Here is a 115,343-nt window from a genome sequence, read left to right as displayed (position 1 = left end):
CGGGGGGCTGGCAGCGGTTCAACTGACGGGTAGCGGCGCGTCCCTCACGGTGAACGGCGCGGGGAATCAGATCACCGCCGCTAACGGTGCGGACGGCGTTCGCATCGACAGCACCGGGGCATCCTCCTTTAATGCCGCCAACACCACCATTAACGTCACCGGAACCGGCTCGGGGATCAACAACAACGCCGACTCCAGTAACATCAACCTGAACGCGGTGACGATCAATGCGGGCGATGGCCCGGCGATCCGTACGGCGGTGACCTTCAACGCTGAAGGGACCGGGAATATTCTCAACGTCAATGGTAACGTCAGCGGCAGCGGTTTTGCCTTTATGAAGGCAGACGGCACGCTAACGACCGGTAATCTGACTATTGGTAACGGCTACACCATCAATGGGAATGGCGCGAACAGCGTCGGTATTCTGGCCCGCACCAGCGGCAATGTAACCTCCGGAACCCATATTACGATGGCGGCGACGGCGGGTGCGGCGATTGAAGCCACCAATGCGCAGAGCCTGACGAACAACGGTACCATTGGCACCAGCAGCGACACCGGTAGCACTATTCTGGCGGAGAATACGTCGGCCTTTACCAACAACGGCATCATTAGCTCCTCCAGTACCAGCAATATCAATGCGCTGATCGCCCTCAACGGCACGGCGGCGAACCGTACTATTAATAACACCGGTTCCGTCATCAGCCAGAGCCAGAGTGCGACGGTGATCGATGCGTCCGGCGCGGGCAATAACACCTTGAACAACACCGGCACGCTCAAAGCCGCCAGTTCAAGCGCGCAGGTTATTTTGACCGGCAGCGGCAACGACGTGGTGTCGCTCAATGGCGGTGTGACGCAGGGGGAAATTACCCTCGGTAGCGGCAGTGACAAGTTCAACTGGGCGCAGGGCGAATATGCGGGCGGTGTCACCTTTGCAGGCAACGACGGTAACGACCAGGCGACGATCGGCAACGTAAGCATCGCCGATACCTCGCATATCCTCAGCCAGGGCGGCACCAACAGCACGCTGACGTTTAACGGTACGCATGCGGCCGTCGCACCGGGGACTGCCAACATCGGCTCACTGGCCACGGACGATCTGAGTAAAGGCACCAACATCGGTACCGGCTGGAGCACTCTGACGCTGAACGGTGCAGGTACCGATGTGCGGGTTGTTGATGATCTTACGCTTTCCGGCACACCGATGATTAACATCCTGAACGGGGCCATTTTACGCAGCGGCGTCAGCTCGACCCTCAGCGATGAAATGACCATCCACAATTACAACGTCGCCACTTCGGGCAGCACCAGCCTGTTGTCCTTCGACGGCGTAACGGATCCGACTTACAGCGGCGTGATTTCAGGGACCGGGGGCATGGAATACATCGGCGGCAGCGAACTGATCCTGCTCGGCGCTAACACCTACACCGGCAATACGCTGATCGGCACCGGGTCACAGCTGACGCTGGGCAACGGCGGCACCCAGGGGAGTTTATCGACACAAACCAACATCACTGATAACGGCCTGCTGAGCATCAATCACTCCGACGATGTTGCGCTCAACGGCGTGATTTCCGGCACCGGCGCATTCAGCCAGATCGGAACCGGCGTGACGCGTTTGGGCGCCAACAATACTTACGCAGGGGTGACTACCGTCCAGTTGGGCACATTGCTGATCAACGGCATACAAAGCGGTAGCGGGGCGACATCGGTGCAAAGTGGCGCCGCGCTGGGAGGAAAAGGAACGATTGGCGGCAATGTCACCTTCGCAACGGGGACTACGCTGACGCCAGGTGATAACGCCACCGGTACCCTGACCATCAACGGTGATCTGGTTTTGGCCAGTGACACCAACAGTAAATTCGAGCTGGGACAAGCCTATACGGCGGGCGGTGCGTTAAACGATTTGGTGAATGTCGGCGGCAACCTGACGCTCGATGGTAACCTGAACGCCACGCTGAGTGCCGGCGGCGACTTTCTGCCAGGGGTTTACCGCCTGTTCAACTACGGCGGCACCTTAACGGACAACACGATGGATATTGCGTCGCTGCCGCCAAACGATGCACAGAGCTATGCCATCCAGACCAACCTGGCGAATCAGGTTAACCTGGTGCTGAACTTTGTCGATCCATCCGGTACGTTACAATTCTGGGACGGTGACTCGAACGGCACCAACCATGGTGCCGATGGCGTCAGCGGTAATGGCGTGGTGAATGGTGGCTTTGGTTACTGGGTGGCCAATATCGCCGGTGTCAGCAACAACTGGACGCAAGCGACCGGGAATGGCAATGCGCCATGGGCGCAGGATGCTTTTGCGATATTCCAGGGCTCGGCCAATGAAGTGCGTATCAGCAACATCAACGGCGCGGTGCTGACCTCGGGCATGCAGTTTACTTCAGACGGTTATGTGTTAAACGCTGATCCGCTCAATCCGGGGTCGCAGCTGCAGTTCACCAACACTAATGTGGCGCTGACGCCGGAGAATAACTTTACGGCTCAGGGTGAAACAGCAGCGGATAATTTCTTTGTGATCCGCGTGGGGGACGGCGGTGCGGGTGCCGACGTAACCACCACCATTAATGTGGATCTGGTGCAGGACGCCAGTAACACCAGCGTGACGCGCCTGCTGAAAACTGACCCGGGACGTTTGATCCTCAATGGGGATAACATCATTACCGGTGGGGTGGAAGTGTGGAACGGTACTTTGCAGGTGTCCAAAGACAGCAGTCTGGGAGATGCCGGTACGTCGGTAACCTTGCGTAACCACGCGGCGTTACAGGCCGGGGCTGATTTCATCACCGATCGCCTGATTTTCCTGGCCGGCACTGACGGCGGCACGCTCGATACCTACGGCAATACCTTTACGCCAACCGGCGTGATTGGCGGTACCGGCGCGCTGAAGATCGTGGATACCTCAGCAGGCACCAATAACAGCCAACTGGTGCTGGGTACGGTGAATACCTATCAGGGCGACACCACCCTTGTCGGGAAAAATGGCACGGGCACGCTGAGCGTGAACGCCAATACCACCGGCGCTTTCGGCACCCCGGATAGTCATATTTCACTGACCGATGGGGTATTCCTTAACTTCAATAATACCGCGCAGGCAGAAAGTCATGTCCTTTCTGTGGACGGTTCGACGTTGAATTTCAACGACACGGCCAGTGCGGCACAAAGTACGGTGGTACTGACCGACAACGGCTCGGCGAATTTTGCGGATAACGCGACTGCAGGCAGTGCGGCGATTAACGTGGATGCCACGTCGTTACTGTCGTTGGCGGATGACGCCAGCGGTGGGACATCGGTCACCACCAACCGTGGCCGGGTGACGTTCGCGGGCAATGCGCAGGCGCAAAATGCTCGCATTGATAACCAGGCGGGTGGTCTGGTGACTCTCGCGGCCTCCGCTGGAAACACGGCTATCGGTTCGCTGTCCGGTGCCGGGGATATTCATCTGGGTGCCGCTACGCTGACCGAAGGTAACCTCGGTCTGAACGATGCGATTAGCGGGGTTATCAGCGGTGATAACGGCAGTCTGGTGAAAACCGGTAACGGCACGCTGACGCTCACCGGGGCCAATATTTACACCGGCACCACGACGGCCTCGCAAGGGGTATTGCTGATCAACGGCAACCAGTCTGCCGCCACCGGCGCGGCCAGCGTGAACAGCCTGGCAACCCTTGGCGGGAACGGCACGCTCGGGGGAAGTGTTACCGTGGCTGACAATGGCCATCTGACTCCGGGGGCTGACCTGAACAGCGTCGGGGTGCTGACGATGGGCAGCCTGACGCTGGCCGGCAACGCACAGCTCGATTTCCAGTTTGGTCAGACTTATAACCCGGGCGGGGCGTTCAATGACCTGATCAACGTCAATGGTGACCTGAACCTCGACGGTAAGTTGAACATTACGCAGACCGCGGGCGGCAACTTCGACGTGGGCTTGTACCGGGTGATCAACTACACCGGCGCGCTGACCAATAACATTCTTGAAATAGGTACCGCGCCGGCGGCGGCCGAAGATCTGTATGTGCAGACCTCCATCGCCGGGCAGGTAAACCTGATTAACCGCGCGGGCTACACCATGCGCTTTTGGGATGGTGCAGGCGGCAGCGGCGGTGCACTCAAAAATAATGGCATTATCGACGGCGGCGACGGCATCTGGCAAAACAGCCACGGCAATGACAACTGGACGACGGATCTCACCACCCCGGCCGGTGCGTTTAATACCCCGTTCAGCGATGCGGCCTTTGCGGTGTTTGGCGGTGCAGCGGGTAACGTGACGGTAGACAACAGCCTTGGTGCGGTGACCATCAGCGGGGCGCAGTTTGCCACCCATGGTTATGTCATCAACGACGGCGTAATCACCACCAACACCGCCGATACCCTTCTTCGCGTCGGCGACGGTACGGCAGGAGGGGCGAATTACACCGCGACCATCAACTCGGTGATCAACGGCAGCGGCGGGTTGAACAAATCCGACCTCGGGACGCTGATCCTCAACGGCAACAACCTGTATCAGGGTGGAACGCAAGTCAGCGGCGGTGTGCTGCAGGTTTCCGGCGATCAAAATCTCGGCGCTGCCGATACGGCGATTGGCCTGAATGGCGGTACGCTGCGTTATGGCGCGGCGTTTGATACTGCCCGCAAGATCCAGCTTTCTGGCAGTGGCGGCGGAATTGACACCAATGGCAACGCTGTATCGCTGCTCTCGGCGGTCAGCGGCTCCGGTAACCTGACCAAACTGGGCGAGGGTACCCTGACCCTGACACAAAACAGCACCTTCGACGGGCAAACTACGATCGGTGCCGGGACCCTGCAACTGGGTACTGGCGCGACCACCGGCAGCGTCACGGGGAACATTGTGGACAACGGCCAACTGGTGCTGAACCGCTCTAATTCCCTGCAATTAAACGGCGCGATCTCCGGCACCGGTGATGTGATCCAGCGCGGCACCGGCACCACGGTGCTTAACGGGAGCAACACCTGGAGCGGCATCACGATGGTGGAAAACGGCACGTTGCTGGCGGGAAGTGCAAACAGTTTTAGCCGCCAGTCCAGCCATGTGGTCAGCCTGAACGGGACGCTCGATACCGGCGGACAAGATCAGTCGGTCGCCAACGTGGTGAACCAAGGAACCATTAACTTGCGCGGCGGCGACGTAGGATCGGCTCTGACGGTAAATGGCAATTATGTGGGGATGAACGGTACGCTGAAACTGACTGCCCAGCCGCAAGACGTGGGCACTTCAGACAAACTGGTGATTAACAACGGTTCAGCCACCGGCAGCACTTTGCTGAACATTGACGTCAGTCGGTTGGGTGAACCGACCACGGGTGATGGCATCATGGTGGTAGCGGCACAAAACGGCGCGACCACGACGGCGCAAACCACCAAAAGTGCGTTCACTATCGGTGCCGATAACTTACTGGCCGGAGCATGGCAGTACCAGCTTTACGCCGGTAACGCACAGGGTGCAGGCGAGGACTGGTTTCTGCGTGCGGGTTATCGTCCGGATGTCCCGGGCTTTATCTCTATACCCTCAGTGATACGTCAGGCCGATCTGTTCACGCTGGGGACGTTGCACCAGCGTGTCGGTGATGAACAACCCTGGCAGTCGACGGTGCCTGAAGATCAGGAAGGGCGCTTCTGGGCGCGATATCTGGTGAAAACTATAGATCAACATCTTGATGACCCGACACACAGCCAAAGTCATACACAATATAGTGGCATGCAGGTCGGCGTTGATGTCTATCACGACGATAAATGGCGTTCCGGGGTGTACACCACGGTCATGGATATCGACAGTTCTATCGATGGTCACACCGGAATGGGCAGTGGGGCGGCGTATAACTCGACGCTTTCCACCTACATCGGCGGGTATGCGACCTGGACGGACACCAGCGGCCTGTATGTTGATAACGTGCTGCAATACGGTTATCACTCGGTTGATTTGAAAAACTCGATCGACCACGAAACCTACCATCCGAATGGCAACACCGTCACCGCATCGGTGGAAGTGGGCAGACCGTGGCAGTTAGGAGACAGCAACTGGTCGCTCGAACCGCAGGCGCAGCTGATTTACCAGTGGAGTAATTTTGACAGCGTGGGGCTCAAGGACAACGCCAACACTCAGGTCGACGTGAACGCGGATGACGCCGTTATCGGCCGTCTGGGCGCTCGCCTGGCCGTTGACTACGATACTCAATATGGTCACATTAAGCCTTACGTGCGAGCCAACTTCTGGCAGCAGTTGGCTGACGGGCAGGATGAGACGAAGTACCGCAATACGGCCAGCGGCGCGGGACAGAGCACGGTGCAGTCTAACCAGAAATTCAGTGCCACAGAAGTTGCCGTCGGCGCGACATGGGCATTTACCCATGAAGTGCAGGCGTACACGGAAGTGGGGAAAACCTGGGATAGCGGCGGTGATACCAGTATTGATGCCAATGTTGCGGCGTCGGTGGGGGTAAAAATCCGTTTCTAGCGGCCGGAGCCCCTAGGTTTAGCCGTACCTTATAATAATTTTTAAAGAAGCCGCATCGGACAACGTTGCGGCTTCTTTTTTTCTGTTCTCTGGGGTATTTGGTGATACAAGTTTTCTTTTACCCGCTAGCGCTGAATTTTTTTGGTAAAAACACATATTTCTTAAACTGCGTTTAATATCAGACGCTATACGGAGCGATCATTATTACGGTCGAATGGCATAAGCCTATGCCACTAAGGTGCCTATTAGTGGACATTATATTTATCCCAGAGAAACTGTATGCTTGGAAATTGAACTGTCTGTTGAGAACCGTAATCTATGTTAGATTTGTTTAAAGCCATAGGCCTTGGGTTAATGCTCATACTGCCTTTGGCAAACCCGTTAACTACTGTCGCTCTGTTCTTGGGGTTATCTGGAAACATGAGCCCTGCTGAACGACACCGCCAAGCAATGATGACTTCGTTTTATGTCTTCGCGATTATGCTGGTGACCTATTATGCCGGACAACTCGTAATGGATACCTTTGGGATATCTATTCCCGGACTACGTATCGCGGGCGGATTGATCGTCGCATTTATTGGCTTCCGTATGCTGTTCCCGCTACCTAAGGGCATGGAGTCCAGTAGTATTGCCGAGCAGGAATCAGCGAATAATATCGCTTTTGTTCCATTAGCGATGCCGAGCACGGCTGGGCCGGGTACTATTGCCATGATCATTTCGTCGGCATCCACAGTTAAGCACGGCATAAATTTTCCCGACTGGGTGCTTTGGATCGCCCCGCCAGCCATTTTTATTATCATCGCATTGATACTTTGGGGTTGCCTGCGTAGTTCAGGAACCATTATGCGGATTGTTGGAACTGGCGGTATAGAGGCCATTTCACGCCTGATGGGTTTCTTGTTGGTATGTATGGGCGTTCAATTCCTGATTAATGGTATTTTGGAGATTATTGTTTCCCGAACCTGATCATGCCATTTTCAACGCTGTGTTAATTATTTTTAACTGGAACAATATAATGAATAAAATTTACTTTCTATTGCTACCAAGCCTCTTTATCACAACATCTTCGTTTGCCGACCAGACTAAATGGTATGAACGTCATCAGGAAGCCAGGGATATCCGACAGGATTCTCGAGCTGACGCTCGTGTAGAGAAAAAAGAGTGTTATCGTGACAACGATAAAAGTAATCGTGATTGCCGCCGGGATAAAAAAGATACTAAGCGTGATGGACGCAGAGATTCCAGAGACACGCTTTTCGGGAATTATTCACGCTAAAACTATCGTGATTTCCCTATCGGTTAAAATTAAATAATTTTTGTAATGTATCTGGCTTTCGGGCCAGTTGATACAATGATGATTGTTTATGCTTAATATAAGTTTAAAATACAAATAACCACTAAAAGGACTTTGGTACCTTATCAGATAAAAATGTCAGCACCCCATTTTCTATCGAAATGTATTTCCCTTTCCTTAACTCTGAAAGTACCGCCAAGACACCACTTCTGGACAAACCGGAACGACGAACAATGTAGTTTGTTGTCATAATTCCCTTTCTTTTCTCATCAGTGAATGAATAGATTTCTTTTAGATAGTGCATTATGACTGAGTATCGATCTCTATTCACCAGACTGATGTCTCTGTGGATGAGATAAGACGTGATATGGGATGCAATCTCCAATAAATCCAGCCAAAGATCATGTTTTTTCACTGATGAAATGAAGTCATTGTAATTTACATATCCTAAATTAGTATTTTTGGCCGGTTTGACATAGTAATAAAAATCTTCAACCTCATTGACCATCACCCCCATGATATAAGGCGCTTTTGCCTCAGAAATAAGTAAATTGTCATGTGTGCGAAAACACTCCACGCTGCCCTTTAAGAGAAATATCACGCGAGGGTGGCCATTTAGGCTGATGGGCACCGCTTTACCTGCCGTAATATCCAATGGTTTAATATCATCAATAATACATTCTATTATTCTATTCATGTTCTTTTTAGGCTTCAAACGCTTCACTTTTACTCTCCAAAATTTATTAATATCATAATCTTAGTGGGAAATTCTTAAGTTACAAATAGTCACGGTTAACTTATTGCCTTTTAGCCTCATGACCCTGACACAGAATTTAGAATTGATTGACGATTCTCGCCAGAATAAAAATTTATACATTGTTTTATATGGTTTTTTTGTGGTGGCAGTGAGGTCTGGGAGGTGATTGAATATTTTGGTCGCTGTCATATTGAACTATTGATGATTTCACCCACGGCATCCCTGTGCATGACGCCATTGCTCGCGTCATCAGCTGCGTTCACCTCATACCCTTCAAAGCGCCTTCATCCAGCGGATGCAGCAGACTCAGGAACTGCCCGTGTGGCCGGAACTGAAAAGACGGCGTGCAGCAACGGACTCAGCTTACCTGGGTAAAATCATCAATGGTTAAAAAACATTCACGCTCCTGTTATGGAGTTCCATACAGTTGTCCGTGGGCATTTTTATAAATTAACACCTTAATTATTCCATCCCCCAGCCATGGTCGTGGTTTAATCAGCTGAATTTGAATTGATAAGTGGATTTTTATTTTTAAGCTTAATAGGTAGCTGAATGTTCTGCTTATTTATTATTATTCCCCGCTAATTTAGATTATTCATCCATTGTGTTTTTTATTTCTCGTCTTATCGACCTGAATATTTTTTTAATGTTTGGCTCGTGTTGCAACCTTGAATTTATGTGGCTTACTATATTAATGCATACTTTATGCAATAATTTACTTTGGCACATTCTATAAAGGGCTTTCTCATGACTAATAAATTAATTATCTCTGCCGTGCTTTTAGCAACCAGCTTTAGTGTTTTCGCCGCTAAAGAAATCCGAACGTCTGAGATGGCAAGCATGAAGGAGAAAATAGGGGTGATATCTGTTGATGTTCGCGGAGGGACAATTGATGAGGCTCTCAGGGCTGTATCTAAAGAAGCCGATGAAAAAGGTGCGTCTTATTTCCATATCACTTCAATTGGTAACAGTGGGATGGGGTCAGATGTTTCAGCAACAGCTGAGATATACAAATAATAGCATTTAACTCAAACTTTGAAATGATATAGGTGTAGTATTGAAAAAATACATTCAATGGCGCCAGCAATTAATTGGCTGGCGACTATTTTTTATTTTTTACTTTACTTTGCTTGCCTTTAATTTTCTGATTTTTTTTAAGTTTGTGTATTCTTAAGTTTATGTTCGGGAAAACAGTGATATACCGGTGTTTAATATAATAAAAAGTAAATAGAAATTCAATGGGCATTTATTTCGTAGCAGCAGTTGCCATCCGGGAATCTCGTTCTTTTCCTTTACCCAAACCGGCTCTTCAACCGGATGGCTGCACCTACTCACTGGCGCTGATCATTTGCTGGCGATGCTCGCCCCCGGGGCATATCCGTGCAGTGCGCAGTCTGGTTAGTCAGCACTGTTATTTAAATATCTAAGGAGATCACTATGTCTGTATCCGACCCCGACACGGTTCATTTTGGTGATGTGAGGATTAAAATTCTGAGCAATAGCAAGGAGTTGACGGTTTCTGAACTGTATTTGCCGGCCGGCGCAGTGGCCGGCGTTCATCAGCATCCACATGAAGAGGTGAATTACGTGGTATCCGGCACGCTGGATTTCATGTGTAACGGGAAAACAACTACATTGAAGGCAGGGGACTCAATACGTATTCCTCCGAATAAACCACACAACATTACCTGTTTGGCAGATTCCGCTGCCACGGTGCTCAGTGTCTGGACTCCATCTCGTCAGGATCTCATCAGTAAGCTGTATATTAACTGAAATATGCATCACTGAATAAATAAAGCCGTACTCAGTGACATCAGGATACGCCAGTGTTTTTTCATAAGTCCGCACTGCGGAAATTATGAAATGACGCATACTCTTTGTGAGACATCCCACCCTTGGCATTTTTACCCGGAGCGTACCCGATGAATATCAGATCTAAATTGGTTTTAGTGACACTGGCTATGATGATGGTAACACCCAACGCGCTGGCTGCGTGCGATGCGCATAAAGCGGCGCGTAATGCGGCAATGGATGCCACTGTAGGGGTGTCCGGGGGTTGTAATGCCAAAAAGGCCACTAAAAATGCAGTCAGTGACAACCTCAATGTTGGGGACAAAAAAGATAATGTCACTGAAAAGAAAGACAATGTAAAAAGCGGCGTCTCCGATGCCCGTGATACATCCAAAAAAGTGAAGGATGCTGTTGACGGTAAATGAGTGATGCTCCCTCAGCCCGAAGTTCTCCAATTTCGGGCTGATCAACCAAAGTGTTCACTGGATATGCTCATTCGGATTACTGGCACTACCCTGTCAATTTTTCTGCTCTTGGGTTGTTCTGAATGTTGCTTTTCTGCCGGTGACGTTAAAACCAACGAAAATTTTGTTTTAAAAACCTAAGTCCATTTAAACCAGGAGAATTTATGAAGGATCAAGAACCCGATAAGCTACGTCGTTTATTAGTGAAAATCCCCTTGCTGGCCCCTTTGCTATCAACGCTTCCCGCCTCTGCAAATGAAAAACTGATATCGTCGCTTAGCGAAACTAAATCCTTGAGCGGGATCCCAGAAAGCGGGAAAACGCTGCTGCTAAAAAATGCCGATATGGTTGTCACTATGGATAAAGACCGACGGGAAATTAAAAACGGATGCGTCTTTATCAAGGACAACATCATCGTCGCCGTCGGAACTGAAAATGATGTGCCTCAAACAGCAGACCGGGTTATCAATCTTAAAGGGCATATTGTTATTCCTGGCCTGATTAATACTCACCATCATATGTATCAGAGTTTGACCCGCGTTATCCCAGCCGCTCAGGATGGCGAATTGTTCACCTGGCTGAAGTCGCTCTATCCCATCTGGGAAAAACTTACCCCGGACATGATGAAGGTGGCGACGAAAACGGCGATGGCGGAGCTGTTACTCTCCGGTTGCACCACTTCCAGCGACCACCAGTATGTTTACCCGAATGGCATTAAACTCGATCACAGCATCGAAGCCGCTCAGCAAATGGGCATGCGCTTCCATGCCTGCCGTGGCAGCATGAGCGTGGGGCAAAAGCAGGGGGGGTTACCGCCGGACTCCATTGTTGAGGATGAAAAATTTATCCTCAAAGACACGCAACGTGTGATTGAGCAATTTCATAATGCCGAGCGCGGAGCCATGGTCCGTATTGTTGTCGCGCCTTGTTCACCATTCTCGGTGAGTGAAGGGCTGATGCGTGATTCTGCGAAGCTGGCACGGGCGCACGGTGTTTCGTTGCATACCCATTTGGCGGAGAACGTCAGTGATATTGAGTACAGCAAAAAAACCTTCAATAAAACGCCAGCCCAATATGTGGAAGACCTTGAGTGGGTCGGCCACGACGTATGGCATGCCCACTGTGTGAAGCTTGATGACTATGGTATGAAACTGTTTGCCCGCACGGGAACCGGCGTGGCGCATTGTCCTTGTTCTAATATGCGTCTGGGGTCCGGCATTGCGCCCGTTCGTCATATGCTGGATGCGGGGATGCATGTTGGGCTCGGTGTCGATGGTTCTGCCTCTAACGACAGTTCGGACATGATAGCGGAAGTGCGCCAGGCGCTGTTACTTCAGCGCGTGGGTTTTGGGCCGCAAGCGCTGACGGCCCGTGAGGCGCTGGAAATTGCCACACTGGGGGGCGCGAAGAACCTGAACCGTGATGATATTGGTGCGCTGGCGCCGGGCATGATGGCGGATATTGCGGTATTCAGCCTGAATGGCATTGGCCTTGCCGGTGCGCAGCATGATCCGGTTTCGGCACTGGTGTTTTGTAACCCTGGCAAGGTGGCGTACAGCATCGTTAATGGCCGTATCGTAGTCGAAGACGGTAAAGTGACTACTGCGGACGTGCCTGTGATTATTGAGCAACATAACCGTTTTGCACACCAACTGGTAGCAGGTTAATTCGGGTAAGTCACGCAGACGCGTGGCTTATTAATTGTCATAACCGTAGTTCATCGATATTGTTGCTCTATTTGGCTTTTTTATATAAGCCTGGTGCAAATCAGGTTAATCGCATTTTTAGCTTTTTCTATAGCATCGATCATGTCAGCATCTTTTGCTGATGAATGATGATAGTGTAAATAGCAATCAAATCTCATTTTTAACTCTTTTGGCACTTCAAAAATTTGTATGTCAAAATTAGCCTCGATAAATGAAGCCAATTCTTTAGGGAAAATCATTACATCATCCGATAAACTGCATAAAACAACCATGTTAAGAGAGCTACTTGAAACCACAGAAATACTTCGGTTGTTGATTAACTCATTGAATCTATTGGCATGCCTGACATCATGACCGACCAGGCTCATATCACGAGACCAAACAATATGGTTGCTCTCATGCCAATTTTTCATGGTGAATTTATCTTTAATAACAGGGTGATGCTTTCTTGCAATGATAGCGATATCGCTCGATATAAAATCAATCTGAATGATGTTTTTGTTAGGGGGTAACTTTGAACCTATATCTATATCAACTTCCTTGTTTAATAATCGATTTAATCTTGAGGTTTCATCGACATCGGGTGAAGTGAATTGCACCATGGACTTTATGGCTTCGGTACTTCTAAATGATGTAGAAAGGGCTAGTTCAATTAATGAATAGGTGCTAATGGTAATGCTGCGTTTATATGATGTAAGTATTTCCTTTTTTAATGGCATCTCATTCATTACGCTAACATAACGTTCACTGAGTGTCTTTGCTATGCCATCCGGGATCATGCCTCTTCGGGTGCGGCTGAAAAGATTCGACCCTGTTAGTTGTCTTGTTTTTTTTATGTAATAACTCACGGTGCCCGGCGAAACACCCATTAACTCAGCTGTTTTCGTCACACTTCCGCAGGTGGTCAATATATGTATGACTTTTAGTGATTTTAAATCTATAGAGTTGTCCATTTTTTCTCTAAAGTTGAACTGTGGATTATCTAATAGGAAATGGGGTAACTGATTACCCCATTTGGTGATTTAAAATAAACAGACTTTGATGAGGTGGTTTACTTATAATCTATATTGAATGTCACTTTCGTATTTGCGGTGCCCGGGGTGACGATGCTGCCTGTTTGGAAATAACGCGCAGCCAGTGGGATACTGATATTGCTTCTGCCATCTTGCGGTGTAGGAACATCCCAGGATGCACCCGACTGCCAAATGGTGGTTGGTGCCGTCGCCTGTGCGGTCAGGTTGTTCGGGGTGTAACCCAGTTGCAGCCCCACGCCTGTGGCTGGGGCGCCGCTGGTATCCAGCGCAATAACCCCATTGGCGTTGTCAACCACCGAGGTGGTCGGAGTTAAGGAAACGGTAAAGATATTGCCGGTACGGGTGGTGCCCGTGGCCGCCCCCGTACGTGTCGTTACCTGATAATTATTGAGATCGAAATAGCCTGAGAATGTCGGGCAGTTAGACAGTTGTATGGATGAGTCTACCCAGGGGGTGGTGGAGCCGGCACCGCTAAAGTGATCCATGGTGTCATAGCTGCCCATATTGACATTGACATCCGGGGTGGTGCAGGTCGAGGTAATAAAATTTACTGAACCTGAGAAGTTTGTCATGGCCACTGTAGCGGGTAATCCGGTATAGCCAGGGGTAGCGGGAATATAGAACTTCATCGTTGGAAATGAGCCAGCATTGACCACCGCCCCAGAGGCGATGGGGCCGGTTTTAATCAGGGATATATCGAATGTGTAGGAACCACCAATATCGCCAGCGGTGCCGTTATCAAAAGTAGAGCCTTGAAGGGGGGCGCCTGCAGAGAACGAATTCCCTGCCTTCCAAAAAGCGATGCCGACACCGGGGACATTGGTCGGATACACCAGCCCGCTGCCATTCTGAAAACCAACGAGTCCCGTCATACTTGTCGGAGGACCCAGCGGTTCAGTCGCGATGCCATAATAGAAGGTTACCGAAAAAGGGGCATCGCAATTTACCCCAGCAACGCCATTTGAAGTTACCTGATTACGATAAATAGTGCTGCCTACCGGTATATCGTTACCGGCGTAAGATGCGGGGATATTTATCGCCGACGTCGCGTTAATTGCCGGATAGACAGTAGAAGGCTGACAATTAATCGCAGCCAGGGCGCTTTGGGTATGCAACAGCCCTGAAATTATCAGCAGTAACATAGCCCACAGGTAACCTGGTGACGTAAATGGCGCTCGTGTTGGCCATAAATTTTTCATAAAAACATCCTATTTCACCCTGTCGTTATGCAAGGCTTTCTGAGTTAGTAGGTAGCTACCTGGCGTTAAAGTTGGATCCATCCAATGGACAGGCAGGTCACGATGCTAAGCACGAAAGACCCTATCCAGGACAGAACAATAAAGTACACAAACTCATATTTACTGCTCATGCCCGATGCTCCCTAATGGAGTATTCGCTCTCTTCCCAAAGATATTTAATGCTTTCCTTGGCCAAAGAGAAGTCATGAGAGGTTCTAATCGCGAGCTTTCTCATGGCATTCAGTCTGTGGGTGTACACTGTTTTCAAAGCAATGCCATTACGTTGGCTAATATTTTCGATAGAGTAACCATTGAATATTTGACGCAAAATCTTTTTTTCCATATCTGTCAGGGACACCTTGGGTGGCGGATAGCTGTCCTTTTTAAACGCAATTTTATTAACGGCAAATAATATATCATCGGTATCACAGCATGAATCAAAAAGGAATTGATTCTTAATGGATTTGTCAATATATTTCATGTAATTATCAGGGACGAGCGCAATGAATTTATTCGGCAACCATTCACGAGAAAGTAGCATAGCCAGATTCATATCAGATGACGCGATATGTATAACATAAATATCTGAACTGTATTGATGTTCATCAAGAATCGTCTCAAACTCTGATGTGCTCATGTGGCAATATGAAAACCCAAAATCACTGGCTGAAGAACTGAGTCCCAGACTAAAGAATTTATCTTCCGTTACAATATGAACTTTCATGGGTTTTCTCCGATCGGTAAATTGAGTTTTTATATCGCTTATTATCATGAGCTCTCTTTATTAGAGGAGAGTGAGCTAATCCCCGCCATCATCCCCGACTTGCCGTTACCGGAAGTCATGGGTTTACATTGCGTGTTAAATCGCTGAATAGCATTGGTATTACTTTTCTTCGCCTGAGGCATCATCTGATAGTTAATACTGCATTGCATTTCAGCCCCATCACCCCAGCTAACTTTCAACTGACCTTTTTCTTTCGCCACTCGGGCATAAACCTGGCCACCCTGACCAACGGCACCGACATAATCGCCGGCACTGTTAAATACGCTGGCGCCAAAGGGAATTGGCTGTTGCATATAGGTGGAGTTGATTAAAATTGGCATCCCTTTTTTGGTGTCATATTTAACCTTGACTACCGCGCCGGAGTAAGGGGCAACCTTTTGCGACGAGTTAGCCAGCTCAACATCAAAATCAATGCCTTTCGGATCAATACTGACATTATTCAATTGATACGGGTCGAGATAAGGTACCAATGCGTAGCCATTGGAATCGATGTAAACCCCAGGGTAAGAAGAAACACGCGCCCCTGATGCACCCTCCGCTTCAACCAGCGCATAGGTGTCTGCATTGTAAGGGGTGAACGTCACCCCGCCGGAGTGGGCCACGATTGCTCCGCTCATACCTGCAGACGCCGAGTGATAACCGCTACCGGCACTGTAAGTGCCGCTTAACGAGGTCGCAGGGGTACGATATTGCCCATTCACCGAGCCACTGCTGCCAACGCCCTGGTTTGCATGCATTGCAGTGACGCCATAGCTGAATTGGTTATCTTCGCCTAATGAGCCAGAAACCGCTGCCTGCTGGCCATAACGACCCGAGCCGTCCTTGGTCAGATCGAGACGCAGCTGTGGTGTTTGTGCCTCATAAGCGTATCCAAGCGGCAGGCTAAAGCTAAGCAAATAGTTATTTTGCGCACTTTCAAAATTTGAATAAGTGCGGTTAATGCTGATGCTATAACTTAGTTGTTTATATTTATTGCTATAACCGGCCTGGTACTGTTTGTCTGCCCCATCTTTATTCCAGTAGTTTTGTAATGATCCGCTGGCATAAAACTGTCCCCAATTGTCTGGTAAGCCTTGCCCGGCCGTTACCGTAAAGCGATTTTTGGCGCGCCATACCGAGTCTGGTGAGAGGCCATCGGCTACCGCGTCGCGAGTTTCCATCGCCGTCAAGTAATCCATATAGCCGTCAGTGGAGAAACGATACGCGGCGAGTGACAGGGTACTGTTGGTTTCCGGAACCGTTTTACTGTAGGTGAGCCGATAGCTCTGCCCACTCATGTAGTTTCCCGTTGAATGTCTGCCATCTTCATCGGTGACATTATTAAGATGCGTACGGGCTTGGGTAATATCCAGCGCAAAGGCACCCAGGCTGGTTCCTGTTGCCAGGCCCAACTGAATGGCATAGTAATCCTGGCTGAGCTGCAGGCCGCCGTAACCCGTTAAGGCGTTGGTTAAACCGTATTGATAAGTTCCCTGATAAAGTGCGGGTTTACCGTGAATACGGTCATTCCTGAGTTCACCGGCAGTGATCGCATACTTTGATGCGCCGGGACGTAATAACTGGGCGACAGAAGCATAGGGAACAAGGAATTCTTGCTCGCTGCCATCTGCTTCACGCACGGTAACGCGCAGGTCACCGCCGTACCCCGTGGGGTAAAGATCCTTAATAAGAAACTCACCTGGCGTGACGGTGGTCTGATAAATCACCTGGCCGCTTTGACGAATAGTGACCTGGGCGTTGGTACGTGCAATGCCACGGATTTCGGGTGCATAGCCACGAAGAGAGGCTGGCAACATACGTTCGTCGCTTGCTAACTGAATACCGGAGAAGGGTAATGTATCGAATACCTGCCCGTTAGTATTGGACTGCCCCAACAGTGCGCGTCCCTTGATACTTGGGATATCATGCTGCAGGTAAGTATTGATACTGTCATACTTCTTTTCACCGTCTTGCGTCCAGTTATAGGCGCCGTTATGTCGTAAATACCAGGACCCTATATTTAAGCCGGCATTAATCCCGCCATAGAAGGATTTATAATCGACATTGTTTGAATGGCTGGTATAGGCATTAAGGTTATAACCTAACATAAATGCCGGGATACCACTGTCCCACAACGAAGGGCTCACGGAGTCGCGCGCTGTTTGCAGCATATATTTCTGCGGGATGATAATATCTAACCGCTGTTCATTGCTGTCATAATTCAACTGAGCCTGAGGTATTGCTTTCTGCAGATCAACACACTCCTCTGCAGAACCGTTTTTTTTCAGAAAGTCAGAAGGCAGTGCTTCATAGTTAAAATTAATATTCTTTATAATATCGACAGTTATACAGGGATGAACCGAGTTATCTGCCTGGGCTTTGAATTTCAAATTGCTGTTTGAAACCTGAACATTATTAACATAAATTGAAGTTTGATATATTCCTGGGAACACGGCGGAACCATTGGCAAAACGTGACAAATCGACCGGTTCTTCATTGCCTAAATTGAGAAATGTAGAATCAAATGTTACATTTTTGGCAATGGTTCCAGACAACGGAGCTGAGGCATCTGAGGCATATGAGATATCTGATGAAGTATATACAGAGATCATTGCCAGTGCCAATGTGGTTTTTCTCATCATTGTATTTAAGTGTCCCCAAGTGAAAAATATCTCTTCAATAAGAAATTAATGTTTAATATAAATTATTGGTTTTTTTAATTTACTTTAGATACGAACTTTACAACGGCACCATAGTCATTCACGAATTCACCATTAATGTCAGCTCCTCTTTTTATCGGTAAGGAGAAGGTTGCTTTACCCTTTGGCGGAATCATTTTCCCTTCAACTTCTTTACCATTAGACTGAACGCTGACCAGTGAAACATAATATGGCGTCGGGTTTGTTGCCTGAAGGCTGGAACCATTAGCTTGCCAGCTTAATGATTTAGCTGCTTCATTAGGGTTCCCTTGCAAACCGGCAGGGCGGTAAAATAATTTTATGCGTGTCCGGAATGCAACCTGCATAAAGTTTTCACTCGTAGCGACTTTTTTCTTGGCGGGGATTTCAAGAGTATTAAGCCAAAAAACAGATTCTTTGTCTGCCGGCAGTGGACTTCCGGTGTAACTGATACGTATGGTTTGCCCTTTGTCAGGATCAACACGATTAATGGGCGGAGTCAGTACAAAGGGAACCTTAATATTTTCAGGTTTCTCTTCATTATCCCCATTATCGATCCAGTTTTGGACCAGTACAGGCGACTGCCCCTTGTTTTCTAACTGAATGGTAACTTCCCTTGCCGAAGATGGATAGATAACACGGGTACCTTTTATTACTACGCTGGCAAAGGCATTGTTACCCATAAGTATGCCCAGCAGGGTTAATGCAAATACACCTGATTTAATTATTGGTTTTAACGTCATGCTTTAATCTCACACACAAAAAAGCGGGGAGACAGCGTCTCCCCTGGTATAATTTATTTGTACTGAATGTTGTAAACTACATTACTTACTACGGTGCCTGGGGTAGCAGCACCTTCAGCGTAATATTCTACGCCGTATTTCATCGTTGCAGAGCCAGAAGAAACGTCAACGTATGAAGTGCCATCAACCTGGCTTGAATCGCCAACATTGATTACATTGCCTGCATTCTGGTCATCAAGAAGTTGCAGGCTGACATTGGTCGCGGTACCGGACAGGTTCTGCAGGCGGCCGTTAATATCAACGGATGGGCCATCCTGGAAGAATGCGGAAGCGGTAGTCAATGTACCGGCACAATTATCCAGCTGCATTGGGAAGCTGGTACGGCCAGTGGTTGCGCCAGCAGTCTGCAGTTCATTCTGGCCAACGGTTGGCAAGGTTACAGTTGCGTCTGCAGCCTGACCAGCGACAGTAACGTCACAGGTAGTTGCAGTAACTTCGCCGTTAAAGGTAATAGTACCGCTTGATGCAGCCTGAGCCATTTCCATAGAACCGAATGCGGCGAATACAATTGCAGCGATGGCTAACTTTTTCATTAAACTTCTCCATTAATTTTTAAAGTAATCCCTCAGGTCCAGAGGAATAGTAGTTATGTGTCTGAACTTCGTCTGTTACTGAATTTTTCACAGACGTATTAATACTCTCCTCCGTACGTAAACATCACGTAAGAAAGAAAAGAAAACAAACTTATTACACGCAGAAAGCCAGATTAACAAAGCATAGGGTCGTGTTGTTTTAACGCGATATTTATATATTAATCTGGACGGTTATTACTGTTGATAAGTATGATGCTCGTACATATCATTAGTTTTCGCCGTTCACTTTCTGCCGGGATACAATAGGGGGGAGATGCGTTAAGGCAAAGTGAAATAGCCTTATTCATTGATTAAGATGCATTCTTTGTTATGCCACACGATTTAAAACAACACCCAGTACGTTATTTTGTATCTAATTGATTTTGCTTGATTTTATTCTTAATAAGATTTATCTAGGGGGCGTATACTTTTATTGATTTCTTTGCCTATAATTTAAAAAATAACTGATTTTTGTAATATCACAACTTTCGGTATCAATATGAAAAATAAAGAAAAATTTATAATTAATGATGTGGTAATCTTTGATTTCCAAGAAAAAACGTTGGAATCTGTTGTACATGCCGGTCAAACGGCAACGATAAGCCTACCGGCAAGCCGTTGTTTACATATGTTGTTACTTAATCCAGGGGAGGTGATAAAACAAAAAGAATTTTTTACACAGGTTTGGGGGGAAAATGGCCAATACGTCACTAACAATACGCTTTATCAGAATATATCCATCATCCGCAGAGCGATGAAGTCAGTTGGGCTCACCGATGAGATAGTTATCACGGTGCCGAAGGAGGGGATAAAACTGGTTGCTGAAGTACAGCGAATCCACTCGAATGAAAATGTTTTAACCAATGTAACAGAGGATAGTCAGGTTGCGGGAAATGAAAGCGACAGCTTCATTGTGGAACCGCCGGCAGATATGACAGATAGCCAAGAGCTTCCCGCAACACCACTGGGGCAGGCAGAAAACGCGGAAAAAGAAGCACTGGAGCCTGACGCGATTTTATATGAAAGCGTGGAGGTTTCTCATCCTTCAGGTAAGGAAGGTGATCTTTTTTCAACAAATTGGAAAATCATCTACATCGCACTGATTACCTGTTCCATTCTTGTTACATCTGGTCTTTATTTATTTGAAAATCCAAAAAACAAAGATTTCTTTTCAGCTTATATGAAAATAGGCGAGGTTAATAATTGCTCTGTTTATGCTGAAAAGAATAATATTTATCGACGGCAGGATGGATATTTATCATTTTTCCGTGAAATGAAAATTAGTTGTCAGTTAAAGCAAGCCGCATACGTTACTGCTAATCCAAGTAATACAAAATTAACCGTTATTATTTGCAATGGTAATGGAAATGACAATAAAAATGGTAGCAATACATCAACATGCTTTTCAAAATACTATTCGGGTCTGAAAGATGAAAACTAAAATATTCATTTCAATCTTGTTGCTTTCCTTGTTGGCAATGCCGTTGTCTCTTTATTTGTTGAGTTACTTCAAATCAAATCACTTCACCTGTCGTGCAAAGACATATATATATCGTGGAGATGTGCGCTACTTTACCTTGATGAAGTTTGATTTTAACGGTGGCACCGGACATTTTAGTTCCGTGAGTGAGTATCATGATGGTAAAGTTAGTTTGCCTAGAATAAATATAAATTTCGACTTCTCATATAGCAAAAATGATGCTGGTGTTTTGTTGTTATCCTCGAACTCAACCTTGGCCCCTTCAATAGCAAAACAGTTACGACCTATCATGGCTGATTTCTTTATTTATCCGCAACGAGGTTATCAGGTACGTGTGGAAAAGTTTTATGATGACGGTTATGTTTTCATCGAGGGAGATCTTCCGGCATTTGTGTGCATAAAAGAGTGATCTGTAGTTAAGATATGGAAATTTAATGATGGCAGAGGATTGTATGAAAAAAAACAGTGACATTGAAAATATAAATATCCATAAAAAATCTGTATCTATATACAATTTTCAATGGTTTTTAATTGTCAATATACTGATATCTATTTTTATGCTTTTGCATATGGGGAAGGGATATGGTGCTAGTGTACACTCATTGAAATGGTACTTTTCAATTCCTGTTGTCATTATAGTGTCATCAGTTGTATTTTTATTTTTTTTGAAGCGCGTGAGCGAAGACAAAACACTAAGTACATGGAGGATAATCAATCTATACTCACTGTTGCTGGCAGTGCTATGGTCCGGTGAGTTTTATGTCATCATTGTCGCTACAAGTTCAAGTATTGTTTTTCCTATTGCGATAGCGTTGATTTTTTCTTCTTTGATTCCGTTTTTTTCTTTTCCATTGTTATTGATTTTGTTTACATTTCCAATCACCGTTGTGGTTTTTTTTACATATATCATTGCGAATGACGCTTTCTCATTTAGCTATTGTTTTTCTGCTTTTCTAATCGTTTTTGTTATTCACTCAGCCAGAAAGAATCTTGATAAATGGTTCCATGTTGCTATCGAAAATGAATATAAAAATAAAGAGCTTCTCGAAAAGTTCAAACAGTTGGCCAATACAGACCCTCTAACCGGGCTTGCGAACAGACACCACTTTAATAACTATTTAGAGGCTGTTTTCAATCGCGAGAGCTTTAACAAAAATGGTTTGTCAATTATCTTGCTTGACGTGGATTTTTTCAAGAAATACAACGATCACTATGGTCATTTGGCTGGGGATGCGTGCCTGAAAAGCTTGGCGACATGCCTTAATGGTTGTATCCGAAGAGCTTATGATTTAGCCGGTCGCTATGGTGGGGAGGAGTTTATTATAGTGCTTCCAGCGACATCGGAGGCAGACGCGATTATTGTAGCCGAGAGAATAAAATCAAAGTTGGCGCTATTGGCGCTCCCCCACTCAAAATCAACAATTTCCACCCATGTTACTGTTAGTCAAGGGATTTCAACCTGGCGACCAGAAATGCACGTACATGACTTGATTGATTGCGCAGACAAGGCACTTTATCTGACTAAGCATAGTGGACGTAATGGTTATACTTGTTATGTTGATGACGTTAATTCATGAATATAATTTAACCGTTGTTTTTTATTTCTAATCCTGCTCATTTCATTAGCTGCTCATTTGTTCTGTCTGTTTTCCTCAGTACGATTGAGCTGCGCTCTGACCCTGGTTAACCTGGTGTATTTTCCGCTAGGAGGGAATTTAATTTCATGCGGGTGGGAGAACCCTGCGGCCAGGAAAGCCGCAGGGTATGGGGATTACGGCGTTACAATATTGAACCAGAATTCAAAGTTATCCATGTAGCCTAACATTTCGTCCATTTTCGCTCCGTTCCCTGCGACCTTCACTTCTCCCTTATCTTCCGCCTGTTTGAGCGTTTCCTCCTTGAGGATGATTTTATTCAATGTGTCGCGGTTAAGGGTGAGGGTGGCATCGGCATCTTTGGCTTCGGCATTGGCGGTGTGGTTTAGTACCCCGTTTTCCAGTTCCAGCTTGTACTTGCCGCCATCGCTGCCAAGATCGATGTTAAACACGGCTTTGGCCTTGCCAGCCTTTTCTCCGTTGATATGCACCGCCAGGAAGTCAAAGAACATTTCCGGCGTCATCGCACGGACGGTATCCGGGCTGGCGGTATTCGGGGTTGGTCCTTTCACCACGCCGTTACGCAGTTCCTGAGCGCCGGTGAGGTAGAAGTTACGCCATGGGCCAGATTCGGCCTGATAGCCCAGCTGTTCCAGGGCATCAGCTTCAAGGTTGCGCGCATCCTGATTCTTCGGATCGGCAAAGACTATTTTGCTGACGACCTGAGCAACCCAGCGATAGTTACCCTGATCAAAATCGGTCTTGGCTTTCTTGAGGATTGCATCGGCACCGCCCATGTAATCGACAAATTTCTTCGCGGCTTCTTCTGGTGGCAGCTCATCCAGCGTGGCAGGATTGCCATCAAACCAGCCAAGATAGAGCACATAAGTCGCTTTAACATCATGGCTCACCGAACCGTAATAACCCCGGTTGGCCCAGGTTTTCGCCAGGCTGTCCGGCAGTTTGAACTGCGCGGCTATTTCATCACGCGTCAGGCCTTCATTCGCCATGCGCAGGGTCTGGTCGTTAATATAGCGGTAAAGGTCGCGCTGGCTCTTGAGCAGGTTGACGACGTTCTCGTTACCCCAGGTTGGCCAGTGGTGCTGAGCCATGATGATTTCCGCTTTGTCGCCCCAACGAACTATCGCTTCGTTGATATATTTCGACCAGGGGAGGGGTTCGCGAATTTTTGCGCCGCGCAGGGAATAGGTATTGTGCAGCGTATGGGTCACATCTTCTGCCGCTTCGATGAGCTTCTTCTCTTCGATAAACCACAGCATTTCTGATGGTGCTTCAGAGCCTGGAGCCAGCATGAAATCATAGGTAAGGCCGTCGATGACCTCTTTTTGGCCATCTTTCTCAATGATGTTGGTTGGGGCAATCAGGGTGACGGTACCCGCCGAAGTGGTGGTACCCAGCCCGGCCCCCACCTGGCCTTTGGCTTCAGGTTTTAGCAGGTTGCCGTACATGTAGCTGGCGCGGCGGCTCATGACGTTACCCGCCATGATGTTTTCTGCCACGGCGGCCTCCATAAAGCCGGCAGGCGCATAAACTTTCACTTTGCCCGACTTAACATCGGCTTCATCGACCACACCGCGCACACCACCATAATGGTCTACGTGGCTATGAGTGTAGATAATCGCGACAACGGGTTTCTTACCTCGATTTTTATAATAGAGATCCATACCCACTTTGGCGGTTTCCGCCGAAACCAAAGGGTCAACCACAGTAACGCCTTCTTTCCCCTCAATAATGGTCATGTTGGACAGATCCAGGTTACGGATCTGGTAAACACCCTCCGTGACCTCAAACAGGCCGCTGATGTTAATCAACTGCGACTGACGCCACAGGCTCGGGTTAACGGTATCCGGTGCTTTTTCGCCTTCCTTGATGAACGCATACTGCTGCGGATCCCAGATGACGTTGCCTTGCTCACCTTTGATAATTTCGGTGGGTAAAGCAGCAATAAAGCCTTTATGAGCGTTAGCAAAGTCGGTGTTATCTGAGAAGGGGAGCTGATCGTACAGCGCATCATTGGCTTGTTTGGTGGCAGCGGCCGCTTCTTTCGGCGCAACTTCTGCCCAGGATGGAATAGCGAAGCTGGATAGTACACCCGCTAATGCCAGCCCTCTCATGATTGGTGTGAATTTCATTGGGATCCCCGCTGATTTTTAGAAGGAGAGAAATGAGTCACTGTCATGTCCCTTGTAACGATTTGTAACTCAAGTATTAAATGTAATAGATGATCAAGATTCGGCAAGTTTAAATAAATAAGGAAATTATCCTTGATAAAATAGCGTTTTGGTTTATATCGGGAAGACGGATCTTAGCGGGGGAGGTTTTGCGGTGAACAGATAAACCATAAAAATCATATCATTAGAATTCACGGTCTGTCTGATTTTATGTTTATTACGCTAGTTTAATATTTTTAATGGTTGATAAGAATTTTCGTTACAGAGAGGGTTTTTTAGCAGTTATCTTTCTGATGAGTCTATTTTATAGGGCGTGAGAGAATATATTTCCGCAATCTAATTATTAAAGTGGTGCGCCGACGGATTATCAGCGCACCACCTTCAGATCAGTGCCTCACCAGCGTGGCGAAATAGTACACCAGCGGGATCGCCAGGAAATATAACCCGAACGGAACTTCACGCCATTTACCGGCAATCACTTTGATAATGATATAAAACAGCAACCCGCCGGCGATACCGGTACCAAAGCTGTTGGCGATCAGGGTTATCATCACCATCATCAGTACCGGCAGGCCGTCGGTGAAGTTGGCCAAATCAACTTTGCGCAGCCCGCTGAACATATTCAGGCCGATCAAAATCAGCGCCGGGGCGGTGGCTTCTTTCGGGATCATCAGTGCAATCGGTGTGAACAGCAGCATCAGCAGAAACATCACCGCGGCGGCCAATGCGGTTAGCCCGGTTTTGCCACCGGCTTCTGCCGCAGCAGAGGATTCAATCAGTGCGGTGGCAGCGGGAATACCGACTATCGGGCCAAGCGCGGCGGCGATAGAGTCCACCATGAAGGGCCGGTTGATGTGCGGCATATTGCCGTGTTCGTCCAGCAGCCCGGCCTCACCGCCTACGGCCAGCGTAGTGCCCATGGTGGAGAAAAACTCCGAGGCGAAAAAGACGAACAAATAGGGCAGGAAGGCAATATTCAGTGCGCCGATCAGGTCAACATGGCCAAGCACCGGGGCCAATGAATGCGGCATCGCCATCAGGCTGGTTGGCAGGTGGGTAACGCCGAACGGGATGCCGACCAGAGTCGCAAACAGGATGGCCCACAAAATAGCACCGGGAATACGTCGGGCCTGCAGGGCGATCGCCAGGAACAGGCCGCAGAGGGCGATCAATGCTCCAGGTGCAGTGAAGTCACCCAGCATCAACGCATTGGATTTTGCGTTGGCCAGCACCAGCCCGGCATTGCGGAACCCCAGTATTGCCACGAACAGCCCGATGGAGGCCGTCAGCCCCAGCTTGATCGATTGCGGTACCGAACGGGTGACCACCTCACGTAGCCCGAGCCGGGTCAGGGCGAAAAACAAAATACCGGACCAACAGGCGATACCCAGGCCAATCTGCCAACTGATGCCTTCGCTGCCTGCCAGCGTTACGCCAACCAATACAGAACCGCCAATGCCTGGCCCGACGATAAACGGCAGGTTGCCGTAAAACGCCATCAGCAAGGTCCCCAGCACGAATACCAGAATGGTACCGGTGGTTACTGCACCTTTATCCATGCCGCCGACGGCAAGCAATCCAGGGATCACTACCAGCAGATAAGCCGCCGCCAGAAAGCCTGTGATACCGGCCAGGCATTCGGTTTTGACCGTGCTTTGCCGCGCGTGCAGTTGAAAACGTCGTTGCAGCCAGCCCCCTGGTGTTGGAGCAGATGTAGGTACTGAATTATCAGCCATTAAATTATCTCCGCAGCTATCTAATTATTATGATTATTTTTATACCGGGGTTTCCCAGCAGGCGATCAGCGGATCGACAATCTGGCGTGTTGAGCCGTCGGTCAGGCCGAGATCGGTCAGGTGCGGCCCGGCGTTACACGCCAGGCAGGTGCCTTCAATCGCCTTGAAAACCCGGTAAGGCGGTTCCCAGTCGGCGATGCGTGCGCTCAAATCGCGCAGGTTCTTAAACTGTTGTGCCAGTTCGGTGGCGGGCAAGTCGGAGAGCATACCGGCAATCGGCATTGCTACCTGCGCCAGAATTTCCCCGTTTTGACTCAAGGCCATGCCACCGCCACTGGCGATCAGGGCGTTGGCGGCCATAGCCATGTCGGCGGCATCACGGCCCAACACCACCAGATTATGTGAATCATGTGAGTAGCTGGTGGCAATGGCTCCCCTTAATTCCCCCCAACCTTCCAGCAACGCCAGCTGCGGTATGGCCTGATGGCGACCATGGCGGTGCTGCACCCAGATCAGGCTAAAGCCTGGCGGGATCTGGACTTCGCCGTTACGCACTTCGACCGTGGTTTCGTTCCACTGGGTAAAACGCGCGCCCTTTATATGGCGCAGAGTGGCTTTGCCGTGACGGATCGCCGGAACCTTCAACACAAAGTCCGCGGCAGCCAAAGGTGGCAGGCGCAGGGTGTCACGCGGTGCCGTCACGTTAGGGTTAGCGTTGAGCGGCTTTTGCATCTTGCCTTGCTGTGCCGTCAGTTTTCCTGCGACGTAGACCTGTTGCGCACTAAGGTGCGTCAGGGAGTCAAACACCACCAGATCGGCGATGCGACCTGCGGCAATCAGCCCTAGGTCGTTGCGCTGCAAGCGAATGGCGGCATTGAGCGTGGCCATCCGCAGCACGTCGGTCGCCGGCAGGCCTTGTTCAATCAGCATATTGAGTAACGCCACAATGCCGCCTTTTTCCAGCAGCATATCGGGCGGGACATCATCGGTGCAGACGGTGATTTGTGAGGACAGATGCGGTAGCGTTTTCAGCGCTGCGACGATCTCCGGCAGCAGATAAGGGTGGGAACCTCTGATCTCCAGCGTCAGACCGGCGCGTAATTTCTCCAGCGCATCGGCTCCGGAGGTCAGCTCATGGTCGGAAGTGACTCCCGCCGCCAGATAAGCCTGCAGATCGGCGCCGCTCAGCCCGCGTGCGTGGCCTTCAATCAATTTGCCGCTGTTGAGCCCGGCATTGAGAATTTCCAGCATGCGTTCGCTGCCATTCAGCACGCCGTGCATATCCATGACCTCGGCGACGCCACCGACTTCTGGCCAGGCCAACATGGTTTCCATTTCCTGGCCGGCAAAATCGGCACCGGACATTTCCAGCCCCGGAGTGGAGGGAACGCTCGAGGGAGCCGCGCAGATCACCCTGAGTGGCAGGTCACGGCTGGCGTCTACCGCATAGCGCACACCGGCAACGCCAAGCACGTTGGCCAACTCGTGCGGATCCCAAAAGATGGTAGTGGTGCCTTGAGCAACGACGATCTCGGCATAGCGCTCCGGCGGCAGGTGTGAGCTTTCAACATGTACGTGGGTGTCTATCAGTCCAGGGCTCAGATAAGCGCCGGCCAAATCCTGCGTGTGCAAAGCTTCGGTCAGGGTACCGCAGGGATGAACGCTGGCGATCAGTGCGCCGACGATGCCGACATCGACGTTACGGATTTCGCCGGTTGCCATGTCAATTAACGCGGCGTTGGTCAGCAGCAAATCAAAAGGAAGCTGGCCTAAAGCGGCCTTTACCGCACGCTGGCGATCGCCCGTGCTGATGCAATGAGTGGTCATGGTAATTACCCGGCATGATGACAGGGTTGTTACTCTAGGGCGGCGGGCTGGCTTTGCACAGATGATTTAATTTATCGCCTGATAAGAAACGTTTATGCTGTCGCAAACGTTTACTTTTTGGCGGACGGAAAACCTGACATGTCTGAACCCTGGCGCCGATTACCCGCGCTTTCTCTAAAGCAGATCCAATATTTCGTCACCCTGGCGCAGCTACGTCATTTTACCGATACCGCAAACCGTCTGGCGATCAGCCAGCCGGCGTTGAGTAGCGCATTACGGCAGATAGAGACGGTGCTGGGGGGCAAGTTGGTAAACCGTACCGCTTCAGCGGTGACGCTGACTGAGCAGGGCGCGGCCATCTTGCCGCATGCCGAACGACTGCTGAATGTGGCGCAGGCGGCTTTTGATGATATGCAACGCATTATGCTGGCAGGCGGGGATGGCACTTTGCGTATCGGGTTGGTGCCCTCGGTCAGCGGGCTGTTATTTCCGGCCGTACCGCAATTGCTGGCGGCGAATTTTCCGCGTTTGCGGATAGAATTCCACGATCAGACCAATGACTCATTGTTATTGCAGTTGGAGAACGGGTTGATCGATTTTGGCATTGGTGCGCTCGACAGCTCGGTGCCGGACTCGCTGGAGATATATCCGTTGCAGGAGGATCCGTTCGTGGTGGTTATGCGCCGTGACGATCCGCTGGCTGAATCTCATCATCTGCCATGGCGTCAATTAACCCGACGAGATATCGCGGTTTTCTCCAAGGGGAATATCAGTAGGCTGGTTTTGGCGCTGGCGGAAAGCCACCGTTTGAATTTAACCGCCCGCTATCAGGTGGATTTTTTAGAGACGTTATATGGCCTGGTGCGTTCGAAATTAGCGGTGGCTATTTTACCGCAGCTTTACACCACGCATTTGAATGATGATGAATTAACCGTGGTTCAGCTACAACAACCGATGCTTAGCCGCACCGTGGCGTTAATGCGCAGTGCGCATCGGAACCATCCGGCGTTAATTGAGGATTGTTTCCAATTGTTATTGCAGGATTTTCAGCAACGAATGAAAGTGCAGTAAGTCAATGAGATAAATAGAGAGATAGAGGTAACATTGAGGCCGACGAATGTATCGGCTCAACGCGTTTTTAGCCTGGATTATCTTACGAATTTCCAAACGGCAGTAGGGATTTTATCGTAGAGCTTATTCATGGTGAGCTCGGCCAGGCGGTGGTCGGCTGCAGAGTAAAACAGCTCCAGTTCGTCATCTGAAAGCTCATACTTGTTTTTTTCAATAACGCGTTCCAGTGTTTCGATCGTGGTGCATTTACGTAAACGCATCAGATAATCAATTTTAGTCATGATAACCTTTGGTGTTATAAACCGTCGAATAGAATAATTTGGGGATAATTATCCCCTAAGTTTTCATTGTCGTACAGATGTCCTCTCCTGAGAACATTCTGAATAATCGCGCCTTGGTTTTCTGCCAGCGACGCAGATCGGAATCATTTATACCGTAACTGCTGAACAGCGTGTAGGTATCATCGAGGTACTCTTCGACCAGTTCCGATAAATCACTTTCGTCCATGTATTTAATTTTATAACTCATCACAAATGAAGCAATATGTTCGATCAACTCATTAAGCTGGAGGTTGACGGAAGATGTCGGATCGTTCACCCAGCCGTGGTGGCTGTCGCCCAACGTGGCGATACCTTCATCATACAGGTTTTCACACAAGAATTTCAGCTGAGCAATATCGTGCCTTTTAGGCGAATACTCATCCATATCATCCCCTCCGTAAGTCTTAATTTCGGTGTTGATAACACTCTGTGAGTAAGCTGATTTACATCATGGACAGAGGTAGCTTAAAAATGATGGTAAAATAAACTTCCCGTATAATGAATATAAATCATTTCTTCGCATCTGGCCTGCTGTTATTACGTAAACTTACAATTCATCTGCGGTAGATGGACGGGAGTTATCAATGATGTCAAAGATGAGTCCCGCTTCGGCCAGGCTAAAAGTGACGCTATCGCTGATGTATTCCTCGGCGCTGATATCCAGACAGGCATTGAAAATTGTCCATTTATAGCGGTAACTCATTGAATACTGGCTGCTGCTCAATTCATGAATATCAAGTGTTTCTAATGAACCTTTAGCATAACGCGCGCTTTCCGAATAAAAACTCAGGCCGCTGGTCAATGCCGGCGCCAACTCTGATATTTTTTCGTTAATCACTTTCTTTAGTTGTTTAACAGAAAGTGCTCCCGTCATTGTGTCGCAGCGAAGAGTTACTTGCATTTAATGCCTGACAGTATAGCGATTCTATCTATTAATCTTACTCCTTTTTTATCAATTCGTCGGTAAACTTTTCGTGAACAGTCGGTTTTTTTTACACAATCCCAACATTGTTTATCGATTAATAACCCTGATATTTCTCAGTATATCCCGGAAGGAGTAGTACTGATGTTCCCAAACCGGTGAATTGGCAATGAAAGTCGCTCATCCATTGTAACGTTCAGTTGCAATAATCGTTGAGATGGGGCTTGAGTCATCAAAGTTTTCGTGATGTTATAATATAACATTAACGCATCCTTCCGCCTGACCATGAAACTGACATCTACACCGCAAGATGGCGCTATGTCGCCATTAAATTCATTGTTCACCGCCTCTGCCGGATTGCGCTGTGGCATCGCCATTTTGTTACTGGCCATACTCTGGGCAGGCATCTACTGGGCGGTGGCACTGCCATGATTAGCTTAAAACAGGCTGTCGTGGGCTACGGCAGTACACCGCTTTTTCCGCCGCTCAGCGGACACTTCACCACCGGTTCTTTGACTGCCGTTGTCGGAGTGAACGGTGCCGGCAAGTCAACGCTGTTGAAAACGTTGACCGGGCTTTTACCACTGCAAAGTGGGGATCTGTCTTTCAGTGGAAATAAATTACCGCGCAGGGCTTATTTGCCACAGCAGGCCGAGCTGGATCGCCAATTCCCCATAGTGGTCAGCGATCTGGTGGCGATGGGCAGTTGGCCGAAGATGAGTATGTTTGCCGGGCTGAATAAGCGCGCGGCACTGCAGATTGCCGAGGCGCTGGATACCGTAGGGATGACTTCGATGGCCCGCAGCCCGGTTGGTGAGCTTTCCGGTGGCCAACTGCAGCGGGTACTGTTTGCCCGGCTGCTGGTTCAGCAGGCACCCCTGATTTTACTGGATGAGCCTTTTACCGGTATCGACAGCGCCACTATCCAGCTATTGCTGCAAGTGATTGCTCAGTTGCATCGACAGGGCAAGACGGTCATCGCGGTACTGCATGACATGTCGATGGTGGCGAACCATTTCCCGCAGGCCTTGTTATTGACGCCACAGTGTTGCCACTGGGGGGCGGCAGATCGGGTATTGGAACACATTCCAGCGTTGAATATTGCCAGCTCGCCGTTGTGTCGAATGGCGGTGGCGCAATGACGTTAGTTGATCTCCTTGTCGATCCTTTTGCCTCGTTCGGCTTTATGCGCCGTGCGCTGGTGGCTTGCTTTGCCCTGTCGCTCAGCGCTGCGCCGCTGGGTGTTTTTCTGCTGTTACGGCGCATGAGTTTGGTCGGAGATGCGCTGTCCCATGCGGTCTTGCCCGGTGCGGCGATAGGCTATCTGATTTCCGGCATGTCGATGGTGGCGATGGGCGTCGGTGGCTTTATTGCCGGGCTGGCGGTGGCAATGTTATCCGGGCTGGTCAGCCGGCGAACGCCGCTGAAAGAAGATGCCAGTTTCGCCGGCTTTTATCTGGGTTCATTGGCGCTGGGTGTCACTTTGGTCTCGCTGCGTGGTTCCAGCGTCGATTTGCTGCATGTGTTATTCGGCTCGATTCTGGCGGTGGATGTTCATGCGATTGTGATGGTGGGGGCGATAGCCAGCTTTTCGCTGCTGGCATTGGCCGCACTGTACCGTGCCCTGGTGATTGAGTCTTTCGATGCCACTTTTTTACGCGTCAGCGCACCACGCTGGCTGGCGTTGATACACGGATTGTTCCTGGCGCTGGTGGTGATCAATCTGGTCGCTGGTTTCCAGATCCTCGGCACATTAATGTCGGTCGGGTTGATGATGCTTCCCGCCGCCAGTGCGCGCTTTTGGGCGCGTAATCTGCCGCATACGCTGGCGGTGGCTATGGGGATCGGCATGCTCTCAAGCCTTATCGGGCTGGAATGGTCGTACTACGCGTCATTGCCGGCAGGGCCGGCGATTGTGCTCAGCGCCAGCGTGATTTTCTTTGGATCAATTTTGTTTGGGACGCGTGGGGGGATTTATTCCCTGGCGCGCCGTTGAGAAGTACCAAGTGCAAGGAGAAAGTATGAAACGTTTACCTATATCGCTGGCAGTGGCTGCTCTGCTGTCCAGCCCATTGGCCATGGCAAAGACAGTGGATGCCGTCGCCAGTTTTTCCATCCTCGGTGACATCGTCAAGCAGGTGGGGGGAGAACACGTCAATGTCTCTACGCTGGTGGGGCCGGATGGCGACCCGCACAGCTTCGAACCTGCACCGAAGGACAGCAAGCTGCTGTCACAGGCTGATGTGGTGTTCGTCAGTGGCCTGGGACTGGAAGGGTGGATCGATCGCCTGGTCAGTGCTTCGGGTTACAAAGGGCAGGTCATTACCGCATCGCAGGGGATCAACTCGCGTCAGATGAACGAGGATGGCAAAGATGTCACCGATCCCCATGCCTGGAACAGCATGAAAAATGGCGTGCAGTACGCCACCAACGTGATGAACGCGCTGATTGCCGCTGACCCTGAAGATGCCAATTATTTCCGTCAGCGTGGTGCGGAGTATATCCAGCAGTTGCAGAAGCTCGATCTGTGGGCCAAAACGCAGTTTGCCGCAGTGCCGCAACAAAAACGCAAGGTGCTGACCAGCCATGATGCTTTTGGCTACTTTGGGCAAGAATATGGCGTCACCTTCCTTGCCCCGGTCGGCTTCTCGACTGAAGCTGAGGCGAGTGCCAGCGACGTGGCCGGGCTGATCAAACAGATCAAGCAGGAGAAGGTTAATGCCTACTTTATTGAGAACCAAACCGATCCGCGCCTGGTGAAACAGATTGCCGCCGCCACCGGTGCCAAAGCCGGCGGTGAACTGTATCCAGAGGCATTGTCCAAAGCTAATGGTCCAGCAGCCACTTACGTGCAGGCATTCAAACACAACGTTGATACCTTGCTCGGCAGCATGAAATAACGGATCCGCCCTGTCTGTCAGGCAGGGCATTTTTGGTGTTTCAGCTTTCTCCATAAAAAAAGCCCCGTTGAGCAGCAACGGGGCTTTGCGACAGACAGATGGCACTGCTTTACTTAGCGCTTTTTCTTACGTCCCTGTACCGCTTTGAAGCGGGGGTTGGTTTTACAGATCACATAGATACGGCCTTTACGGCGCACAACCTTGCAATCCGGATGGCGATTCTTCGCCGAACGCAATGAACTCAAAACCTGCATGTGGATCCCCTGTTACTTATTGCCGGTAAAGAAGCGGCCAAAACGCTGCTGGAAGCGCGCGGTGCTGCCTTCTTTAGAGAACTCTTTCTGCTTGCCGGTGTAATACGGGTGCGAAGCGGAAGAGATGTCGAGAGTGACATACGGCCAGCTTTCACCTTCAAGCTCAATGGTGCGGTCGGTGTTAATGGTCGAACCCACCTTAAAGTAGGTATCGGCACTGAGGTCGTGGAACACCACGGTACGGTAGTTTGGGTGGATGCCTGCTTTCATGATGCGCTCCAATGTAATGTTATACTATAACAATAATTATGCGCCGCACGGCAGGGCGGATCAAGTACAAAATGCATTGGCCGATAAATTAATGAGAGTGGTTTGCATTAAGCCGATGAAGCCAAAGAAAAAGGCCGCATAAGCGGCCTTTGTATTCAGAGGTTTGGGATCACTACTTTAATCAGTGATGATCAACCGGATGGCTGTGTTCCACATCGTCAGACTTCCTGCTGAAGCGGCGGCGAACCACCACGAAGAAGACCGGAACGAAGAAGATGGCCAGCACGGTCGCGGTAATCATCCCGCCCATAACGCCGGTACCTACCGCGTTCTGCGCGCCGGAGCCTGCACCGCTGCTGATAACCAGCGGCAGTACCCCGAGGATGAATGCCAGAGAAGTCATCAGAATTGGACGCAGACGCATACGCACCGCTTCCAACGTGGCTTCTATCAGACCCTTGCCTTCTTTATCCATCAGGTCCTTGGCGAACTCCACAATCAATATGGCGTTCTTCGCCGACAGACCTATGGTGGTCAACAGCCCCACCTGGAAGTAAACGTCGTTGTTAAGGCCGCGCATGGTGGCCGCCAGCAACGCACCGATAACCCCCAGTGGCAGAACCAGCATGACCGAGAACGGAATTGACCAGCTCTCGTACAATGCTGCCAGACACAGGAACACCACCAGAATCGAGATGGCATACAGTGCTGGAGCCTGGTTGCCGGACAGACGTTCCTGATAGGACATACCGGTCCAGTCGTAACCAATGCCGCTCGGCAGCTTGGAGGCCAGTTCTTCCATCAGGTTCATGGCTTCACCGGTACTCTTGCCTGGCGTTGCCTGACCCAGGATTTCCATGGAAGGCAGACCGTTATAACGTTCCAGACGCGGTGAACCGTATTCCCATTTCGCCGAGGAGAAGGCGGAGAACGGAACCATCTGGCCGCTGGTGCCGCGGACAAACCATTTATTGATGTCTTCCGGCAACATACGGAAGGGTGCATCAGCCTGTACGTACACTTTCTTCACACGACCACGGTCGATGAAGTCGTTAACGTAAGAACCCCCCAACGCGGTGCTCAGCGTGCTGTTAATGGTGGTAATGCTAACGCCCAGTGCCTTGGCTTTTTCCTGGTCAATAATCAGCTTGAACTGCGGCGTATCTTCCAGACCGTTAGGGCGCATACCCACCAGCATGTCCGGATGCTTGGCAGCCATGCCCAGCAACTGGTTACGTGCTTCGGTCAGTTTCTCATGCCCCAGGCCACCCTGGTCAATCAGCTGGAAGTCAAAACCGGTCGCGGTACCCAGTTCGATAATCGCCGGCAGGTTGAACGGGAATACCAGGCCATCTTTGATTTGCGAGAACGCGCCCATTGCGCGGCCTGCAATCGCCGGTACCTTATTCTCTTCACCTTTACGTTCAGACCAGTCTTTCAGGCTGACAAACGACAGACCGTTGTTCTGACCGTTACCGTTAAAGCCGAAGCCCGCAACGGTAAACACCGAAACCACGTTGTCTTTTTCTTTGGTCAGGAAGTAGTCGGTAACTTCTTCCAGAACCTTGGAGGTACGAGCTTCGGTTGCACCCGCAGGCAACTGCACCATGGTCAGCAAAATGCCCTGGTCTTCGTCCGGCAGGAACGAAGAAGGCAAGCGCAGGAACAGCAGCGCCATGCCGACAACGATCAGCAGGTAGATCACCAGATAACGACCGGTGCTGCGCAGAATGTTGGCTACGCTGTCGGTGTAGTGATGGGTGCTCTTTTCGAACATGCGGTTAAACCAACCGAAGAAGCCGGTTTTAACCCCGTGGTCGCCTTTCGCTACGGGTTTCAACAAGGTGGCGCACAGTGCAGGCGTCAAAATCAATGCTACCAGTACCGACAGCGCCATCGCAGAAACGATGGTGATGGAGAACTGACGATAGATGGCACCGGTCGAGCCGCCGAAGAACGCCATAGGGACGAATACCGCCGACAGCACCATGGCAATACCGACCAACGCGCCCTGGATCTGTTCCATCGATTTCTTGGTGGCTTCTTTCGGTGGCAGTCCCTCTTCGGACATTACACGCTCGACGTTCTCTACCACCACGATGGCATCATCTACCAACAAGCCTATCGCCAGCACCATGCCGAACATCGTCAGGGTGTTTATCGAGAAGCCGAAGGCCGCCAGAATGGCAAAGGTCCCCAGCAACACCACCGGTACCGCAATGGTTGGGATCAAGGTTGCACGGAAGTTTTGCAGGAACAAATACATCACCAGGAATACCAGGATGATGGCTTCGATCAGCGTTTTCACCACTTCGTTAATCGAGATCTTAACGAATGGCGTGGTGTCGTACGGATAAACCACTTTCATCCCTTGCGGGAAGAAAGGCTGCATTTTGGTCAGCGCGTCTTTCACACCTTGTGCGGTGTTCAGGGCGTTGGCACCGGTAGCCAGTTTGATACCCAGACCCGCTGCCGGTTTACCGTTATAACGTGCGGTCACGGCATAGCTTTCAGCACCGCGTTCAATGTGTGCCACGTCGCTCAGGCGAACCTGAGAACCGTCGGCATTTACCTTCAGCAGAATTTTGCCGAACTCTTCAGGTGAGGTCAGACGGGTCTGAGCGATGATCGAGGCGTTAAGCTGTTGGCCCGGCACCGGTGGCATCCCGCCCAATTGCCCTGCGGCGATCTGGTTGTTCTGCTCGGTAATGGCGGACGTCACATCCGTAGTGGTCAATTGGAAGTTATTGAGCTTATTCGGATCCAACCAGACACGCATCGCGTACTGGGCACCAAACAGCTGCACTTCACCCACGCCGGATGAACGGCTGATCGGGTCCTTGATGTTGGAGGCCACATAGTCCGCGATATCGTCCTGAGTCATGCTCGGATCGTCGGAAATGAAGCCGGCTACCATCAGGAAGCTGCTGCTGGACTTTTCAACCTTCAGGCCCTGCTGCTGGACTTCTTGCGGCAGTAACGGCGTAGCCAATGACAGTTTGTTCTGAACCTGAACCTGCGCGATGTCAGGGTCAGTGCCGGAGTTAAACGTCAGTGTAATGGTTACGCTACCAGAGGAATCACTGGTGGAGGACATGTACATCAGATTATCGATACCGTTCATGTTCTGTTCGATAATCTGAGTCACGGTATCCTGCACCGTTTTTGCATCTGCGCCCGGATAGTTTGCGGAAATACTAACCGCCGGTGGTGCAATAGTTGGATACTGCGCAATCGGCAGTTTCATTATTGACAGCACACCCGCCAACATGACGATGATGGCGATTACCCAGGCGAAAATCGGGCGATCTATAAAGAACTTAGCCATGTCTTACCGGCTCCTTTTTATGACTTCTGCGCTTCAGACTGCGGCTGCTTTTGCGCCTGAGTGTCAACTTCCTGCACTTTTACCTGAGCGCCTGGGCGGACTTTCATCAGGCCAGTGACAATCACGCGGTCGCCGGCTTTCAGACCGTCGGTAACCAACCATTTGTCACCAATCGCCTGGTCCGCTTTCAGCGTGCGCATTTCGACTTTATCGTCAGCGCCCACCACCATCGCGGTAGCTTCACCACGCGGGTTACGCGTTACACCCTGTTGTGGCACCAGCAATGCATCGCTGCGCACGCCTTCGTCCAGACGGGCGCGAACGAACATACCTGGCAGCAGCGTATCGTTCGGGTTAGGGAACAGGGCGCGAATGGTGATAGAGCCGGTGGTTTCATCTACGGTGACGTCAGAGAATTCCAGCGTGCCTTCCTGAGCGTATTGCGCGCCGTTCTCCAGCAGCAGTTTCACCTTGGCCTTGCCGTTTTCCTGTTTCAGCGCACCGCTGGCCAGTTCTTGCTTCAGGCGCAGGAAATCGTTGCTTGATTGGGTTACGTCGACGTAAATCGGATCCAACTGTTGCACGGTAGACAGCGCTGTGGTTTGACCGTTGCTGACCAGCGCACCTTCGGTTACGGAAGATTTGCCGATACGCCCGGAGATTGGGGATGTCACTTTGGTGTAAGCCAGGTTGATACGCGCAGTTTCTACCGCCGCTTTTGCGGCTATCACAGCGGCGTCTGCCTGCTGCAGGTTGGAAACGGCAGTATCGTAATCCTGCTTGCTGATGTAACTGGTGCCCAGCAAGGGTTTGTAACGGTTGACCGTTACGCGAGCGATAGAAGCGCTGGCCTGTGCTTTAGCCAGGTCGCCTTTGGCGCTGTCATAGCTTGCCTGATAGGTAGCAGGATCGATCTGATACAGGGAAGTGCCTGCTTTGATATCACTGCCTTCAACAAAGTTGCGTTTCAGGATAATGCCACTAACCTGAGGGCGAACTTCGGCGATACGATACGCAGCGGTACGGCCAGGAAGATCGGTAGTCATATTGAGAGGCTCGGCCTTCAATGTCACTACACCCACTTCGGGAGCCGGTGGTTGGGCGCCTTGCTGTTGGGTTTCTTTATCGTTACATCCTGTAAGCATTAAGCTGCCTGAAAGCATCAGAACTGCCGCCAGAGGCGTTAACCCTCTGTTTTTGTTCATAGAAAAACCTCAAGTGTCCGATTTCAAAATGATCAATGGATCACAAGCTTTAAAACCCATTGCTGCGTTAATTATATGTGCGTGCTATGGTACATACATACGCGAATGTATGTAAATCACACTCCCCCTAAAAAACAACGTCATGGCACGAAAAACCAAACAGCAGGCGCTAGAAACTCGACAGCACATACTTGATGCTGCGGTGCAAGAATTTTCTGAACGTGGCGTTTCCGCAACGTCACTGACAGATATTGCCACTGCTGCCGGAGTTACGCGTGGTGCAATTTATTGGCACTTCAAGAACAAGGTAGACCTGTTTAACGAAGTTTGGGAATTATCAGAGTCAAAAATTGGCGATCTGGAACTAGAGTATCAGGCAAAGTTCCCTGAGAATCCACTGCGTATTTTACGAGAAATTCTGATTTACATTCTGACGGCTACGGTCGATGACAGCCGCCGACGAGCGCTGATGGAGATCGTTTTCCACAAGTGCGAATTCGTCGGTGAAATGATGCCGCTGCATGAAGCGCGTAAAGTCTTGTACCTGGCAGGTTATGAGCGCATTGAGTCGGTGCTGCGTGACTGTATGGGGCATGGTCAACTGCCGGCTGATTTGCACACCCGGCGAGCGGCAATTATCCTGCATGCTTATATTACCGGCCTGATGGAGAATTGGCTGTTTATGCCGGAGAGCTTTGATCTGAAAGCCGAAGCGACGGTGTTGATCGACTCTTTCCTCGAAATGGCCAAATTCAGTCCTGCCTTACGAGTCAAGCCGGAAGAACTGGCGACGCAGCAGTGCAGCGTCGAAATCCATCCTTTATAGGAGAAACACCATGTCATCCGTTGTGTTGATTGCCAATGGCGCCGCCTATGGCCACGAATCCCTGTTTAACGCCCTGCGTCTGGCCATTACCCTGAAAGAGCAGCAAAGCGATCTCGACCTGAAACTGTTTCTGATGTCCGATGCGGTGGTGGCCGGTTTGGCGGGGCAACAGCCGCGCGAAGGTTACCATTTACAGCAGATGCTGGAGATTCTCACTGCGCAACAGGTGCCGGTGAAACTCTGCAAGACCTGTGCCGACGCGCGTGGTGTGAGCCAACTGCCGCTGGCGGATGGGGTAGAGATCGGAACCCTGGTCGAGTTGGCGCAGTGGACGCTGGCGGCCGGGAAAGTGCTGACGTTCTGATTCCTGCGACATCTGTACATCACCAGCAATGCTTTTCTTATTTTTTGACTATCTGCGATCGTGATAATCTTTAGGCTTCTTTATTATTGATTCGAAGCCAAATCATGCATCGCAGGTTAGCTAAAGGTTCTTTTCTGGCGTTCCCCTGGTTCTTGAGTGTGAGCCTTTCCCGCACCCTTGCCCTGTTTTTACTGATCGCGGTTTGCGCGGTGTGCCAACCTGTGGCCCATGCGTCCCTGAATGGCGACCTGCCGTCCCGCAGCGAAATTCAAAGCCAGCTTGAAGCGCTGAACAAGCAAAAGACGCTGACCCCGGTCAATAAGCTCACCCAGCAAGATTTGGCCCGCACGCTTGAGCTGCTGGATGCGATTGAGCGCACCAAACAAGATAGCGCTCAGCTTAAGCAGCAGTTGCAACTGGCGCCGGGCAAGCTGCGTCAGGTGACCGCCGATCTCGATGCGCTTAAGGCGCCGGTAGATAGCACGGCCGCCAGAGCCGAACTGCTGCCGCTTTCGCTGCGCCAGTTGGAAACCCGCCTTTATCAAACCCTCGACGACCTGCAGACTGCGCAGGAAAACCTGTCGACCTATAACAGCCAACTGGTTTCACTGCAGACCCAGCCGGAGCGGGTGCAGAGCAGCATGTATACCGCTTCGCAGCGCCTGCAGGAGATCCGAAACCAGATCAACGATCAGACGCCGGGCCAAAACTCACTGCGCGACAGCCAGTTAGTGATGCTGGCAACCGAACAGACGTTGCTCAATGCGCAAATTGATCTGCAACGCAAAAGCCTGGAAGCCAATACCACCCTGCAGGATCTGCTACAGAAACAGCGCGATTACACCACCGGGCATATAGATGCGCTGGATCACAGCGTGCAGTTGCTGCAAGAAGTGGTCAACAGCAAACGCCTGACGCTGTCGGAAAAAACCGCCAAAGAGGCGCAGAACCCGGAAGACGCCACGGACATTCAGCACGATCAGTTGGTCAGCAAGGAGCTAAACGTCAACCGCCAGCTCAGCCAACGGCTGATAGCCGCCACCGAAGAAAGCAATATATTGTTCCAGCAGAATATTCGGGTGAAGAACTGGCTCGATCGCGGCCTGCAGGCGGAGCGCAATCTGAAGGAACAGATCCAGGTGTTGAAGGGCAGTCTGGTGCTGTCGCGCATTTTGTATCAACAGCAGCAGAGCCTGCCGCAGGGCACGCTGGTGGCGGACATGGGCACGCGCATCGCCGATCTGCGTCTGGAACAGTTTGATATCAACCAGCAGCGCGACGACCTGTTCAAAGGCGACGATTACATCAACAAGCTGGTTGCCGACAGTAAAGAAAAAGCCAGTGCAGACGTACTGGACGCTCTAAATGAAATCGTCGATATGCGGCGTGAGCTGCTGGATCAGTTGAACAAACAGCTCAGCAATCAGTTGGCGCAGTCGATCAATCTGCAGATCAACCAACAGCAGTTGACCAGCGTTAACAGCTCACTGCGGGATACGCTGACCCAGCAGATTTTTTGGGTTAACAGTAACAAACCGGTCGATTTGGCGTGGTTGAAAGCTCTGCCGGGGGCGGTCAAAGACCAGCTTGCCACCCTCGATTTCAAATTAGACCTGGGCAAAGTGGTGCAGGGCGGTTTGAATTCACTGGTGGTGCTGATCCCGCTGTTGCTGCTGCTCGGCCTGTTACGCTGGCGCTACAAGCTGATCGACAGCCATTTGCAACGGTTGGCCAATGATGTCGGGCAGTTAAAGCGCGATGGTCAATTGCACACGCCAAAAGCCATCTTACTGACCTTGCTGAAGGTCGTTCCCGGCTCGGCGCTGTTGTTGGGGGCGGGGTTCTGGGGGGATCGAGCCGAAATTGGCCTCAGTGATTTCATCTGGGCGCTGTCGCAGCAGTTGGCGCTATTCTGGCTGATTTTCGGCTTCACCTACCGCATGCTGGCTGTGGGCGGCGTTTGTGAGCGGCACTTCAATTTTGCTCCTGAGCTTTGTGCGCATTACCGCCGTCAGACGGTGCGCCTGGGCCTGGCGCTGCTGCCGTTGATCTTCTGGTCGGTGCTGGGTGAGAAAGCGCCGCTGCGGCTGGTGGAAGACGTGATCGGCCAGGTGGTGGTGATGCTGACGTTGGCACTGCTGACCGTGCTGGTGTTCCCGATGTGTCGCGACAGTTGGCGAGAGAAAGGTTCGCACGCGGTGCGGCTGGTGATTGTGACCGCCATTGCCGCCACGCCGCTGATCCTGCTTGGGCTGATGTTTGCCGGTTACTTCTACACCACGCTGCGGTTGGCCGGCCGCTGGATCGACAGCCTGTACCTGTTTTTCCTGTGGAATATTGTTTATCTGACCGCGATCCGTGGCTTGAGCGTCGCGGCGCGCCGCCTGGCCTATCGCCGTGCGCTGGCCCGTCGCCAAAGCCTGACGAAAGAGAAAGAGGGGGCCGAAGGGCTGGAGCCGGTTGAGGAACCTCCTTTGGCACTCGATCAAATCAACCAGCAGTCGCTGCGTCTGACCACCATGGCGCTGTTTATTATCTTCGCCAGCGCCTTTTATGCCATTTGGTCCGATCTGGTGACGGTGATCTCGTATCTGGACAGCATCACGCTATGGCATTACACCGCCACCGTTGCCGGCAGCAGCGTGGCGCAGGCGGTAACGCTGGGCAATATGATGGTAGCAATAGCGGCGGTTATCGTCGCCTACGTCATGACGCGCAACCTGCCGGGTTTACTGGAAGTGGTGGTGTTGTCGCGGCTGCAGCTGCGGCAAGGCACCTCTTACGCCGTCACCACCATACTGACCTATCTGATCACCACCGTGGGCGCAGTGACCGCACTAGGATCGCTGGGCGTATCCTGGGATAAGCTGCAGTGGCTGGCGGCCGGTTTGACCGTCGGGCTGGGCTTCGGTTTGCAGGAGATTTTCGCCAACTTTGTCTCCGGTCTGATTATCCTGTTTGAACGGCCGATCCGTATCGGCGATACCATTACTATCGGCAGTTTCTCAGGCTCGGTCAGCAAAATTCGCATTCGTGCCACCACCATCACCGACTTTGACCGCAAAGAAGTGATCATCCCGAACAAGGCGTTTGTCACCGAGCGGTTGATCAACTGGTCGCTGTCAGACACCATCACCCGCGTATTGATCAAGGTTGGCGTAGCCTACGGGTCCGATCTGGACAAGGTGAAAGCGGTGCTGTTGCAGGCGGCGCGGGATAACCCGCGGGTGATGACCGATCCCGAACCGCAGGTATTCTTCCTTAATTTCGGCGCCAGCACGCTGGATCACGAACTGCGCCTTTACGTGCGTGAGTTGCGTGACCGCAGCTACACCGTTGACGAACTGAACCGCTCGATCGAACGCCTGTGCCGTGAGAACGATATCAATATCGCCTTCAACCAGCTTGAGGTGTATTTGCACAATCAGCAGGGCAACGAGGTGCAGGAAGTGAAACGGACATTATCGCCGGATGAAGGCGGTACGCCGGCAGGCTAATGGAATGAGAAGCAGGGTTCAGCGCAACCTAAACCCTTTTTACTGGCCGACAGGCAGGTAAGGGGAGGTGACACCGTTGCGCTGCAACTTTTCCTGATAGTCCCGTTTGACAATATCCAGCGCCGCCAGCGCGGTGGCCGGATCGATCTCATTACATTCCAGCAGGTAAATCAGATCTACCGCCAGTTGCAATTCTGCTGAGGCATTTTCCAGAGACATAAAACCCACGTTTAAATTGAGATGAATGAGTGATGATTCGCTTCGGCTGAGTATAGTGAACAAGGTCCGCGGCGGGGAATAAACATTAAAATATTGTGATAAATCTTCAAAAACCGTTTTCTTTACGTTCGATACTGCGCTCAATCCGTGCCAGCGCCTGACGGCAACGCATTAACCGGCCTTCCAGCGCCGCCAGCTCATGCTGCAATTTTTGCTGTGCCGCCAGCGTGGTCTGTCTGCCCAGCAGGCTTTCCCGATCCTGGATCATCGCAATGATCCGACGCTCATAATCCTGATGTTCAGCCAGCTTATGGTACAAATCGGCCGCCACGACTTCCTTGGGCTGATTTTTCCGGCGCAGTGCCTGGGTGGCCAATTCGCGCTGCAGGGCGGTGATCTGCGCCACCAGTCTCTCGGCCAGAAAGGCCACCTGGGTGGTGCGGCTGTCGTTGGCGGCGGTTTGCAACTGGGCGAAGTTCTTTTGCACTTCGGTCAGGTAATCGCGCAGCCGGGTGCCGCGGTTGGAAAATAACGCAGCGTCAAAGCGTGCCTGAGGGATCGGCGCGTCACCTTGCGGCGTGATTTCGCCGGCTAACACGGTGATCTGTTGTTCTAACACTTGTAAGAGACGCTGAGTGCTCACGTTGGCTCCATGACGATGATAGTGGGCTCAGCTTGCCCGCGATCACGCCGCGAAACAAGCGCCGCGCGTATATTCCGGCCGTTGCGGCTGGTGGCGCAGGTGACGCCGGTGATAAAGTAACGTCAGACAGATTGATGGACAAGGACCCCCATGACGCGTTGGTTATTGATAATCCTCGGTTGGCTGGCGGTGTTGCTGGCGACGCTGGGCGTGGTATTGCCGCTGCTGCCCACCACGCCCTTTCTGCTGTTGGCCGCCTGGTGCTTTGCCCGTTCGTCGCCGCGATTTCATGCCTGGTTGCTGTACCGTTCATGGTTTGGCCCCTATCTGCGCCACTGGCAACAGCACCGTGCCTTGCCGCCAGGGGCCAAATGGAAGGCGGTATTGATGATTGTGCTGACGTTTGCGGTTTCGCTGTGGTTGGTGAAGCTTTGGTGGGTGCGCGGTTTACTGTTAGTGATGCTGGTCATTTTGCTGATCTTTATGTTGCGGCTGCCGGTTGTTGACCTGCCGCAACAAAAACAGCGCTGATCGTACACCGCAGGTTGCATTTGTCCGCCAGTTTGCATAAATTTGAGCGTTTTCGTGTGCGGGTTAAGATGACCTGCGCGCAAGTCATCAGGCAGTTTTATCAGGCAACAATTATGACCGCTACTGCGCAGCAGCTTCAGTTTATTAAAGACAGTATCAAAACCATTCCGGATTACCCTAAGCCGGGCATACTGTTCCGCGACGTCACCAGCCTGCTGGAAAACCCGCTGGCCTACGCTGCCAGCATCGAATTGCTGGTTGAGCGTTTCCGCGAAGCGGGCGTCACCAAAGTGGTTGGCACCGAAGCGCGCGGCTTCCTGTTTGGCGCCCCGGTTGCGTTGGCGCTGGGCGTGGGTTTTGTACCGGTGCGCAAACCGGGCAAACTGCCGCGTGCCACCCTCAGCGAAAGCTATGAGCTGGAATACGGCACCGACAAGTTGGAAATCCACACCGATGCTATCAGCGCCGGTGATAAAGTGCTGGTGGTGGACGATCTGCTGGCCACTGGCGGCACCATCGAAGCCACCGCAAAACTGATCCGCCGTCTGGGTGGTGAAGTGACAGACGCCGCCTTCATTATCAATCTGCCGGATCTCGGCGGTGAAGCGCGTTTAAACACCCTGGGTATTGAATGCTACAGCCTGGTCAACTTCTCCGGCCACTGATCTGCATTACCACAACGGCCTCGCGGATCGCCGCGGGGCTGTGTTAGCATGACCCTCCAGATTACTCGACTTTTCCGGTATTAATGAGCTATCAGGTTCTAGCCCGTAAGTGGCGCCCTCAAACGTTTGCAGATGTTGTCGGACAGGAACACGTCCTGACGGCACTGGCTAACGGCCTCTCGCTGGGGCGGATCCATCACGCCTATCTGTTCTCGGGTACGCGCGGCGTGGGTAAAACCACCATTGCGCGCCTGCTGGCCAAAGGCCTGAACTGTGAAACCGGCATCACCGCCACGCCGTGCGGTCAATGCGATAACTGCCGCGAGATTGAGCAGGGGCGTTTTGTCGATCTTATCGAGATTGACGCCGCGTCCAGAACCAAGGTGGAAGATACCCGCGATTTGCTGGATAACGTCCAGTACGCCCCCGCCCGCGGCCGCTTCAAGGTTTACCTGATTGACGAAGTGCACATGCTCTCGCGCCACAGCTTCAATGCGCTGTTGAAAACGCTGGAAGAGCCGCCTTCGCACGTCAAATTCCTGTTGGCAACTACCGATCCGCAAAAGTTGCCGGTAACCATTCTGTCCCGCTGTCTGCAATTTCATCTGAAGGCGCTGGACGTCGATCAGATCCGCAGTCAGTTGGAAACGGTGCTGCAGGCAGAACAGATCACCAGCGATCAGCGTGCGTTGCAGCTATTGGCGCGTGCCGCCGATGGCAGCATGCGTGATGCACTGAGCCTCACTGACCAGGCGATTGCCATGGGCCAGGGGCAGGTGACCACTGCTACCGTCAGCCAAATGCTCGGTACGCTTGACGATGAACAACCGCTGGCAATCCTCGAAGCGCTGGTCAGTGCCGATGGCGAAAAGGTGATGGCGCAGGTCGCGCAGGCTGCTTCGCGCGGTGTCGATTGGGAAAATCTGCTGATCGAGACGCTGGCGTTGCTGCACCGTATTGCGATGGTGCAGTTGCTGCCGTCGGTGTTGGATAATCATTACGCCGCTATTGAACAGCGGCTGCGTGAGCTGGCGCGTACCTTGCCGCCGACTGACGTACAACTCTATTACCAGACGCTGTTGGTTGGCCGCAAAGAGCTGGCCTTTGCGCCGGATCGTCGCATGGGGGTTGAAATGACCCTGCTGCGCGCGCTGGCGTTTCACCCGAAAGCGGTGATCCCGGAGCCGGTAGCCATGGTGCAAACCGCACCAGTGCAGATGGCGCAGCCACAGGCTCAGGTGGCTCAGCCGCCACAATTTCAGGACGCACCGCCGCCGTTAGGGCAGGTTGCGCCACAGAACAATCAGCAAGCGAATTTACCGGATGCCACCGCGCAATTATTAAAGGCGCGTACCCAACTGCTGAGGCAGCAGGGAGCATCCACAACAAAAAAGAGTGAACCGGCGGCGCCTGGAAAAGCGCGGCCGGCGAACTCAGCACTGGAGCGGTTGGCTTCCGTGACTGAGCGCAGCCAGCAGCGCCAGGCGGAAAAGCTCGTGCAGGAAAAACCAGCCAAGCCGGAGGCTTACCGCTGGCGCGCACTGACCGAGCCGGAGGCCGAACCGGAGCCGCTGGCTACGCCGAAAGCGTTGCGCACCGCGCTCGAACATGAGAAAACGCCCGAGCTGTCGGCCAAGCTGGTGGTTGAATCGCTGGAACGCGATGCCTGGGCGGCGGAAATCGATAAGCTTAAAATTCCAAAACTGGTGCAGCAACTGGCATTAAACGCGGTTAAACAACAGTTGGAACCCGGTAAGATTTGTCTTCACCTGCGGTCGTCGCAGCGCCATCTGAATTCGCCTTCGGCGCAGAAGGTCCTGACCGATGCGCTCAGCGAGCTGTACGGTAGCCCGGTTGAGTTGACCGTGGTGGAAGACGATAATCCGGCGGAGCGGACTCCGCTGGAGTGGCGACAAGCCATTTACGAAGAAAAACTGGCGCAGGCGCGCCAGTCGATCGTTGCGGATACCCATATCCAGACCCTGCGCCGTTTCTTCGACGCGGACCTGGATGAAGAGAGTATTCGCCCCATTTAAACGCTGCGTAAAGTGCGCGGCCCTAGCGACGAGAGACGACTATGTTTGGTAAAGGCGGTCTGGGCAACCTGATGAAGCAAGCCCAGCAAATGCAAGAAAAAATGCAGCAGATGCAGGAAGAAGTCGCCAAATTGGAAGTGACTGGCGAATCCGGTGCCGGCCTGGTGAAAGTCACCATCAATGGCGCGCACAACTGCCGTCGTGTGGAGATCGATCCGAGCCTGATGGAAGACGATAAAGATATGCTGGAAGACCTGATCGCTGCGGCGATCAACGACGCCGCACGTCGTATCGACGAAACCCAGAAAGAGAAGATGGCGTCTGTATCCAATGGCATGCAACTGCCACCTGGCTTTAAGATGCCGTTCTGATGCAAACCAGCCCGCTCCTTGAAACACTGATGGAGGCGTTGCGTTGCCTGCCGGGCGTTGGCCCGAAGTCGGCGCAGCGCATGGCATTCCAACTGTTGCAGCGCGATCGCAGCGGTGGCATGCGTTTGGCGCAGGCGCTGACCCGCGCCATGTCGGAAATCGGTCACTGTGCCGATTGCCGCACCTTCACCGAGCAGGATATCTGCACCATCTGCGCTAATCCGCGTCGTCAACAAAACGGCCAGATCTGCGTGGTGGAAAGCCCGGCTGATATTCACGCCATCGAGCAGACCGGCCAGTTCGCCGGGCGCTACTTTGTGTTGATGGGCCACCTGTCGCCGATGGATGGCATTGGCCCAGGTGATATCGGTCTGGATCGGCTGGAGCAACGGCTGGAAAAAGAAAGCGTCACTGAAGTGATCCTGGCGACCAACCCGACGGTAGAAGGTGACGCAACCGCCAACTACATCGCCGAGATGTGTGGTCAGTATGGCGTAGTGGCCAGCCGCATTGCCCACGGCGTGCCGGTGGGTGGTGAGCTGGAGATGGTCGATGGCACCACGCTGTCGCATTCCCTGGCCGGTCGCCACGTTATCAAATTCTGATGCTTGGCGGGGCCATCGCGGCCCCGTTACTTTCCAAAAAAATTCCCCCCAGTCGCTTGAAAAACAATGCCCTGACCCCCACTTGATCCTCATTGTCCGATTTTGGTAGCTATATCTTTGAGGTAATCAATGAGTATGAAAGGTCAAGAAACCCGTGGTTTCCAGTCTGAAGTAAAACAACTGCTTCATTTGATGATTCATTCGCTGTACTCCAATAAAGAAATTTTCCTGCGCGAGCTGATATCCAACGCCTCGGACGCCGCCGACAAGCTGCGTTTCCGCGCGCTGTCCGCCCCTGAGCTGTATGAAGGCGACGGCGAGCTGCGTGTGCGTCTTTCCTTCGATAAAGACCAGCGTACGCTGACCATTGCCGACAACGGCATTGGCATGAGCCGCGAAGAAGTGATTGAAAACCTCGGGACCATCGCAAAATCAGGGACTAAAGCCTTCCTCGAATCTATCGGCTCCGATCAGGCCAAAGACAGCCAACTGATCGGCCAGTTCGGCGTGGGCTTCTACTCCGCGTTTATCGTGGCAGATAAAGTCACCGTGCGTACCCGAGCTGCCGGTGCAGCCGCCGATCAGGGCGTGTTCTGGGAGTCTGTCGGTGAGGGCGATTACACTATTGCCGACGTCAGCAAAGAAGATCGCGGTACCGAAATCACTCTGCATCTGCGCGAAGGCGAAGATGAATATCTCGACGCCTGGCGTCTGCGTTCGGTGATCGGCAAATACTCCGACCACATCGCACTGCCGGTTGAGATTGAAACCAAAAACGAAGAAGACGGCACTGTTACCTGGGAAAAAATCAACAAGGCGCAGGCCCTGTGGACCCGCAGCAAGGCCGACGTCACCGACGAAGAATACAAAGAGTTCTACAAGCACATCGCTCACGACTTTACCGATCCGCTGAGCTGGAGCCACAACCGGGTGGAAGGCAAGCAGGAATACACCAGCCTGCTGTATATCCCGGCCCAGGCCCCGTGGGACATGTGGAACCGCGATCACAAACACGGTCTGAAACTGTACGTACAGCGCGTATTCATCATGGACGACGCTGAGCAGTTCATGCCGAACTACCTGCGTTTCGTGCGTGGTCTGATAGATTCCAACGATCTGCCGCTGAACGTCTCGCGTGAAATTCTGCAAGACAGCCGTGTGACGCAAAACCTGCGCGGCGCGCTGACCAAGCGTGTGCTGCAGATGCTGGAAAAACTGGCCAAAGACGACGCGGAAGGCTACCAGAAGTTCTGGCAGCAGTTCGGTCTGGTGTTGAAAGAAGGCCCGGCGGAAGACGCGAACAACAAAGAAACCATCGCCAAGCTGCTGCGTTTCGCTTCTACCCAGAGTGACAGCTCGGCGCAGACCGTTTCGCTGGAAGAGTACGTTGGCCGCATGGCCGAAGGGCAGGAGAAGATTTATTACATCACTGCCGACAGCTATGCCGCCGCCAAGAGCAGCCCGCACCTGGAGCTGTTCCGTAAGAAAGGCATCGAAGTGCTGCTGCTTTCTGACCGCATCGATGAATGGATGATGAGCTACCTGACCGAGTTTGACGGCAAGCCGTTCCAGTCGGTCAGCAAGGCAGACGACGCGCTGGACAAGCTGGCGGATGAAACCGAAGAGCAAAAGGCCGCCGAGAAGCAGCTGGAGCCGTTTGTTGACCGCGTGAAGACCCTGCTGGGCGACCGTGTGAAGGATGTGCGTCTGACGCACCGCCTGACCGACACGCCGGCCATCGTCATCACCGACGCCGATGAAATGAGCACCCAGATGGCAAAACTGTTTGCCGCTGCGGGCCAGGAAGCGCCGGCCGTGAAATACATTTTCGAACTGAACCCGGAGCATGCGCTGGTCAAACGCGCATCCGATGTGGGCGATAACGAACAATTCGCCGAATGGATTGACCTGTTATTGGATCAGGCGTTGCTGGCCGAACGTGGCACGCTGGAAGACCCAAATCAGTTTATCCGCCGCATGAATAAGCTGTTGTCCGCATAATTGTCACTTTATACGCCTCTGACCTAAAGGTTGGAGGCGTTTTTTTTTGCTTTTCTCACTGATTTTCAGCGTTTTATCCTCTTTCTTGCCTTTTCCGCTCCGCAATCGATTTCCTCGCGTACCTTGAGCCAGCCCCCCCTGAAATGGTATGGTTGAGCGTTTTCGCAATTTTATAAAAACTACATAGCAAGGGGATTTACGCAATGCGTATCATTCTGCTGGGCGCTCCGGGCGCTGGTAAAGGTACTCAGGCTCAATTCATCATGGAGAAATACGGTATTCCGCAAATCTCTACGGGTGATATGTTGCGCGCAGCCGTGAAGGCCGGCAGTGAACTGGGCAAGCAGGCGAAAGAAATCATGGATGCCGGCAAGCTGGTAACCGATGAACTGGTCATTGCACTGGTTAAAGAACGCATCACCCAGGAAGACTGCCGTAACGGCTTCCTGCTGGACGGTTTCCCACGCACTATTCCACAGGCTGACGCGATGAAAGAAGCCGGCATCAACGTGGATTACGTGCTGGAATTCGACGTGCCGGACGAACTGATCGTTGATCGCATCGTTGGTCGCCGTGTGCATGCGCCATCTGGCCGCGTGTACCACGTTAAATTCAATCCGCCGAAGGTGGAAGGCAAAGACGACGCAACCGGCGAAGACCTGACGACCCGTAAAGACGATCAGGAAGAAACCGTGCGCAAACGTCTGGTTGAATACCACCAGATGACGGCACCGTTGATTTCCTACTACAGCAAAGAAGCTGCAGCAGGCAACACCCAATACCGTAAAATCGACGGCACCCGTAAAGTGACCGAAGTGAGCGCTGAACTGGCAACCATCCTCGGCTGATCGGTTTGTCATTGCGGTGTATAGCGCCAGGCCTTATCGGTCTGGCGTTTTTTTTTGCTATTTTCCAACCGAACTGTGATCGCCGTGGCTTGTTGAGCCAGTGCGCTTTAATCACCCGCGATAAATGACGTATAACTGCCTCCATGACAACCCACGGGGACTCTCCTGATGCTCACAACCACCAATTTGCTGGCAGAATCCACCGCGCGCCAGATAGTGCAGCGGGCGATGGGCATCATCAATCATTCCGTCAACGTTATGGACAGCAACGGTGTCATCATCGCCTCCGGTAATCCCTCACGCCTGTTCCAGCGCCACGAGGGCGCGGTACTGGCGTTAACCGAGAACCGGGTGGTGGAAATCGACGCGGTGACCGCCGCACATCTCAAAGGTGTACAACCAGGTATTAACCTGCCATTTAGCTTTCGCAGCCAGCAGGTGGGGGTGATCGGCATCTCCGGCGAACCCACTCAGGTACGTGCTTATGCCGAACTGGTGAAAATGGCGGCTGAGCTGATGGTGGAGCAGGCAGCATTGCTCAGCCAAAACCAGTGGGAAAAGCGTTATCGCGAGGAACTGGCGAATCAGTTGCTGCAGCCGCAACCGGCATCGGCCTCGCTGGAGGCGATGGCTGCCTACCTGGGCCTGGATCTGCAACTGCCGCGTATCGTCTGGATCCTGGAGTTACAGGATCCCCAGCCGAATTTGTTGCGTGAACTGTTGGCGGAGCTGGAACACACCCAGCGTGAAGCGCTGCTCGCCATCACCGGACTTAACGAAATGGTTCTGCTGCGGCCCGCCAGCCTGGTGCAGGGGGAATGGAGTTTGAAACAGGAACGCAAGCAGGCACAGCAGTTACAAAGCCAGCTCCAGTCGCGTTTCAACCTGCGTTTGATTATCGGTGGCTTCTTTAGCGGTGAGGCGGGGTTACATCGTTCAAACCTGACTGCCCGCGCCACGCAGTCGATGGCGCAGCGGTTGAAACTGCGCCACAAGACGCTGTTCTACCAAGATTATCCGCTGCCGTCCTTGCTATGCGATTTGGGTGACGACTGGCGTGCGGAGGAGCTTTCACGCCCCTGGCAGATCCTGGGGGCCAGTGATGAAAAAGGCGTACTGCGCAGCACCCTGCGGCACTATTTTTCGCGGAATTGTGATCAGACGCAGACCGCCGCCGAGCTGCATATTCACGTCAATACCCTGCGCTATCGCCTGCAGCGCATAGAGGCGATTACCGGATTGAAAATCAACCAGTTAACGGATGCTTTGCAGCTATATATCGGCATGCTGATGCACCACTGAGTTGTGTAAAACCACAATTTTCCGGTGCGCCACCCGACGGGTTTTTGTGGCTTCCTCTCACGCTAATGTTCGACGCTCAGGATATGTTTTCCCCACACCAACAACGGGGAAAACAATAATGATAACGGTATCCACATTGGGGGCGCTGGTGGCATTGGTCGTCGCTATCGTTCTGATTTTACGCAAGGTTCCGCCGGCCTACGGCATGATTGCCGGCGCGCTGGCCGGTGGGCTGTGTGGCGGCGCCGATCTGGTACAGACCGTGACGCTGATGATCACCGGCGCTCAGGGCATCACCAACGCCGTGATGCGCATTCTGGCTGCGGGGGTATTGGCCGGGGTACTGATTGAGTCCGGCGCGGCACACACCATTGCTGAAACCATTGTCCGCAAGGTCGGGGAAACCCGTGCGCTGCTGGCGTTGGCGATAGCTACACTGATCTTGACGGCGGTTGGGGTATTTATCGACGTGGCGGTGATCACCGTAGCGCCGATCGCGCTCTCCATCGCCCAGAAGGCCGGGATCTCGCGCGGTGCCATCCTGTTGGCGATGATCGGTGGCGGCAAGGCCGGTAACGTGATGTCACCCAACCCGAATACCATTGCGGCCGCCGATAACTTCCACGTGCCCCTGACCTCGGTGATGATGGCTGGCATCGTGCCTGGCCTGTGTGGGCTGGTGGTGGCCTATCTGCTGGCCCGGCGTTTGAGCAACAAGGGTGACAAGGTGCTGGCAGAGGAACTGACGCAGCATGCTGAAGGCTCTCGCCCAGGTTTTGCGGCGGCGATCAGCGCACCGTTGGTTGCCATATTGCTGTTGTCGCTGCGGCCGATTGCTGGTATCGCTGTCGATCCGCTGATTGCGTTACCGGCCGGTGGATTGGTGGGGGCGTTATTGATGGGCCGTATTCGGCAGTGTAATCAATTTATGGTTTCCGGCCTGAGCCGCATGGCACCGGTGGCCATTATGCTGCTCGGCACGGGGACGCTGGCGGGCATTATCGCCAACTCGGCGCTGAAAGACGCGTTGATTAACGGATTGACCCACTCCGGCATGCCGGCCTGGCTGTTGGCTCCGCTTTCCGGGGCGCTGATGTCGATGGCGACCGCTTCCACCACCGCCGGTACCGCTGTGGCATCCGGCGTATTCAGCAGCACCTTGCTGGAGCTGGGCATCAGTGGGCTGGCAGGGGCGGCGATGATCCATGCCGGTGCCACGGTACTGGATCACCTGCCACACGGCAGTTTCTTCCACGCCACCGGCGGCAGCGTCAATATGGTGGTTCATCAACGCCTGAAGTTACTGCCGTATGAAACTCTGATCGGCTTTACCATCGCGGCCGTCTCGGCGTTGATGTTTGGCGTATTTAATCTGGCGGGATAAGGAATACTGATGAAAACGCTGAAAAAAGTGGTTATTGCCCCAGACTCGTTTAAAGAGAGCCTGAGTGCGATGGAGGTGGCCGAGGCCATCGAGCGCGGATTCCGCCAGATTTACCCGCAGGTGCAGTATGTAAAATTGCCGATGGCGGACGGCGGCGAAGGCACGGTGGATTCGATGGTGGCGGCCACCGGCGGAGAAATTGTCAGGGTTGAGGTCACCGGCCCGCTGGGCCAGCCGGTATCCGCCTTTTACGGCTTGCTGGGAGAAGGGGAAACGGCCGTTATCGAGATGGCGGCGGCTTCCGGCCTGCATTTGGCACCTAACGGGCAGCGCGATCCGCGTATTACCACCAGTTACGGTACCGGTGAACTGATCCTGGCGGCGCTGGAACGCGGCGTGAAGGCGATTATTCTGGGTATCGGCGGTAGCGCTACCAACGACGGCGGTGCCGGTATGATGCAGGCGCTGGGGGCCAGGCTGCTGGATGATCAACAGCAACCGCTGCCGCCGGGTGGCGCGGCGCTGGCCCGGTTAGCGCAAATTGATCTTTCAGCGGTAGATCCGCGCCTGCAACAGGTGAGCGTGACGGCTGCCTGTGACGTGGATAACCCTTTATGTGGCCCTCATGGGGCTTCGGCGGTGTTTGGCCCGCAGAAGGGAGCCACGCCGGAGATGGTGACGCAGTTGGATGCGGCACTAAACCACTTTGGCCGTTTGTTGCAGCAGGCCACCGGCCGTGAGGTGCTCAACGCACCGGGCGCCGGTGCAGCGGGCGGAATGGGGGCGTCCTTGCTCGGTATGCTCAACGCCCGTTTACGGCCGGGAATTGAAATCGTGATTGAAACTTTGCGGCTGGAAGAGGCGCTTCGCGACGCCGATCTGGTGATTACCGGAGAGGGGCGACTGGACAGCCAGTCGATCCACGGCAAAACGCCGATTGGTGTGGCAAGGGTAGCCAAACACTATGGCTTACCGGTGATCGGCATCGCCGGCAGCCTGTCGAAAGATTATCAGGTAGTGCATCAGCATGGCATTGACGCCGCTTTTTCGGTGCTTGACCGTGTCGTCACGCTGGAAGAAGCCCTGACGGACGCGGCCGATAATCTTGAGGTCACGGCCCGTAATGTGGCGGCGGTCTGGAAGCTGGCGCAATCCTGAGGTTCATACGCTTTACCTGTTGCTGATATCGGTTCCGATGGGGCACTTTTCCGTTACAATGGGCGCCATTAATTGACGTTAACCCCCTGACCCAGAACGGGGGTTAACTTGCAAGGAACCAAGGGGAACTGTGATGAAGCAAGAGAAACATGGAGTATTGCTGGTGAACCTGGGCACGCCGGATGCTCCGACCTCGTCGGCGGTAAAACGCTATCTAAAGGAATTCCTCAGTGACGACCGCGTGGTGGATACGGCCCCTCTGATTTGGTGGCCGATCCTCAACGGCGCCATCTTGCCGATCCGTTCACCGCGGGTCGCCAAGTTGTATCAGTCGGTATGGATGGACGAAGGTTCTCCGTTGCTGGTTTACAGCCGCCGCCAGCAGCGCGCGCTGGCCGCACGTATGCCCAACACGCCGGTTGAACTGGGTATGAGCTACGGCTCCCCAAGCCTGGCCGAGGCAATTGACAAGCTGCTGGCGCAAGGCGTGACCAATCTGGTGGTGTTGCCGTTGTACCCGCAATACTCCTGCTCGACCAGCGCCGCGGTATGGGACGGTGTGGCCCGCGTACTGAAAGGGTATCGTCGTCTGCCGTCAGTCAGTTTTATCCGCGACTATGCCGAGCACCCGGCTTATATTGCCGCGCTGCGCCAAAGTGTTGAGCGGTCGTTTGCCGAACATGGTCAACCGGACAGGCTGGTCCTGTCGTTCCACGGCATTCCCAAGCGTTATGTGCGTCTCGGTGATGACTACTCGCAGCGCTGCGAAGATACGCTACGGGCTTTGACCGATACCTTGCCACTGGCAGCGGATCGGGTCATGTTGACCTACCAGTCGCGCTTTGGCCGTGAGCCCTGGCTGACGCCTTATACCGACGAAACCCTCAAAGGCCTGCCGGCTCAAGGTGTTAAGCATATTCAGCTGATCTGCCCCGGTTTCTCGGCGGACTGCCTGGAAACGCTGGAGGAGATCAAAGAGCAAAACCGCGAGATCTTCCTTAAGGCCGGCGGTGAGAAGTTCGAGTACATTTCGGCGCTCAACGACGAGCCAGCGCACATTGATATGATGCAGCAACTGGTGGCACAGCGCCTCTGATCCTCAGAACGCAAAATGGTGACAGCCATCATCAATCGGGCAGGAATGTGCTAACATTCTCTGCCTGTTAACTGCCACTGCCGCCAATTAAATGAAATTTCCTGGTAAACGTAAGTCCAAACACTATTTTCCGGTGAACGCCCGCGATCCGCTCTTGCAGCAGGCTCAGCCCGAAAATGAAGTCAGCACCTCTTATGTCGTCGGTATTGACCAGACGCTGGTGGATATCGAAGCCAAAGTGGACGACAGCTTCGTCCAGCGCTATGGCCTGAGTCTGGGACATTCTCTGGTGATCGAGGATGACGTCGCCGAGGCGCTGTATCAGGAATTGATCGACAACAATTTAATCACCCATCAGTTTGCCGGCGGTACCATCGGCAATACTTTGCACAACTATTCCGTGCTGGCAGATGACCGTTCGGTACTGCTCGGCGTGATGTGCAGCAACATCAAGATTGGCAGCTACGCCTACCGCTATCTGTGCAATACCTCCAGCCGTACCGATCTTAACCACCTGCAGGCGGTTGACGGTGCCATTGGGCGCTGCTTCACCCTGATCGGTGAAAGCGGTGAGCGCACCTTCGCCATCAGCCCAGGGCAGATGAACCAACTGCGGCCGGAAAGCGTGACGGAAGAGGTGATTGCCGGTGCCTCGGCATTGGTGCTGACGTCCTACCTGGTGCGTTGCAAGGAAGGTGAACCTATGCCGGCAGCTACCATGCAGGCGATCGAGTTTGCCAAAAAGCACGATGTGCCGGTGGTACTGACGCTCGGCACCAAGTACGTGATTGCCGACAACCCGCAGTGGTGGCGCGACTTCCTGAAACAGCACGTTTCTATCCTGGCGATGAACGAAGATGAAGCGCTGGAACTGACCGGGCTGAGCGATCCGCTGACGGCTTCTGATATGGCGCTGGAATGGGTCGATCTGGTGCTGTGCACCGCCGGGCCAAGCGGCCTGTATATGGCGGGCTACACCGAAGAGGCCAACAAGCGTGAAACTCAGCATCCGCTGTTGCCGGGGCATATCGCCGAATTCAACCGCTATGAGTTCAGCCGCGCGATGCGTCGTGAAAGCTGTGAAACCCCGTTCCGCATCTATTCGCATATTGCGCCTTACATGGGCGGGCCGGAAAAAATCATGAACACCAACGGTGCCGGTGATGGGGCACTGTCAGCGCTGCTGCATGATATTGCCGCCAATGGTTTTCACCGCAATAACGTGCCGAACTCCAGCAAGCACGTTCGCAGTTACCTGACTTACTCCTCGCTGGCGCAGGTGTGTAAATACGCCAACCGCGTCAGTTATCAGGTGCTGAATCAGCATTCGCCGCGTCTGACGCGCGGTTTGCCGGAACGGGAAGACAGTCTGGAAGAGTCTTACTGGGAACGGTAAAAAGCAAAAAGGTCCGGCGAGCCGGACCTTCAGACTGATAACAATCCTCATTCCTGCCCAGAGCGAGTAGAGGTCGATAAATAAAAAATCAGGAAAATCAATTTATTGATTTTCGGCTGATTACCACAAAGCAGGAAAAACCACGCTTTTTCCTGCTTTGTCAGCAACCTAAAAGGTCCGGCAAGCCGGACCTTTTAGGTTGCTGGTCACATCAGATCGGGCAGCCGCCCATTTTCTCTTCCTCAGTCAGCGTATCCAGCTTAAGGATATTCAGCATGCTGTTGGCGATTTCCCGTTCACCCATCACCACCTGATCCGCCCCGCGATCGGAGATATACGATACTTCGTCATCGTAGTGCGCCCGGGCGATAATCTCGATGTTGGGCCGCTTGGTTCGCGCAGAGGCTACGATCTCACCGGCTTCGTAACCATTGGGGATGGTCAACAGCAGCCAGCGCGCGCAGTCTAACCGTGCCAGATCCATCACTTCCGGATTGGCGGCGTTGCCCAATACCGTTTTAATCCCCTGTTCACGCAATGCTTCCACCCGTGGCCGTGAGTTTTCGATCACCACCAGCGGAATACCGGCTTCGGCCAGCTTGGCCCCCAGCAGGCTGCCGACGCGGCCATAGCCTACCACCAGCGCATGGTTGCACATATCGACCGGGATCTGCTTCTCGTCTTCTACCGCTTCCTCCAGGATTTGGTCTTCTATGGTCTCGGTCTTGGCCAGATAACGTTCGAGCAGGGTGAACAGCAACGGGTTAAGCATGATCGACAAAATAGCCCCGGCCAGCACCAGATTGCGGCCGTGCTCCGACATCATGCCCAGCGTGATCCCCAGCCCTGCCAGAATGAAGGCGAACTCGCCAATCTGCGCCAGGCTGGCGGAGATGGTCAGCGCGGTGCGCTTGGAGTGGCCGAACATTTTCACCAGCAGGAAGGCGGCCGCCGATTTACCGAACACGATAATCGCCAGCGTGGCCAGCACCGCCAGCGGTTCGCGGATCAGGATCATCGGATCAAACAGCATGCCGACCGAGACAAAGAACAGCACGGCGAAGGCATCACGCAGCGGCAGCGTGTCGTGGGCGGCGCGATGGCTCAGTTCCGACTCGTTCAGCACCATACCGGCGAAGAAGGCCCCCAGGGCGAAGGAGACGTCAAAGAAGCCGACAGCGCCATAGGCAATGCCGAGTGCCAATGCCAGCACCGCCAGGGTAAAGAGTTCACGTGAGCCGGTACTGGCGGTTTTCGCCAGGATCCAGGGTACCAGGCGGCGGCCAACTACGATCATCAGCGCGATAAAGGCGATGACTTTACCAATGGTCATTGCCAGCTCAATCAGTAACTGGCCGCTGCTGGCGTTGTTATTGCCCAGCATATTGCCGAACGCGGGCAGCAATACCAGCGTCAGCACCATCGCCAGGTCTTCGACAATCAGCCAGCCGATGGCGATTTGCCCGCGTTGGCTGTCAATCAACTGGCGTTCTTCCAGCGCACGCAGCAGCACCACGGTACTGGCGGTGGATAAACAAAGCCCGAACACCAGACCGGAAATCAAATCCCAACCCAATAGCTTCGACAGCCCCATACCCAGCAAAGTGGCAACGGCAATTTGCGCGACGGCACCGGGAATGGCGATATGTTTTACTGCGAGGAGGTCTTTAAGAGAGAAGTGGAGGCCAACACCAAACATCAACAAAATCACGCCGATTTCCGCCAGTTCCGGAGCCAGCGAGGTGTCGGCAACAAAACCGGGGGTGAACGGGCCGGCGAGCACGCCTGCGGCAAGGTACCCGACCAGCGGGGAGATGCGCAGGCGATTCGCCAGCATACCGAAGAGGAAGGCGAGTACTAACCCTCCGACAATGGTGGAGATTAACGGTGTTGAATTATGCATCCAGACTCCTTCTAGCTATGCATGGCAGCAGAGGGGAAACGCAACGGTGTTACGAAAAGATACATTTAGTTTATTGCATTTGTTCGCGGCGTGCTTGGCTAAATATGGGTTTTTTGTGAAAAAGCAGAGGATCCAGATTTTGGCATGCCAATGAGGGGATTTAACACTTAATAAGTCAAATAATATGGATTTGTGTGGGAGATGACCCGGTTTGACGATGAATTCAAACCGGGGCTGTAACAGGGTTATTGTGAGTTATGGTCCATATTGGGCAGCAATGCGGTAATAATGCCGATCAGAGGCAGGAAAGCACAGATTTGGTAGACCAGCTCGATGCTGGTCAAATCTGCGACATAACCAAGAACTGCCGCGCCTAATCCGCCCATACCAAAAGCAAAACCGAAGAATAAACCGGAAACCATACCCACTTTGCCCGGGATCAGCTCCTGAGCGTAAACCAGAATGGCAGAAAACGCCGAGGCGAGAATTACCCCTATAAATACCGTTAAAATACCGGTCCAATACAGAGATGCATAGGGTAAAACCAGCGTGAATGGGGCCGCACCAAGGATGGAGCCCCAAATAACACGTTTTCGACCTATCTTATCACCAAGAGGCCCACCAATAATTGTCCCTGCGGCTACAGCGAACAGAAATGCAAACAGGTGAAATTGGGCATTTTGTACTGAAACACCGAACTTGTGCATCAGATAAAAGGTGTAATAACTGCTTATGCTGGCCAAATAGAAGTATTTGGAGAAAATTAACACCAGCAGGATGCCAATGGCATAGGTAACCGTACGTTTCGGCAGCGGTTTCACCAAAGAGGCCGTTTTAGGCTGGCCTTTAGTTGCCCGATGCTGGTGTTGATACCATTTGCTGACCTGCAACAGCACCACAATGGCCAGCAAAGCTGCCAGGGAGAACCAGGCGACGTTACCCTTGCCATAAGGCGCGATAATCAGCGCCGCCAGCAGGGGCCCCAGGGAGCTGCCAAAGTTACCGCCCACCTGGAACAGTGACTGTGCCAGGCCGTGTCGGCCACCGGAAGCCATACGCGCTACGCGGGAGGATTCCGGATGGAATACCGAAGAGCCGGTGCCGACCAAGGCCGCCGCCAACAGGACCAGCGGGAAGGTATTGGCCACGGACAGCAGCAGCAGTCCGCACAGGGTAAAGCCCATGCCGATGGGCAGCGAATATGGCTGCGGATGTTTATCCGTGTAGTAGCCGATCAGCGGCTGCAATAAGGACGCCGTGAGCTGATAGGTCAGAGTAATCATGCCGATCTGCACGAAGCTGAGGCTGAAGTCAGCCTGCAGGATCGGGTAAATCGCCAGGATCAGCGATTGAATCATGTCGTTGAGCAGGTGAGAGACGCTGATGGCACCGAGAATCGAGAAAGCAGTCCCTTTAACCGCACTGCCCTTGGCCGGTGGCAGGGCGGTTTCGCTACGGTCGGTCATTTTATTATTAGCCTGGTAAGTTTTAGAGGGCAGAGCAGATATCTTAGGCAAGTTGTTCAATATTTACCATATCCGACATAATTTGACGCACATCGCAAAAATTTGAAATTAGTTGCCTTTGTTTCGCGCTACAATTTCGGCCATCTCAAAAAAGCAGTTAATTATCATATGGAGTTCCGCCATGCGCTTCTCGTTAAAGACCACCGCATGCGCTTTGGCCGTGTCCCTGACTTTCCTGTCGGGAGCCGCCAGCGCCTGGGAAAAGGATAAGACCTACGACATCACCATTCTGCATACCAACGATCACCACGGCCATTTCTGGCAAAACGATCACGGTGAATATGGTCTGGGCGCACAAAAAACGCTGGTGGACAGCATTCGCCAGGAGGTCGCGGCCAAGGGCGGCAGTCTGTTACTGCTGTCGGGCGGTGATATTAATACCGGCGTGCCGGAATCAGACCTGCAGGATGCCGAGCCGGACTTCCGCGGCATGAATCTGGTGGGCTATGACGCGATGGCAATCGGCAACCATGAATTCGACAATCCGCTCAGCGTGTTGCGCCAGCAGGAAAAGTGGGCCACCTTCCCACTGCTGTCGGCCAATATCTATCAGAAAAGCACCCAGCAGCGCCTGTTCAAACCCTATGCCTTGTTCGATAAGCAGGGCATCAAGATTGCGGTGATCGGCCTGACGACCGATGACACCTCCAAGATTGGCAACCCGGAATATTTCACCGACATTGAATTCCATGTGCCGGCGCAGGAAGCCAAACAGGTGGTGGAGCAACTGCGCAAGGACGAGAAACCTGACGTGATCATCGCCGCGACCCACATGGGCCATTACGATGATGGCAACCATGGCTCCAATGCGCCCGGTGACGTAGAAATGGCGCGCAGCCTGCCTGCCGGCTATCTGGATATGATCGTCGGCGGCCACTCGCAGGATCCGGTTTGTATGGCCGGTGAGAACCACAAGCAGGTGGATTATGTGCCGGGCACCCCGTGCTCGCCGGATCGTCAGAACGGCACCTGGATTGTGCAGGCGCACGAGTGGGGCAAATACGTGGGGCGTGCCGACTTCCAGTTTCGTAACGGTGAACTGAAGCTGGTGCATTATCAGCTGATCCCGGTCAACCTCAAGAAGAAGGTAGAGAAAGCCGACGGCACCAGCGAGCGCGTGTATTACACCCAGCAGATCGCGGAAGATGCGTCGATGATGAAACTGCTGACGCCATTCCAGGAAAAGGGCAAGGCGCAGTTGGACGTTAAAATTGGCAGCGTTAATGGCAAGCTGGAAGGCGATCGCAGTAAGGTGCGCTTTGTTCAGACCAACCTGTCACGGGTTCTGCTGGCAGCGCAGATGGAACGTGCCGAGGCCGACTTTGCCGTAATGAGCGGGGGCGGGGTACGTGACTCGATTGAAGCCGGTGACATTACCTATAAAAACGTGCTGAAGGTACAGCCGTTTGGCAACACGCTGGTCTACGTTGAAATGAAAGGCAGCGAGGTGGAGAAATACCTGGCGGTGGTGGCTAACATGAAAGTGGATTCCGGTGCCTATGCACAGTTTGCCAATGTCAGCCTGACGGCGGACGGCAAGCAGGGCGTCAGCAATGTCAAAATCAAGGGTGAGCCGCTGCAGGCGGATAAAACTTACCGAATGGCCACGCTGAACTTCAATGCGCTGGGCGGTGACGGCTATCCGAAGCTGGATACTTTGCCAAGCTACGTCAACACCGGCTTTATCGATGCCGAAGTACTGAAACAGTACATTGAAAAGCACTCACCGCTGGATGCGGCGGCCTATGAGCCGAAGGGCGAGATTGTTTATCAGTAAGTCGTCAGCGGGGGAGGCGTAAGTCTCCCCCTATCGATTCAGTCGCGCTTGGCGATATCGGCGAAGCTGCCGGCCAGCAGTCGGCAAAGATCCTCTGCCGCCAGCTCGATGTCCAACCCGCGTTTGCCGCCCGAGACGTAAATGGTGGCGAACTGCTGTGCCGGGCTGTCAATCACCGTCGGCAGGCGCTTTTTTTGCCCCAGCGGGCTGATGCCGCCCACCAGATAACCGGTGACGCGCTGTGCCAGCAGCGGATCGGCCATTTCGGCCTTTTTCGCCCCCAGTGCGCGGGCGACCTTCTTCAAATCCAATTGGGTGGCAACCGGGGTGACGGCCACCGCCAGATGTTTGGCGTCACCGTTCAGTGCCACCAGCAGCGTTTTATAGACGCGGTCGGCATCCAGCCCAAGCTTCTTCACCGCTTCATCACCGAAATTGGTTTCGGCACTGTCGTGATGATAGGGATGAAGAGTAAAAGCGACTTTTTGTTTTTCTAGCAGGATCACTGCGGGCGTCATGTGTTTTCCTATTTCTCCCGGCGCGCAAGGTTGCAACGGGATGCAACAAAATTACAAAAATATAACGGTAACAGCAACCTGAGCAACGGCAGCGTAAAGCGGGTTGCCAAGATGTTCACTCGGTTGCTACCCTGTGTATTGTAACCGTTAACACGGTTGCTATGCGTATAACTACAATACAAGAAATTCCTCTTTGACTGGCCAGTAGCGATATTGGCCACTTTTTTACTGCCCCTGCAGCATTGCCGGCAGATTATCCTCGCCGTACAGATGCAGCGCACCCACCGCTACCACGTAGTTACCGGCCGGTAACGCCTCCAGTTTTTGTCGCCAGTCGCGGTTGCGCTGATGCATCAGCACGTCGTAAAGATCGGCACTGAAAGTGGCGGGCAGGGTTTCCAGCATACCGCTGGGTTTTGCATCCAGCCACCAGCTCACCATAGTTTGCAGCAGTCGTGCGTTGGTATGCCAGTGTTCCAGCGTATCACGCAGCAGGGCCATGCCCCCTTCAGGTAACTGCTCCAGCATCGCCATTTGCTGTTCTGCGCCCTCCAGCTCGATCACCTTTTTATGCTGTGCTCTGGCAGCCTGCAGCAGTTGATAATCTACCCCGTATTCGGCGCGCAACCCCAAACGCTGAGCCTGGCGGGCCTGCATCATTAGCGCCACCTGCCAGCCGGGCAGGGTTGAAAAGGTTTCTACGTCGGTACCCAGTTCCTGACACAGCGTCAGTAACTGCTGAAACTCGGGTTCAGAGAGGCGTTGATCAAGTTCTGCTTGCTGTTCGATACGGTCAAAGGGCGAGGCGGAGCCGGTAATATCGGCTTCAACAATCAAGGCATCTGCCTGCTTCAGGCGCGCAGCCAGTTTAGCCGGCAGCGGCGACATATCTACCGTGCCCATATGAATGCTGCCGACCAGATGGAACTGACGATCGCCGGGCAGTCGAATATCCAGCGCCGGGTAGGCGTAGGTCATGGGGGAGATCAGACCGAGAAAGGCGGCGATGCGGCGTAACAGTTGACCCATACAGCGTGGCTCCTGAATAACTTGTTCGCCTTTCAGCTTGAAAGGTGAGGGGCGTAACATTTACCCCATGCTAAACGCTATCAGGCAGACAAGAAAGTCTGAAGAGTGAAGGAATTATCCCAAAGGAAACGGGGCGCATTGATTTGCGCCCCGTGGTCTTGTCTCAGTCAATGAGAGTCAGGCAAGGGTGGCTTGATAACCGGCCTGTTCCACTGCGGTAATCAGCGTTTGTGGCGCGACATCGCCGGTCACTTTGGCGCTATCAAGGGCGACTTCCACGGCGGTAACGCCAGGCACGGCTTCCAAAGCTTTACGTGTGCTGCCAACACAATGCATGCAGGTCAGCCCCTGCAATGCCAGTACGGTAATTTGTGACATGGTTTGATTCCTCTCAAGAGCGGTGTTTAAAGGTTGACCGCTTTACCTGTTTTCACTAAGAATGAAGGATAAACCTTCCAGCAAGGGGAAGGTCAAGGAGTGAAAATGAATATCAGCGACGTAGCGAAAAAAACCGGTTTAACCAGCAAGGCGATTCGCTTTTATGAAGAGAAAGGGCTGGTGACTGCGCCGATCCGTACCGACAACGGCTATCGCAGCTACAGCCCAAAGCACATCGAAGAACTGACGCTGCTGCGCCAGGCACGGCAGGTGGGGTTTAATCTGGATGAGTGTCGTGAACTGGTGGCATTGTTTAACGATCCGGCCCGCCATAGCGCCGATGTGAAAGCGCGCACGCTGCAAAAAGTGGCGGATATTGAAAAGCACATTGCCGAACTCGGTGAGATGCGCCAGCGTTTAGTGGCGCTGGCGGATCAATGCCCGGGTGATGACGGAGCAGAATGCCCGATCATTAACAATCTGGCGGGTTGCTGCCATAAGCATTAACGGGCAATAGCGCGGATCACCAGAGTTATGCCTTCGACGGCGACGACTTCGACCTCGGTGCCCACCGCCAGGTCTTCACTGGCCTGCGCCCGCCAGCTGCTGTCACCGATGTTAATACGGCCCATGCCGTTGTGCATGGGTTCGGTCAGCGTAGCTCGGGTGCCAATCAACTGACGATTGCGCTGGTTCAGCACCTGCGAACCGCTGGAAGCCGCGGCCGGGCGCTGGCGTAACCAGTACCACCACAGGTAGGCCACCACCACGGTCAGTACGGCAAAAATCACCCCCTGCCACTCCCAGGCCAACTGCGGCAGCAGCCAGACGATGGCGCCGACCACCACTGCCGATACGCCACTCCATAACAGGTAGCCGCTGGCACCGAGCATTTCTGCCGCCAGCAGCAGCCCGCCAAGGGAAAGCCAGAACCAGTGCGGGTTTGCTGCAATTTGTTCGAGCATGATTACTTGCCTTTGTTGTCTTTCAACAGTTCGGCAATGCCACCAATGGAACCGAGCAGGCTGCTGGCGTCCAGCGGCATCATGATGACTTTACTGTTGTTGGCAGAGCCGATTTTTTGCAGCGCATCGGTGTATTTCTGTGCCACAAAGTAGTTCACCGCCTGGATATTACCGCTGGCGATAGCGTCGGAAACCAGTTGAGTGGCTCGCGCTTCCGCTTCAGCAGCACGTTCACGGGCTTCTGCCTGCAGGAACGCCGACTGACGTTCACCTTCCGCCTTGAGGATTTGCGACTGTTTATCGCCTTCGGCACGCAGGATGGCGGCCTGACGCACACCTTCGGCCTCCAGAATATCTGCACGCTTGGTTCGCTCGGCCTTCATCTGGGCGTTCATTGCCGAGACTAACTCTGCCGGTGGGCGTACGTCACGGATCTCGATACGGGTGATTTTAATGCCCCATGGATTGGTGGCTTCGTCGACGATATGCAGCAGGCGGCTGTTGATGCTGTCACGCTGCGAGAGAATTTCGTCCAGCTCCATGGAGCCGAGCACGGTACGGAAGTTGGTCATGGTCAGGTTGACGATCGCCAGTTCCAGGTTGCTGACCTCATAAGCTGCGCGTGCCGGATCGACGACCTGGATAAAACACACCGCATCGATGGCTACGTTGGCGTTGTCGCGCGAGATAATTTCCTGCGAAGGAATATCCAGCACCTGCTCCATCATATTAATTTTTCTGCCGATGCGGTCCATAAACGGCACCACCAGGTTAAGACCGGGCATCAGCGTTTTGGTGTAGCGGCCGAAGCGTTCCACCGTCCATTGGAACCCCTGCGGAACAATTTTGACGCCGGCGAATACAATGATCAGCGCGACGACAATCACGATGGGAATAAGGGTAAACATGGCAAACCTCCTGTCAGACATATGTAAACAGATATTACGCCAGCTACCGTGCAAAGACTAATAAATCAGGGGCGCTGAACCATTAACATTCCAAATTGGCATGTTTCCAATAATTTTAATTCATTTCATGACGTTGTCCGTCTTGGCTAGAGTAAAAAGCATTGCCGCTTTTCACTTCGAATATTTGTCATTTTTATTTGCGACTATGCTTTTTGAAATGACATTTCTCCAAGGATTGTTATGGACTCAATCAGTGTTGATGAACTCGCCCCAAAAAAAGATCGTTGGTATCGCATTGTGGAGGAATTACTGTCCGCTGCCGGTATCGCCATCAACGGCAATCGTGCCTGCGATATCAAGGTACACAACCCGGCGTTGTTTAAACGTATTTTGCAGGAGGGGTCGCTGGGGTTCGGTGAAAGCTACATGAATGGCTGGTGGGACTGCGAGCGGTTGGACGTGTTATTCACCCGCGTCTTGCAGGCCGGTGTTGATGAACGCTTGCCAAAAAACCTGAGCGACATTGTGCGCATCGCCTATACCCGGCTGTTCAACCTTCAGTCACGCAAACGCGCCTGGCAGGTGGGTAAAGAGCATTACGATATCGGCAACGATTTGTTCCGTGCGATGCTCGACCCCTATATGCAATATTCCTGCGGTTACTGGAAAGAGGCCGAAACGCTGGAGCAGGCGCAGTTGGCCAAGCTGAAAATGATCTGCGAAAAGTTGCAGTTGAAACCGGGCATGTCGTTGCTGGATATCGGCTGCGGCTGGGGTGGGCTGGCGCAGTATGCGGCGGAAAACTACGGCGTAACAGTGCATGGCGTGACCATTTCGGCCGAGCAGCAAAAACTGGCGCAGGAGCGCTGTGCCGGTCTTGACGTCGAAATCCTTCTACAGGATTACCGTGACCTGAACCGCCAGTTTGATCGTATTGTTTCTGTCGGCATGTTTGAACACGTGGGGCCGAAAAACTACGACACTTACTTCCGTGTTGCCGCGCGTAATCTCAAACCCGATGGCCTGTTCCTGCTGCACACCATTGGCGCCAACCAAACCAATCTTCACGTCGATGCCTGGATAAACAAGTACATCTTCCCCAATGGCTGTCTGCCTTCGGTGCGCCATATTGCCGAAGCCAGCGAAGGGCGCTTTGTGATGGAGGATTGGCACAATATCGGCGCCGATTACGATCGCACGCTGATGGCCTGGTATGAGAATTTCAAACAGGCGTGGCCGATGCTGTCCGAGGGCTATTCTGAACGTTTCGAGAGGATGTTCACCTATTACCTGAACGCCTGTGCGGGCGCATTCCGTTCGCGTGATATTCAGCTGTGGCAGGTGTTGTTCAGCCCGAAAGGCGTTGAAGGCGGGGTGCGGGTTTACCGCTGAGAAGAGAAGGGGCGCAGTGATTTGCGCCCCAAACTGTCAGTACAACAGCGAATACAGTTGGCGGCGGTATTTGGCGGCCAGCGCGTCGCCGGTGCCCAATGCAGCCAGAATATCCATCAGTGTTTTACGCGCGCTGCCGTTGGCGGCGGCGAGATCTTTCTTCAGATGCCCGATCAACAGCTCCAGCGCTTCTTCATTGCGCCCAACCTGATGCAGTTGCAGCGCCAGTTGCACGGCTAAGTCGACGTTCTCCGGCTGCTGCTCCACTTGCTGTTGCAACAGCTGAATTTCCGGCGTGTCGGCAGCCTGTTTCAGCAGTTCAATTTGCGCCATCAGGCCCTGATAACGGGTATCTTTATCCTGCAACGGAATGGTCGCCAATACGGCCTCGGCATCTTCGGTGCGGTTCAACGCGATCTGGGTTTCTGCCAGTGTCAAACCGATATCACTGCGTTGCTGGCTGGCTTGCCAGGCGTCTTTCAACAGCGGCAGCGCTTCTGCCGCATTGCCTTCGGCCAACAGCTCGGTGGCCTGCGCCAGTTTCAGATCTTCTTCCTTCGGCAGGAAACGCTGCAGGAATTCACGGATCATTTCTTCCGGCTGCGGGCCCTGGAAACCGTCGACCGGCTGACCATCTTTGAACAGATATACCGTCGGCAGCGAGCGCAGGCCGAACTGAGCGGCGATCGCCTGCTCGGCGTCACAATCCACTTTTGCCAACAGGAACTGACCGGCATATTCCGCCGCCAGCTTATCGAGAATCGGGGTGAGTTGCAGACAGTGTTGGCTGCGATCCGACCAGAAGTAGAACACCACCGGCATGGACATTGACTGTTCCAGCGTCTGGTGCAGGTTTGTTTCGTTAATATCAACAACAGCTTGAGCTAGCATGTAATTTTCTCTCTGATCTTGCGGAGCCATTGACTTTTAGATGGGGGCGGGGCGGCATTCTTCAACCCCGGGCAGCCAAATTAACCGTTGCTGCGTAACACCCAGTCCAGACAGCGGCCGGGCAGGATGCGACGTAATACGCTTAGCGCGTGCGCCAGCAGGGTCACCGGATACCGCAGTTTGGCCCTTGGGCTTTCCAGCGCGTGGCGTAATTTGGGCAAAATCGCCTCCGGCGGCAGCGTCAGACGTTTGGCAATGCCGGGGTTATGCACCGGTTTGTCGCTCTGCGCCTGATTGACGTTCTGGGTAAAGTGGGTGGAGATCGGACCGGGTTCTATCAGGCTGACCTGAATGCCGGTGCCGTGCAGCTCCATCCGCAGCGCGTCGGACCAGGCTTCCAGCGCAAACTTGCTGGCGGCATAGGCTCCGCGTCCGGCGCTGGACACCAGTCCCATCACCGAGCTGGTCTGAATAATCCGCCCCTCGCCGTGCGGCAGCATCGCCGGCAACAGCAACTGGGTCAACTGGTGGGTGCCGAACAGGTTGGTGGCGAACTGCCGTTCCAACTGCTGACGGGAAATGCTGCTCAGCGGGCCGTAAACGCCAAAACCGCCGTTGTTGAACAGGCCGTACAGGCGGCCACCGGTCAGTTCGATCACCTGTGCGGCGGCGCGTTCGACGCTGGCACTGTCGTCCAGATCCAGCTCAATGCCTTCCAGCCCAAGCTGACGCATATTTTCAACATCCTGCGGCTTGCGGCAGGCGGCGAGCACCCGGTAACCACGGTTACGCAGATCCTGCGCGGCAATCAATCCAATCCCGCTGGAACAGCCGGTTATCAATACTGCTTTTTGCATAACTTTACCTAGTGTACAGCCCTATTTAGTTGGACTCGTGTTTTACTAACGGTTCCAGGCGTTCCGCCATCCAGGTGGCGATAAACGGTTGGGCATCCTTATTGGGATGCAATCCGTCATCCTGCATCCATTCCGCTTTCACCACCACCTGTTCCATATAGAACGGCAGCAGTGGAATGTCGAATTGTTTGGCAAGCTGCGGGTAAATTGCAGTGAAGGCCTCGGTATAGCGGCGGCCATAGTTGGGCGGAATACGGATTTGCATCAACAGCGGCTGCGCGCCGGCTTGCTGTACCAGCGTGATGATTTGGCTGAGGTCGCGTTGCAGGTCCTGCGCCGGGAAACCGCGCAGACCGTCGTTGGCACCCAGTTCAATCAGTACCCAGCGTGGCTTATGTTGTTTCAGCAGCTCGGGCAGGCGAGCCAGCCCCTGAGCGGCGGTGTCGCCGCTGATGCTGGCGTTGACCAGCTGCGGTTCACCCGGTTTTTTCTGCCATTGGTCGGCCAACAGCGTCGGCCAGGCTTGCGCCACCGGCAAACGGTAACCGGCGCTTAAACTGTCGCCTAATATCAATAAGGTATCGGCGGCGACAGCGCGTAAACTGAATAATCCCAACAGCAAAAGGAAGGGAAGATGCCAGCGGAAAACGTTCTTGAAGTTCATCATCTTAGTAAACACGTTGGTCAGGGTGAGCATCAGCTCTCCATCCTTACCGGAGTCGAGCTGGTTGTCAAACCCGCGCAGACAATTGCCCTGATTGGCGAGTCCGGTTCGGGTAAATCAACGCTGCTGGGGATCCTCGCCGGGCTGGACGACGGCAGTGAAGGGGAAGTGCATTTGTTGGGCGAGTCACTGACCGCGCTGGATGAAGAGGGCCGCGCCGCGCTACGCGCCAAAAATGTCGGCTTTGTTTTTCAATCCTTTATGTTGGTGCCGACGCTCAATGCGCTGGAAAACGTTCAGTTACCGGCGTTGCTGCGTGGCGAAAGCGATCGTCAGAGCCGTGAGCAGGCGGTGCAACTGCTGGAGCAACTGGGGCTGGGCCAGCGCCTTGGCCACTTGCCGGCACAGCTTTCCGGCGGTGAGCAGCAGCGAGTAGCGCTGGCAAGGGCGTTCAGTGGCCGACCGCGGGTGCTGTTTGCCGATGAACCCACCGGCAACCTCGATCGCCAGACCGGCGAACGCATCGCCGATTTATTGTTTTCCCTCAACCGCGATTTCTCCACCACGTTAATCCTGGTCACCCATGACGAAACCCTGGCGGCTCGCTGCCAGCGTCGGCTGCGCCTGCGTGAAGGCCAGCTGTGGGAGGAAGCATGATCTGGCGCTGGTTTTGGCGTGAGTGGCGTTCGCCATCACTGCTGATTGTCTGGCTGGCGCTGACGCTGTCGATGGCCTGCGTGTTGGCACTGGGCAGTATCAGCGATCGCATGGACAAAGGCCTGAGCCAGCAAAGCCGCGATTTTATTGCCGGCGATCGGGTACTGCGCAGCGCCCGGCCGGTACCGGAAGGCTGGCTGCTGGACGCTCAGCAACAGGGGTTGAAGGTCAGTCGACAGTTGTCGTTTACCACCATGACCTATGCCGGGGATCGACCCCAGTTGGCGGATGTGAAGGCCACCGACCTGGCCTATCCGCTGTATGGCAAGCTGGAGACCCGCCCGGCCAACGTCAAACTGGAACCGGGGAGCGTGCTGGTGGCGCCGCGTTTGTTGGCGCTGTTGAACGTGAAGGTGGGGGACCGTCTGGACGTGGGTGATACCAGCCTGCGCATAGCCGGTGAAATTATTCAGGAGCCGGATTCCGGCTTTAACCCGTTCCAGACGGCACCACGCATCATGATCAATCTGGCGGACGTGGACAAAACCGGGGCGGTGCAGCCGGGCAGCCGTCTGACCTACCGTTATATGTTTGCCGGTACTCCGCAGGATATCCAGCGTTATGAAGATCGCCTGACGCCGCAGTTGGGGCCTGACCAGCGCTGGTTTGGCTTGCAGGAGTCCGGCAGTGCCTTGGGTAAATCGCTGCAGCGTTCGCAGCAGTTCCTGTTGCTGTCGGCGCTGCTGACCTTGCTGCTGTCGATTGCCGCCGTCGCGGTAGCGATGAGCCACTATTGCCGCAGTCGTTACGATTTGATCGCAGTGTTGAAAACTCTGGGGGCCGGTCGCAGCGCATTGCGCAAGTTGATCGTCGGCCAATGGCTGGCGGTAATTCTGCTGGCGGCGGTGTGTGGCGGCATTATCGGGCTGGGGTTTGAGGCGGTGCTGATCCGCTTGCTGGCACCGGTGCTGCCGGCGGAACTGCCTGCCGCTGGGGCCTGGCCGTGGCTGTGGGCCGTCGGCGCATTGCTGATGATTTCGCTACTGGTGGGGCTGCGGCCATACCGGCAGTTACTGGCGACCCAGCCACTGCGGGTGCTGCGCCGCGATGTGGTAAGCAACGTCTGGCCACTGCGTTATTTCCTGCCGGTGACGGCGGTGATTGTGGTGGCGTTGTTGACCGCATTGATGGGGGCCAGCACGCTATTGTGGTCGATCCTCGCAGGTATCCTGGTGCTGGCGCTGCTGTTGGGCGCTATCGGCTGGGGCAGCCTGTTATTGCTGCGGCGCATTACGCTGAAGAATCTGGCACTGCGGCTGGCGGTTAACCGGCTGCTGCATCAGCCCTGGGTCACGGTCAGCCAACTGGCGGCCTTCTCGCTGTCGTTTATGCTGTTGGCGTTACTGCTGGTGCTGCGTGGCGATCTGCTTGAGCGTTGGCAGCAGCAGCTGCCACCGGACAGCCCGAACTACTTCCTGCTGAATATGACTGAGGCGCAGGTGCCACAGGTGAAAACCTTCCTGCAACAGCATCAAATTAAACCGGAGACCTACTATCCGATTGTCCGCGTGCGCCTGACCGAGATTAATCAGCAGGTGGCGACTGAGCGGGTGCATGAGGACGATCCGGGTGGCGAGGCGGTGAATCGTGAGCTGAACCTGACCTGGCTGGCCGATCTTCCTGCGCACAATCCGTTGCTGGCAGGCAGTTGGCCGCCGAAAGCCGGTGAGGTGTCGATGGATCAGGGCATTGCCGGACGACTCAAAATCAAACTGGGCGATACGCTGACCTTCAGCGGTGATACCCAGTCGTTCAGCGCCAGAGTCACCAGCCTGCGCCAGGTGGATTGGGAAAGCCTGAAGCCAAACTTCTACTTCATCTTCCCGCCGGGTGCGCTGGACGGTCAGCCGCAAACCTGGCTCACCAGTTTCCGCTACGACGGCGACGGGCAGATGCTGACCCAGCTTAATCGTCAGTTCCCGACGCTCAGCCTGCTGGATATCGGTTCGATCCTTAAACAGGTAGGCGGCGTGCTGCAGCAGGTGAGCCGCGCGCTGGAAGTGATGGTGGTGCTGGTGGTGCTCTGCGGCGGCCTGTTGCTGATGGCGCAGGTGCAGGTGGGAATGCGGCAGCGGCGTCAGGAACTGGTGGTGTACCGCACGCTTGGCGCTGGCAAACGCCTGTTACGCAGCACGCTGTGGTGTGAGTTTGCCCTGCTGGGGCTGGTGGCAGGCATTGCCGCCGCGGTGGGGGCAGAAGCGGCACTGTGGTTGCTGCAAAGCCAGGTGTTTGACTTCCCATGGGCGCCAACACCGGTGCTGTGGTGGGCGCTGCCGCTACTCAGTGCGTTGTTGCTGTCGCTGTGCGGTGGTTGGCTGGGCGTGCGCTTGCTGCGCGGGCAGGCGCTGTTCCGCAGTTACGACGGTTAATTCTCGCTGTATATCGAGCTGGCCCAGGTGAGCGGGCCAGCCGAACAACAAGCCATATTTCCCCTCTATCACTCCTTCGCTTTCCCTCCCACTGCAGGCCTTTAATCCACGGCACCCGGACGTTTGTGGTGTGAAATCGGTTACATTTAGTGGTTGCCTTATTAAAGGGAATACCTTGCGATATGGTAAAAAGATGTTGCGGTCATCTTCATTTTAAAACAGCAAATACGGTTATTGTCTTTTTTAATCAAGGGTGTTTTACAGTTTTATGGTGGTCAGGCTTTTATTATTATTAAGATAAAGTGGTGTAATCGTTTCCACTAATGTGATCGCACTCACTTACCTCTGACGGATTGCCTCCTATCATAACGGCAACTTAAGAACGTTATCGATTGGAGGCAGTATGAGTACTACCGTCAAAGTGTCGGCGGCTGAGAAAAGCCAAAGCAATGCAGGCATGACTTTCTTCGTCTGTTTTTTGGCCGCACTGGCCGGGCTGCTGTTTGGTCTGGATATCGGCGTTATTGCGGGGGCTCTGCCGTTTATCACTGATTCGTTTCATATGACCAGTTCCCAGCAGGAGTGGGTGGTCAGCTCAATGATGTTTGGCGCTGCGGTCGGTGCTGTGGGCAGCGGTTGGATGAACTTCCGCATCGGGCGTAAATACAGCCTGATGATTGGTGCCGTGCTGTTCGTGCTGGGCTCCTTATGCTCAGCGGCAGCGCCTAACGTAGAAGTCTTGTTGCTGTCCCGCATTCTGCTCGGGCTGGCGGTGGGTGTTGCATCCTATACGGCGCCCATTTACCTGTCTGAAATCGCGCCGGAAAAAATTCGCGGCAGCATGATTTCCATGTACCAGCTGATGATAACCATCGGCATCCTGGCGGCTTACCTGTCGGATACCGCGTTCAGTTACACCGGTGCCTGGCGCTGGATGCTGGGGGTGATCACCATTCCTGCCGTGCTGTTGCTGGTTGGGGTGTTCTTCCTGCCGGATAGCCCACGCTGGCTGGCTTCGCGTAACCGCCATGAGCAGGCGCGTCAGGTGTTGGAGAAACTGCGTGACAGCAGCGCCCAGGCGCAACATGAACTGAATGAAATTCGTGAAAGTCTCAAGCTGAAACAGAGCGGCTGGTCGCTGTTTAAAGACAATAAAAACTTCCGCCGTGCCGTTTTCCTCGGCGTGCTGCTGCAGGTGATGCAACAGTTCACCGGCATGAACGTTATCATGTATTACGCGCCGAAGATTTTTGGTCTGGCGGGTTTTGCCAGTACCGCACAGCAGATGTGGGGGACGGTGATTGTTGGCCTGGTTAACGTGCTGGCCACCTTTATCGCCATTGGGCTGGTTGACCGCTGGGGCCGTAAACCGACGCTGACGCTGGGCTTTATCGTCATGGCGGTGGGTATGGGAGCCCTGGGGACGATGATGCATGTGGGGATGAATTCTCCGGCCGAGCAATACTTCGCCGTTATCATGCTGCTGATGTTTATCGTCGGTTTTGCCATGAGCGCCGGCCCACTGATTTGGGTACTGTGTTCTGAGATCCAACCGCTGAAAGGCCGTGACTTTGGCATCACCTGTTCCACAGCCACCAACTGGATCGCCAACATGATCGTCGGGGCGACCTTCCTGACCATGCTCAATTCGCTGGGCAGTGCCTACACCTTCTGGGTCTACGCGGCGCTAAACCTGGTGTTTATCTTCATCACGCTGGCGTTGATCCCGGAAACGAAAAATATCTCTCTGGAACATATCGAACGCAATCTGATGGCCGGCAAACCGTTGCGTAACATTGGTTCTCGCTAAGCGGTAAGCCAGTTACCCAAGGCCGGCCAACACGGTGGGCTTTTGCTCCTGAAACTGATTAAGGGGAAGTTATGTCTATTCTGGTTACCGGCGGCGCCGGCTACATTGGTTCACATACGGTGCTGGCCTTGCTGGAACGTGGTGAGGATGTGGTGGTGCTGGATAATTTGATCAACGCGTCCGAAGAGTCTTTGCGCCGCGTGGAGCAACTGACGGGCAGGGCCGTGACGTTTTATCGGGGAGATGTGCAGGATGCCGGTTGTCTGAAGCGCATCTTTGAGGAAAACAAGGTGGCTTCGGTGATCCACTTTGCCGGCCTGAAGGCGGTGGGGGAATCGACTCAGAAACCCCTGGAGTACTATCAGAATAACGTGGCCGGTACGCTGGTGCTGCTGGAAGCGATGCGCGAGGCGGGAGTTCATCAATTTATCTTCAGTTCTTCCGCCACGGTGTACGGGGAACATGCGCCGGTACCTTACCGGGAAGATATGCCGATCGGCGGCACGACCAGCCCTTACGGCACTTCCAAATGGATGGTCGAACAGATCCTGCAGGACTTTGCCAGGGCCGAACCGGCGTTTTCGATTATCGCGCTGCGCTACTTCAACCCGGTGGGAGCGCACGAGTCGGGCCTGATTGGCGAAGACCCGAGCGGCATCCCCAATAACCTGCTGCCGTATATCGCGCAGGTGGCCATCGGCCAGCGGGAAACTCTGAGCGTGTTTGGCGGCGACTATCCAACCAAGGACGGCACGGGCGTGCGCGACTACATTCACGTGATGGATGTGGCGGAGGGCCATCTGGCGGCGATGGATCATTTAGCGCAGATTGCCGGGTTTAAAGCCTATAACCTGGGTTCCGGAGTCGGTTACTCGGTGCTGGAAATGGTGCAGGCGTTTGAAAAAGCCTCGGGCGTCACCATTCCCTATCAGATTTTACCGCGCCGTGCGGGCGACCTGCCTGCCTTCTGGGCCGATGCCGGCTTGGCAAAACAGGAGCTGGGTTGGCAAGTGCAGCGCGGGCTTGACGTAATGATGCGCGATACCTGGAATTGGCAAAGCAAAAATCCGCAGGGCTATCGCCGCTAACAAACCTGCATACATAAAGGCTAAACCGGTAGGGGGCGAACATGTTCGCCCCGACTCAACCCGTTGATTATATGATAGGGCGCGGCATGCAGCGCCCCTACCATGAAACAACTTTTGGCACGGAGAACTGTTAAGCCAGCTTTTGCTGAGCCCAGGCCAGACCGCTTTGGTATTCGCTCGGCAGCAGCGGTGCCAGTGCCTGCAACGCCTGTTGCAATACAGCAGCGTCAGGATCGTTCAGGTTCAGGTGCCCGACCTTGCGACCTTCACGCACCTCTTTCTCATACCAGTGCAGATGCACCAACGGTAACGCCAGCCATTGCTGATTTACAGCGGTGCCAATCAGGTTGACCATCACCGACGGCGTGCTGACTACCGGTTTTGGCAGCGGCAGGGCGAGAATAGCGCGCAAATGCAGTTCGAACTGGCTGATGGAAGCACCGTTCTGCGTCCAGTGGCCACTGTTGTGTACCCGCGGGGCCAGCTCGTTAATCAACAGGCGATCGCCAACGATAAAGCACTCCATCGCCATCACGCCGACGTAGTTCAGTTCATCAAGGATGGCCGTCAACATTTTCTCCGCCTGCTGTTGCAGGGCAGGGTTGGGCTGCGGCAGGGCCACGCTGGTGCGCAGAATGCCTTCTTCATGCAGGTTATGGGTCAGCGGGTAGAACACCGACTGGCCGTCATGCCCGCGTGCGCCAACCAGCGACACCTCACCGGAGAAGTTAATCCCTTGCTCGACGATACATTCGCCATAGGCATCGGCCGGCAATTCGGCTTCTTGCCCTGGGCGCAAGCGCCACTGACCGCGGCCGTCGTAACCGCCAACGCGACGTTTGACGATCGCCAGTTCACCCAGGGTAGCGAACACCTGTGGCCATTCGGCGGCGTCAGCCAGCAGTTGCCACGGCGCGGTGGCCAGACCAAGCTGGTCGAGCAACTGCTTTTGCGTCAGGCGGTCTGCCAGACGTGGAAAGATATCGCGGTTGACGAAGCTGTTATGGGTTGCCAGTTCGCGCGTCAGCGCGGTTTCCGGCCAGCGTTCGATTTCGGCGGTGATCACGCTGTTCTGGTAGGGCACGGCTTCCGGTTCGGCGTCGAGGCCTACCGGGTACACGGCGATGCCCAGCGGTTCACCGGCCTGGCGCAGCATGCGGCCTAACTGGCCGTTGCCCAGTACGCAAACCGGCTTCATGCTTCCTCCCGCGGATCAGGGTGGTTCAGCACCTCGTCAGTTTGTGCCTGACGCCAGTCGGCCAGGCGTTGCGCCAGCGCGGTGTCGTGCAGCGCCAGAATTTGCGCTGCCAGCAGGGCGGCGTTGGCTGCACCGGCTTTGCCGATGGCCAGCGTACCCACTGGAATACCGCGTGGCATTTGCACGATCGAATACAGGCTGTCTACACCGCTCAGGGCGGCGCTTTGCACCGGAACACCCAGCACCGGAACCAGCGTTTTCGCCGCCAGCATGCCCGGCAGATGCGCAGCACCGCCAGCACCGGCAATGATCACGTCAAAGCCATTGTCAGTTGCCTGCTCGGCAAAGCTGAACAGCTTGTCTGGCGTGCGATGAGCGGAAACGACTTCGACATGGAACGGGACATCGAGCGAGGTCAGGACTTCGGCGGCAAACTGCATGGTGGCCCAGTCACTTTTCGATCCCATTACAATTGCGATTTTAACCCCAGCGTGGGTGGCTGAAGCGGCGTTGGCTCCCATGGGTGTAAGGCTCCTGTATTGTACAAACGACGGCCGGTTGCCTGCGGCGGGAGGCCGAATGAGGGCACAGAGCATACCATGAGCGCACGGCGAGGAAAACGGTTGCGTCGCCGGTTTTCATCGCCAAAAGCGTGAATTTTTTTACCTGCGCGACAAGTCAGGAACTTAGAACGGGAATTGGATCAGCTCGACGGCGTCGGCACTGACTTTGATCATTGAGCCTTCAACGTGCCAGGCTCCCAGCACCACGCGGTGGGCCTTGCCGTTGCTCAATGCCAATTCATGCACCGCCGGACGGTGAGTGTGGCCGTGGATCATCCAATGAACCTTGTGGCGCAGCATCGCCTGCTCAACCGCCTGTGGGTTGACGTCCATAATGGAGTCCGACTTGTACTGGTTACTCTGCTGGCTGCGGGCACGCATTTTGGCTGCGATCTTAAGACGCCAGCGCAGCGGCATTGCCAGAAACAGCTTTTGGATCAGCGGATTGTGTACCTTACGGCGAAACTGTTGGTAGGCCTGATCGTCGGTACACAGCGTGTCGCCATGCAGGATCAGGATTTTACGGCCATACAGCTCCAGCACTTTCTCTTCCGGCAGCAGTTGCATACCGCTGGCACGGGCAAAGCGTTTACCGACCAGAAAATCGCGGTTGCCGTGGATAAAGTAGCAGGGGACGCCAGCCTGTTGCAGCACCTTCAGCGCCGCGGCGATTTCGCCGTGCAGCGGTTCGGGATCGTCATCGCCGATCCAGGCTTCAAACAGGTCGCCAAGAATGTACAGGGCGTCGGCGTGAATGGCATCTTGCCGCAAAAAACGCAGAAAACCGGCAGTGATTGCCGGTTCCTGTGCGCTTAAATGCAGATCTGCGATGAACAGCGTGTTCATGCAGCCGCGATTACTCGCTGACGGTAACGCTAGTGACGATCACGTCTTCTACCGGTACGTCCTGGTGCATGCCGCTACGGCCGGTTTTCACCGCTTTGATCTTGTTAACCACGTCCATGCCTTCAACCACTTCAGCAAATACGCAGTAGCCCCAGCCCTGCGCGTTTTCGCCGCGGAAGTTCAGGAAGTCGTTGTCTGCCACGTTGATGAAGAACTGTGCGGTCGCAGAGTGTGGATCGTTGGTGCGAGCCATTGCCAGGGTACCGATGGTGTTTTTCAGACCGTTGTTGGCTTCGTTCTTGATAGTCGCTTTGGTGTCTTTCTGGGTCATGCCAGGCTCAAAACCGCCGCCCTGAACCATAAAGCCATTGATAACACGGTGGAAAATGGTGTTATTGTAGAAACCTTCACGGCAGTAGTTCAGGAAGTTTTCAACGGTAACCGGCGCTTTGTCAGCAAAGGTGTTGATAACGATATCGCCGTGATTAGTGTGGAAAGTAACCATAGTTTTAGTCCTAACAAGATGAATTGAGATGTCACAAGGATCGAGTGAACAATCAGACCGCCGTTATAACATATCTCCTTTAATCAGTCAGCAGCGGCTAAACCGCACGCTGGCTGTGGTAAAACGACAATTGTTATATTATAACATCAATGGCAATCGCTGATTTCTCACCGTTTTCCACCTCTCAGCTTAGCAAAGCGCGGCCTTAACCTTGCATTAGATCAGGCTTCGGGTTTCAATACGCTGCTGGGTGAATCGCCTAATTACTATTTTTGTTATCACGCACACCACGGAATGTCCCGATGCTAAAGATTTTTAATACCCTGAGTCGTCAAAAAGAGGAATTTAAACCCATTCATGCCGGTAAAGTTGGCATGTACGTGTGCGGGGTAACCATCTATGACCTGTGTCATATCGGCCACGGGCGTACCTTTGTTGCTTTCGACGTAGTCGCGCGTTATTTGCGTTATCTCGGCTATTCGCTGAACTACGTGCGTAACGTTACCGACGTTGACGATAAAATTATCCGCCGTGCGACAGAGAATGGCGAAAGCTGCGATCAACTGACCACGCGCATGCTGGCAGAGATGCACGCCGACTTCGATTCTCTGCTGATTGAACGCCCGGACATCGAACCGCGCGCCACTCAGCATATCGCCGAGATCGTTGAGATCACCCAGCGCCTGATCGATCGCGATCACGCCTACGTGGCCAGCAACGGCGACGTGATGTTCTCCATCGACAGCGATCCGCAATACGGCCTGTTGTCACGCCAGGATCTGGATCAGCTGCAGGCCGGTGCGCGGGTAGAGATCGATGACGTAAAACGTAACCCGATGGATTTCGTGCTGTGGAAGATGTCCAAGCCGGGCGAACCGAGCTGGGAATCGCCATGGGGCGCAGGCCGTCCGGGCTGGCACATTGAATGTTCTGCGATGAACTGCAAGCAGTTGGGCACCCATTTTGACATCCACGGCGGCGGTTCCGATCTGATGTTCCCGCATCACGAGAACGAGATTGCCCAGTCGAGCTGCGCGCACGACGGCCCGTACGTCAATTACTGGATGCACTCCGGTATGGTGATGATCGACAAAGAAAAAATGTCGAAATCGCTGGATAACTTCTTCACTATCCGCGACGTGCTGGGTTACTACGACGCCGAAACCGTGCGTTACTTCCTGATGTCTGGCCACTATCGCAGCCAGCTGAACTACAGCGAAGAGAACCTGAAACAGGCGCGTACCGCACTGGAACGTCTGTACACCGCGCTGCGCGGTACCGACGTTAACGCCCAACCAGCCGGTGGCGAAGTGTTTGAAGCTCGCTTCCGCGAAGCCATGGATGACGACTTCAATACTCCGGAAGCCTACTCGGCGCTGTTTGATTTGGCGCGTGAGGTTAACCGCCTGAAAGCTGAAGATCTGACGGCAGCCAACGGCCTGGCGGCGGAACTGCGCAAGCTGGCGAAGGTGCTGGGCCTGTTGCAGCAAGAGCCGGAACTGTTCTTGCAGGGCGGCGCACAGGCGGACGACGGTGAAGTGGCGGAGATTGAAGCCTTGATCAAACAGCGCAATGACGCCCGCAAAGCCAAAGATTGGGCGCTGGCGGATGCCGCACGCGACCGTTTGAACGAGATGAACATCGTGCTGGAAGATGGCCCGCAGGGGACCACCTGGCGCCGTAAGTAATTCGCTTTAGGCTGAAAAGCAAAAAAGGCGCTGGGTTAACCCTCAGCGCCTTTTTCTATGGAGCACGGCTTACGGCTTAACGACAACCTTGCCGCCGTTAAACTCCACCACCTGATCGGCGACGATTTTGCAGCGCTTGCGCGTTTCTACTTTGCCGTTTACTTTCACCTGCCCATCGGCGATGACTTCTTTGGCGGCACCGCCACTTTCACACCAGCCCTGGAACTTGAGCAGGTCGCACAGTTCGACGTGCGGGTGATTATCCAGATTAAAAGTTTCCATACTGCCTTACTTATTTAGGTTGAACGTCGTGATAAACCTCGCAGGCCTGCAAGGTATTTTGGATCAGTGTAGCAACGGTCATTGGGCCAACGCCACCCGGAACCGGAGTAATATAGGCCGCGCGTTCGCTGGCGGCATCGAATTCTACATCGCCGACTACTTTACCACTTTCCAGGCGGTTAATGCCGACATCCACCACGATCGCGCCCGGTTTGATCCAATCACCTGGAATAAAGCCCGGTTTACCGACCGCAACGATCAGCAGATCGGCATTTTCAACGTGATGACGCAGGTTTTTGGTGAAACGGTGGGTCACGGTGGTGGTGCAACCGGCCAGCAGCAGCTCCATGCTCATCGGGCGGCCGACGATGTTGGACGCGCCAACCACCACTGCATTCAGGCCATAGGTATCGATGTTGTAACGCTCGAGCAGGGTGACGATGCCGCGCGGGGTGCATGGGCGCAGTTTAGGCGAGCGCTGGCACAGGCGGCCGACGTTGTAAGGGTGGAAACCGTCAACGTCTTTATCCGGATGAATACGCTCCAGCACTTTGACGTTATCGATGCCGGCAGGCAGTGGCAACTGCACCAGGATACCGTCGATCTCGCCGTCGGCATTCAGCCGATCGATCAGCGCCAGCAATTCTGCCTCACTGGTGGTGGCAGGCAAATCGTAGGAGCGGGAGAGGAAGCCCACCTCATCACAGGCGCGGCGCTTGCTGGCGACGTAAATCTGTGAGGCCGGGTTCTCGCCAACCAGCACGACTGCCAGGCCCGGCGCGCGTTTGCCGGCGGCCAGACGTTGTTTAACTTGCTCAGCCACTTCGTTTCTAACCTGCTGCGCAATCGTTTTACCATCAATAATCTTTGCTGACATCAGTGAGGAAATCCATCAATTAAGAAAAGCCGGGGATGGCGCTATTTTGTCAGAAGCGGAGCGCGCTGTCAGGCGCTGAATCGTGTTCGACGGCGTTTGCCAGGCATGATTTACGCTTTTTTTATGCCAACAGAATGATCCTCTACGCCTTTTTTACTTCGTGCTGCCTAAGCTGTGGCTATTCACACTGCGGTATTCTCGCCAGCCGCAGGCGCTAACGGAGCCACCATCATGATGATCATCACCCGGCTACATCCATGGCATCAGCAGATTGCCAGCCCGATTAACCCGCCCAAACACGTGGGTGAAACGGTATTCGACTCGTCGATGCACCCGGCGGACGTGGCGCAGCTGATGGCGTTGCATCAACTCGCGGAACATAAAGCACCGCCATCCTGGCGAGCACGGCTGCGTGCGCTGTGCCGGAGGCTATGCAGATGAGATGCATCGGAAGGGATATGCTGCGAATGATGACGGGAATTTAGCGAACGGCAGGGGGAATGGTGGAAAAACCACCATAAAGCACGGCCACCACCGTAACGCCATGAAAAGGCATTGACTCAGTAACCCCTGACCGTATAATCGCACTCCGCAACTCCGGTTGCCGCATCCCAATGCGCCCTTAGCTCAGTTGGATAGAGCAACGGCCTTCTAAGCCGTAGGTCACAGGTTCGAGCCCTGTAGGGCGTACCATTTAGATTCAACTGCTTACGAAAATCGCCCAAGCTTTTCATTTCCTTCATGGGACAGATTGGGACTAAGCCACCAATAATTGGCTCAAAAGGTCAATGTCGAAAATATCTTCAAGGCTGTCGCGCTGGAATGGCATGAGTACAAACGGCCTAATTGGTCGAAAAGCTATTCTGAAGATCTGATGGAAGCGTTTGAGAACGACATCTTTCCTGATACTGGCAAGCGTCTCATTGCTGAGTTCAAACCGCTCGAAGTGCTCAGTTCGCTGCGTAAAATCCGCAAGGCCTGCAATCAGGTATTCCGCTATGCCATTGTCATTATACGAGCTGAAACTAACCCTACTTCAGAGCTGGCAAGTGTGTTAACGCCGCCTAAATCTGTCCATTATCCCCATCTGTTGGCTGATGAGTCCCTGACTTCTTGCAGGTTCTTGCCGCGTATTCTGGTAGTCCGATAACCCGACTGGCGACTCGATCGAATTCTGATGTTGACCGAGATTCGCACCGTCGAGCTCAGCCAGGCTGAATGGAAAGAGTTTGATTTTGATAAACGTGTTTGGGAAGTCCCGGTAGAAAGGATGAAGATGCGTCGCCCGCATCTGGTACCCCTATCTTGGAAATATTAGTCTTAAGTTATCAACTAACTAGCGTTATTGTTAACCTGAGCATCACATAATCTGACTTTCAGCCACTTGCCAGAAGCGAATATTGCAACATCAAGCTATATTAATCAGCGGAGAGTAGGTCAAAGGTATCAATACTATTTTTTATCCAGACTGAGGTTTTAATTGTCTCCCTTTCTTTTAACACTGAATGCGGCTCCGTTATACAACCAGTTGACATATATCACATTTCATAACACACAAGACTAGCGAATCTCGGTATAATAATCCTACTTACCGCAGTTTAGGTGGGTAAATATTCCTTTTAAAGGTGTGATATTAATGGATGATTTTGACGGTAAAAAAAGAATTGAAGAGACCATTGTAGCTGGTCAACGAAATCTCCGGGCTGTAAAGCTACTTAGTAACTGGTGCTCTCACTCTGAACTCATACGATCAGAGGGGAGAGGGATGATTGAGGCAGAAACAGGATTACCTATTGGCCATATGGGAGTCCAATGCAAGTTTGTTAAGCAAAACTCAATGCTTAGTTGGCTGCTGGAAGACTCAGTTTACAGCTTCTATCAAGAGAACTGTAAGGATTGTAACCGGAGGATCCCGGTAGGATTTCCCAACATTATAGAGTTTGTTGGTCCCAGAGAAAAAGCAGCCGAAGAACGAAATTTGGCTCGTAAAGAAGAAGAAAGGAGGAGAAAGCAGAAGCAGCTTAACAGGCAACAAGAACGAGAAGTATTACGCCTTACACTTTCTCTTGAAGAAACGTTTGTACTCGATTTGCTGGACGAACTCGATCAAGAAAAAATAGAGAAAAACGATCCCCGTCTGGAACAACTCGCAAATCTTGCTCCCGAGACATTTACCAAGAAAGTAATTGAACATCTTTTGCCTGCGGTACTACATGAGAGATTGCCATATTCAACACCGGCTGCGAAAGCCTTGATAAGAACATCATTATCACCAACAGAAAAACTGCCAATTGCAGTGTATTTAGTGAACAATCACGAAGACTTTCCATCCGCTATAGAAATAATTCTTTTAGAAGCGGAAAAGCTATTTAGAAATGATTTCATAAAGGTCCTATTACATTTTTCCTCGATGGCTATTGAGCCTCCACCCGGAATGAATTTTGGTGTACATGAGTATAAAAGGCTTAATAAAGCACCTATCCAGTCACTGCTCCAAAAAAGACGAGTTGATATTTATGCAGAAGTTGACGCATTCATAAAAGATACCCATCCGGGAAAAATTCAAGTTGGCATTGAAATTATTCTCGCAACGGATAATGACGCACTGCTTTTAAGACATATCAGGAGTATCTTTGCCAAGTTGATGCGTAGACGAACGCTACTGCCAGAGGAAGGGCGAGATAGCAGTGTTCTTTACTATCTTCGGAAAACAGCCACGAAATGTTTAGATCGCTTTCCCGAAGAAACTGATAAAGCGATTCAAGCCTATCTCGCTGACAAAGATGATATTGGAAGAAAAGAGGCCAATAGAGTCTATAGATCTGTACTGAGGCACGGTTATAGAAAAAAAACCGAAATAGGAAAAGCTCAAGAGATAGCCTTTAGACGGTTACTTTGGGCTGCTGTAGAAAATCCTGAGGATGGTATGGATGATGCAGGACATTTCTTCAGGCACTCTTGGGATGAATTTGCTGAGCTTGCGGTTGCGAATTTTGATGATCTGATAGGGGCGGCAGCAACGCTAAGCGAGAAATATGAGCAGTTAGATAAAGAAACAATTTTAGAAATAGAAGAGAACTTCCTTGATCATTTAGAAAGAAGTAATAAGCGTAACGCTATTGATGGATTACAAGTTGCACTGATTGAATGGGCTGCAATTGGTGCCAAATCTAAAGGGTGTGAAGGAATCGAAGATTTCCTGAGTCTATATCGAAGTTTACCCGAAGAACAAATACAAATGCGCGGAAACATGATAGTTCATGTTTCAAAATTATTGACTGGAGTGGAAAGCCTAACGATCGTACTTTCCGACTGGTACCGCGCACTAATGGATGAGAGTACGATTATTCGAGCTCATGCCGTACAGGCGTGGGAAAATGTGCCCTATGAGTTGGTGAAGAATTTCCCCGATTTATTCTTTGAGGCTTACTCAGCCTTGCTATTGGATCAATATGTGATGGTTCATAAGTATGCTGTTCGCTCGCTAAGCCGTAGAGCGTTCCCTGATGAGAAACGGAATCTCGTGAGATCTCAACTATGGAATCTAATATGTTATTACGCGCAACCAGATAACCAAGACGATTTCGTTGTTGAGTGCATTGATGTATTTGCATCGCTTTGCTTATCAGATGAAGAAAGAAAGGGAAAAATTGGATTGCTTCTTTCAAATATTTTATTAAGCCTGCAAGGAAGTGCCCTTTATAATGCTATCAATCGATTACGTTATCATTTTGATGATGTTCCTGGATTTGTCAAAGTAGCGCTAAAAGCAATTCAGGATGAGTATATTAGAGGTGTTTCTATTGATGACTGCATTTCAGTAATCTTAAGAGCGAAACATGATGAGCTTCAAAATTGTAAGGAAGATCTTAAAAAGGCATTTGACGCTCTGAAACCGTTCAAACCTCAACAATTTATTGAAGCTTTAGTGTATGTGGCTGCGTTAAGCAAGTTTGGTGATAATGCAACTGCAACTCTTTGTTTCAAGAAACTACTAGAAGAAATTCCAAAAGATGACAGGCACATACAATGGAAACTTGAAGCTGCTTTAGTTACAGAAGCTGCTGACATCGAAAATTCTATAGGCGTTTGTGAGCCCTATATTGAATTAATTGCAAAATGGAATGGCCTTATGGCTGATTTGGAGAAAGAGAATGCAGAACGAGCCAAACTTCGAGATTTTCCACCAAGCTTTTTCTCCGAGAATTGAGATCGCAGCTGCGTTGGATGGTGCACTGAGGTCGACTCCACATTACTTGGCGCAACTTAAAAAAGCGTGTCAAAAGCTCAATGAAACGATCGACGAACTCGGTCAAGGATATATTGAAGATCAATATCGTGCATATTATACAGCAATGACGATATTTGTATCTTTGGCTGAGTGGAAACATGCCATACGTAATGCTGAGGTTGATGCTCAAAGGTTTTTAAACTCAGCAAAATTAAAAGCATCAGAGATCGATATGACGTCGAGTTTCTCAAATAATAAACAACTTAATGAATTTCTAGAGCAAGTCAGAATTATCAATACATTAGATTTATTGAGTACAATACAAGACCAGTTAACAAGATGGTCCTTGCCTCTTCTCTTATTTGCGAATCTTCGCAATAAAGATGCTGGGGCGATTCGGCAACTGATATCTAATGAAGGCTCCGAAGATAAAAATAAATTAGAATCAACAGTAGCATTTCTGAAATTTGATATTGATGGCGAACCTGCTAAACAATGGAACTACCTTAAGCCAGGAATTTCTTATGACCTTACCATAGAGGTTAGGGTTTCAAATTGGCCCAAAAGTGCAAATATCCTTTTACTGAAGCCGGTAACAATTGATGCCCGTGAGCGAGGTTGGTTACCTGATTTTAGATTCGAAAAACCAGAGGGTGATGGACCTTTCATATTGACGGGGGTCGGTCGCGTCATTCTGGAAGTGGCGAATTCATTTGGCTCCAGACCTTATGAGTTTCTATACGCTGCAGAGTTTGACAACTCAAGTGATTGCCGAAATGTTGTTGTTGTAGGACATAGACGTTTACTACTTGAAGGGAGTGATTCTACTCAAGCTCCGTTAACTGGGTTTTCAAACGTCGATAGGCATCTTATAAAAATTCGCAACATGCTAAGAGCTTTTCCTGGATTACACTCAGATGATATTGCCAATACAATGATTATACTTGGCGGCTTAGGAAATATTGCGGCACAAGCTCTTAAAGCTGGTTTATTTGTTGCTGGCACATCAGAACAAAAATTTCAGAGTAAAATTGCGGAAATGCTTAGAAGTAGGAGCGATATTGGCGAATACTTACAAGGCCATCCGGAAGCTGCGGGTGGGATCACAGATCTCACATTCAAAGACGTTCCTGTAGAGTTAAAAGTAGAAAATAACAAGGTACTTTTTCCAAAAGATTTCCAGAAATATTTTGATCAAACAGCAGCCTATGCAATTGGGCTAGGAAAGCGCATTGGTGTTTTATCTGTGCTTGAATCATCTTCAAAATCAGCACCAGTTGGGGTGGTAGAAGAGGATATTGAGATATTTATTCACCCAACGGGTCAATCTCAAATTGCGATAGTTGTAGTCGTTATCAGAGGAGGTTTTCCTAAACCGAGTTTCTACTCTCGATAATGATTGATATCAATCAAAGTATAAAATTTACAGAATATGGCACTTTCACTATCGATTATATCTACATTACACAATAAGGATAGCTCGTGATAAGAACAGTGGAAATAACAAAGAATAGTTTCTTTGAAATATTTTCTGATGCAATAACTCTTTATGAGTTATCCGTAATGGAACAAAAAACACACATCAAAAAGACGCTTGCGAAATCGAGTGTTCTTTCAATTAACTATGCACTTGAAGCTGCGGCTAACTGCTTTTTATCGTCTATCGAAATAACGCAAAAGATAAAAGGCCAAATTGATAGGTTCTCTACACTTGATAAATTAGACTACACCCTTCAGTGGCACAAAGAAACAGCTCTGCCTCGAGGAGTCATTCAAACACAAATAATCAGAGAACTATTAGAACAACGTAATGCATTAGTACACCCTAAGATTAAATTGATATCTGATACAATAGAGACTACACCAAGTGAAGGCAAGACTGTCTACCTACATCAGTCTAATGGCAACTTCGAAGCAGTAAAAAGTAAGTTATCAGGCATATCCCTTGATCCTGAAACATATACTGATAAGGATGCTTTTATTGCGATAAAAGCTCTTGTTAATTTCTTAAATAGCTATATTAACGATTGGTGGGGTATTGATTTGGAAACATCCGCCATTCTACTTTTGCCATCATGGAACGGCTCATTACAAGCGCAACCAATAATTTATGAACGGAACTCACTAGAGACTGTTCTTAGGCATGACCATGATTTAAAAATAAAGTTTATTGGGTTACATGGCATACTTGAGCAATTCGAATAAGCTCGTCAAAATTACTCGCGTTGTCAGACGGAACGGTTAAAGACGTCTCCTTGGCCAAATGTTCACGCCTGCACCTCGCTCTTAGCCAGCACCTGAGTTAGCTCGCTCTTGTATACCGAAAATATTTAGTTGAGCGATGATTAATAACTATTGTTACAATTGTATGCGCTAGCTTTTCTCAACAAGCTCAATAAGCCGTAAGTACCGCGAATCCTTGATTAGGTTTGGTTCTGTCTCTTCAATTAGGCCAAGTATCTTCTGTAACTCACCTGGGGGTCGGGTAAGCCTCTTTGGTGTTATCTTATCCATTAGATCAAGAGTCACTGTAGGAAAAAGCATGGTAATTGGTTTTTTACCACCGAAATCACGAGTGAAACGGTAGAACTGGTAATCAAATGTCTCGATTGGCACCAAGAGTGTCTTCACTGCTTCGTAGACAGCAGGAAAGTTATCTTCGGTGTCATCAAGTAAACCTATCCACGCCTTCACCGAAGCCGTTGTCCTGTATCGGCGTTCTTTGGGCCAGTCCTCACTGATTAATGGGATAACATGTTTGATCCAGCCATTATCGTTTTTTTGCCCAACCAAACCCAACCAAGAAATAAAACGATTTCTCGCCTCATCTGATAATGATCGCAAAACGAAGCGCATTTCATTTCTCGACAGGCCACATGACTCATCAGAGCGAAACACTCTCATTAAACCAAGCCATTGAGAGGCACGAACTGAAAGGTCTTTTTCCCAAGACAGATGCTCGAGCCAAGTGAAAAGGTTAAGAAAACTAGGTTTGATAAGCTCAGCTACTGCATTTGAAGGCATACCTTCACTATAAAGATAACCATTCCATGCCGGTTCTGCAGCTGGATGCTTTAAATCCAACATCGGTATAATCCTTTCCTTTACCCATACAGGATCAACAAACATTAGCCAATTTAGATTACGAGCCGTTATAGCTATAGCATGGTCTGCACCTTCTCCGGGTGCTATAAAAAGACGCTCAAGGCGATACTTAATAGAATCCGGAATAAGCGAACCAGCTTCCGCTTCCTCTCCTGGTATTGCTTGAAAAAGAGCTTGGGCACACTTGCCTACAGGGCCGTTGATTGCGTGGCCGAATGTGCGCCTGGACTGTATAACTACCTCTCCATTCCGGAAAATTTCGCCGAAACCACTTTCCGTAGCATTAGCTCCACCACTCAGAATGCCTCCGATGACATGATCGTAAACTGCCCAACCAAGACCATCATCAAACTTAATCGTCATAACTAAGTTTTGTTCAAGCCAACTACTTAATACATGTCGTAGTTCGACTAAAGCTGTCGCTGGTAACTGCGTTATGCGATTAAGGAACACTCGTCTCAGCCTTGGTTTAATATCTGCAGGTAATTCACTTATCATTGGAGACCAGAATTCCTTAGGATAATCGCCATTTTTCGCCGCAATCGTAAGTGCAGCCAATGCTTTACGTGGATTTTCTTTGATCAAACCAACAAAGGGACGTTTCCTCGTAAATTGGTAATCCTCCCGCTGTAGCGCCTCTTTTGCTTTTGGGATTATCTTATTTAGAGGAAGGTCTAAGACTAAATCAGTTTTTTCGTCCGTACCGACCCAGGCCGATCGAGACCCCCAACTAATGACCACAGAGGTAGCCCAGCCGTCATCCCAATCAGGAATACCTTTGATCATTGTGTTGAGACGATCACTATGAATCGCGCTCAGTTCACAACCATGTAATTCGAGATAGCGAGTGTATCTTGCAGCTAACACTTCCCTAGCTTTCGGGAGTTCGTCATCAGACGTATCATAAGGTAATTGAAATGGGTCTGTCAGAATGCGCTCGATAATTTGATTCTGGTTCTTTTGGGAGAATTCTTCCCATCGATCTGTCAGCAAAAATAAAAGTTCGCGGGTAATATTTGTGTCCCAGAAGCTATTTTGTTCTAAAGAAAAAACTTCGTTGACTACACGATCAGCCCTAAAGACGTCTGTTTTACTGAAGGCATACAATCTAAGTTTTCGGAAGAAAAATGGCTCTGCTACTGGCCAAGTTGTTGCGTGCGCATTGGCCAACTCTGGCCACTTTCCAGCGACTCGGTCAAAAAGTTGTACAAACCATACCAGTACATCAGCACCTTTCGAGAAATACTCTTCTCCTTCCACTGCACGCTCTGGATAACAGCTTGGAGTTGGGAAGTAGAAAGTCTCAATATCCTCCAGCAATCCTGCGGCAATGATTAGTTGCTCTTCTAGGGCACTAAATACCTGCAGCAATACATTGTCGGGTACGTCTAAATCCACATCGTGTCTTTCGGTGAAAACAACTTCAAATTGACCTAGTTTGCTAAAATGGGTCTCCTCCCAAGTGTCACTTGGCGGTCTGACTTCTCCCAAACCATATGGCGATTTTATCTCCAACCGTGGTGTCATAACCCTACGAAATTCTCGTAGAACACCAGCTGTCCAGCCTTGGGTTTTAATTCGAGCTTTTAAGTCGTGCCAGTCGACGTCATATCGGCGATTACGGGGATCATTATGGTATTCGAGAATTAAGCTCCATAGATGACGGGCACGTTTGTGGGTAGATGCTGAAAACTCAATGTTGCGTTCAAGCTTCTGCAGCAGTAGCGGATGAAGCCCAATTTTTCGAATAGCCCACCAAGCCATTACCGGGCTATCAAGAGATTCACTAAACCAAGTCATGATATGACCTAGCCTTTTCGGGATTGTCTCAAATCCTCCAGCCAAGCGATGGTAATCTGACGGGTTATCGTCTTCGCCACGCCATTCAAGGAGATTATCGTTACTGACCCCATGTTTGCGTTCATCGTCAGAGATATCTTGCCGATCGTCATCGAGTCCATAAGCCTCTTGCGGATCGAAGGTCTCTGCATCGTTGTCATCAAGCTCGGAATATCTTTTTTTCTGTTTGGCTGACCGAATATTCGCATCCATCACACAAATCCATTCTGGATGGGGGCGAGGAATAGCTTCAGAGAACAATTTCGCACCTTGTGCAGTGCGTAGTATATGAGCAACTTGACCACGTTCGTACGGAGCTAGAACTTTCGGGTCTTGTTGACTTTTAGCGATCACAGAAGCTCGCCACCGACGCGGATTATCTGCTCGCTCAGCCCATGCTTCCATACTCTTCCAAAGGAGCGGATGATCGGAATAGGCTATGGCAGTGACTCCTCTGTCACGCCATTTGGCTTCAATCTCCTCGGCAAGGCCACGATCAAATGCAAAAAGTCTGGAACGATCAAACTGACCATCATGATTGAGACCTTGAAGGAGGTACTTAACTGGTGGGTCTTCTGCCTGGTAACCGACCAAAACAACGATGTATCGTTCCAGAAGAAGCTTGATAAAGTTGGTCGCCCATCCTTCTGAAAGGTAAGCTCGTCCAAAGTCTGCACTACTCAGCACATAAGGATGACTTACAGCGTTTTCGTTGACCAGACGACCGTGAAGATATGTAATTCCCTCAATTGTTGAACCGAAATTCAGATCTGGGAAAGCAGGCGGAACATATCGAGTTAGGTTATTTTGCTCTTGGTTAACCTCGAACAGTCGGTCAAAGTTCGTCGTGACAATCTGTGGAGTTCCACTCTGGTTTGAGGAGATTCGTTTAATCAGAGAATGCTCTCGTCCAACCTCTATGTCAGCCCTTGAAGCCCCTAGACGCTTTGTAACCAAAGCATTTACCTCATCTTTGCCATATTCCAGATGAAGAAGGTTGAAAATTTGGTCGAGGGGGACATTTGCCGAAGATTGGTCGTGAAGCCATGGGCGAAATGCAGCCATGATTTCTGAGTCGTGTGGTGGGTCAAAATATTCAATTACGTACCGAGTGAGGTCTACAAAGGTTGGCATCCCTGAAGGCAACGAAACTCCGGCACCACATAGAAATACTACCCTACCTGCATCACAGCGTTCTAGGAGGATGTCCGGTATAGCTGGACCTTCGGCATGGAATCTCATGAGCCCGACTTATCTAAGTATTGATTGATTCTCAGATTTTACTATTTTCCACGATGTTATGGATATACCTATGGTGGAAATTCTTTGTTATTTCAGTGGCATGTCTCAAAATAGATGCAGCACGATTCACATTTTGAATTTCAATAGTAGCTATTATTGCTTAAGGATAAGTTGCATCAACCAGGTGAGCTCACATCATAAAACTGCCTATGGAAATGGCCTCGGGTACCCGAGCATGTTGTCCCATCGATAATGGGTTGTATTTTCTGACAAATTTATCTGTTGGAATAAACGTTGGTATAAGTTTTATCGAACACGATTTTATCCATATAAAACATATCAATACTTGATGCAATCGAATCTTGTAGGGCCCTGATCGGGCACCGTGCAGCTTTGTAAATATTGGCAAAGTGTCTTTTTTAAATACGACTGTATTGATATGGTTCTGCGCATCTACAGGGACTGAGCCGAGAGTGTCATGGTATTTAAAGCCAGAATGGAAACTGCAAGCCGCCAGGAGTTGGGGGCGTTGTTGAGCAATAATTTTGAATTAGTTAAGGATATCCTTGGTTACTCGCCCTACGTCGGGAAATGCTGCGGTCCGGTATGGTTGGCTAACCAAACTGCAATACGGCAGACCATTAATGAATTAAACGTAAAGGATATTCTATCGACCCTGGACGAGATGGGAAAAGGTCACGCAACCAGGGCATTTTGGTGCTTGCTTGAACCGGATATTCAACACCTGCTGGCCCCGAAATTGGATAACTCTCTACTGAAGAATATCTTTAGCGGTCTTCGTTACGGCGAACTGGTCGAGTTGTTGCGTGGGTTTAAACCCGTTGAAATTCCTTCGCTGGTGGCATTGTTGCCAAAGGCGTTAAAGTCACTGATGAAGGAATTTAATGGCAATCTCGAACGTTTGGCTGAATATTTAAAGGCTGAAGGACTAACGGATAAAATAGCGCCTGCAATAGCCGCCGAGACTATTTTACGTTCCAGTATTACCTGGGGAATTATTTTGAATACATTACCGGTAGTGTGCGTCATTAGTTTATAACCAGAATGGGGACTCACAGGGGCGCCGACCTCAGCCGGCCATCGAACCAAAAAGTGCACCGACACCTGATGAAACACCCATCGCCAGGGCGCTCCAGAAAGTAATGCGAATAATACCGCGACCTATCGGTGCCCCACCGGCCTTGGCGGCAATCCCCCCCAGAATAGCCAGAGAAATCAATGCAGAAAGGGCAATGGCGGGGATCGCCCACTGGGCCGGGGCAATCGCAGCCACCAATAAAGGCAATATGGCCCCCGTCGAGAAACTGGCGGCAGAAGTCAGAGCAGCCTGCAAAGGGCGAGCGGTGGTGATTTCTGAAATGCCCAATTCCTCGCGCGCATGTGCTGCCAAAGCATCATGGCTCATCAGTTTTTCTGCCACCTGTTTCGCCAGCGCGACGTCCAGGCCCCGATGGACATAAATTGCGGTTAGCTCGCGAAATTCACCCTGAAAGTCGGCATCCAGCTCGGCCTGTTCTTCCGCCAGGGCGGCTTTCTCGGTATCTGACTGAGAAGACACCGAAACATATTCACCGGTTGCCATCGACATTGCACCGGCAACCAAACCGGCAATGCCGGTCAACAGAATACTTTGGTGAGTGACATTGGCGGATGCTACCCCCAACAGCAGGCTGGCAGTAGAGACGATGCCATCGTTAGCGCCAAGGACCGCGGCTCTGAGCCAGCCTATCTTTTCAATACTGTGTCGTTCTCTGTGCATCTCGGTGCTCCCATGTTTCATCCTGTCGATACAACCGGTCTGCTTTGCGGAACTCAGGCTGGTTTATCAGCGTGCAAAGTTCGGAAACCTTAGTTTAGCCTGCATCTGGCCCATGCCCGTAAAGTCGGTGCTTTGCCAAGAGATTTCACTGACTTTTATCTATTGATTGAGTCGCCATTTACTCGCTCTCGGCAATGATGACGCGGCGTCTCCACATTGTGTGGAGCAATCCGGTGGAATGTGGCTATGTCACTGCAACAAATATCAAATGCCCCCCTGGCGAGCAACAGATTAAAAGGTATTGGCTATAAACAATACGTGTATTTGATCGTGATGTTTGCGGCCGTGATTCGGGGCATTTCTCTAACCAACAAATATTTTTGGTGTGACGAAGCGTCCAGCGTGTTGACCAGCCGCTATGACCTGTCGGCGTTGCTCTACCATGCATCCTTTGACGTACATCCTCCGCTTTATTATCTGCTGCTGCATGGGTGGATGCTGTTGTTTGGCGACAGCATTCTGGCGGTGCGCTCCCTCAGTATGCTGTTTGGCGTCGTTACGGTGGCGTTGGTAATCAAACTAACCCGTTGGCTGGCCAATGAACGGGCAGCGTTGCTGGCCGGTGGCCTGATGGCAATTATGCCGATGGCGGTGCGTTACAGTCAGGAAGCGCGCATGTATGCGCTGATGGGGATGTTGATCATCGCTGCGACCATGGCACTGGTGATGTGGTTGAAGGCGCCTGCCAACCGTCGTTATCTGGCGGCCTATGCGGTGTTGATGACACTGAGTTTGTATACTCACTACTTCACCATTTTTGCTCTGGTGACCCACTGGGTGGTGCTGTTGGTACTGTCCTGTCGGCGCGATGAGCCGGTTTGTTATTTAAAACAATCGACGTGGTGGCTGGCCAATCTGGCCATCGGGCTGGCTTATATCCCCTGGTTGCTGGTGTTGTTGAATTTGCTGGCTCATATTGCGGAGCTAAGAGTCGGCGGGGACGTCGGCTGGATCCCACAAGTGGCATGGAGCGATCTGCCCGCCATGTTCTGGCGTTTTTTAACCGGGGATGACGGCCGCAATTATTTCTGGGGTATTTTCCTGTTGCTGCCGGCCTTCTTCGTTGGGTTATCTGCTTTGCTGCTGGTTTCGCGTGGTGTTGAGAACAAATTCAAGCTATTGCTGCTCAGTGGCGTATTTGTTCCGGTCTTGCTGCTGTTTGCGATTTCCTGGCGGATGCCGCTATTTGTTGATCGCTATTTATTTTTTGCTGCGTTAGGTATCCCAATCATTTTGGCGATCCTGATTACAGAAAGTAAAAGCAAGCTGCGTGGAGTTTCGTTGCTGGTGTTTTTTAGCCTGCTGTTTGGCAGTGGGCTACGTGATGATTATTTATCGGATAAAGATCAGTTTAAGGGGATGGTGCACTATATCAACAGTGGTTATCAGCCTGGCGATGCGGTTGTCGTCAGCAACATGTTCAATTATTTGAGTTATGTCTATTACAACAAAAAAGACTATCGCGCTTTGTTGTACACCCCGAGAAAACCCAATGGTATTTCCGGTAAACCCAATGCCTATGGATTTGGGACTTTCTTTCACGATCGGGCGACTCAAACCTACGTCGATAATCTCAAAGCTCTGGCCGCGAACCATCGGCGGGTATGGTTGGTCAGCGGGGGCGATTTCAATCAGGATTTTGGTCGCTCACCGTCGGGGTGGGTTAATACCCGTACCTTTAAAAGTGGTGGGTTCGAATCGCGCCTGTTTGTGGTTCACCCCGCCAGATAAGCGGATGCCGCCAGTGCACGTATCCGCTCCATCAGCCACAGTAACGCAGGATCCTGACTGCGTTTGTGATGCCACAGCATGGCCACTTCGAAAGGCGGGAGATCCAGCGGTAGCTCGCTGCGCTTCAGGCCGTAATCCTGACTCCAGATTTTGCCCAGCCCTGCAGGTACGGTGGCCAGTGCAGGGCTACGCTGCAGGATCAGCGGCAGTGTGGCGAAGTGCGGGCTGGTGTAACGCACCGAACGCTGCAGCCCATGAGTGGTCAGCTGTTCATCGATAGCGCTGGTGTTTGCGCCACGGTAGGAAACCAGCAAATGGACGTTAGTAATGTAATCCGCCAGCGGCAGCGGGGTAGGCAGGTTTAGCTGTCCCGGATGCCACAAAGTGCAGAAGCGCATCTTGGTCAACACTTCTCGCTGCAGCCATTTAGGCCCCGATGGTGCGACGGAAATGGCCAGATCAATACGGTCCTGTTCCAGCGCATCACTGTCCTGGAATGGATCGGTGGCCACCACGTTTAGAGTGATACCGGGTGCCTGCTGTTTCAGGTCAGCCATTAGCGCGGGCATCAGCCACATTTCGACCCAATCGACCATGCCTATCCGGAAGCTGTGTTGCGCCGTGGCGGCAACGAAATTGGGGGGCTGGAATAGCACCTGCTGCATCTCTTCGAGCAAGGGGGTCAATGCCAGCACCAGCGCTTGCGCCCTTGGAGTGGGTTCCATACCCTGAGCAGTACGGATAAACAGTGGGTCATTGAACATGTCACGCAGGCGTGCCAATGCACCGCTGACGGCCGGTTGCCCCAGATACAGCTTTTCTGCCGCCCGCGACACGCTGCGTTCGCGAAACAGTACCATCAGCACCGTCAGTAGGTTCAGGTCGATACGACTAAAATCATTTTCTCTGATGTTCATAATCATTCCAATCAATTTGAATGATGTTAACTGCCGCTACCATAATCTCCGTCAGCGTTAAAGGCGACGCATTTTTCTAACTGAAGGGGATGTTATGAAGCTGCTTTCTGCGCTGGCAATTGCCGGCTTACTGTTGACGGGTGCTGCCACGGCGGATGTGCAGGTCCAGGCACCGGGTTATTACCGCATGCCATTGGGTAAATTTGTCATTACCGCCGTGTCCGACGGCACGGTGACCATTCCGCTCGATAAATTGTTGACCCATATCTCGCCGCAGGAGCTGAAACAAAGGATGGCCCAGGAGGCGATGACGCCGCAGGCGGAAACTTCAATCAACACCTTTGTGATTGATACCGGCAAGCAGCGAGTGTTGGTTGATACGGGGGCCGGACCGCTATTCGGCAAAGCCGGTGGGCACCTGTTGGAAAACCTGCGTGCGGCAGGGTACCCAGCGGAAACCCTGGACGCGGTACTGTTAACCCACATACATGGCGATCACTCTGGCGGAGTGTCGTTAAACGGCAAACCGGCATTTCCTAATGCACTGATTTATGTCGATAAAAAAGATGTGGATTTTTGGCTGAACACGGCCAATCTCAACAAGGTGGAGGCGAGCCAGAGGCATACCTTCAAGGAGTCGGCAGATTCGCTTAACCCGGTGATCGCCGCTGGTAAGCTGAAAACTTTCACTGCGCCATTAAAAGTAGTGGACGGTATCCAGGCGCTACCGGCACCGGGCCACACGCCGGGTAGCGTGGTCTATCGGGTCGAAAGCGAAGGGCAAACGCTGGTATTGTGGGGCGATATCATTCACGCCAAGGCGGTGCAAATGCCGGACCCTGAGGTGGCGATCCATTTTGATGTGAACCAGCAGCAGGCAGTGCAAACCCGAGAGCGTATTCTGGCACAGGTGGCGCGTGAGGGCGATTGGGTGGCCGCAGCCCATATCTCATTCCCCGGGCTGGGGCACGTGAAGGCCGAGGGCAACGGCTACCGCTGGGTTGCCGCCAACTATACCACTCAGCTTTCGCACTAAAGGCGATGAAGCGTTGAAGGCACTATTTTTCGTCAGGAAGGAAATAGTGGCCGCATTTGGGGCAAATCAGGGTGATGTTTTTACGCACTTTGCGGCTATTTTGCTCAAACACGTGAGCGCATTCTGGACACGTCACTTTTACCGTTGTGCTGCTGAACATCTTAAGGGCATCAAAGATAGACATATCTTTCACCGGGTAGATGTAGGGAACCTCACTCTACCATTCGGCACCGGCAATAGCCCTTTATTGATTGTTTATTAATCATTTTTGTGAGCGTGACGCGGGGATTGTGGTGGTCTGGAGTAAGGAAGTACAGAGTAAAAATGTCACATTTCCATCCGGCGTTACATCTGCCGGAGCAAACTTACTCAGGGATGACAGTTCTATACATTGGGATTGGTAGTGTAGTCCTACCCGATGATGTTGTGTGTTATCCATTCCCTGTAGTGTATTACCCCATCCCTGTTAAGTTTATCCCGCCTTGAGCGGGATTTTTTTTGTGCGAGCGTCCGGTTTTTTTGAATAACTCTGTCAGATAAATTTGGTATTCACCCCAGGGTCAGTTGATTAGATTGGATAGGACTATCCTCGGGTGCCGTCGGCACTCTACTGCAACGATCTGGGAGTTCCTAATGGCGAAGACAGTGGTTATTTTTCATTCCGGCTACGGCCACACCGAGCGTTTGGCAAAGGTTGTTGCCGAGGGCGCGCAAGCGGAACTGATCGCTATCGATCAGGAAGGCAATATCAGCGATGAAGCCTGGCAAAAACTCGATGAGGCGGATGCCATTATCTTTGGTTCGCCGACCTATATGGGTGGCCCGTCCTGGCAGTTTAAAAAGTTTGCCGATGCCAGTTCAAAAGCCTGGTTCGGCCGTAAGTGGCAGGACAAGGTTTTTGGTGGGTTCACCAACAGCGCCAGCCTGAACGGTGATAAGCAGGTTACGCTGATCGCTCTGCAAACTCTGGCCTCGCAGCATGGCGGCCTGTGGGTCAGCCTGGGGCTGATGCCCGCGAATACCAAGTCGGCGCAGCGTACCGATATCAACAACCTGGGAGGCTCGGTAGGGCTGCTGGTGCAAACGCCTGCCGACGCCGGTGTGGATGAAATGTTGTCTGGCGATTTGGAAACGGCCAGCCTTTACGGGCAGCGCGTGGCGGGTTTTGCCGCCAAACTGGCTTAATAGTCGTTCCCCTTGCGCTCATTTTTTCTACACAATTGCAGCGTAAAGTGGTGAATGTTATTAGCCTGCTTGGGCTAACACTGCATTTCGTACAAACATTCCCGGTTCCTAGACCGGGTTTTTTGTTGCTAAGGTGGGCTTAAGCTTCCGGCGATACAATGAGCAGCAACACGGTCATGCAATGGCTGTGTCGTAACTGTCAATTAGCTGCTCTTCAAGCGAGCCCGCACTGTGCGGGCTTTTTTTATATTCCCGAATTTAATTGTTGTCAGGACTCACTGGCTGAAAAATAATAATCAACAGAATGGTTCGTGCAGCAAGTAAAATACCCTTTTTATTTTTATGGTTTTTGCGTTGTGCTGATTGGCGATGCTTTACGCTATGCTGTTAGATATCGTTGAACATTATTTTTGTCATGTACTCTGCCGTTGACGGCTTGAGTTAAGAACATTCCGTTAAATAAAAGTGAATGTATCTTTGTGATTGATCTGCCTGTATTTTTTAAGTCTGCCTCTGGTTTTTATGTCATTTGCATTATGCCGGGCGAGGGAATATGCATAGAATTGCTCTGGATATTATAAATATATGGGTAAGGCGATGAACGCCAGAATAAGCGACAAACATGGCTTGCCTGCGGCTATCCAGCTGATAACGCTTTTTCTGCTGGCCTTTTTGCTTTCCCTGCTGGGTATTTTTACCCGTCCAATAGGATCGCTTTCGCTGTTTTGGCCGGTGAATGCGATTTTGCTCGGCCTGTTATTACGTAAACCTGCTTATGCCAGGCCATCCGGTTGGCTGGCCATCTATATTGGCATGATCGGCGCCGATTTGGCCAACGGCGAGAGCCTGTCGCTGGCGATGTGGCTGAACGCCTGCAATATGTCGCTGATTGCCACCGGTTACGGCGTGATGTCGCTGCTGCCAAAGTCGCAGCGCCGGATGGGCAAGCCCCAGACAATCCTTTATATGTTTACCGCCAGCCTGAGTAGCGCGGCGGTGGCGTCGACCTTATCGATACTGCGTAATGACAGCCTGTACAACAACACGGCCGTTATCGCCTGGTTAGCCTGGTTCAGCGAGCAGTTCTCGACCAACCTGCTGTTGTTGCCGGTGCTGCTGGCGGCACCGCGTCTCAAACAACTGTTGCGAATGCAAATCAACTGGCAGCTGCGCGCCGGTATGCCGCTGCTGGCGCTGTTGTTTTCATTGGTGTTCAGTGTGTATATCGGCGGTCCGGGGGCGATTGCATTCCCCATTCCTGCGCTGCTGTGGTGTGCGGTGCGCTACCAACTGTTCACGGTGACCTTGCTGACGTTGCTGACGGGGATGACCGAGATCAGCAGTATTTCCGCCAACCTGATGTTGTATGAAACGCCGAACAACCACGTTGCCTTCCTCGACACGCTGATGTCAGCCCGTTTGGGGATCGCCATGCTGGTGATGGGGCCGCTGATCCTTGCCAGCTCAATTGCCGTTAACCGCAAGCTGATGCGGCGACTGGAGCACAGCGCCAATCACGATTTTCTGACTGGCGTACTGGCGCGCAACGCACTGACTCGCAAGGCTGGCGAACTGCTGGAGCACAAACATAAATCGAAGGAGGCGGTGTCGCTGCTGCTGATCGATATTGACCATTTTAAACAGATTAATGATACCCATGGGCATCTGGCGGGCGATCAGATACTGGCTTCATTCGCTCATATTGTGCGGCGCGAGTTGCGGCACGATCAGCTGTTTGGCCGTTTGGGTGGGGAAGAGTTTGCCATTATGCTGCCGCGAGCGCTGGCGGCGCAGGGAGTGGCACTGGCAGAACATTTGCGGCAATTGGTACAAAAGGCCGATTTGCACCCCACTGGCAAGGTGCCGTTGAATATCACCATCAGCGTTGGCGTCGCCAGTCTGGGGATGAACGAAGTTAAATCCTTGGAACAGCTAATGAATATGGCAGATATCGCGCTTTATCGCGCCAAGTCGCAGGGACGTAACCGGGTAGAGTCGTTTAACGCGGTGAGTGGCAACAGCGTTGGCCACATCATGTTTAAATAAGAGCTTCAGTTCTGCTTGGGTTCAAACTCGGTACCGCAATTTGGGCAGATAAGCATGACATTTTGCCGCAGCGTCGAGCATTTTTGAGTGGTGACGTAGGCGCATTTCGGGCAGGCGATTTTGGTAGAGCGGTTGATAAAGCCTTTAACACTGCTGGTATCAGACATAATAAAATGGCCTGTGTCAGGTGAAAGCCCACGCTAACACAGGTGGTATCAAATTGCTTAGAATGTTTTTTATACGCCTGAAAAGGGATTACAGGCTTTTCAGCACTTTCAGGGTTTCATCCATGTCGATCTCATGTTCAGAGAAGGTATGGGTGTCGTTCTGGAAGGTGGTGATGGTCAGCATACGCAGCGTCTGCATGGTTTGCGGCGCTTCTTCGGACTGCGGGCGAATGCGGTTCATCAACAGGCCGACCGACAGCACGGTATTTTCTTTATCCACATCCGCTTTCACCGGCACTTCTTTGGTGAAGGTGTTGAAGGATTTGATGCTGGTGATCTTGATTCTTTCGTTGGCGATGATGATGTACTTGCTCGACGCCAGCACCTTGACCGCAAACGCCGATGGGCCTTTGGTGTTGTTGGTCGGTTCGAAAGTCACCGCCGCGTTTTTCTTAATCAGCTCCGGGTTCTGCACTTTAATCACGTGAAAATAACGATTTTCCCCGTTCTCATCGGTAATAAAGCCGAAGCCTTTGTCTTCAAAAAAAGTCGTTATCTTGCCGTTCATCATCATTCTCATAAAGTCGCTCAATACAGTGCATATGATAGCGCGGAATGCCTTGCAGTGACAGATTGCGTGCCGGGCATTTGATAATGCGATTACGGCATTTAGCGGGGTTGTCGCCACATGCTATTTTCTTTCTGACTTTACTCATTTCTGAAAGGGAAAATCGATGGGCATTAAACGGCTAAACCATGCGGTGCTGTATGTCAGCGATGTACAGCAGAGCGCGGATTTTTATCATCAGGTGCTGGGGTTTAAGCTCAAGCCCTCAGGCAGCCCGGATAAAGCGGTGTTTACCCAGGCGGCCGATTCGGATAACGATCACGATCTGGCGCTGTTCAGCAAGAATCTGGGGCAGCAGCGGGCCGGGGTATTTCGCGCCAACGGTGAGCCGCCGGCGGAAAACGAGCCGCCGGCCGGGTTGTACCACTTGGCCTGGGAGGTCGACAGCCTGGACGAACTTGAGCGCATTCGCGACCAGTTGGCGCAGCGCGGCATTCTTGGGTTGGAGGAAGATCATGGCGTGCACAAAAGCATCTATGGGCACGATCCGGATGGGTTACTGTTTGAAGTGACCTGGTTTATTCCTCCGGCGCTACTGACCGAGCAGGATCGCAATCAGCGTGGCATCAAACCGCTGGATTTTACCGCTGAAAAACGCCGTTTCGCGTTGCTCTAACAGAGCGGGGCGCCGCTGACGCCCCGTTGGTCACAGCACTTTATTGAGGAAGTTGATGGTGCGAGGGTGTTGCGGATGGTTCAGCACCCGACGGGCATCGCCCTGTTCAACGATTTGCCCATCGACCATAAAGACAATCTGATCCGCCGCCTCGCGCGCAAAGCCAATTTCATGGGTGACCACCACCAGCGTTACGCCAAGATCTGCCAGCCCCTTGATGACGTCCAATACTTCACCGACCAGCTCTGGATCGAGCGCCGAGGTCGGTTCATCAAACAAAATCACCTTCGGGTTCAGCGCCAAAGCGCGGGCAATGGCGATGCGCTGCTGTTGCCCACCGGACAGATGGCGCGGGAAGGCGTCTGCCTTGTGGCGCAGGCCGACGGTGTCCAGCAGCTGATAAGCCACCTCTTTGGCCTCGGCCCGCGAGTAAATTTTATGCACTATCGGGGCTTCAATGATGTTCTCCAGTACCGTCAGATGGGGGAACAGGTTGAAGTTCTGAAACACATAGCCGACGTTGATACGCTGCTTGAGAATGGCGTTCTCTTTTAGCTCATACAGCTTGTCACCTTTGCGCCGGTAACCGACATAGTCGCCGTCGATCCGGATAAAGCCTTCATCAACACGCTCCAGGTGGTTGATGGCCCGCAGCAGGGTGGACTTGCCGGAGCCGGAAGGCCCGAGGATCACCGTGACGGTGCCCGGCTGCAGCGTCAGGCTGACGTCGTCCAGCGCCTTGTGTTTTCCGAAAAATTTGCTCACGTTGCTGATTTCAATCAGGCCGCGCGCCGGTACTGGCACGATGCTGTGTACCGCCGCTTCGCGCAGGGCATAATAATCAATGGCTTCGGACATGGGATCCTCCTAACGTTTTAACCAGCCGGCCAGTTTCTGCCATGGCGTTGGCGGCAGTTCGCGCACTGCGCCCCGGGCGAAATAGCGTTCGATGTAATATTGAATGACCGACAGCGCGGTGGTGATGAACAGGTACCAGACGGTGGCGACCATCAGCAGCGGTATCACCTGCTGGGTGCGGTTGTAGATCACCTGAATGGTATAAAACAGCTCCGGCAGCGCCAGCACGTAGACAATCGAAGTGCCCTTTGCCAGGCTGATAATTTCATTGAAGCCGGTCGGAATGATTGAGCGCAGCGCCTGGGGCAAAATAATGCGGAAAGTGCGGCGATAGCCCGGCAGGCCCAGTGCCGCCGCCGCTTCATGCTGGCCATACTCGACCCCGATAATGCCGCCGCGGATGATTTCTGCGGTATAGGCCGACTGCACCAGCGTCAGCCCCAGTACCGCCACCGAGAACTGGCTGAGGATATCGATGGTCGGATAGCTGGCGAACACCAGCGAGGTAAAGGGGATGCCCAGTGAGATGGAATCGTACAGATAAGAGAAGTTATACAGAACGATCAGCACCAGGATCAGCGGCAGCGAGCGGAACAGCCAGATATAACCCCATGCCAGCGAAGCCAGCAGGTAAGAGCGCGATAACCGCGCCAGGGCCAGCAGCGTCCCGAAGAGGATACTGAACAGCGTGCCGAGCAGCGTCAGCAGCAGGGTTTGCCCCAGTCCTGATAATACCGCCGGGGCAAAGAACCATTCGGCGAATACCCCCCATTCCCAGCGTTCGTTGGTCGCCACAGACTGGAGGATCGCCGCCAGAATAAACACCGTGAACAACGCACCAGCCAGTCGCAGCGGGTACCGTGCGGGAACCACTTTTAAGACTTCTTGTTTGGACATCACAACTCTCCTGAAACAGATAAAAGGGTGAGGAAGGGGGAATGCCCCCTAGGCAATCTTCCTTTCCGGCACGCAACAGAGTGCGTCCGCTGTTATCAGGCTTTTGCGAAATGGCAGCCGGCCATCGTAAGGGGGGCGGCTATAGACTTCAGTATCGACGCTGGTATCGAACTGCGGCTGATAGCCGTTGCTCAAATACAAGCCCACCGCCTCCGGCTGGCGAAAGCCGGTGGTCAGGTAGAGCTGGCGGTAACCCTGTTGCTGCGCCAGCGTTTCCAGTTGCTGCAATACCCGTTGTGCCAGGCCCTGACGGCGCAGATCGGTTCGTGTCCAGATGCGTTTCAGCTCGGCAGTTTGCGGATCGTAGCGTTTGAAGGCCCCCATGGCGATCGGCTCCCCGGCGCGCAACAGCACGATAAAGGCGCCTTGCGGCGGGGCGTACAAATCCAGCGCTTCCTGTTCCTGGTCACCAAAATAGTCGCCATAGCGTTGGCGATACTCACCGAATAGCCCGGCGATCACCGGCTGGACCAGCGGATCGCTTGGCAGCGTTTGGATAAAAACGTCATTTGCCATCTGTATGCTCCTAATCGCCCAGGTCATTTCGTTGGGTGGGCAGGACGCTAAAGGTTGTTCGCATAGCGGATATCCCTGAGAAATTATTATTGTTATTGCGTGAACTGATTGGCAGGCAGCTTAAGACCCAGGTGGTCGCGCAGCGTGTCACCGCTGTAATCGCTGCGGAACAGGCCGCGCTGCTGCAGGATCGGCACCACGCGATCGACAAAGTGGCCGAATGAATTTGGCGTGCCACCGCTGATGATGAAACCGTCGGCTGCCTGGGTGTCGAACCAGTTTTGCAGGCCGTCCGCCACCGCTTCCGGCGTGCCGCCAAATACCGGGCGAGGCGAGGCGGCTTCCAGCGCGACTTCCCGTAGCGTCAGATTGCGTTCGCGGGCATTGCGCTTGATGGCGTCGGTGGTGCTGCGGAAGCTGTTTTGCCCCAGTTCACCGACGTCCGGAAAGGGTTCATCGAGCGGATGACGGGCGAAATCATAGTGCTCGAAATAGCGGCCAAGGTAGTTAAGGGCATTTTCGATACTGACCAGGCGGGCGGTTTCCCAATACTGGCGCTCCACGTCTTCATTGTCGTCACCGACAATCACGCTGACGCCCTGAAAGATCCGCAGGTCATCCGGTTCACGACCTTGTTCCACCAACTGCTTTTTAACGTCCTGATAAAACGCCTGTGCCTGTTGTTGGCTCTCATGGTGGGTGAAAATGGCGTCGGCGTGTTTGGCTGCCAATTGCTTGCCGTCTTCCGAAGCGCCGGCCTGGAACAGAATCGGCCGTCCTTGTGGCGTGCGGCCGATATTCAATGGCCCCTGTACCGAGAAGAACTCGCCCTGGTGATTCAGGGTATGCAGTTTACCGGCGCTGAAGAATTCACCGCTGCTCTTGTTGCGCACAAAAGCGTCGCTTTCCCACGAGTCCCATAATCCTTTGGTGACGTCGAGGTATTCGCTGGCAATGCGGTAGCGCAGGCTGTGTTCAGGATGCTCGGCGCGCGAGAAGTTCTTTGCCGACCCTTCCAGCGGTGAGGTCACCACGTTCCAGCCGGCCCGGCCTTTGCTGAGGTGATCCAGGCTGGCGAACTGGCGCGCAACGGTAAAGGGATCGCTGTACGAGGTGGATAAGGTGCCCACCAGCCCGATTTTATCGGTGGCGGCGGACAGTGCGGCAAGCAGGGTTAAGGGTTCAAAACGATTGAGAAAATGTGGGATAGATTTCTCATTGATATATAAGCCGTCGGCTACAAATACGAAATCCAATTTACCCTGTTCGGCTTTTTTTGCCGTGGCAATATTAAAATCGAGATTAATACTGGCATCGGCAGTGGCGTCCGGATGTCGCCAGGCAGACATATTTCCCGATGCACCATGCAAAATGGCGCCAAGGCGCAATTGTCGTTGTTCTTTCGCACTGTTGCTCATTGCTTTCACCCTGTTAAGTGCCGGTGTGGCGCTATCTTTAGAGCTCCACTATTGACGAGCACCATCAGGATGTAAAACAACAAAACCGCATATTCTAATGTTGAAATTGGCAAATCTAACCGAGGGGAAAATAATAACTCGCAGCGCAGAATACACTGCGCCGCGAAATAATAACCGGCCGAGTTCTATGCCTCGCTGGTGGCTTTTTCCGGGGTGGTGACTAATTGCTGCAGCGTGCGCTCAGCCAACAGTTCGAAATATTGCGAGGCCGGGAAAATCGCCTGTTCATCCGGGTTGAAGCGCGGGTGGTGCAGACCAAATTCACTGGCCGAACCAATACTGACAAACACGCCCGGCACGTGGTGCAGATAAAGCGCAAAGTCTTCCCCGCCCATCTGCAGTTCAGCCTCTTCCACCCGGTAGCCGGCTTCGGCGGCGACGGTTTTACTGAAGGCTGCCCAGCGTGCATCATTGACCACCGCCGGTGGGCCGGCCTGCCAGCGTAGTTCCGCTTGTGCGCCAAGGGATGCGGCGACGCCGTTAATCACCTGGCGAATTTTATCCGGCACCTGGCGGCGAACCTTATCGCTATGGGTCCGTACAGTCCCTTCAAGCTCTACGGTCTGTGGCAGAACATTCCAGGTGTTACCACCCTCAATACGCGTGACGCTCACTACCAACGACTCTAGCGAACTGAAGCTGCGGCTGGGCAGGGTTTGCAGCGCGTTGACAATCTGGCTGGCCGTGACGATGGTGTCCACCCCTTGCTCCGGTTTGGCGGCGTGCGCCCCCTTGCCGGTGATCAGGATCTGGAAGCGATCGACGTTGGCGTAAAACGCTCCGGCGCGGGTGGCAAAGGTACCGGTCGGCAGCTCCGGCGCGTTGTGCAGACCGAATACCGCCGCCACGTTATCCAGCGCCCCGGCGTCGATCAGGTGCTGGGCACCGTTGAAGGTTTCCTCCGCCGGCTGGAAGAAAATGCGTACCGTGCCGGGCAGGGTGGCTTCGCGCGCTTTCAATAAATGCGCCGCGCCCAGCATCACCGAGGTGTGAAAATCATGTCCGCAGGCGTGCATCACGCCGCTGTTTTGCGAACTGAACGGCACACCGGAAATTTCTTCAATCGGCAGGGCGTCAATATCCCCACGCAGCGCAATGATTGGCCCCTTGCCACTGCCGATTTCAGCCACCACGCCGGTCTTCAGCTCCAGCGGAAGAATACGGATACCGGCCTCTTCCAGCCAGCGGGTCAGGCGGGCGGTAGTGGCAAATTCGTGGTTGGACAGCTCAGGGTTCTGATGCAGTTCACGGCGGTAGGCGATGATTTTTTCGGCCAGTTGGCTGGTCATAGTCTTGGCTCACAGTGGTTAGTAAGCTCTAACCCTAGTGCAGGGCGGCCGGAAGCAAAAAGACTATCTGGTTATATTACATAGCGATTGTGTCTGCATCACGCCGGCAAGGCAGGATGACGGCGGGTGAAACAGGCGTTCGACCGTTGTTCGACGTGGTTTGAAGAGGATTGGACTACCTGCAGAGACAATGGCAAGGGGGGTAAGCGATTTACACCGAAGGACACGGACTTTTTCACTCTTTATCGATTTTATGTGATCCAGGTTGTGGACAAAATCCCGTCTAATTGCTGTACTGTATTGGACACATGTTTAGTGTCTTTCATTCACGTTAAAGGTAAGTTTGATGTCTAAGATTAAAGGTAGCGTTAAGTGGTTTAATGAATCCAAAGGCTTCGGCTTCATTACTCCGGAAGATGGTAGCAAGGACGTTTTCGTTCACTTCTCTGCCATCGCTAGCAATGGTTTCAAAACTCTTGCTGAAGGCCAGCGTGTAGAATTTGAAATCACGAACGGTGCCAAAGGCCCATCTGCTGCTAACGTTATCGCTATCTAATGCTACAGCCGAAATTCTTAAAACCCGCTCACTGAGCGGGTTTTTTATTGCCTTTTTTCCGTCGCTTTATGCCTGCGCTTTGCGTACCAGCAGTTTAAACAGCGTGATGGCGACGGCGTAACAGCCAACAATGGTCAGTGCCATTGAGACGCTGGAAGTGCCGCCCAGCCCCGTCAAGGGCACGCTGCAGGCACCTAGTGCGAACATGCTCACGCCAATCAGCGCAGAGGCGCTACCCGCTTTATCGCCCTGGCTTTGCATCGCCAATGAAGACGCAGTAGGGCCGACAATACCGATCACCGCCACCGAGAAGAACAGCGGCACCATCAGCAGTGCCAACGGCGCGTGCAGGCTGGCTGCCAACAGCAACAGCAGCGAAGAAATCGCCGCCAGTGTTAGCCCTCCTTTCAATACCTTCCTTTCACCAAAATGTATGCTCAGGCGGCTGGCGATCTGCGCGGAAATAATCAGTCCGACGCCGTTGATGGCAAAGCACAGGCTGAACATCTGCGGGCTGAGGCCATAAATCTGCTGCAGCACGAAAGGAGAGGCGCCGATATAGGCGAACATGCCGGCCATTACAAAACCTTGCGTCAGGCACAGGCCCATAAACTGACGCTGGGTCAGCAATCCGCCCAGTGACCGCAACATGGCAAAAATACCGCCCTGGCTGCGGCGTTCGGCAGGCAATGACTCATCCAACTTCAGGCTGGCAAGCGTGAATAACAGCACGGCAATGGCCGCCAGCACGCCGAAAATCCCGCGCCAGTCCATAAACTGCAGCATGGCACCGCCCAATACCGGCGCAACGATAGGTGCCAGGCCATTGACCAACATCAGCAGGGCGAAGAACCGCGTCAGTTCATGCCCGGAATAAAGGTCACGTGCGATAGCGCGAGAAATGACTGCACCACCGGCGCCGGCCAGCCCTTGCAACAGACGGGCAATCAGCAACTGATCGATATTGGGGGCCAGTGCACACCACAGTGAGGCGACCAGCAGCAGCGTCAGCGACACCAGCAGCGGGCGCATACGGCCGAGCTTGTCGCTGTAGGGGCCAAAAATCAGCTGGCCGACACCCAAACCGAGCAGGCCGGCGGTCAGGCTGAGCTGCGCGGTAGCGGTAGAGGTATTCAGATCGCCGGCCATCTCCGGCAGGGCGGGCAGGTAGAGGTCGATGCACAGCGGGCCCAGTGAGGCGAGCAGGCCAAGCACGAGTGCGTACACCAGACGTTGTCTGGCAAGTTGTCTGGTCATAAGGATTAAGGTTTCCTGAACAGGTGAGAGATAGCTTGTTGGTATAGGCCGTTCAGCAGGCTGATATCGGCTTTTTGTGTGGTCAGTATGCGGTAACCGGTGCCTTCGCTTAATACGGCGACAAACTCCACTCGGGCGGCGATCTCCTGCTCGCTGAAGTGCGGGTAAATTCGCTGCAGGTTTTGGCAAACATGGTGGAACAACCGCGTTTCGGCATCGCTGAGCATTTTGGCCACTATCGGGTTACGGGTAGCCTCGGCGGTGACCTCCAGCATCAGCATATGGTCGGTTTCGCTCTCACCCGGCTGTTGAAACAGGGTGCGCGCCGCCAGGGTACCGGCGATCAGGTTGATATGATCGCCAAGATCTTCCAGCCGCCGCATTTTACTGGCGATGATACGGTTAACGATCTCTTCGATGATCGCATCTTTATTGTCGAAGTAGCGGTAGATCTGGCCGACGCTAAGCTGGGAACCCTGCGCGATTTCCGCCATGCTGGCGGCGTGAAAACCGTGCTGACGAAAACAGAGTTTTGCGGCGTCGACAATCTGATCGCGGCGGGCCTGTGCTTTGGCCTGCCTGCTGTCGCTGGTGGATATCATGTCCCGATCCTTTGCCAAGTGAAATGCGGTTCGCCTTCTGGGTGCGAACGTTCATTCTCAATTGTAATGCAACAATGGCAATAGGCAAGAGCGTAACTGTAAAGGAGGGGTTTGCAGGAGTTAACTTCAGGCGAACAGATAAACCTTGATGAAGGCACCCACAATCAGCAGGCACAGCAGGGTGGCGGTCACTTCAGCGGGCGTTTTTGGCAGGCTAAACATCTGAGTTCTCATCCAGTGGGGATACTGGATGAGATTATGCTCAGCGCAGATTAAGGAAACATTAAGACGCCGAAATTAAATTATTGCCCGTTAATCCACACCACCAGCATAAATGCCAGCAGGGTCATCGCCAGTGAGCCAGCCAGATTGAGCAACATATTGGTCAACGCCCAGGCGAAACGGCCATCCTGCAGCAAATACACCACTTCCAGAGAGAAAGTGGAAAAGGTGGTCAAGCCACCGCAAAAACCGGTGGTGATCAGCAACTTCCAGGTGGGATCCAGGTGCGTCAGACGGGTGAAGATGGCGATAGCCAAACCGATAATAAAGCCACCCAGCAGATTGACTGCCAGCGTCCCCAGCGGGATGTGCGCGTTAAGTGGATTCATCTTCATGCTTATGGCCCAGCGCAGAACGCTACCCATACCGCCGCCAATAAAAACTGCCAGTAAAGAACTCAACATGGTCGAAACTGCCTTTCATTAAATGGGGGACAAGCTCAGAAAGGTTCAGGCGCAATGCTACGCACCTCTCCGAGAGGTTACGTAGACATCATCAGCCCGTGAAGGCGGTTAAGGAGGAATGTCATCTCCGTCGTTCGGCGCCGCTGTTTGCCGCGCTGGCGGGATCTTACACCCGATGATGCCTGGTTTGTAGTATCAAAAGTGACGGGAAAGAGAAAATTGTTCCTCTGGTGTCAGTGGTCGTGTACGGCCAGCTCCAGGCGGTTGCGCCCCTTGTTCTTCGCCCGGTACAGCGCGTTGTCGGCGGCTTTTAACCAGTCCAGATAGCCTTTCATATCGCCGTGATAATCCGCAATGCCGGCACTGATGTTCAGTTTTAACTGCGGTGCTTCGCGGAACACAATCTCGTTCAGCCGTTCCTGAATACGCAACAGGGCTATGCTGGCCTGTTCGGCGCTGGTGTTGGGCAACACGGCACCAAACTCGTCGCCACCGTAACGTCCGACAATATCCACGGCGCGCAGACCGATTAGCAACTCTTCCGCCAGTACCGCCAGTGCCTCATCCCCCAGCGCATGGCCGAAGCTGTCGTTGATGGTCTTGAAGCGATCGATATCCATCAGGATCAGGGTCGCGCTGTGCTGATAGCGGCGGCAGCTGTCAAATTGGTGATGCAGCAAATGTTCCCAATGGCGGCGGTTGTACAGCCCGGTCAGGCCGTCACGCATGCTGATGCGCAGCAACTCCTGTTTTTTCTCCGCCAGCCGTTTGGCGGTGCGGTAGGTTACTAACCCCAATAGGATAGGGTAGAGATAGATCATGGGCAGGCACAGATAAGTCTGCAGCGGCGTGCTTTGCGGCTGAAAAGGGAAGCCCAGCAGAGCACTTATCGCCAGTGCGCTGAGCACTTGCACCGCCAATCCTTTAAAGAACAGAGATTTACCGGCAGAGGCAATATTGTTCATGCTCATCATCGACAGGATGACTACTGACGGCAACGCATTGAAGGCCATTACCGCCACCCACAGCCCACCGAAAAACGAATCGATCAGCAGGTTGCGGATTTCAACCTTGAAGGGCATAACGGAGCGGCGTGCCCATTGGTAAGCCAGGTGTGGCCAGATAAAACCGTGGAAAATCAGCAGACTCCAAACCCAGGGGGAGGTCTGCTGCGTATAAAGCACCGAGAACACGCAGATAAAACCGACCCCCAGGCCGACGATGCGTGGCAGGTAGGTGCGTCTGGCGAAGCTGAGGCCGGAACGTCGGGTATCAATGACTGATGGCGTATACATCCGGCAACTCCATGATGAGCAAGAGGACAGCGTACCATGCGGCTTATAAACTCAGAATAGTCTGAATCGCGGCAAAGCTATTTAAAGTTGCATATTGGCGCGGGATCTCACTCTGTTACATGTTGCTGTTGTTTTGGCTTACAGAAAGTAGGTAAATATCCTCAGGCAAGTTTTGTTTTCTCGCTGCGGCCGCAGCGCTATATGAATAAGAAGGTGAGTATGGAAGGGATCAGTATTACCAAACTTCTGGTGATTGCGGTGTTGATCATCTTGCTGTTCGGTACCAGCAAACTGCGTACTTTGGGCGCGGATTTGGGTGCTGCGCTGAAGGGCTTCAAAAAGGCGGTGGGTGATGATACTACTCCGCCAGCGGCAAATACGGCAGAAAGTCAGTCAAACCCGCAGAGCGTCGAAAAGAAAGACGTTTAATCCGCTTTCTGCCGGGCAATAAAAAACGGATGCCGCATGGACATCCGTTTTTTGCCGTTTCCGCCGTTGGAAAGGTAACAAATAATTACTTCACTTCCATCCCTTTTGCCTGCAAATCGGCATGGTAGGACGAACGGACAAACGGACCGCAAGCGGCATGGGTAAAGCCCATCGCCATCGCTTCTTCTTTCATTTCATCGAACTCGGCCGGGCTGACGTAACGCTGAACCGGCAGGTGATGACGGCTTGGCTGCAGGTACTGGCCCAGAGTCAGCATGGTCACGCCATGGCGACGCAGATCGCGCATTACTTCAACGATTTCCGCATTGGTTTCCCCCAGACCGACCATCAGGCCAGACTTGGTTGGGATGTGCGGATGCGCTTCTTTAAACCGCTCCAGCAGCTTCAATGACCACTCGTAGTTAGCGCCCGGACGCACCTGACGATAGACGCGCGGTACGTTTTCCAGGTTGTGGTTGAACACATCCGGTGGCGTTTCGGTCAGGATCTCCAATGCGCGATCCATACGACCGCGGAAGTCCGGCACCAGCGTTTCAATCTTGATGGTCGGGTTTTTAGCGCGGATAGCCGCGATGCAGTCGGCAAAGTGCTGGGCACCCCCGTCACGCAAGTCGTCGCGGTCAACCGAAGTGATTACTACGTAACGCAGACCCATATCGGCGATGGTCTGAGCCAGTTTTTCCGGCTCGTTGGCATCGGGTGCCACCGGGCGACCGTGCGCTACGTCGCAGAATGGGCAGCGGCGGGTACAGATGGCACCGAGGATCATAAAGGTGGCGGTACCGTGGTTGAAGCACTCAGACAGGTTCGGACAGGAAGCTTCTTCGCACACCGAATGCAGACCGTTTTTACGCATTGCGGCTTTAATGCCCTGAATGCGCGTAGAGTCGGCAGGAAGTTTGATTTTCATCCACTCGGGTTTACGTAACAGCTCCTGCCGTTCAGTGACCACCGTTTTTACCGGGATCAACGCCATTTTGTCTGCATCACGGTATTTGACGCCGCGTTCCATCTGAATTGGTTTACTCATAATCGTGCAGGTTCCAGTTACGAAGCTCGACCTTCGGGTAGCCGAGTAAATGAACAAATTCCTGTACCAGGACTGGGTGTACGTCTTCTATGCCAACGCCGGGCGCCAGCGCGCTGACCTGCGCCATCTGCATACCGGCGTAACCGCAAGGGTTGATACGCTGGAAGGGGCTGAGATCCATGGCCACATTCAGGGCCAGGCCGTGGAATGAACTGCCTTTACGGATCCGCAAACCCAACGAACAGATTTTTTGCTCCCCCACGTAAACACCAGGCGCATCCGGACGGGCGCGCGATTCAATGTGAAAGTGGGCGAGGGTATTAATAACGGTATCTTCGATAGCCGTGACCAGTTGGCGAACGCCAACCTTGTTGCGTTTCAGATCGATCATCACGTACATCACCTGCTGCCCCGGCCCATGATAGGTGACCTGGCCGCCGCGATCGCTCTGGACAACCGGAATGTCACCCGGCATTAACAGATGCTCTGCTTTACCGGCCTGGCCCTGGGTAAATACGGGCTGATGCTGAACCAGCCACAGCTCATCGGGCGTGGTTTCGGTTCGGCGATCGGTGAAGTTGTGCATGGCTTGGGATACAGGCTCATAGGGCTGCAACCCCAGCTGACGCAAAATGATCTTGTCTGGTTGCAAAAGAGTCATCGTCAGGTTACAGAAGTGGTGTCGCCATTATACCGGGCGCTCTGGCCCGCGACCAGCATTTAGCTGACCAAAAATGCGCAACCCGGGCAGAGGATGCTCTGGCCCGGGCTGAAAAGCAGGGTTTTGTGCTGGAATTACAGCACCATGCGGACAATTTCAATGTTGCCCAGCTCATCATACAAGGTTTCCACCTGGTCGATATGGGTGGCGGTGATGGTGATGGACACGGAGTGGTAATTGCCTTTGCTGCTAGGTTTAACCTGTGGGTTGTAATCCCCGGGAGCATGGCGCTGCACCACTTCAACCACCTGGTCCACCAGCTCGGGTTGTGCCAGGCCCATTACTTTGTAGGTAAATGAGCAAGGGAATTCGAGCAGTTCGTTCAGTTTAGTTTTCATGTGCGCTCCAGAGTGCGGCTATCGGTATAGCGATTCTATAAATTATAACTCCCGCCGGAGCGGGAGTTAATGTTAATCAGTATATGGGGGCAATTTCGCCCATTTCAACTGTTAACCGAACCAGTGGTGGAACATCAGTTTGATGTAATCCACGATACGGCTGAAGAAACCGCCTTCTTTCACTTCGTTCATCACCACCAGTGGGCGCTGATCGATGGTTTTGCCATCGAGCTGGAAGTTGATGCTGCCGACAACCTGGTTTTTCGCCAGTGGCGCATGAATTTCCGGGGTGTTCAGCACGTAGCTGGCTTTGAGATCTTTCATCCGGCCGCGTGGGATGGTCAGGTAAACGT

At 52.6% G+C, this 115,343-nt stretch carries 102 protein-coding genes, 1 tRNA gene, 3 pseudogenes, 1 riboswitch and 1 other annotated feature (2 of these 108 running past the window's edge); of the genes and pseudogenes, 52 read left to right on the top strand and 54 right to left on the bottom strand.

Annotated elements, in window-relative coordinates:
• From FCL49_RS09430 to FCL49_RS09420, 3 genes are all read left to right on the top strand, one after another.
• Positions 1–6,481, top strand: partial view of an autotransporter-associated beta strand repeat-containing protein gene (locus tag FCL49_RS09430; protein ID WP_174353299.1) — the 3' portion only. Its footprint begins 3,212 nt before the window's first position; 6,481 of the gene's 9,693 nt are visible here — the last part of the coding sequence; the start codon falls outside the window, past its left edge; it ends in the stop codon at positions 6,479–6,481.
• 318 nt (positions 6,482–6,799) lie between these two features.
• Positions 6,800–7,447, top strand: a complete 648-nt coding sequence (locus tag FCL49_RS09425; protein WP_174353298.1) for a MarC family NAAT transporter — start codon at positions 6,800–6,802, stop codon at positions 7,445–7,447.
• A 49-nt stretch (positions 7,448–7,496) separates the two neighbouring features.
• The gene (locus FCL49_RS09420; protein WP_174353297.1) at positions 7,497–7,757 is read left to right on the top strand and encodes a hypothetical protein; all 261 of its coding nucleotides are present in this window, start codon (positions 7,497–7,499) and stop codon (positions 7,755–7,757) included.
• A 121-nt stretch (positions 7,758–7,878) separates the two neighbouring features.
• On the opposite strand, the gene FCL49_RS09415 is transcribed toward FCL49_RS09420, so the two are convergent.
• Positions 7,879–8,499 (bottom strand): helix-turn-helix domain-containing protein, encoded by a 621-nt coding sequence (locus tag FCL49_RS09415; RefSeq protein WP_174353296.1) that lies wholly within the window; start codon positions 8,497–8,499, stop codon positions 7,879–7,881.
• A gap of 177 nt (positions 8,500–8,676) precedes the next feature.
• Between FCL49_RS09415 and FCL49_RS24670 the strand changes: the two are divergent.
• From FCL49_RS24670 to FCL49_RS09395, 5 genes and pseudogenes are all read left to right on the top strand, one after another.
• Positions 8,677–8,792 (top strand): annotated as a pseudogene (locus tag FCL49_RS24670) (ISAs1 family transposase); the annotation flags it as partial.
• Positions 8,793–9,279: 487 nt separating this feature from the next.
• Entirely contained in the window at positions 9,280–9,549 is a 270-nt protein-coding gene (locus tag FCL49_RS09410) for a DUF1471 domain-containing protein (RefSeq protein ID WP_174353295.1), read from the top strand.
• Between the two features lie 420 nt (positions 9,550–9,969).
• A complete protein-coding gene (locus tag FCL49_RS09405) occupies positions 9,970–10,305 on the top strand; it encodes a cupin domain-containing protein (RefSeq protein WP_174353294.1) in 336 nt (111 codons plus the stop codon).
• 149 nt (positions 10,306–10,454) lie between these two features.
• A complete protein-coding gene (locus FCL49_RS09400) occupies positions 10,455–10,748 on the top strand; it encodes a hypothetical protein (protein WP_174353293.1) in 294 nt (97 codons plus the stop codon).
• A gap of 203 nt (positions 10,749–10,951) precedes the next feature.
• Entirely contained in the window at positions 10,952–12,454 is a 1,503-nt protein-coding gene (locus FCL49_RS09395; protein ID WP_174353292.1) for an 8-oxoguanine deaminase, read from the top strand.
• Positions 12,455–12,534: 80 nt separating this feature from the next.
• Here FCL49_RS09395 and FCL49_RS09390 read toward each other — a convergent pair whose 3' ends face one another.
• The 6 genes from FCL49_RS09390 to FCL49_RS09365 all read right to left on the bottom strand — a co-directional run bounded on the left by FCL49_RS09390 (position 12,535) and on the right by FCL49_RS09365 (position 19,542).
• Positions 12,535–13,446: a LysR family transcriptional regulator gene (locus FCL49_RS09390; RefSeq protein ID WP_174353291.1), complete on the bottom strand. Its 912-nt coding sequence runs from the start codon at positions 13,444–13,446 to the stop codon at positions 12,535–12,537.
• Positions 13,447–13,544: 98 nt separating this feature from the next.
• A complete protein-coding gene (locus FCL49_RS09385) occupies positions 13,545–14,726 on the bottom strand; it encodes a fimbrial protein (RefSeq protein WP_174353290.1) in 1,182 nt (393 codons plus the stop codon).
• Positions 14,727–14,892: 166 nt separating this feature from the next.
• The gene (locus tag FCL49_RS09380) at positions 14,893–15,489 is read right to left on the bottom strand and encodes a helix-turn-helix domain-containing protein (protein ID WP_174353289.1); all 597 of its coding nucleotides are present in this window, start codon (positions 15,487–15,489) and stop codon (positions 14,893–14,895) included.
• Between the two features lie 44 nt (positions 15,490–15,533).
• Positions 15,534–18,170 carry a fimbria/pilus outer membrane usher protein gene (locus FCL49_RS09375; RefSeq protein ID WP_254610996.1) on the bottom strand — a complete coding sequence of 879 codons (2,637 nt, stop codon included), beginning with the start codon at positions 18,168–18,170 and terminating at the stop codon, positions 15,534–15,536.
• A gap of 74 nt (positions 18,171–18,244) precedes the next feature.
• Positions 18,245–18,889, bottom strand: coding sequence for a fimbria/pilus periplasmic chaperone (locus FCL49_RS09370; protein ID WP_254611038.1), 645 nt, complete (start codon positions 18,887–18,889; stop codon positions 18,245–18,247).
• A gap of 113 nt (positions 18,890–19,002) precedes the next feature.
• Positions 19,003–19,542 carry a fimbrial protein gene (locus FCL49_RS09365; RefSeq protein WP_174353287.1) on the bottom strand — a complete coding sequence of 180 codons (540 nt, stop codon included), beginning with the start codon at positions 19,540–19,542 and terminating at the stop codon, positions 19,003–19,005.
• Positions 19,543–20,080: 538 nt separating this feature from the next.
• On the opposite strand from FCL49_RS09365, the gene FCL49_RS09360 reads away from it, so the two are divergent.
• From FCL49_RS09360 to FCL49_RS09350, 3 genes are read left to right on the top strand one after another with little or no spacing between them, the layout of a single operon-like run.
• Positions 20,081–21,022 carry a winged helix-turn-helix domain-containing protein gene (locus FCL49_RS09360; protein WP_174353286.1) on the top strand — a complete coding sequence of 314 codons (942 nt, stop codon included), beginning with the start codon at positions 20,081–20,083 and terminating at the stop codon, positions 21,020–21,022.
• On the top strand, positions 21,012–21,470 hold the full coding sequence (locus tag FCL49_RS09355) for a hypothetical protein (RefSeq protein WP_174353285.1): 459 nt from the start codon (positions 21,012–21,014) through the stop codon (positions 21,468–21,470). The genes FCL49_RS09360 and FCL49_RS09355 overlap by 11 nt, the downstream gene beginning before the upstream one ends.
• A 25-nt stretch (positions 21,471–21,495) precedes the next feature.
• Positions 21,496–22,638: a GGDEF domain-containing protein gene (locus FCL49_RS09350; RefSeq protein ID WP_174353284.1), complete on the top strand. Its 1,143-nt coding sequence runs from the start codon at positions 21,496–21,498 to the stop codon at positions 22,636–22,638.
• Between the two features lie 194 nt (positions 22,639–22,832).
• On the opposite strand, the gene FCL49_RS09345 is transcribed toward FCL49_RS09350, so the two are convergent.
• The 3 genes from FCL49_RS09345 to FCL49_RS09335 all read right to left on the bottom strand — a co-directional run bounded on the left by FCL49_RS09345 (position 22,833) and on the right by FCL49_RS09335 (position 28,411).
• Positions 22,833–24,809, bottom strand: coding sequence for an alkyl/aryl-sulfatase (locus FCL49_RS09345; protein ID WP_174353283.1), 1,977 nt, complete (start codon positions 24,807–24,809; stop codon positions 22,833–22,835).
• Positions 24,810–25,234: 425 nt separating this feature from the next.
• On the bottom strand, positions 25,235–26,584 hold the full coding sequence (locus tag FCL49_RS09340) for an NCS2 family permease (RefSeq protein ID WP_174353282.1): 1,350 nt from the start codon (positions 26,582–26,584) through the stop codon (positions 25,235–25,237).
• Positions 26,585–26,623: 39 nt separating this feature from the next.
• Positions 26,624–28,411 carry an adenine deaminase gene (locus FCL49_RS09335; RefSeq protein WP_174353281.1) on the bottom strand — a complete coding sequence of 596 codons (1,788 nt, stop codon included), beginning with the start codon at positions 28,409–28,411 and terminating at the stop codon, positions 26,624–26,626.
• 138 nt (positions 28,412–28,549) lie between these two features.
• Between FCL49_RS09335 and FCL49_RS09330 the strand changes: the two genes are divergently transcribed.
• Positions 28,550–29,482, top strand: coding sequence for a LysR family transcriptional regulator (locus FCL49_RS09330; RefSeq protein ID WP_174353280.1), 933 nt, complete (start codon positions 28,550–28,552; stop codon positions 29,480–29,482).
• Positions 29,483–29,559: 77 nt separating this feature from the next.
• Here FCL49_RS09330 and FCL49_RS09325 read toward each other — a convergent pair whose 3' ends face one another.
• The 3 genes from FCL49_RS09325 to FCL49_RS09315 all read right to left on the bottom strand — a co-directional run bounded on the left by FCL49_RS09325 (position 29,560) and on the right by FCL49_RS09315 (position 30,703).
• Positions 29,560–29,763, bottom strand: a complete 204-nt coding sequence (locus FCL49_RS09325) for an HHA domain-containing protein (RefSeq protein WP_012005558.1) — start codon at positions 29,761–29,763, stop codon at positions 29,560–29,562.
• 55 nt (positions 29,764–29,818) lie between these two features.
• Positions 29,819–30,187, bottom strand: a complete 369-nt coding sequence (tomB, locus tag FCL49_RS09320; RefSeq protein WP_004940312.1) for an Hha toxicity modulator TomB — start codon at positions 30,185–30,187, stop codon at positions 29,819–29,821.
• A gap of 162 nt (positions 30,188–30,349) precedes the next feature.
• Positions 30,350–30,703 carry a hypothetical protein gene (locus tag FCL49_RS09315; protein ID WP_254610997.1) on the bottom strand — a complete coding sequence of 118 codons (354 nt, stop codon included), beginning with the start codon at positions 30,701–30,703 and terminating at the stop codon, positions 30,350–30,352.
• A gap of 449 nt (positions 30,704–31,152) precedes the next feature.
• Between FCL49_RS09315 and FCL49_RS09310 the strand changes: the two genes are divergently transcribed.
• From FCL49_RS09310 to FCL49_RS09300, 3 genes are read left to right on the top strand one after another with little or no spacing between them, the layout of a single operon-like run.
• Positions 31,153–31,866: a metal ABC transporter ATP-binding protein gene (locus FCL49_RS09310; protein WP_174353279.1), complete on the top strand. Its 714-nt coding sequence runs from the start codon at positions 31,153–31,155 to the stop codon at positions 31,864–31,866.
• Positions 31,863–32,720, top strand: coding sequence for a metal ABC transporter permease (locus FCL49_RS09305; protein WP_174353278.1), 858 nt, complete (start codon positions 31,863–31,865; stop codon positions 32,718–32,720). Before FCL49_RS09310 ends, FCL49_RS09305 begins: the two co-directional genes overlap by 4 nt.
• A 25-nt stretch (positions 32,721–32,745) precedes the next feature.
• The gene (locus FCL49_RS09300; protein ID WP_174353277.1) at positions 32,746–33,624 is read left to right on the top strand and encodes a metal ABC transporter substrate-binding protein; all 879 of its coding nucleotides are present in this window, start codon (positions 32,746–32,748) and stop codon (positions 33,622–33,624) included.
• A gap of 113 nt (positions 33,625–33,737) precedes the next feature.
• On the opposite strand, the gene ykgO is transcribed toward FCL49_RS09300, so the two are convergent.
• The 4 genes from ykgO to sdeX form a co-directional block, all read right to left on the bottom strand.
• On the bottom strand, positions 33,738–33,878 hold the full coding sequence (gene ykgO / locus FCL49_RS09295; RefSeq protein WP_012005563.1) for a type B 50S ribosomal protein L36: 141 nt from the start codon (positions 33,876–33,878) through the stop codon (positions 33,738–33,740).
• A gap of 12 nt (positions 33,879–33,890) precedes the next feature.
• Positions 33,891–34,148 carry a type B 50S ribosomal protein L31 gene (locus FCL49_RS09290; RefSeq protein ID WP_174353276.1) on the bottom strand — a complete coding sequence of 86 codons (258 nt, stop codon included), beginning with the start codon at positions 34,146–34,148 and terminating at the stop codon, positions 33,891–33,893.
• Between the two features lie 181 nt (positions 34,149–34,329).
• On the bottom strand, positions 34,330–37,476 hold the full coding sequence (sdeY, locus tag FCL49_RS09285) for a multidrug efflux RND transporter permease subunit SdeY (protein ID WP_174353275.1): 3,147 nt from the start codon (positions 37,474–37,476) through the stop codon (positions 34,330–34,332).
• A 17-nt stretch (positions 37,477–37,493) separates the two neighbouring features.
• Complete coding sequence (gene sdeX, locus FCL49_RS09280) at positions 37,494–38,681, bottom strand: multidrug efflux RND transporter periplasmic adaptor subunit SdeX (RefSeq protein WP_012005566.1); 1,188 nt, start codon at positions 38,679–38,681, stop codon at positions 37,494–37,496.
• A gap of 142 nt (positions 38,682–38,823) precedes the next feature.
• Here sdeX and acrR point away from each other — a divergent pair, with 142 nt between their 5' ends.
• From acrR to mscK, 3 genes are all read left to right on the top strand, one after another.
• Positions 38,824–39,507 carry a multidrug efflux transporter transcriptional repressor AcrR gene (gene acrR / locus FCL49_RS09275; protein ID WP_174353274.1) on the top strand — a complete coding sequence of 228 codons (684 nt, stop codon included), beginning with the start codon at positions 38,824–38,826 and terminating at the stop codon, positions 39,505–39,507.
• A gap of 10 nt (positions 39,508–39,517) precedes the next feature.
• Entirely contained in the window at positions 39,518–39,871 is a 354-nt protein-coding gene (locus tag FCL49_RS09270; RefSeq protein WP_012005568.1) for a DsrE/DsrF/TusD sulfur relay family protein, read from the top strand.
• Positions 39,872–39,975: 104 nt separating this feature from the next.
• A complete protein-coding gene (mscK, locus tag FCL49_RS09265; RefSeq protein WP_174353273.1) occupies positions 39,976–43,368 on the top strand; it encodes a mechanosensitive channel MscK in 3,393 nt (1,130 codons plus the stop codon).
• 39 nt (positions 43,369–43,407) lie between these two features.
• On the opposite strand, the gene rsmS is transcribed toward mscK, so the two are convergent.
• Both rsmS and priC read right to left on the bottom strand, forming a co-directional pair.
• The gene (gene rsmS, locus FCL49_RS09260) at positions 43,408–43,587 is read right to left on the bottom strand and encodes a pleiotropic regulatory protein RsmS (RefSeq protein ID WP_012005570.1); all 180 of its coding nucleotides are present in this window, start codon (positions 43,585–43,587) and stop codon (positions 43,408–43,410) included.
• 106 nt (positions 43,588–43,693) lie between these two features.
• Positions 43,694–44,230, bottom strand: coding sequence for a primosomal replication protein PriC (gene priC, locus FCL49_RS09255; RefSeq protein ID WP_174353272.1), 537 nt, complete (start codon positions 44,228–44,230; stop codon positions 43,694–43,696).
• A gap of 150 nt (positions 44,231–44,380) precedes the next feature.
• Here priC and FCL49_RS09250 point away from each other — a divergent pair, with 150 nt between their 5' ends.
• The 12 genes from FCL49_RS09250 (at position 44,381) to FCL49_RS09195 (ending at position 57,623) form a co-directional block, all read left to right on the top strand.
• A complete protein-coding gene (locus FCL49_RS09250; protein WP_174353271.1) occupies positions 44,381–44,761 on the top strand; it encodes a DUF454 family protein in 381 nt (126 codons plus the stop codon).
• Positions 44,762–44,874: 113 nt separating this feature from the next.
• A complete protein-coding gene (gene apt, locus FCL49_RS09245; RefSeq protein ID WP_017891861.1) occupies positions 44,875–45,426 on the top strand; it encodes an adenine phosphoribosyltransferase in 552 nt (183 codons plus the stop codon).
• Between the two features lie 83 nt (positions 45,427–45,509).
• Positions 45,510–47,462 carry a DNA polymerase III subunit gamma/tau gene (gene dnaX / locus FCL49_RS09240; protein WP_174353270.1) on the top strand — a complete coding sequence of 651 codons (1,953 nt, stop codon included), beginning with the start codon at positions 45,510–45,512 and terminating at the stop codon, positions 47,460–47,462.
• Positions 46,795–46,859, top strand: a sequence feature (DnaX frameshifting element). It overlaps the preceding gene by 65 nt.
• A gap of 41 nt (positions 47,463–47,503) precedes the next feature.
• Positions 47,504–47,833, top strand: a complete 330-nt coding sequence (locus tag FCL49_RS09235) for a YbaB/EbfC family nucleoid-associated protein (RefSeq protein WP_012005575.1) — start codon at positions 47,504–47,506, stop codon at positions 47,831–47,833.
• A complete protein-coding gene (gene recR / locus FCL49_RS09230; RefSeq protein WP_012005576.1) occupies positions 47,833–48,438 on the top strand; it encodes a recombination mediator RecR in 606 nt (201 codons plus the stop codon). The genes FCL49_RS09235 and recR overlap by 1 nt, the downstream gene beginning before the upstream one ends.
• Before the next feature lie 135 nt (positions 48,439–48,573).
• Positions 48,574–50,439: a molecular chaperone HtpG gene (gene htpG / locus FCL49_RS09225; protein WP_174353269.1), complete on the top strand. Its 1,866-nt coding sequence runs from the start codon at positions 48,574–48,576 to the stop codon at positions 50,437–50,439.
• Between the two features lie 203 nt (positions 50,440–50,642).
• Positions 50,643–51,287 carry an adenylate kinase gene (gene adk / locus FCL49_RS09220; RefSeq protein ID WP_012005578.1) on the top strand — a complete coding sequence of 215 codons (645 nt, stop codon included), beginning with the start codon at positions 50,643–50,645 and terminating at the stop codon, positions 51,285–51,287.
• 168 nt (positions 51,288–51,455) lie between these two features.
• A complete protein-coding gene (locus tag FCL49_RS09215) occupies positions 51,456–52,589 on the top strand; it encodes a sugar diacid recognition domain-containing protein (protein ID WP_174353268.1) in 1,134 nt (377 codons plus the stop codon).
• A 118-nt stretch (positions 52,590–52,707) separates the two neighbouring features.
• A complete protein-coding gene (locus tag FCL49_RS09210; RefSeq protein WP_174353267.1) occupies positions 52,708–53,973 on the top strand; it encodes a GntP family permease in 1,266 nt (421 codons plus the stop codon).
• Between the two features lie 9 nt (positions 53,974–53,982).
• Positions 53,983–55,131, top strand: a complete 1,149-nt coding sequence (locus tag FCL49_RS09205; RefSeq protein ID WP_174353266.1) for a glycerate kinase — start codon at positions 53,983–53,985, stop codon at positions 55,129–55,131.
• A 133-nt stretch (positions 55,132–55,264) separates the two neighbouring features.
• Positions 55,265–56,227 (top strand): ferrochelatase, encoded by a 963-nt coding sequence (gene hemH, locus FCL49_RS09200; protein WP_153857795.1) that lies wholly within the window; start codon positions 55,265–55,267, stop codon positions 56,225–56,227.
• Between the two features lie 91 nt (positions 56,228–56,318).
• Positions 56,319–57,623 (top strand): inosine/guanosine kinase, encoded by a 1,305-nt coding sequence (locus FCL49_RS09195; protein ID WP_174353265.1) that lies wholly within the window; start codon positions 56,319–56,321, stop codon positions 57,621–57,623.
• Positions 57,624–57,834: 211 nt separating this feature from the next.
• Here FCL49_RS09195 and ybaL read toward each other — a convergent pair whose 3' ends face one another.
• Together ybaL and FCL49_RS09185 are read right to left on the bottom strand one after the other, a co-directional pair.
• Positions 57,835–59,526 (bottom strand): YbaL family putative K(+) efflux transporter, encoded by a 1,692-nt coding sequence (gene ybaL, locus FCL49_RS09190; protein WP_174353264.1) that lies wholly within the window; start codon positions 59,524–59,526, stop codon positions 57,835–57,837.
• A 245-nt stretch (positions 59,527–59,771) separates the two neighbouring features.
• Positions 59,772–60,992 (bottom strand): MFS transporter, encoded by a 1,221-nt coding sequence (locus FCL49_RS09185; RefSeq protein ID WP_174353263.1) that lies wholly within the window; start codon positions 60,990–60,992, stop codon positions 59,772–59,774.
• A 181-nt stretch (positions 60,993–61,173) separates the two neighbouring features.
• Here FCL49_RS09185 and ushA point away from each other — a divergent pair, with 181 nt between their 5' ends.
• A complete protein-coding gene (ushA, locus tag FCL49_RS09180) occupies positions 61,174–62,829 on the top strand; it encodes a bifunctional UDP-sugar hydrolase/5'-nucleotidase UshA (RefSeq protein WP_174353262.1) in 1,656 nt (551 codons plus the stop codon).
• A gap of 38 nt (positions 62,830–62,867) precedes the next feature.
• Here ushA and ybaK read toward each other — a convergent pair whose 3' ends face one another.
• The 3 genes and pseudogenes from ybaK to FCL49_RS09165 all read right to left on the bottom strand — a co-directional run.
• Positions 62,868–63,347 (bottom strand): Cys-tRNA(Pro)/Cys-tRNA(Cys) deacylase YbaK, encoded by a 480-nt coding sequence (gene ybaK / locus FCL49_RS09175; protein ID WP_085115506.1) that lies wholly within the window; start codon positions 63,345–63,347, stop codon positions 62,868–62,870.
• A gap of 225 nt (positions 63,348–63,572) precedes the next feature.
• Entirely contained in the window at positions 63,573–64,376 is an 804-nt protein-coding gene (locus FCL49_RS09170) for a TraB/GumN family protein (RefSeq protein WP_174353261.1), read from the bottom strand.
• Positions 64,377–64,556: 180 nt separating this feature from the next.
• A pseudogene (locus tag FCL49_RS09165) lies at positions 64,557–64,754 on the bottom strand (cation transporter); the annotation flags it as partial.
• A gap of 105 nt (positions 64,755–64,859) precedes the next feature.
• Between FCL49_RS09165 and cueR the strand changes: the two are divergent.
• Entirely contained in the window at positions 64,860–65,261 is a 402-nt protein-coding gene (cueR, locus tag FCL49_RS09160; protein WP_012005590.1) for a Cu(I)-responsive transcriptional regulator, read from the top strand.
• Here the strand turns inward: cueR and FCL49_RS09155 are convergent.
• Positions 65,258–65,719, bottom strand: coding sequence for an NfeD family protein (locus FCL49_RS09155; protein WP_135315452.1), 462 nt, complete (start codon positions 65,717–65,719; stop codon positions 65,258–65,260). The genes cueR and FCL49_RS09155 overlap by 4 nt on opposite strands.
• Positions 65,720–65,721: 2 nt before the next feature.
• Positions 65,722–66,627 carry an SPFH domain-containing protein gene (locus tag FCL49_RS09150; protein ID WP_135315453.1) on the bottom strand — a complete coding sequence of 302 codons (906 nt, stop codon included), beginning with the start codon at positions 66,625–66,627 and terminating at the stop codon, positions 65,722–65,724.
• Positions 66,628–66,867: 240 nt separating this feature from the next.
• On the opposite strand from FCL49_RS09150, the gene cfa reads away from it, so the two are divergent.
• The gene (gene cfa / locus FCL49_RS09145) at positions 66,868–68,019 is read left to right on the top strand and encodes a cyclopropane fatty acyl phospholipid synthase (RefSeq protein ID WP_174353260.1); all 1,152 of its coding nucleotides are present in this window, start codon (positions 66,868–66,870) and stop codon (positions 68,017–68,019) included.
• A 36-nt stretch (positions 68,020–68,055) separates the two neighbouring features.
• Here cfa and FCL49_RS09140 read toward each other — a convergent pair whose 3' ends face one another.
• The 3 genes from FCL49_RS09140 to tesA all read right to left on the bottom strand — a co-directional run bounded on the left by FCL49_RS09140 (position 68,056) and on the right by tesA (position 70,431).
• Positions 68,056–68,910, bottom strand: coding sequence for a co-chaperone YbbN (locus FCL49_RS09140; RefSeq protein WP_174353259.1), 855 nt, complete (start codon positions 68,908–68,910; stop codon positions 68,056–68,058).
• A gap of 80 nt (positions 68,911–68,990) precedes the next feature.
• A complete protein-coding gene (locus FCL49_RS09135; protein WP_174353258.1) occupies positions 68,991–69,767 on the bottom strand; it encodes an SDR family oxidoreductase in 777 nt (258 codons plus the stop codon).
• Between the two features lie 25 nt (positions 69,768–69,792).
• Positions 69,793–70,431: a multifunctional acyl-CoA thioesterase I/protease I/lysophospholipase L1 gene (tesA, locus tag FCL49_RS09130; protein ID WP_167519975.1), complete on the bottom strand. Its 639-nt coding sequence runs from the start codon at positions 70,429–70,431 to the stop codon at positions 69,793–69,795.
• On the opposite strand from tesA, the gene ybbA reads away from it, so the two are divergent.
• From ybbA to galE, 4 genes are all read left to right on the top strand, one after another.
• Positions 70,402–71,088, top strand: coding sequence for a putative ABC transporter ATP-binding protein YbbA (gene ybbA / locus FCL49_RS09125; protein ID WP_174353257.1), 687 nt, complete (start codon positions 70,402–70,404; stop codon positions 71,086–71,088). The genes tesA and ybbA overlap by 30 nt on opposite strands.
• A complete protein-coding gene (gene ybbP / locus FCL49_RS09120; RefSeq protein ID WP_174353256.1) occupies positions 71,085–73,517 on the top strand; it encodes a putative ABC transporter permease subunit YbbP in 2,433 nt (810 codons plus the stop codon). Before ybbA ends, ybbP begins: the two co-directional genes overlap by 4 nt.
• Before the next feature lie 403 nt (positions 73,518–73,920).
• Positions 73,921–75,327: a sugar porter family MFS transporter gene (locus tag FCL49_RS09115; protein WP_174353255.1), complete on the top strand. Its 1,407-nt coding sequence runs from the start codon at positions 73,921–73,923 to the stop codon at positions 75,325–75,327.
• Positions 75,328–75,398: 71 nt separating this feature from the next.
• A complete protein-coding gene (galE, locus tag FCL49_RS09110; RefSeq protein WP_174353254.1) occupies positions 75,399–76,415 on the top strand; it encodes a UDP-glucose 4-epimerase GalE in 1,017 nt (338 codons plus the stop codon).
• A gap of 130 nt (positions 76,416–76,545) precedes the next feature.
• On the opposite strand, the gene purK is transcribed toward galE, so the two are convergent.
• The 4 genes from purK to ppiB form a co-directional block, all read right to left on the bottom strand.
• On the bottom strand, positions 76,546–77,613 hold the full coding sequence (gene purK, locus FCL49_RS09105; RefSeq protein ID WP_174353253.1) for a 5-(carboxyamino)imidazole ribonucleotide synthase: 1,068 nt from the start codon (positions 77,611–77,613) through the stop codon (positions 76,546–76,548).
• The gene (purE, locus tag FCL49_RS09100; RefSeq protein WP_174353252.1) at positions 77,610–78,134 is read right to left on the bottom strand and encodes a 5-(carboxyamino)imidazole ribonucleotide mutase; all 525 of its coding nucleotides are present in this window, start codon (positions 78,132–78,134) and stop codon (positions 77,610–77,612) included. Before purE ends, purK begins: the two co-directional genes overlap by 4 nt.
• Positions 78,135–78,299: 165 nt before the next feature.
• Positions 78,300–79,022, bottom strand: a complete 723-nt coding sequence (locus FCL49_RS09095; RefSeq protein ID WP_174353251.1) for a UDP-2,3-diacylglucosamine diphosphatase — start codon at positions 79,020–79,022, stop codon at positions 78,300–78,302.
• Positions 79,023–79,032: 10 nt separating this feature from the next.
• Positions 79,033–79,527 (bottom strand): peptidylprolyl isomerase B, encoded by a 495-nt coding sequence (ppiB, locus tag FCL49_RS09090; RefSeq protein WP_012005604.1) that lies wholly within the window; start codon positions 79,525–79,527, stop codon positions 79,033–79,035.
• Between the two features lie 302 nt (positions 79,528–79,829).
• Here ppiB and cysS point away from each other — a divergent pair, with 302 nt between their 5' ends.
• Complete coding sequence (cysS, locus tag FCL49_RS09085; RefSeq protein WP_017891882.1) at positions 79,830–81,215, top strand: cysteine--tRNA ligase; 1,386 nt, start codon at positions 79,830–79,832, stop codon at positions 81,213–81,215.
• A gap of 69 nt (positions 81,216–81,284) precedes the next feature.
• On the opposite strand, the gene ybcJ is transcribed toward cysS, so the two are convergent.
• Both ybcJ and folD read right to left on the bottom strand, forming a co-directional pair.
• On the bottom strand, positions 81,285–81,497 hold the full coding sequence (ybcJ, locus tag FCL49_RS09080; RefSeq protein ID WP_012005606.1) for a ribosome-associated protein YbcJ: 213 nt from the start codon (positions 81,495–81,497) through the stop codon (positions 81,285–81,287).
• 10 nt (positions 81,498–81,507) lie between these two features.
• Positions 81,508–82,374: a bifunctional methylenetetrahydrofolate dehydrogenase/methenyltetrahydrofolate cyclohydrolase FolD gene (gene folD / locus FCL49_RS09075; RefSeq protein WP_012005607.1), complete on the bottom strand. Its 867-nt coding sequence runs from the start codon at positions 82,372–82,374 to the stop codon at positions 81,508–81,510.
• A 231-nt stretch (positions 82,375–82,605) separates the two neighbouring features.
• Here folD and FCL49_RS09070 point away from each other — a divergent pair, with 231 nt between their 5' ends.
• From FCL49_RS09070 to FCL49_RS09045, 6 genes and pseudogenes are all read left to right on the top strand, one after another.
• The gene (locus FCL49_RS09070; RefSeq protein ID WP_174353250.1) at positions 82,606–82,815 is read left to right on the top strand and encodes a hypothetical protein; all 210 of its coding nucleotides are present in this window, start codon (positions 82,606–82,608) and stop codon (positions 82,813–82,815) included.
• Positions 82,816–82,990: 175 nt separating this feature from the next.
• Positions 82,991–83,067: transfer RNA gene (locus FCL49_RS09065), tRNA-Arg, on the top strand.
• 82 nt (positions 83,068–83,149) lie between these two features.
• Positions 83,150–83,680: pseudogene (locus tag FCL49_RS09060) on the top strand (tyrosine-type recombinase/integrase); the annotation flags it as partial.
• Positions 83,681–84,010: 330 nt separating this feature from the next.
• Positions 84,011–86,584: a hypothetical protein gene (locus FCL49_RS09055; protein WP_254610998.1), complete on the top strand. Its 2,574-nt coding sequence runs from the start codon at positions 84,011–84,013 to the stop codon at positions 86,582–86,584.
• A complete protein-coding gene (locus FCL49_RS09050; RefSeq protein WP_174353249.1) occupies positions 86,529–88,001 on the top strand; it encodes a hypothetical protein in 1,473 nt (490 codons plus the stop codon). Before FCL49_RS09055 ends, FCL49_RS09050 begins: the two co-directional genes overlap by 56 nt.
• 86 nt (positions 88,002–88,087) lie before the next feature.
• The gene (locus FCL49_RS09045; RefSeq protein ID WP_174353248.1) at positions 88,088–88,810 is read left to right on the top strand and encodes a hypothetical protein; all 723 of its coding nucleotides are present in this window, start codon (positions 88,088–88,090) and stop codon (positions 88,808–88,810) included.
• A gap of 168 nt (positions 88,811–88,978) precedes the next feature.
• Here the strand turns inward: FCL49_RS09045 and FCL49_RS09040 are convergent, their stop codons facing one another.
• Positions 88,979–92,614, bottom strand: coding sequence for an SIR2 family protein (locus FCL49_RS09040; protein ID WP_254610999.1), 3,636 nt, complete (start codon positions 92,612–92,614; stop codon positions 88,979–88,981).
• Positions 92,615–93,269: 655 nt separating this feature from the next.
• Here FCL49_RS09040 and FCL49_RS09035 point away from each other — a divergent pair.
• Positions 93,270–93,851 carry a hypothetical protein gene (locus tag FCL49_RS09035; RefSeq protein ID WP_174353246.1) on the top strand — a complete coding sequence of 194 codons (582 nt, stop codon included), beginning with the start codon at positions 93,270–93,272 and terminating at the stop codon, positions 93,849–93,851.
• Positions 93,852–93,881: 30 nt separating this feature from the next.
• On the opposite strand, the gene FCL49_RS09030 is transcribed toward FCL49_RS09035, so the two are convergent.
• The gene (locus tag FCL49_RS09030; RefSeq protein ID WP_174353245.1) at positions 93,882–94,571 is read right to left on the bottom strand and encodes a VIT1/CCC1 transporter family protein; all 690 of its coding nucleotides are present in this window, start codon (positions 94,569–94,571) and stop codon (positions 93,882–93,884) included.
• A 246-nt stretch (positions 94,572–94,817) separates the two neighbouring features.
• Between FCL49_RS09030 and FCL49_RS09025 the strand changes: the two genes are divergently transcribed.
• The gene (locus tag FCL49_RS09025) at positions 94,818–96,362 is read left to right on the top strand and encodes a glycosyltransferase family 39 protein (protein ID WP_174353244.1); all 1,545 of its coding nucleotides are present in this window, start codon (positions 94,818–94,820) and stop codon (positions 96,360–96,362) included.
• Here FCL49_RS09025 and FCL49_RS09020 read toward each other — a convergent pair.
• Positions 96,347–97,279 (bottom strand): LysR family transcriptional regulator, encoded by a 933-nt coding sequence (locus tag FCL49_RS09020; RefSeq protein ID WP_174353243.1) that lies wholly within the window; start codon positions 97,277–97,279, stop codon positions 96,347–96,349. The genes FCL49_RS09025 and FCL49_RS09020 overlap by 16 nt on opposite strands.
• A 94-nt stretch (positions 97,280–97,373) precedes the next feature.
• On the opposite strand from FCL49_RS09020, the gene FCL49_RS09015 reads away from it, so the two are divergent.
• Entirely contained in the window at positions 97,374–98,315 is a 942-nt protein-coding gene (locus FCL49_RS09015; RefSeq protein ID WP_174353242.1) for an MBL fold metallo-hydrolase, read from the top strand.
• A 22-nt stretch (positions 98,316–98,337) separates the two neighbouring features.
• Here FCL49_RS09015 and FCL49_RS24575 read toward each other — a convergent pair whose 3' ends face one another.
• Positions 98,338–98,499, bottom strand: coding sequence for a YnfU family zinc-binding protein (locus FCL49_RS24575; RefSeq protein ID WP_217434276.1), 162 nt, complete (start codon positions 98,497–98,499; stop codon positions 98,338–98,340).
• Positions 98,500–98,948: 449 nt separating this feature from the next.
• Between FCL49_RS24575 and FCL49_RS09010 the strand changes: the two genes are divergently transcribed.
• Positions 98,949–99,500 (top strand): flavodoxin family protein, encoded by a 552-nt coding sequence (locus FCL49_RS09010; RefSeq protein WP_174353241.1) that lies wholly within the window; start codon positions 98,949–98,951, stop codon positions 99,498–99,500.
• 597 nt (positions 99,501–100,097) lie between these two features.
• Entirely contained in the window at positions 100,098–101,546 is a 1,449-nt protein-coding gene (locus FCL49_RS09005; protein WP_254611000.1) for a GGDEF domain-containing protein, read from the top strand.
• 5 nt (positions 101,547–101,551) lie between these two features.
• Here FCL49_RS09005 and FCL49_RS09000 read toward each other — a convergent pair whose 3' ends face one another.
• On the bottom strand, positions 101,552–101,713 hold the full coding sequence (locus FCL49_RS09000; RefSeq protein ID WP_174353239.1) for a YnfU family zinc-binding protein: 162 nt from the start codon (positions 101,711–101,713) through the stop codon (positions 101,552–101,554).
• A gap of 88 nt (positions 101,714–101,801) precedes the next feature.
• Entirely contained in the window at positions 101,802–102,281 is a 480-nt protein-coding gene (locus FCL49_RS08995; RefSeq protein WP_017891897.1) for a cold-shock protein, read from the bottom strand.
• A 166-nt stretch (positions 102,282–102,447) separates the two neighbouring features.
• On the opposite strand from FCL49_RS08995, the gene FCL49_RS08990 reads away from it, so the two are divergent.
• Entirely contained in the window at positions 102,448–102,957 is a 510-nt protein-coding gene (locus FCL49_RS08990) for a VOC family protein (protein WP_174353238.1), read from the top strand.
• Between the two features lie 30 nt (positions 102,958–102,987).
• Here the strand turns inward: FCL49_RS08990 and FCL49_RS08985 are convergent, their stop codons facing one another.
• From FCL49_RS08985 to FCL49_RS08965, 5 genes are all read right to left on the bottom strand, one after another.
• The gene (locus FCL49_RS08985) at positions 102,988–103,815 is read right to left on the bottom strand and encodes an amino acid ABC transporter ATP-binding protein (RefSeq protein ID WP_302479843.1); all 828 of its coding nucleotides are present in this window, start codon (positions 103,813–103,815) and stop codon (positions 102,988–102,990) included.
• A gap of 9 nt (positions 103,816–103,824) precedes the next feature.
• Complete coding sequence (locus tag FCL49_RS08980; RefSeq protein ID WP_174353237.1) at positions 103,825–104,712, bottom strand: amino acid ABC transporter permease; 888 nt, start codon at positions 104,710–104,712, stop codon at positions 103,825–103,827.
• Positions 104,713–104,760: 48 nt separating this feature from the next.
• Positions 104,761–105,288, bottom strand: a complete 528-nt coding sequence (locus FCL49_RS08975; RefSeq protein WP_174353236.1) for a GNAT family N-acetyltransferase — start codon at positions 105,286–105,288, stop codon at positions 104,761–104,763.
• A 92-nt stretch (positions 105,289–105,380) separates the two neighbouring features.
• Entirely contained in the window at positions 105,381–106,706 is a 1,326-nt protein-coding gene (locus FCL49_RS08970; RefSeq protein WP_174353235.1) for an LLM class flavin-dependent oxidoreductase, read from the bottom strand.
• Positions 106,707–106,891: 185 nt separating this feature from the next.
• A complete protein-coding gene (locus tag FCL49_RS08965) occupies positions 106,892–108,055 on the bottom strand; it encodes a M20 peptidase aminoacylase family protein (protein ID WP_174353234.1) in 1,164 nt (387 codons plus the stop codon).
• Between the two features lie 346 nt (positions 108,056–108,401).
• Between FCL49_RS08965 and cspE the strand changes: the two genes are divergently transcribed.
• Entirely contained in the window at positions 108,402–108,611 is a 210-nt protein-coding gene (cspE, locus tag FCL49_RS08960; RefSeq protein ID WP_002210315.1) for a transcription antiterminator/RNA stability regulator CspE, read from the top strand.
• Between the two features lie 66 nt (positions 108,612–108,677).
• Here the strand turns inward: cspE and FCL49_RS08955 are convergent, their stop codons facing one another.
• From FCL49_RS08955 to FCL49_RS08940, 4 genes are all read right to left on the bottom strand, one after another.
• Positions 108,678–109,868: a multidrug effflux MFS transporter gene (locus FCL49_RS08955; protein WP_174353233.1), complete on the bottom strand. Its 1,191-nt coding sequence runs from the start codon at positions 109,866–109,868 to the stop codon at positions 108,678–108,680.
• A 5-nt stretch (positions 109,869–109,873) separates the two neighbouring features.
• A complete protein-coding gene (locus tag FCL49_RS08950; protein ID WP_174353232.1) occupies positions 109,874–110,470 on the bottom strand; it encodes a TetR/AcrR family transcriptional regulator in 597 nt (198 codons plus the stop codon).
• 302 nt (positions 110,471–110,772) lie between these two features.
• Complete coding sequence (gene crcB / locus FCL49_RS08945; protein ID WP_174353231.1) at positions 110,773–111,156, bottom strand: fluoride efflux transporter CrcB; 384 nt, start codon at positions 111,154–111,156, stop codon at positions 110,773–110,775.
• Between the two features lie 75 nt (positions 111,157–111,231).
• Positions 111,232–111,294, bottom strand: a riboswitch (Fluoride riboswitch).
• A gap of 95 nt (positions 111,295–111,389) precedes the next feature.
• Positions 111,390–112,451, bottom strand: coding sequence for a diguanylate cyclase (locus FCL49_RS08940; protein ID WP_174353230.1), 1,062 nt, complete (start codon positions 112,449–112,451; stop codon positions 111,390–111,392).
• A 219-nt stretch (positions 112,452–112,670) separates the two neighbouring features.
• Here FCL49_RS08940 and tatA point away from each other — a divergent pair, with 219 nt between their 5' ends.
• A complete protein-coding gene (tatA, locus tag FCL49_RS08935; RefSeq protein WP_012005633.1) occupies positions 112,671–112,880 on the top strand; it encodes a Sec-independent protein translocase subunit TatA in 210 nt (69 codons plus the stop codon).
• An 85-nt stretch (positions 112,881–112,965) separates the two neighbouring features.
• On the opposite strand, the gene lipA is transcribed toward tatA, so the two are convergent.
• From lipA to dacA, 4 genes are all read right to left on the bottom strand, one after another.
• Positions 112,966–113,931 (bottom strand): lipoyl synthase, encoded by a 966-nt coding sequence (gene lipA, locus FCL49_RS08930; RefSeq protein WP_012005634.1) that lies wholly within the window; start codon positions 113,929–113,931, stop codon positions 112,966–112,968.
• Positions 113,924–114,592, bottom strand: a complete 669-nt coding sequence (lipB, locus tag FCL49_RS08925; RefSeq protein ID WP_012005635.1) for a lipoyl(octanoyl) transferase LipB — start codon at positions 114,590–114,592, stop codon at positions 113,924–113,926. Before lipB ends, lipA begins: the two co-directional genes overlap by 8 nt.
• 134 nt (positions 114,593–114,726) lie before the next feature.
• A complete protein-coding gene (ybeD, locus tag FCL49_RS08920) occupies positions 114,727–114,990 on the bottom strand; it encodes a DUF493 family protein YbeD (RefSeq protein WP_009636895.1) in 264 nt (87 codons plus the stop codon).
• Positions 114,991–115,101: 111 nt separating this feature from the next.
• Positions 115,102–115,343: the final stretch of a D-alanyl-D-alanine carboxypeptidase DacA gene (gene dacA / locus FCL49_RS08915; protein WP_174353229.1), read on the bottom strand. It continues 970 nt past the right edge of the window; 242 of the gene's 1,212 nt are visible here — the last part of the coding sequence; its start codon lies off the right edge, out of view — the gene reads right to left on this strand; its stop codon occupies positions 115,102–115,104.

This window comes from Serratia proteamaculans (assembly GCF_013337185.1).
In the GTDB taxonomy this organism is placed as follows: Bacteria; Pseudomonadota; Gammaproteobacteria; order Enterobacterales; family Enterobacteriaceae; genus Serratia; species Serratia proteamaculans_D.
This window is presented reverse-complemented; position numbering and strand designations above follow the sequence as displayed.

What these genes read in the sequence shown, in the direction of transcription:
- FCL49_RS09425 (WP_174353298.1), top strand. Translation starts at nt 6,800, where the DNA reads ATGTTAGATTTGTTTAAAGCCATAGGCCTTGGGTTAATGCTCATACTG.
- FCL49_RS09420 (WP_174353297.1), top strand. Translation starts at nt 7,497, where the DNA reads ATGAATAAAATTTACTTTCTATTGCTACCAAGCCTCTTTATCACAACA.
- FCL49_RS09410 (WP_174353295.1), top strand. Translation starts at nt 9,280, where the DNA reads ATGACTAATAAATTAATTATCTCTGCCGTGCTTTTAGCAACCAGCTTT.
- FCL49_RS09405 (WP_174353294.1), top strand. Translation starts at nt 9,970, where the DNA reads ATGTCTGTATCCGACCCCGACACGGTTCATTTTGGTGATGTGAGGATT.
- FCL49_RS09400 (WP_174353293.1), top strand. Translation starts at nt 10,455, where the DNA reads ATGAATATCAGATCTAAATTGGTTTTAGTGACACTGGCTATGATGATG.
- FCL49_RS09395 (WP_174353292.1), top strand. Translation starts at nt 10,952, where the DNA reads ATGAAGGATCAAGAACCCGATAAGCTACGTCGTTTATTAGTGAAAATC.
- FCL49_RS09390 (WP_174353291.1), bottom strand. Translation starts at nt 13,446, where the DNA reads ATGGACAACTCTATAGATTTAAAATCACTAAAAGTCATACATATATTG.
- FCL49_RS09385 (WP_174353290.1), bottom strand. Translation starts at nt 14,726, where the DNA reads ATGAAAAATTTATGGCCAACACGAGCGCCATTTACGTCACCAGGTTAC.
- FCL49_RS09380 (WP_174353289.1), bottom strand. Translation starts at nt 15,489, where the DNA reads ATGAAAGTTCATATTGTAACGGAAGATAAATTCTTTAGTCTGGGACTC.
- FCL49_RS09375 (WP_254610996.1), bottom strand. Translation starts at nt 18,170, where the DNA reads ATGATGAGAAAAACCACATTGGCACTGGCAATGATCTCTGTATATACT.
- FCL49_RS09370 (WP_254611038.1), bottom strand. Translation starts at nt 18,889, where the DNA reads ATGGGTAACAATGCCTTTGCCAGCGTAGTAATAAAAGGTACCCGTGTT.
- FCL49_RS09365 (WP_174353287.1), bottom strand. Translation starts at nt 19,542, where the DNA reads ATGAAAAAGTTAGCCATCGCTGCAATTGTATTCGCCGCATTCGGTTCT.
- FCL49_RS09360 (WP_174353286.1), top strand. Translation starts at nt 20,081, where the DNA reads ATGAAAAATAAAGAAAAATTTATAATTAATGATGTGGTAATCTTTGAT.
- FCL49_RS09355 (WP_174353285.1), top strand. Translation starts at nt 21,012, where the DNA reads ATGAAAACTAAAATATTCATTTCAATCTTGTTGCTTTCCTTGTTGGCA.
- FCL49_RS09350 (WP_174353284.1), top strand. Translation starts at nt 21,496, where the DNA reads ATGATGGCAGAGGATTGTATGAAAAAAAACAGTGACATTGAAAATATA.
- FCL49_RS09345 (WP_174353283.1), bottom strand. Translation starts at nt 24,809, where the DNA reads ATGAAATTCACACCAATCATGAGAGGGCTGGCATTAGCGGGTGTACTA.
- FCL49_RS09340 (WP_174353282.1), bottom strand. Translation starts at nt 26,584, where the DNA reads ATGGCTGATAATTCAGTACCTACATCTGCTCCAACACCAGGGGGCTGG.
- FCL49_RS09335 (WP_174353281.1), bottom strand. Translation starts at nt 28,411, where the DNA reads ATGACCACTCATTGCATCAGCACGGGCGATCGCCAGCGTGCGGTAAAG.
- FCL49_RS09330 (WP_174353280.1), top strand. Translation starts at nt 28,550, where the DNA reads ATGTCTGAACCCTGGCGCCGATTACCCGCGCTTTCTCTAAAGCAGATC.
- FCL49_RS09325 (WP_012005558.1), bottom strand. Translation starts at nt 29,763, where the DNA reads ATGACTAAAATTGATTATCTGATGCGTTTACGTAAATGCACCACGATC.
- tomB (WP_004940312.1), bottom strand. Translation starts at nt 30,187, where the DNA reads ATGGATGAGTATTCGCCTAAAAGGCACGATATTGCTCAGCTGAAATTC.
- FCL49_RS09315 (WP_254610997.1), bottom strand. Translation starts at nt 30,703, where the DNA reads ATGCAAGTAACTCTTCGCTGCGACACAATGACGGGAGCACTTTCTGTT.
- FCL49_RS09310 (WP_174353279.1), top strand. Translation starts at nt 31,153, where the DNA reads ATGATTAGCTTAAAACAGGCTGTCGTGGGCTACGGCAGTACACCGCTT.
- FCL49_RS09305 (WP_174353278.1), top strand. Translation starts at nt 31,863, where the DNA reads ATGACGTTAGTTGATCTCCTTGTCGATCCTTTTGCCTCGTTCGGCTTT.
- FCL49_RS09300 (WP_174353277.1), top strand. Translation starts at nt 32,746, where the DNA reads ATGAAACGTTTACCTATATCGCTGGCAGTGGCTGCTCTGCTGTCCAGC.
- ykgO (WP_012005563.1), bottom strand. Translation starts at nt 33,878, where the DNA reads ATGCAGGTTTTGAGTTCATTGCGTTCGGCGAAGAATCGCCATCCGGAT.
- FCL49_RS09290 (WP_174353276.1), bottom strand. Translation starts at nt 34,148, where the DNA reads ATGAAAGCAGGCATCCACCCAAACTACCGTACCGTGGTGTTCCACGAC.
- sdeY (WP_174353275.1), bottom strand. Translation starts at nt 37,476, where the DNA reads ATGGCTAAGTTCTTTATAGATCGCCCGATTTTCGCCTGGGTAATCGCC.
- sdeX (WP_012005566.1), bottom strand. Translation starts at nt 38,681, where the DNA reads ATGAACAAAAACAGAGGGTTAACGCCTCTGGCGGCAGTTCTGATGCTT.
- acrR (WP_174353274.1), top strand. Translation starts at nt 38,824, where the DNA reads ATGGCACGAAAAACCAAACAGCAGGCGCTAGAAACTCGACAGCACATA.
- FCL49_RS09270 (WP_012005568.1), top strand. Translation starts at nt 39,518, where the DNA reads ATGTCATCCGTTGTGTTGATTGCCAATGGCGCCGCCTATGGCCACGAA.
- mscK (WP_174353273.1), top strand. Translation starts at nt 39,976, where the DNA reads ATGCATCGCAGGTTAGCTAAAGGTTCTTTTCTGGCGTTCCCCTGGTTC.
- rsmS (WP_012005570.1), bottom strand. Translation starts at nt 43,587, where the DNA reads ATGTCTCTGGAAAATGCCTCAGCAGAATTGCAACTGGCGGTAGATCTG.
- FCL49_RS09250 (WP_174353271.1), top strand. Translation starts at nt 44,381, where the DNA reads ATGACGCGTTGGTTATTGATAATCCTCGGTTGGCTGGCGGTGTTGCTG.
- apt (WP_017891861.1), top strand. Translation starts at nt 44,875, where the DNA reads ATGACCGCTACTGCGCAGCAGCTTCAGTTTATTAAAGACAGTATCAAA.
- dnaX (WP_174353270.1), top strand. Translation starts at nt 45,510, where the DNA reads ATGAGCTATCAGGTTCTAGCCCGTAAGTGGCGCCCTCAAACGTTTGCA.
- FCL49_RS09235 (WP_012005575.1), top strand. Translation starts at nt 47,504, where the DNA reads ATGTTTGGTAAAGGCGGTCTGGGCAACCTGATGAAGCAAGCCCAGCAA.
- recR (WP_012005576.1), top strand. Translation starts at nt 47,833, where the DNA reads ATGCAAACCAGCCCGCTCCTTGAAACACTGATGGAGGCGTTGCGTTGC.
- htpG (WP_174353269.1), top strand. Translation starts at nt 48,574, where the DNA reads ATGAAAGGTCAAGAAACCCGTGGTTTCCAGTCTGAAGTAAAACAACTG.
- adk (WP_012005578.1), top strand. Translation starts at nt 50,643, where the DNA reads ATGCGTATCATTCTGCTGGGCGCTCCGGGCGCTGGTAAAGGTACTCAG.
- FCL49_RS09215 (WP_174353268.1), top strand. Translation starts at nt 51,456, where the DNA reads ATGCTCACAACCACCAATTTGCTGGCAGAATCCACCGCGCGCCAGATA.
- FCL49_RS09210 (WP_174353267.1), top strand. Translation starts at nt 52,708, where the DNA reads ATGATAACGGTATCCACATTGGGGGCGCTGGTGGCATTGGTCGTCGCT.
- FCL49_RS09205 (WP_174353266.1), top strand. Translation starts at nt 53,983, where the DNA reads ATGAAAACGCTGAAAAAAGTGGTTATTGCCCCAGACTCGTTTAAAGAG.
- hemH (WP_153857795.1), top strand. Translation starts at nt 55,265, where the DNA reads ATGAAGCAAGAGAAACATGGAGTATTGCTGGTGAACCTGGGCACGCCG.
- FCL49_RS09195 (WP_174353265.1), top strand. Translation starts at nt 56,319, where the DNA reads ATGAAATTTCCTGGTAAACGTAAGTCCAAACACTATTTTCCGGTGAAC.
- ybaL (WP_174353264.1), bottom strand. Translation starts at nt 59,526, where the DNA reads ATGCATAATTCAACACCGTTAATCTCCACCATTGTCGGAGGGTTAGTA.
- FCL49_RS09185 (WP_174353263.1), bottom strand. Translation starts at nt 60,992, where the DNA reads ATGACCGACCGTAGCGAAACCGCCCTGCCACCGGCCAAGGGCAGTGCG.
- ushA (WP_174353262.1), top strand. Translation starts at nt 61,174, where the DNA reads ATGCGCTTCTCGTTAAAGACCACCGCATGCGCTTTGGCCGTGTCCCTG.
- ybaK (WP_085115506.1), bottom strand. Translation starts at nt 63,347, where the DNA reads ATGACGCCCGCAGTGATCCTGCTAGAAAAACAAAAAGTCGCTTTTACT.
- FCL49_RS09170 (WP_174353261.1), bottom strand. Translation starts at nt 64,376, where the DNA reads ATGGGTCAACTGTTACGCCGCATCGCCGCCTTTCTCGGTCTGATCTCC.
- cueR (WP_012005590.1), top strand. Translation starts at nt 64,860, where the DNA reads ATGAATATCAGCGACGTAGCGAAAAAAACCGGTTTAACCAGCAAGGCG.
- FCL49_RS09155 (WP_135315452.1), bottom strand. Translation starts at nt 65,719, where the DNA reads ATGCTCGAACAAATTGCAGCAAACCCGCACTGGTTCTGGCTTTCCCTT.
- FCL49_RS09150 (WP_135315453.1), bottom strand. Translation starts at nt 66,627, where the DNA reads ATGTTTACCCTTATTCCCATCGTGATTGTCGTCGCGCTGATCATTGTA.
- cfa (WP_174353260.1), top strand. Translation starts at nt 66,868, where the DNA reads ATGGACTCAATCAGTGTTGATGAACTCGCCCCAAAAAAAGATCGTTGG.
- FCL49_RS09140 (WP_174353259.1), bottom strand. Translation starts at nt 68,910, where the DNA reads ATGCTAGCTCAAGCTGTTGTTGATATTAACGAAACAAACCTGCACCAG.
- FCL49_RS09135 (WP_174353258.1), bottom strand. Translation starts at nt 69,767, where the DNA reads ATGCAAAAAGCAGTATTGATAACCGGCTGTTCCAGCGGGATTGGATTG.
- ybbA (WP_174353257.1), top strand. Translation starts at nt 70,402, where the DNA reads ATGCCAGCGGAAAACGTTCTTGAAGTTCATCATCTTAGTAAACACGTT.
- tesA (WP_167519975.1), bottom strand. Translation starts at nt 70,431, where the DNA reads ATGAACTTCAAGAACGTTTTCCGCTGGCATCTTCCCTTCCTTTTGCTG.
- ybbP (WP_174353256.1), top strand. Translation starts at nt 71,085, where the DNA reads ATGATCTGGCGCTGGTTTTGGCGTGAGTGGCGTTCGCCATCACTGCTG.
- FCL49_RS09115 (WP_174353255.1), top strand. Translation starts at nt 73,921, where the DNA reads ATGAGTACTACCGTCAAAGTGTCGGCGGCTGAGAAAAGCCAAAGCAAT.
- galE (WP_174353254.1), top strand. Translation starts at nt 75,399, where the DNA reads ATGTCTATTCTGGTTACCGGCGGCGCCGGCTACATTGGTTCACATACG.
- purK (WP_174353253.1), bottom strand. Translation starts at nt 77,613, where the DNA reads ATGAAGCCGGTTTGCGTACTGGGCAACGGCCAGTTAGGCCGCATGCTG.
- purE (WP_174353252.1), bottom strand. Translation starts at nt 78,134, where the DNA reads ATGGGAGCCAACGCCGCTTCAGCCACCCACGCTGGGGTTAAAATCGCA.
- FCL49_RS09095 (WP_174353251.1), bottom strand. Translation starts at nt 79,022, where the DNA reads ATGAACACGCTGTTCATCGCAGATCTGCATTTAAGCGCACAGGAACCG.
- ppiB (WP_012005604.1), bottom strand. Translation starts at nt 79,527, where the DNA reads ATGGTTACTTTCCACACTAATCACGGCGATATCGTTATCAACACCTTT.
- cysS (WP_017891882.1), top strand. Translation starts at nt 79,830, where the DNA reads ATGCTAAAGATTTTTAATACCCTGAGTCGTCAAAAAGAGGAATTTAAA.
- ybcJ (WP_012005606.1), bottom strand. Translation starts at nt 81,497, where the DNA reads ATGGAAACTTTTAATCTGGATAATCACCCGCACGTCGAACTGTGCGAC.
- folD (WP_012005607.1), bottom strand. Translation starts at nt 82,374, where the DNA reads ATGTCAGCAAAGATTATTGATGGTAAAACGATTGCGCAGCAGGTTAGA.
- FCL49_RS09070 (WP_174353250.1), top strand. Translation starts at nt 82,606, where the DNA reads ATGATGATCATCACCCGGCTACATCCATGGCATCAGCAGATTGCCAGC.
- FCL49_RS09055 (WP_254610998.1), top strand. Translation starts at nt 84,011, where the DNA reads ATGGATGATTTTGACGGTAAAAAAAGAATTGAAGAGACCATTGTAGCT.
- FCL49_RS09050 (WP_174353249.1), top strand. Translation starts at nt 86,529, where the DNA reads ATGCAGAACGAGCCAAACTTCGAGATTTTCCACCAAGCTTTTTCTCCG.
- FCL49_RS09040 (WP_254610999.1), bottom strand. Translation starts at nt 92,614, where the DNA reads ATGGCTGCATTTCGCCCATGGCTTCACGACCAATCTTCGGCAAATGTC.
- FCL49_RS09035 (WP_174353246.1), top strand. Translation starts at nt 93,270, where the DNA reads ATGGTATTTAAAGCCAGAATGGAAACTGCAAGCCGCCAGGAGTTGGGG.
- FCL49_RS09030 (WP_174353245.1), bottom strand. Translation starts at nt 94,571, where the DNA reads ATGCACAGAGAACGACACAGTATTGAAAAGATAGGCTGGCTCAGAGCC.
- FCL49_RS09025 (WP_174353244.1), top strand. Translation starts at nt 94,818, where the DNA reads ATGTCACTGCAACAAATATCAAATGCCCCCCTGGCGAGCAACAGATTA.
- FCL49_RS09020 (WP_174353243.1), bottom strand. Translation starts at nt 97,279, where the DNA reads ATGAACATCAGAGAAAATGATTTTAGTCGTATCGACCTGAACCTACTG.
- FCL49_RS09015 (WP_174353242.1), top strand. Translation starts at nt 97,374, where the DNA reads ATGAAGCTGCTTTCTGCGCTGGCAATTGCCGGCTTACTGTTGACGGGT.
- FCL49_RS24575 (WP_217434276.1), bottom strand. Translation starts at nt 98,499, where the DNA reads ATGTCTATCTTTGATGCCCTTAAGATGTTCAGCAGCACAACGGTAAAA.
- FCL49_RS09010 (WP_174353241.1), top strand. Translation starts at nt 98,949, where the DNA reads ATGGCGAAGACAGTGGTTATTTTTCATTCCGGCTACGGCCACACCGAG.
- FCL49_RS09005 (WP_254611000.1), top strand. Translation starts at nt 100,098, where the DNA reads ATGAACGCCAGAATAAGCGACAAACATGGCTTGCCTGCGGCTATCCAG.
- FCL49_RS09000 (WP_174353239.1), bottom strand. Translation starts at nt 101,713, where the DNA reads ATGTCTGATACCAGCAGTGTTAAAGGCTTTATCAACCGCTCTACCAAA.
- FCL49_RS08995 (WP_017891897.1), bottom strand. Translation starts at nt 102,281, where the DNA reads ATGAACGGCAAGATAACGACTTTTTTTGAAGACAAAGGCTTCGGCTTT.
- FCL49_RS08990 (WP_174353238.1), top strand. Translation starts at nt 102,448, where the DNA reads ATGGGCATTAAACGGCTAAACCATGCGGTGCTGTATGTCAGCGATGTA.
- FCL49_RS08985 (WP_302479843.1), bottom strand. Translation starts at nt 103,815, where the DNA reads ATGTCCGAAGCCATTGATTATTATGCCCTGCGCGAAGCGGCGGTACAC.
- FCL49_RS08980 (WP_174353237.1), bottom strand. Translation starts at nt 104,712, where the DNA reads ATGTCCAAACAAGAAGTCTTAAAAGTGGTTCCCGCACGGTACCCGCTG.
- FCL49_RS08975 (WP_174353236.1), bottom strand. Translation starts at nt 105,288, where the DNA reads ATGGCAAATGACGTTTTTATCCAAACGCTGCCAAGCGATCCGCTGGTC.
- FCL49_RS08970 (WP_174353235.1), bottom strand. Translation starts at nt 106,706, where the DNA reads ATGAGCAACAGTGCGAAAGAACAACGACAATTGCGCCTTGGCGCCATT.
- FCL49_RS08965 (WP_174353234.1), bottom strand. Translation starts at nt 108,055, where the DNA reads ATGACCAGCCAACTGGCCGAAAAAATCATCGCCTACCGCCGTGAACTG.
- cspE (WP_002210315.1), top strand. Translation starts at nt 108,402, where the DNA reads ATGTCTAAGATTAAAGGTAGCGTTAAGTGGTTTAATGAATCCAAAGGC.
- FCL49_RS08955 (WP_174353233.1), bottom strand. Translation starts at nt 109,868, where the DNA reads ATGACCAGACAACTTGCCAGACAACGTCTGGTGTACGCACTCGTGCTT.
- FCL49_RS08950 (WP_174353232.1), bottom strand. Translation starts at nt 110,470, where the DNA reads ATGATATCCACCAGCGACAGCAGGCAGGCCAAAGCACAGGCCCGCCGC.
- crcB (WP_174353231.1), bottom strand. Translation starts at nt 111,156, where the DNA reads ATGTTGAGTTCTTTACTGGCAGTTTTTATTGGCGGCGGTATGGGTAGC.
- FCL49_RS08940 (WP_174353230.1), bottom strand. Translation starts at nt 112,451, where the DNA reads ATGTATACGCCATCAGTCATTGATACCCGACGTTCCGGCCTCAGCTTC.
- tatA (WP_012005633.1), top strand. Translation starts at nt 112,671, where the DNA reads ATGGAAGGGATCAGTATTACCAAACTTCTGGTGATTGCGGTGTTGATC.
- lipA (WP_012005634.1), bottom strand. Translation starts at nt 113,931, where the DNA reads ATGAGTAAACCAATTCAGATGGAACGCGGCGTCAAATACCGTGATGCA.
- lipB (WP_012005635.1), bottom strand. Translation starts at nt 114,592, where the DNA reads ATGACTCTTTTGCAACCAGACAAGATCATTTTGCGTCAGCTGGGGTTG.
- ybeD (WP_009636895.1), bottom strand. Translation starts at nt 114,990, where the DNA reads ATGAAAACTAAACTGAACGAACTGCTCGAATTCCCTTGCTCATTTACC.